Here is an 82,501-nt window from a genome sequence, read left to right on the forward strand (position 1 = left end):
TCGTATACCCTTCCTCTCAAGAGTTAGGGCCTCCGGCAATCCCGGAGCGGTTCAACCAATGGCGTTTATCAATCTGTATAAGAGCAACAAGGTGGCGCTCGGATTTACAGATTTCGAGAGTTTTGCCCTCAGTTTTCACGCGCACGGGTTTGAGCTTGCTGGGCTCAAGGGGTAGTAGCGAACCGTCATCGCTCATCATCCAAAGACGGCCATCTGCGAAAACCGCGCGGCTTATAGCCCGCATTTGATATTGTTCGGCCTTGGCTGGAGCATCAGCACTGTTAAATGCCCACACCCCGGCGATACCGGATCCGGTGGCAACAACAAGCATTGCTACAAGCAATGGACGAAATGCTGGTCTTTTCATCTTGGAAACATGCCCGAACGATGGTGCAGGTCAATGGCCGCTTCCCCCGACGTTTCTGTCATAGGCGACGCGCAGCCACGCTCCCGAAACCGGAATGGCAGGATTGCACGATTTTAATCCGAGAGCAGCCGTTGCGGACACGCCGACAATGCGGACACTCCCAGACGGCCAAGACTAGTCAATCCACACCGACCATGTACACTGGTTCTATGATCCTGTTACCTGCCACTATCATGCTGTCGCTCGCTGTTTCCAGAGCAAGTGTTGAAGGCGACTGCCATGTGCGACCTCCCGACTTTTTGAGTGGCGAACAATACTGGAGCAGCATACCGGAGATTTCCGAACTTCCGGTCAAAAACAGGATTTATGTCCTGAAGTCAGGGCAAATTACCTGGAACCATGCCGTTACTACAATCGATGAGTTGGAAACTTTATTAAGGAAAGTCAGCGACTTCGATCCGCTGCCCCTTACGCAATTGGAGTGGGATGCTGGAGCACCCTGCGATAGCCTTGAACTCGTGCGCAGCATGATGCGACAGCGGCTAACGTGTGCCAATACACGAAATTGTATGGAAGGCGCGGATCCAAGAGAATTGTCACCGCCAAGCCAACTCTGAGGTCTGCTCCCGTTGCCAAGAGGAAAGGCAGATTTTCAGAATTCTAATCTGACACTCACCGTTCCGGACACGCCCCTATGATGACACTTCGGGGCGCTACGCTCTCAAAGACTGCGGCCCATCGGTATGTCGTCTTCCACCGCGCCGTTCGGGAGCCGCACACGGCCGACCAACCGGCCTTCCCGTATGAACCCGAGACGTTCATAAAGTCGAAGAGCACCGGCGTTGCCAGACCGCGCCGTCAATTCGACCCGTGTTATTGCAGGAATGACTGACGCCGCTGCTTCGAAAAATGCGGCAAACAAGAGCGAGCCCACGCCGTTTCCCTGCGCTTCGGGGTGAACAGCGATGGTAAGGTCACCCAGCACATGATCGAATTGCCTTGGCCCAAGGCGAGCCGCATGAATCTCGCCAATGAGATGGTCATCGTGAAAAGCGCCCAGCGTCACTCCGGTTCGCCATGCGCGTTCCACGAAGGCTTGGACATAGTCTATAGTGATCTCGTCGTGAGATCGGGCCAAACCCGAACCCTCTATTGACGCGGCAGCCTGATGAAGAGCGAAGACGATTGGCGCGTCTACGGGGGTCAGCGGACGGATGTTACAGGCGATCATGCTGCTATTTAGTCAGGACGGCCAAGTTGGGCAACACTCTGCCAGATGTTCCCAGCCAACGATCATTTTCAGGAAGGCAGCGATCCCCGGCCTCGCCCAGAAACGGTCAGTCTCGCATCCCGACTTTTGGGCCATTCGGGCCGGGAAGCCAGCTTGCCATTTCCAGCCGTCCAGTCAGGCGCCGTCTGCCAGCTTGCGGGATCGTAGGAATGGCCGTTGAGCGTCTTGAATGGGTGCTAACGGCCGATAGTCCTCACCCACTCCCTCATATCAACTGCAAAACGGCTCAACTCGCTTTCATCCTCGAATACCGAGTGACCTGCTGCATAGATTTTGGAAACACGGCGGTCCGGTCCGATCCCGGCATGGTCGAGGGCGAACTGTCCGGCGGTGACCGGGGTGGTGATGTCGTAGTACCCGCCCACCGTCATCAGCTTCATCCCCGGCTTTTGGGCCATGGCCTTGGCAAGGAACGGCGCGAAGCGGACGGTGCGGTAGACTTCGCCCCGGCCCCAGTCCCACTTGAAGTTGATGCCAAGGTTGAGTGTACGATACGTGCTCGGCAGCGCGTAACCGAGGTCCTTGCCGATATAGTCGGCGATCAGGTGGCCGGTCTCCGCGCCCAGCGTCATCGAGGGATCGTCGAAAGGCGGGTGCATGTTGGATTCCGCGATCGCGCGGGTCGCACGGCCGTCGAGCTGCCCGGTGCGCAGTCCCTTGGCGGCAAGCAGGCCCAGCATGAAGGACTGCCGATCGAGTTGCAGCCCGTCCTTCGCCAGTTCCGCGGCCGGAAGCCCGATCAGTTCCGACATCCGCGCGGCGACTTTGGCCCGCTCCCCTTCGGCAAGCGAGGCACCGGCGATCAATGCGCGAGCATAGTCGTTCTCCGCAAAAGAGCGCGCTTCCGCGAAATGTTGTTCGACAGACCTGCCCTTGCGATCGATCGCCTGATGATACCATGCAACGGCAGCCAACGTCGGCAGCAGCGACACGTCAGCGATCACCGGCCCGTCGTTGTCGCCCAGCGAGAGCGAGAAGAGGGCCACGCCGTCGGGCAGCGGCAACCCGGCCTTGCCCTCGGCATCGAGCATGGCCGCAGCGCGCGCCGTGCCGTAGCTCTCGCCCACCAGCGCGAACGGCGCGTCGGTACGGCCATTGGCACGGCGCCAGCGCTGGACCACGTCGGCCACGGCCGCCGCATCTCCGGAAACCGAGAACAGGCCGGATGCATCGGCACCCTTGACCGGCATCGACGCGCCCGTTCCCGGAGGATCGATGAACACCAGATCGGCGACGTCGAGCAGGCTGTGCGGATTGTTCTCCAGCCGCGCGCCATCGCCCTTGCCGACGATGCGGCGCGGACCGAAGGCATTCATGTGGAGCGGCGAGGAAGAGGCGCCCGGTCCGCCGTTGAAGAAGAACAGCACCGGCCGCTTCGCCTTATCGGCGCCTGCACCGCGCGCTGAATAAGCGTAAGTGACGACAACCGCCGCCGCCTGCCCCTTCGCATTGACGACCGGCGTTTCGGTGACGATCGCATCGTAGGATAGCTTCCTGCCGCCGAAGGTGCCTGAATGGCGCGTCACCACGACCTTGTCGCTGGCCGCCGCGCGCTCCACCATCGGCTCCATGGCCTTGAGAAACACCGGCGGCATCGGCAGGCTCTCATCCTGCGCCAGCAGCGGAGCCGCCGGCAGGAGAGCGGCGAGAGCAAGCAGGCTGGAACGCACGAAAACGGTCTTCTTGGCGGACATTGCGTCAGGTTCCGATCAGGAGGGGTTGGCTCAGGATAAAGTCGGCAGGGCGGCGATCAGGCGCTCGATGTCGTCCATCGAGTTGAACCATGAAGGGCAGATGCGGAACCGGTTGCGGCTCAGCGTGATCGCCACGCCTGCCCGGTTCAGCGGTTCGGCCAATGTCTTGTGGGCATCCGGCAGGACGCAGGTGAGCAGCGGGCTGCGGCAATCCCGCGGCGTCGCCACCTCGTAGCCCTTGGCGGGCAGCGCCTCATGTAGGCGGCGCAGCATGGGCTGGCGATGCGCCATGATCCTGTCCACGCCGAGTTCGAGCAGCTTCGCCAGCGACCAGTCCAGCTGCGCCATCACCGCGTGGGAATGGGTGCCCATGGCGAACATGCCCTCGGCATCGGCGCGCGGCGTCATGTCGGCAATCGTCTGCCCCGGCTCGTCATAGGGATAGACGTGCGGCTTGAAGCCATCGAGCTGATAATAACCGAACCGCTTGCGCTTGAGGCGCGCCAGCCGATCCGGACGGACATAGAGGAAGCCCAGCCCGAAATCGCCCATGAGCCACTTGTAGCTGGCCGTCGCGGCGAAATCGACGCCGCTGGCCTTGACGTCGATGGGCACGGTGCCGGCCGCATGAATGATGTCGGCATAGACCAGCGCGCCGCGCGCGTGGGCGATTTCGCAGATCCGCTTCAGGTCGTGCTCGAAACCGTTGTAGGTCGAGACCAGCGAGAGGCTGACCAGGCGCGTGTCGGGGCCGATCGCCTTCTCGTAGGCATCGGGGTCGATGCGTCCGGCCGTCGGGCGGATCCAGCGCACGTCGACGCCCTGCTTGCCGAGTTGGTCGTAGAGCCAGAACGAGCCGAAGAAATGCAACGTATCGGTGACGACGCTGCCCTTTGCTGCTGGCAGATCGAGCGCGTCGACGATCGACTGTTCGCCGGCCGTGGTGCTCTGGACGAAGGCAAGGTCTTTCGGTGCGGCATTGATGAGGCGTGCGAAGGCCGCCTTGATCCGCACTTCGGTATCATGGCTCGACCATTCGCGCATTTCCGCACGCGACTGGAAATAGGCATCGACCGCAGCCTTGGCCGGGAGAGGCACCGGATGCATCGTGCCGGAGTCGAGGTAGACTTTCGCCATCGGCGCGAAATCGCCCGGCTTCGCGAACGAGGTCGGTGACGCGGCAAGCGCCTCTCCTGCCACCGCCGGAGCCAATGGCAGCAATGCCGCCCCCCGCAACAGCGTGCGGCGGCAAAGCGCGGGTTCGGAGGGCGAATCGGATCGCTGGATCATTTACGCATCCTAGGCAAAGGCTTGCGCATAAGAATTGCGCATTTCAGGTGTTAGTGCGCAGCCCATCACGGCGATGTACCGGACGCTATCAGGACGATAGTGCCGTTCGTGCATAAACTTGCCTCGACATCTCGGCTAGGCTTGCCGGAAAGCAGAACCCGTGAAAGGCCGTCCATGCCAGCCAAGTCCAACCGCCTGCTCGGCGCCGCACTGTTTATCGCCGCGCTTGCAGTGTGTCCCCAGGCCCATGCGGGAGGGGCGGAGAGATCCTGCGCTCCGGACGAAGCCGGTGCCTCGGCCCACCTTGGCAAGCTGGACTATGCCGCCTGCGCCGGCACGATGGCAATCTCCGATCGCCAGGGCGCCACGCAGGCCGACCTCTTCTACACGGCCTATTTCGCAAGTCGTCCGCCCCCGGAAACGCGGCCCATCACCTTTGTCTGGAACGGCGGTCCCGGCGCGGATTCCCGCCTGCTCCAGTTCCATGCGCTCGGCCCGCGAACGCTGCACGGCGCCGAACTGGCCGACAATCCGAACAGCATTCTTCCCGCAGCGGATCTCGTGTTTCTCGACCCTGCCGGGACCGGCTTCAGCCGGGCAACCTCGGACACGGCGGCCAGGAAGCTCTATTCCACCACGGCCGACAGCGACGTCACCGCCACCTTCATCCTGACGTTCCTCAGGAACCGAGGCCTTGCAGGTTCTCCCGTCTACCTCGTCGGCGAAAGTTTCGGCACCTGGCGTGCGGCGAGCGTAGCGGAAACCTTGATCGAAGCCGGCCAGCCGGTCGCCGGGATCGTGCTGGTCTCCGGCGGCATCCCGATGGGGGAGGAACGCGACCGCTCCCTGATGCGCGCGCTGACCCTGCCCAACCGCACCGCCACGGCCCTTGCCCTCGGCAAGCTCGACCCGGCCTTGTCGGCCCGCCCCGCCAAGACCCTTGCCGATGCCGAGAAATGGGCACGCGACGTCTGGTATCCCGCTCTCGCCCATCCCGAAGCGCTCGACGACCGCACGCGGATGCAGGTGGTGGCGGGCCTGGCGCGCTACACCGGCCTCGCACCCGCCGCGATCGACAGGCAGACGCTCTGGGTCTCGCCGCAGGACTTCCGCACGAAGCTGCTGGCTTCGGAGGGCAAGATGCTGGGCATCTTCGACATGCGCCGCACCGCGCCGCCTGCCGACGAAACCGCGGGAGATGCCGCCATCCTCAATTTCTACCGCGCGACGCTCGGCTATCGCCAGGGCCAGTATGCCGGGATCGAGGTCCCGGAACTGCCCGTCGGCAACGACTGGCAGTACGATCAATCGCCGATCACCAAGGAATCCCTCGCCCGCGCCATGGCCGGCGAAGGTCCGCCCAGCGCCTCGCAGCCCTGGGTCCTGCGCGCCATGGAAAAAGCCCCTGCCATGCGGGTCATGGTGGCGACCGGCCTTTACGACTCCCTCAACGGCTGCGCCGCCAACCGGCAGGCCGCCGCCGATTTTCCCCGGGCCCTGTCAGAGCGGATCACCGCGCACTGCTATCGCGGCGGCCATATGATGTATGAGGAACCCGCTGAGGCCGTGCAATTCGCAAGCGACCTCTCAGCCTTTATGCGCAATTCACATTCTTCCGCAGAGTGAGGCTAGAAATTTCGCGATCACACTTGAATGCGAAATTTCAATTCAAACGCCCTTGCCCGTACATCGCACAACGCAACCCCCTCGCTGCCTGTCTGCGCTAGTCTCTCGATCAGGGATTAAAAATGCATAGAGCAATGAGGGGTAGTTCGATGATCCAGTCACGCATGGAGAGGGTCGGCCTGGCGGCCCTTCTGGTTTCCACCGCCGCCGCCGCACTGCTGACCACACCTGCCTTCGCGCAGGACCTTGCGCCGGAAGCCGACGAGACCACTCCCACCACGGACATCGTCGTCACCGGATCGCGCATCCGCCGCGACGCATCGGACGAGACCGCCCCGCTCAATGTCGTCGACAGCCAGACGATCGCCGATCGCGGCTATATCAGCGCCTCGGAAGCGCTGAACCAGCTCACCTCGAACAGCCCCATGCTCAACCAGGCCGACGGCAGCGGCGAGGGCAGCGGTTCGGGGCAGCAGTTCCCCAACCTCTTCGGCCTGGGCGCCGGGCGCACGCTGACCCTGCTCAACGGCCGCCGCATGGTGACCAGCTCCTCGGGCCTGGGCGACGCCCAGGTCGACGCCAACATCATCCCGCTCGGTCTGCTGGACCGGGTCGAAGTGGTGCAGGGCGGCGGCGCGGCGGTCTACGGATCGGACGCCATCGCCGGCGTGGTCAACTACGTGCTGAAGGAAAGCTTCGAAGGCCTCGAACTCGATGGCCAGAACGGGATTTCCTCGCGCGGGGACTATCACACCTACAGCCTGCGCGGCACTGCGGGCAAGAACTTCGCGGGCGGCCGCGGCAATGTCGCCATCGACCTGAACTACGCCCGGTCGCCGTCGCTGATGTTCGCCGCGCGCCCGCTTTCCGCGCTCGGCCGCCTGACGGTGAGCAACCCGGCAAACACCACCGATCCCAACGACGGCATCCCGGCACTCAAGGAACTGCTCGACGCGCACTTCTGGGAATTCAACACCAACGGCGTCCTGTTCAACACGCCCGCCCCCTTCACCCGCTTCCTGACCCAGTCGAACGGCACCCCGCTCCAGTTCGATCCCAGCGGCAACGTGGTGCCCTACGATCCCGGCACCGATGTCGGCATTCCCTTCTCCAGCGGCGGACAGGGCTTCTCCTATCGCGATCTCGCGGGGCTGCGCACCGGCGTGCAGCGCTTCACCGGCAACCTGATCGCGCACTACGACCTGACCGACGCGATCACCCTGCGCACCGAACTGCTCTATGCCCACACCGAGGGCACCGAGATCCCGCAGGGCCAGAGCCGCACGATCCTGAACTACGGCACTTACGCTGGGCCGGTGATCTTCACGATCGACAATCCCTACCTGACCGACCAGGCCAAGGCGACGCTCTCGGCGGCCCGTCCGGCCTTCGCGGCCGGTGCGCCGCTGTTCCTGTCCAAGTACTTCAACGACCTGACGCCGGACAACCTCCAGCGCTACAAGACCGATACCTATCGCGCCCTGCTCGGCGTGGACGGCGAGTTCTCGGCCGGCAGCCGCAACTTCTACTGGTCGGTCTCCGGCAGCTATGCCCGGGTCGACGGTTCGCAGCGCCGCTGGGAAGTGGACAACGCCAAGTATGCCAACGCCATCGACGCGGTGCTCTCGGGCGGCCAGATCGTCTGCGGCATCAATGCCGACGCCGACACCACCAATAACGATGCCGCCTGCGCGCCGATCAACCCGTTCGGCAACGGCAATGTTTCCAGCGCCGCGCAGAAGTACGTAAGCGTCCGTGCCGGTCTCGACTACCGCAACGAGCAGACCGACTTCCTCGCCACGCTGGGCGGCGACGTGGTCCACCTGCCGGGCGGCACGGTGAAGTTCAGCCTCGCCTACGAGCACCGTGACGAGCAGGTCTCCTACAGCCCGCTCGCGGCCAACCGGCAGGGCCTGTTCGGCGGCGGCACTCTGGAAGTCGCGCAGTCCGCCAGGTACAATACCGACGAGCTTTCGGGCGAACTGCTGATCCCGCTGATCGACAGCGCGATGAACGTGCCGATCGTGCGCATGCTGGAAGCCAGCGCGGCGGGCCGCCTCGTCGACAACTCGATCGCCGGCAAGGAACAGGTCTGGGATCTCGGCCTGCGCTGGCAGCCGGTGGACGGCATTACCCTGCGCGTCAGCCGCAGCCGCAACTTCCGCGCGCCGACCCTGGCGATGCTCGCCGCGCCGACTGCGACGACGCTCGATTCGATCGGCTTCGACCCTTGCGATGCCGATCGCATCAGCAGCGGGTCCAACCCGTCCGTACGCTACGCCAACTGCCTGGCCGCCTTCACGGCAAATCCGGGCTACGGCGTGGAAGCGGACGGCACCAATGCCGGTCTCAGCCCTGCCGAACGCCTCGCCCGCTTCCAGGATCCGGCCGAGAACTTCCCCCGCTCCACCATCACCACCGGCGGCAACGCCAACTTGCGCAACGAGATCTCGGATACCTTCACCTACGGTATCGTGCTCCAGCCCAAGTTCATCCCCGGCCTGACGATCAGCGCCGACCGCATCGAGATCGACCTGAAGGACGGCCTCTCGGCCTTCACCACCGAGGACTTCACGGCCGCCTGCTACGACAATACCAACCCCGATCCGGCGGTCTGCAATGCGTTCTCGCGCATCGCCTCGTCCGACGGCGTGAGTCCCGGCGGCACGATCCTGACCGGCACGACCACCACCTTCAACGCCGGCGTCATCAAGTATCGCGGCGAAGTCTACGCCGTCGACTACACGTTCGAACCCGGTCGGATCGGTGCGTTCCATGTCGGCGTGAACGCCACGCACAACACCCTGCTGACCACCTCGGTCACCGGCGAGAACTTCATCCGTACCGACAACACCTACGAGAAGCCGACCTGGGAAGGCCGCTTCAACCTCGACTGGACCAAGGGACCGGTGCGGGTGAGCTATCAGGCCTACTACCTCGACAAGACCCGGGCGGCCTACGACGCCACGATCGAAACCAACCCCAACCCTCTGCTCGACAGCAACCTGACGCATTCCATCTCGGCGCAAGTCGAGGCGGGCCGGATCACCTTGCGTGCCGGCATCGACAACTTCACCGACAAAGCCCCTTCCTACCCGCAGATCGCCTATGGCGACATCCTCGGCCGCCGGTTCTGGATCGGCGCCAAGCTGAAGATGTGACGGGTTCCGGCGGCGTCGGGGAACATTCCCTTCCCGGCGCCGCCGCCAACCCCGAACACTCGGCACAATCCGGCAGATACGAGACAATGGCTTCCCGCCCAGACGACCACATTGCGAAGTCCTATGCCCAATGGGTTAGGCGCTCTATCCTCCGGAACAACAATTCCCGCAGCCTTCTCGTCAGCCTGTTCGAAAGCTCGGTTCCCGAGCCGAAGGAGCTGCTGCGGGACGTGCTTCTCGAAGGCTTCGCGGAGGGGATCACCGCCCGCTACGCCAGCACTTTTGTGAAGGGCAATCCCTATCTCGTGGCCGCGCTGGCCCGCGACTACGGCGTGCGCGAGGAACAGGTCCTCACCACCACCGGCGCCACCGGCGCACTTTCGCTGATCTACCGCGCGTTGCTGTCGCCGGGCGACCGGGTGCTGGTGGAGAACCCCAGCTTCGAGCTGTTCGGCAGCCTGGCCGAGGCCAGCGGCATCGCCGTGGACACGTTCCAGCGCCCCGCGCCGCGCTTTGCGATCGATCCTCGGGAAGTCGAAGCCCGGATTCGCCCCGAGACGCGGATGATCGTGATCTCGAACCTCCACAATCCCTCCGGCATGGCAGTGGACGACGCCGCGATCATTGCTCTCGGCGAAATCGCCGACCGGCACGACCTGATCGTCGTCGTGGACGAAGTCTACGCGCCTTATGCCGGAACGCGGCTTCGCCCGGCCGCCTCGCTCGGCACCTCGCCGCGCCTCGTTTCGGTCAACAGCCTGACCAAGATCTTCGGCCTCAGCAGCTTGCGCTGCGGCTGGATCGTCGGCGACGAAAGCGTGATCACGCCGGTGCGCGAACTGGCGCAGGAGGTCGATTTCGCAATCTCCAACCTTGCCCACGCCGTCTCCGCGCTCATCGTCGAGAACCCCGCGCGCTTCCAGGAAAACACGTTCTCGGTGCTGGCCAAGGCCCGGCCGATCATCGCATCCTATCATGCCTACTGGCTCGCCGAGGGGCTGGCCGAAGGCGATCTGCCGGAAAGCGGCTGCATCGCCTTTCCCCGCCTTGTCGGCATTGCGGATACCGAGCGTTTCTCCGGCTGGCTTTCCGACCGATGCGGAGTACTGGTGGCGCCGGGGGAATATTTCGGCGCGCCCGGACATGTCCGCCTCGGCTTCGCGATGGAGCCGTCGCGCCTCGATTACGGCCTTCAGGCCCTGACCGACGGCCTCCTTACCTATCGGGAAAACCACAGGAAGCTGGAAACGCCATGACTTTCACGACGCCGCAGCCCTTCGGTCGCAAACAGAAGTCTCCGCTGCGCCTGAGGGTGCTGACGGGGATCGCGCTTGTCGCGGCGTCTGCCGGACCCATTCCGACGCAAGCGGCCGAGCCGCCGGCCGAAGGGGTCCTCATTGATGCGCGGGTTTCGCAACCCGATGCCGCGCATCCTGTCCGCGCCGAGCTGGGACTCGTCCCTGTCTCGGCCGGCGCGGACAGTTCCCCCGCCACCGCGGGCTACCTTTCCTACACCCGCAGGAATGCCGGGCCGGGCCGACCGGTGATATTCGCCTTCAACGGCGGTCCGGGCGCTTCGGCCTCCTATCTGCACATGGGCCTGCTCGGCCCGGTGCTCGCCCATGTCCCGCAGGACCCCGCCGCTACGACCGCGGAGTCCGGCGGCACCCTGCCCGGCCCATCGAAACTCTATGACGTGGCCGACGTGGTCTTCATCGACCCGCCCGGCACCGGCTTTTCCCAGCGCCCGGCAGGCGCCGCCGCCGCGCCCTACAGCACGGTCGAAGGCGATGCGAACGCCGCGGCCGATCTCGTCCGGCAATGGCTCGCCGCCCACCGGCGCCTCGATGCGCCGGTCTACATCCTCGGCGAAAGCTACGGAACGATCCGCGCCGTCGCCATGCTCGATGCGCTCGGCAAAAAGGGCCTCGCCGCCAACGTGCGCGGTGTCGTCCTGCTGGGGCAGGCGCTCAACATGATCGAGACCTCGCAGCGCCCCGACAACGTGGTGACTTACGCCGTATCGCTGCCGACCCTGGCTGCGATCGCCTGCTACCACGGCATGGTGAAAGCCCCCTGCACCGCCGAAAACGTGACCGAAGAGGCCGCCCGCTTCGCCCGCGAGGACTACCTCCCCGCCCTCTATCGCGGCCGCGATCTCCTCCGGGCCGAGCGCGAGCGCCTCGCCGCCCGCCTCGCCGAACTGACCGGCATCCCCGCCGCGTTCTACCTTGCCAACGACCTGCGCATTTCGAAGGAGCGCTTCCGCGTCGAACTGCTGCGCGCGAAAGGCAAGGTCATGGGACGCTACGACGCCCGCTATCTGGCCGACCGCCCCGCCGACGTCACGACGATGATGCCGGGTGACCCCTCCTCCTCCATCTCCGATGCCTTCGGCAAGGCGATGACCGGCTATCTTGCCGACACGCTCAAGGCGCCCGGCGCCGATGCCTACAAGGTGATCGCGCGCTTCGACGGCACCTGGAGCTACGGCAGCGAGGATTCGCCTTTCGCCGACTGGCCGTTCATGTCCGTCGTCGAGCGCCACGCAGCCGGCAATGCCTGCCTGCGTCTGTTCGTCGGCACCGGCATCTACGATACCACGACGACGATCGGCGCGGCCGACTATCTCTTCGCGCAATCCAGCCTGCCGCAGGCGCGCTATCGCAACGCGCGCTATGTCGGCGGCCATGTGTTCTACTCCGACGACGGCAGCCGCGCGCGGTTCCAGTCGGATCTCGTCGATTTCATCAAGGCGGACAGCTGCCGGGGGGCACAAAAGTGAGCGAAGCGGAACAGGCCCTGCGCAAGGGTATCGGCCTCTGGGGCGTCGTCTCGCTCGGCCTCGGCACGGCGGTCGGCGTCTCGATCTTCTCGGCGGTATCGCCCGCCACCGCGCTCGCCGGACCGGCCATGCTCCTCTCGGTCGTGATCGCGGCGCTGCCGATGTATCTCATTGCCGTGAGCTACGCCTACCTCGGCTCGGCCGATCCGGTGTCCGGTGCCAGCTTCGTCTGGCCCTCGCGCTATCTCCATCCGACACTGGGCTTCTTCATCGCCTGGATGCGCATCATCGCCAACATGGGGGCGATGGTGGTGCTGGCACTCGTACTGGTTCGCTACGTCTCGATGCTGGTGCCGCTGCCGGTCAAGCCGACGATGTTCGCGGTGCTGGTGCTGGCCCTGCTGGCCAATCTCGTCGGCGTCCATGTCGCCACCCGCGCGCAGACGGTGATGGTCGGCGCGCTGATCCTGCTGTTCGGCCTCTTCGTGGTCTGGGGCGGTTTCACGGTTTCCGAACCCGTCCGCCTGGAACCGTTCCTGCCCAAGGGCCTCCACGGCGCCTTCGCCGCGGCACCGCTGCTGATGGGCCTGTTCTTCGGCATCGAGGCGGCAACCGAGGCCGGGGGTGAAGTGGCGAACAGCCGCCGCAACATCCCGATCGGCATCGCGGTCGCCATCGGTTCGGCCACCGTGCTCTATGTCGCCGTAGCCTTCGTGGCCCTCACCGTGCTCGGACCGGATACGCTGGCAGGCAGCGAAGCGCCGATCCTCGACACCGCCAAGCGCTTCATGGGACCGCTGGCCGTCCCGGTCATCGTGCTCGCCGCCATTGCCGCGATCGGCACCAGCCTGAATTCGATCTTCACGATGTTCAGCCGCAGCCTCTTCGCCATGGCCGAAGCCGGGGTACTGCCGAAAGCGATCGCCCGGGTCCACCCGCGTTCGCACGTACCGCACATGGCCTTGTTCACGGTGTTCGGCATCGGCTGCGTGGGGCTGCTCATGCCGATGGAACTGACCTTCCTGTTCCTCGCCGTGAATATCCCCAATCTCGCGAAGTACGGCAGCATCTGCCTCTCCGCCGCGCGGGTGGCGCGCGATCATCCCGAGCTTCATGCCGGCGCGGGCTTCCGTCCGGCGCGCGGCACGATGATGACGCTGGGGCTTGCCGGAGCGCTCTGCGCGCTCGGCCTGATCGTGATCGGACTGGAGGCGGACTGGCGCCCCTATGTCCTGCTGCTGGTATGGGGAGGCGTGGGCGCGATCTGGTATTTCGTCCGCCGACGCGGCTAGTCTTAAGGAACGCCGTTCACGAAAAGAGGCAGGGAGCCATGTGCCCCCTGCCTCTTTTTCGATTCAGAACGCGAAGTCCTCGTGAGCCTCCGCGCCCGATCCATGGATCAGCGCAACGGGCTTTGCCTCGACCTTCGGCAGGATGATCCTGGGCGCTTCGGCGAAAGGCTTCACGCCCACTTCGCTCCAGATCTCAGAGGGGAAGTAGACCGTCCCGCCCTTCACCACCATCGCCATGCGGTGGATCGCCGACAGGTCTTCCAGCGGGTTTCCATCCAGCAACACGAAGTCGGCATACTTGCCCTTCTCGACCGAGCCGTAGGACTGATCGCGGTGCATGTACTGCTCCGGCCCGAGCGTGCCGATCTTCAGCACATCGGCGACGGGCAGCCCTGCCTCGGCATAGATCTGCAACTCACGGTGGACCGACAGCCCCGTCGCATCGTCAGTGCCCGGCAAAAGCGTGATGCCGCGCCGGTGCATGTCGCGCAGCAGCGCCTTGATCGTCACGAAGGCGCCGTCATAGCCGGCGGCATCTTCGGGCGTCTTGATCGGGGCAATGCCCTGACGGCGATTGCGCTGCACGCCGACGGGCAGATGGTCGAAGTACCCCGCCACCGCCGGGCTGACCTTGCCGTCCCGGCTCATCATCAGCAGTTCCAGCGTCACCGCCGTGGGATCGAGCGCGATATGCTTCGTTTGCATCGTGTCGAGCGTGGAAGCGACGCGCGGCGAGGCGAGATCCAGCCCCGCCGTCCGCCGCATGGCCGTGAGGCGCAGCGGCGTGCGGGTATCTTCCTTGGGATCGAGCACCCAGCCCAGCATGAGCTGGTTGATATGCGTCACTTCGTCATAGCCCGCCGCGATCATGGCATCGGCATTGGTGAAGGCCGGGATGTGTCCGGTCACTCCCATGCCCAGCCGCTTGGCCTCCCTGACCACGCTCGGCACCCAATCAGGGTTGAAGCTGTTGTAGATCTTCACCTGCCAGTAGCCGCGCGCGCCATACCAGCGCACCGCGTCGAGCGCCTCGGCCTCGCTGCCGGCGATGAAGCCGTTGCGCGAGCTGTAGGGACTGCGCCCTTCGAGGAAACCGTTGCGCACGATGCGCGGCCCCGCCACCTCGCCCGCCTCGATACGGTGTGTCAGGTCGATCAGGAAGGCATTCTCGTTGCCCATGTCGCGCACGCTGGTCACGCCCGAGGCGATGTAGAGCAATGCGGACTGGAGCGAGACGTGGGCATGCATGTCATGCAGTCCGGGTATGACCACCCGGCCCGCACCTTCGACCGTGGCTTCGCCGGGCGAGGCGGGACTGTCGAGCGGCTCGACCGAGGCGATCCTGTCTCCGAAGACGACCACCGAAACCGGATCGCCCAGCTTGCCGCTCGCCGGATCGAAGACCCGCACGTTGCGAATGCGGATCGGCGCATCGTAGTTGTGCGCGACTTTCTTCTGGATCGCCGCGAAGCGTTCCGCAGACCGGGTTGCGGCGATCTTCGCCAGCTCTCCCGCATGGGAGACCAGATCCTCGCGGACGGTGGCGCTGGTCGGCGAGTAGGTCGCGACCAGCGCACCCTTGTCGTCCAGCAGGATCGCACTGGGCGTCAGGCCGATGCCCTTGACGAGGAAAGCGCGATAGGCCGTGCCGCCCAGCGACACCGGCGCTTCCTCTTCCAGCGAAAGCGCTCCGCCGGGCGCGGCGGGCAAGACATGGTCGCCATCCGCCAACAGCGCACGGGCATAGATCCCGAGTGCGAACGGGCTCCCTTCCTGCGCCACATAGAGCGTCGGCACCCTCGCCTGCATCGCGCCCTTGCCGGTCGTGTCCACCCAGGACAGCCGCTTGCCCTTGGCGATGAACCGCTCGTCCACCTTGTTGCCGAAAGTCGAGGTGCCCTGGAGCGCCCAGCTTGTCGGCAGCCCCTGTGCATCGAGCACGATCGTCTCCTGCATGGTGGGGCCGCGACCGTTGCTCTTGACGTCGTGGTCGATCGAAACCGTATTGCCCGCGATCTCGGCATAGACGTGACCGACGTTCTCGCCGTTGTCGATCACCGCGAAGCGCTGGCTTTCCGCGTGGAGCGTGGCAGTCGTCAGGGCAAGCGCCGAGCAGGCGAGCCAGCGCAGGGCTGCGGTTCTTTTCATCGTCATCCGTTCCGGCTCTTGTGCGTCTGGTAGATATGGGCGGCCGAGGCGAGGTCCTGCACGGCGTGACCGAGCGACTTGTAGGCCGTGATCTCATCGGCGCTCCGGCGGCCGGGAACATGGCCCAGCAGGACTTCACCGATCTCCGCGACGATGTGGTCGTCGCCGACCACGCCTGCGTCCCTGGCGACGAGAAACTCCGCCGCCGCATCGAGAGCGGAAGCCTTGCTGTCGGCAATGAAACGGGAGGCGAGGACCAGCGCGCTGTCCACCTCGACCGGTCCCGGACCGCTGGAGCCGACGATATTGACGTGGGTGCCGGGCCGCAGCCATGCCCCGTGCAAAATAGGCTGGCGCGCGCCGGTGAGCGTGCAGATCACATCGGCCTGGCCTGCCGCCGCCCGGGGATCGGGCGCGACTTCCACCGGCAGACGGCCCTGCCAGGCCTCGACCACCTCGCGCGCCTTGGCGGTATCACGTCCCCAGATCAGGACCCGCTCGAAACGGCGCACCAGCGGCAGGGCTTCGAGGTGGGAATGCACCTGCCCGCCGGTGCCCATGAGCAGCAGGACTTCCGCATCCTCGCGCGCCAGCGCCTCGGTGGCGACGGCGGTTGCGGCGGCGGTGCGGATATGGGTGATCTCCTCGGCATCGGCGACGCAGACCGGGCGCCCTTCGAGCGGCTCGAACAGGGTGACGATGCCGCGATGGCGGCGCACGCCGGGATTGTCCGGCTCCGCGAAGACGCTGATGAGCTTGGCTCCGAACATCCCCCGGTCGGACAAGGCTCCGGGCATCTGGGCAAAGGTCCGGCCTTCGCCCATGTGGATCATCGTGCGCAGCAGCTGCCGCGTCTCGCCCAGCGACAGCGCCTTCATCGCCTCGCGCACGGCCGCGATGCAGGAAGGATAGTCGAGCAGCGCGCGCACGTCCTCCGCATCGAAGACCGCCAGTTCGCTCCGTTTCATATGCCGACCCGCCCCTGTTGCCATTCACCGGTTTTCATCGTGCATCCGTGATAGCGCCGGGCGGCAAAATATCTCTGCCTTTGTTGCGCCCGATCGCTTCCCTATGGCATGTTCAAACCAACAATCGACAACAGGGAGCATAATCTTGCCTGCCGAACTCGACCGGCTCGACATGAAGATCCTCGATCGCCTCCAGATCGACGCCTCGGAATCCTCCAGCGAGATCGCCGACCGCGTCGGCCTTTCACAGTCGCCCTGCTGGCGGCGGATGCAGCGGCTGAAGGAAGAAGGCTACGTGCGCCACACCGTGGCGGTTCTCGACCGGGAGAAGTTCGGCGAGAGCATGTTCATCTTCGCGCAGCTCAAGATGTCCCGCCTGTCCGACGAAGAGCGCGACCGTTTCGTCCACGCCGTGGAAGCGACCCCCGAAATCCTGGAGGCCTATACGCTGTTCGGAGAGATGGACGTGATGCTCAAGGTGCTTGCCCCCAACATCGCCTGGTATCAGAACTTCACTTTCCGCACGCTTTTGCGGCTGCCGGGAGTGGAAGACGTGCGCTCCACCGCGACCCTTTCCGAACTGAAGTGCACGCATCGACTGCCGCTGCCATCGTTGCCGTCCTGATCCGTGCCGGTGCGCATATTTCATGCACGCCGCCGGTGCGCCGCGGCGTTCTTTGCACATTTCCGTTCGGAACCGCCTGTTAGCCTCCGGTCATGACATCGCCCCGCTCCGCCCTGCTCGCCGTGCTTCTGGCCTCGGCTCCGTTCACCGCCGCACGAGCCGCCGATGCCCCGGACATTTCCATTACCCTGGCGCCCGTCGCCGACCCCCGCGGCGCGCTCACCCGGATGGACGTCTCGGTCCGCTTCGAAGCGCCTCCGCAAGGGGCGGCACTGGCGGCCATCGCGGTAACCGCGAACACCGTCGAAACCTCGGCTAGGAGCATGACCGCCCTTGTCTTTTCCGACGCCAGGGGCGTTCTGCCCGTCGAAGCCCGTGACGCGGAAAAGGATGGCGACAATCTGGAGCGGACGTGGAAGCCGCTCCGCCCAGTCGAAGGCCCTGTGACGGTGGCCTACCGCGTCTCGATCGACCCCACGCAACCCGGACTGGCCAAGCCCCAGTACGAACTGCGTGCCAGCGACGGCGGCCTGTCCGGAGCGGGCAATGCTTTCCTCATCCTGCCTGCCGACGAACGGCCACGCGCCCTCTCCGTTCACTGGGATCTCGCGCGCGCCGGGAAGGATGCACGCGGCGTTTCCAGCATCGGCGCCGGGGACAGCCGCAGCAGCCGCCCTTTGCGCGCCGACCAGATCAGCGGCAGCTATTATATGGCCGGTCAGGTCGGCACTTACGCCAAGGGCACGTTCTTCGGCACCTGGCAGGGGCGCTTCGGGTTCGACGGCCCCGAACTGATGGATTGGGCCGCGCGTCTCCAGAGCTTCTACGGCACGTTCTTCGACCAGCGCCCCGCCAGCTTCGGCGTCTTCGCCCGCACCAATCCGGTCAATCCCGGCAGCGGCATCGGCCTTACCGACAGCTTCGCCTTCACCTTCAGCGAAAAGACCCCGATCGCCGACCTGGAGAGCCTGCTGGCGCACGAGATGGTCCACGCCTGGATCAATTCCCTGAGCGATTCCATGGATGCGCCGGGCGGCCTCGGCCTCTCGTGGTTCGGCGAAGGGCTGGCCGTCCACTACCAGCGTCTGCTGCCCTGGCGCGCCGGGCTGATCTCGCGGCAGGCCTTTCTGGACGATCTCAATTCCACTGCCGCGCGCTATTACACCAATGCCCTGATCGCGACCCCGAACGACCGGATCGCCGAGGGGTTCTGGAAAGACACCCGTATCCGCGTGCTGCCCTACGACCGGGGATCGCTCTACTTCGCTTCCGTGGACTCAGAGATCCGCGCGGCCTCGCAGAGCAAACGCTCGCTCGACGATCTTGTCCGGCGGATGCTGGCCGAGCGCCGCGCCGGTCATGCAATGGACCTGACGCTCTGGAAGAAACTGCTCGGTCAGGAACTCGGCGCAAAGGGCCTCGCGGATTTCGACGCCATGCTGGCCGGCGGCACTGTCCTGCCCCCTTCCGACGCCTTCGGCCCTTGCTTCAAGCGCGTGACGAAGCCGCTTAAACGCTTCGACCTTGGCTTCGATCCGCTGATCCTCGTGACCCCGGATCGCGTGGTGAAAGGTCTCAAGCCCGGCTCCGCAGCCGAAGCAGCGGGACTGCGCGACGGCGACCGCATTCTCAACCGCTTTCCGCAGGACGCCCTGCAAGGCGATCAGGACGCCGCGCTGACGCTCGACATAGAGCGGGACGGACAGAAACTGAGCTTTACCTACAAGCCGCGCGGTGAAACCGTCGATGCTTATCAATGGGCAAGTTCTGCACACGGCTGCGCAACGAACTGAAAGAGGGGCGATGCGTGCGAGACGCGCTTGAGCCTCGGTCCGCGCGACCTCGCCATCGGCAACAGCCTGCTGCGATCCGACCTGAGCCAGATTGGTCAGCGAATTGGTCGGCACTCCACCCGCGGCGGTGGGAGGAACCACGATTTCGCCGGTCACCTGCCGCACCTGCCGCACCTGCCGCACCTGCCGCATCTGCCACGCCGAGCCTCCGCCTGCCGGCTGGATCACAAGGCCAAGTCGCTGCTGCGCCTGAGGCTTCAGGGTCACCCGCGATCATGAGGCCGGACATGCCGGACAGGATCTTCGCCGAGGCGAAGCTGGTGGCGGCCAGGCTGGAGCCGCAGAAGCGGTTTAGCGTGACGCCGCCCGCCTTCACGTCGTAGCCTGCGTCGAGCGCGGCCATGCGGCCGATGTCGCCGACTTGCAGGCCGATCGCAGCGGAGACGCCCCAGATCACGTCGTCCACCTCGGCGGTATCGAAGCGGTTGCGCTCCTTCAGCGCGGCGAGGACGGCGGCGGAAAGCGTGCTTTGTGGCACCCGGCCTGTTCTGTCCGGGGGCATGCTGGCTCACTTGGGAAATTGCAGTTGGAGGTCTGTTTCCTATCGCCTTGGCGATTGCTTTCAGGTGAAAGCATATCGCGGGGGCGGGGCCTCGGGCAATCGCGGGCGGTGCGCTTGACGATCCCACGGCCGGCGCCGACATTCTCTCGAAAAGCAAGGCGAAGGGGAGGGCGTGGAGGAAGTGGAACGCGGGGAGCCGTCCGTCGATAGTCTTGCACCTTCCACGGCGGAGGGCGGCGCTTTTGCACCGCTCCGAGAACCGACCTTCCGGAGGATATGGACCGCGAGCCTGTTCTCCAACTTCGGGCAGCTCTTCCTCGGCGTCGGTGCGGCATGGGAGATGACCCGGCTCAGCAGTTCGCCCAGCATGGTTGCGCTCGTACAGTCCGCGATGATGCTGCCGCTGGTGCTGGTGACACTTCCCGCCGGGGCGATAGCAGACATGTTCGACCGTCGCCGCATCGCCATGACCGGCCTGACTTTCAGCGCGATCTGCGCGGCTGTGCTGGCGGGCATCGCCTTCCTCGGCCTCGTCACGCCCTGGTTGCTGCTGGGTTTCTGCGTGCTGATCGGCGGCGGCGTCGCGCTCTATTCGCCCTCGTGGCAGGCCTCGATCCCGGAACAGGTCTCGCGTGCGCACCTGCCCGCGGCTGTCGCGCTGGGCACGATCAGCTACAATGTCGCGCGTAGTTTCGGTCCGGCGCTCGGCGGGCTGATCGTGGTGATCTACGGGGCGAAGGCGGTGTTCGGCATGACCGCGCTGCTCTATCTGCCGCTGCTCTTTGCGTTCTTCCTCTGGCGCCGTCGCCATGTCCCGTCGCGCCTGCCGCCGGAGCGGATGGACCGCGCGATCGTCGGCGGCGTGCGGTATGCGTTTCATGCTCCGGCGATCCGCACCGCGCTGGTGCGGGTGCTCGTCTTCGGGCTCAGCACGGCGACCGCTTCCGCCCTGGCGCCGCTGATCGCGCGCGACCTCCTGCATGGCGACGCCTCCATTTTCGGCGTGCTGCTGGGCGCGCAGGGCGTGGGTGCCGTGACCGGCGCGCTCTTCGTCAGTCGGATCGGCGAGGCAATCTCGACCGAACTGGCCTTGCGGATATTCGCAGTCGGCACCGGCCTCGCGCTCGTCACGATCGGGATGAGCCACGAGATCGTCCTGACTTGCGCGGCCTTTCTGGTGGTCGGCGCCTGCAACATCCTGACCATCGCGATGCTCAACGTGACCGTGCAGCTTTCGGCGCCGCGCTGGGTGACGGCGCGGGCGCTTTCGCTGTTTTCCTCGGCGATTACCGCGGGGATCGGGCTGGGCGCCTGGGCCTGGGGGGAAGTGGCTGCCGGCCGCAGCGTGGCCTTCGCACTCGTGGCCTCGGGTATCGCGGTCGGCGCGACGGCGCTGCTCGGCCTGCTCCTGCCCGTCGGCAGCGATCTGGCCGATACCGCCGAAGTCGCGCTCGGTCACGAACCGGCGGTCGGGATGGCGCTGACCCTGCGGTCCGGTCCGGTCGTTATCGAAGTCGATTACGACGTCGATCCCGAGCGTGCGCGGGACTTCTACGCGGTGATGATGAAGATGCAGTCGATGCGAAAGCGCAACGGCGGCTTCGAATGGTCGCTCGCGCGGGACATCGCCGCGCCCGCACTCTGGACCGAGCGCTACCATTGCCCGACCTGGGGCGACTACTTGCGCCTGCGCGACCGCTTCACCCAGGCCGATATCGAGCTTCAGAAGCAGGCGGATACGTTCAACCGCTCGCATCCCGGCAGCCGCGTGCGCCGCCGCCTCGAACGGCCTTTCGGATCGGTGCGGTGGAAGGCCGAATCCCCCGACCCTCGGCAGGAAACCGTGAGCTGGATGACGCCCTGAACGATCCCGAATGGACGAACTTGGAGAGAGACGATGGCGGAAGACCGGACCTGGCGCGTGATCCAGTGGGCGACGGGCAATGTGGGCAGCCGCGCCTTGCGCACGGTGATCGAGCATCCGCGCATGGACCTCGTCGGGCTCTGGGTCAGTTCGCCCGAGAAGGTCGGCAAGGACGCGGGCGAACTTTGCGGCTTGCCGCCAACGGGCGTGAAGGCGAGCCATTCGCTCGAAGAAATGGCCGTGCTGGATGCGGACTGCGTGCTCTACATGCGACAAGGCACCGACTTCGACGAGATTTGCACCTTGCTGGCATCCGGCAAGAACGTCGTCACCACGCGGGGAGACTTTCACAATCCGGCGCGGATGGACCCCGCGCTTCGCGAGCGGGTGGAAGCAGCCTGCCGGGCGGGGAACGCCTCGATCTACAGCACCGGGTCCAGCCCAGGTTTCGTGACCGAAGCGCTGGCTATTCCGCTGCTGTCGCTCCAGCGTTCGCACGGGCTGCTCACCATCGACGAGTATGCCGACGTATCCAGCCGCAATTCACCGGAAATGCTGTTTCAGGTCATGGGTTTCGGCGCGCCGATGGCGCCTTTCGACCAGCGCCGGGCCGAGCATCTCAAGGGGGACTTCGGCAGTTCGCTCTCGCAGATCGCGGATGCGATGGGCCTCAAGGTGGACGAGATCGAGGCCGTGGGCGAGCTTTCGCCGGCGCGGCGCGACCTGACGATCGCGGCAGGCACGGTCGCCGCCGGGACAGTGGGCGCGATGCGCACGACGATAACCTGCAAGAGCGGTGGCCGTCCGGTCCTGCGCTTCCGGGCGAACTGGTACGTCACCCGGGATATCGAGCATGACTGGGACTTGCGCGAATCCGGCTGGCGGATCGTTACCGAGGGGGACACCCCGGTGAAAGTGGACGTGACTTTTCCGGTCTCCGGGGAAGACTATGCGGCCTATACGCCGGGTCTTACCGCGCACCGGCCGGTCAACGCCGTTCCCGCCGTCTGCGCCGCGCCGCCGGGCATTCGAACGACGGTCGATCTGCCGCAGATCCTGCCGATCTACGGGTAGATTTTCACGCCCCCGTAAAGGCGTGGTTGCGAAACAGCGCGATCGCGTCCTTCTCGGTCTCGGCGCCCTTGGCGGTCGTCGACATGCCGAGGCTCTCGGCCCGCGAACATCAGTTCATGACACAAACCAATTTCGGCAAGAGCTATGTTGCGTTCAGCTCCGCTTCTGGAGAACGTCCAGACATGCATCGTGCATACGATTCAGAATAGCCTCTAAATCTTCAATGTCCTTTTCAGAAACCCCTGCAAGCATCAGCCGTTCACTGGCGTGGATACAGTCTGCAATCCGATTGATTTCGGCTTCGCCTGCCGCAGTTGCATACAGACAATAGCGTCGACCATCATCCTCGGATCGACGTCGTTCGGCCCAGCCTTTTTCCTCAAGTGCATTCACGAGCGGTACGACATTAGACTTATCTGTCCCGCTTATTTGCGCAATTTCCTTCTGCGAAATACCTGGGTTGCTCGCAATCAGGGCCAGAGTCGAGACGACACCGGATCGCATATTAGGCTCGGCGTCATGGAAAGCCCTCGTGAGCAGGATATCGACGCGCCGCAAACGAATACTGATAAGATCGGATAGCGGGCCGATGCTCCACTCTCCAAGCGAGAGATCCGTATCACGACGAAGTATCTGCTTCTTCCCGCCCATGCTCTGCCTTCCCGTCCGCAGCAAGCGGCACGAGGCATGCACGACTGGCTGGAAAAGACCGCGTTTGGATGCCAAGCACGCACGCGTCAACGCAGATCAGCTGTGCATTGCGACAAACCGGCCCTGGCCGATCCCATCGTCAGCAAAAGGCCAGGCAGAACGAGCCGTCTGGTTCCAAGGCCTTCGATCAGCGCACAATTATCTCCTTCTGCCGCTGGCAGGATCATGTTCGCTTTTCGCAGGAAGACGCGCCGCCCTGTAAAGCGGCGCGCGATTTGCTTCACGCGTTGAGATAAACCTCGTTGTCCTCGGTCCCGCCATCGACGGGACCATTTTCGTTCACCGCCCAGTTCACGAAGCGATGGAGGGGATACATGCCGTCCCATGGGGTGCCGAAGGTGGAAGGCCCCGCTTCGCCCAGCGGGCACACGCGCTGCGCCCCGCCTGCGCTCAGGCGGTCGCGATAGTCCGCCATGCGATCCGACGGATAGAAGCCGATCGTCTGGGTCGCGACATTGACGTAGCGGACAGCGTCATCGAGGGAGTCGACCCGCACGACATTGCCGATCTTGTTGATCGGGTGGAAGTCCACCGGCTGGTCGGAACGGATGACCAGCCCCTTGCCGTCGGACCGGCCCCAGACGCCATATTCGTCATCCATCATCATCAGCGCCTCAACCTCTTCCTTGAGGTCGGAGGAGAGAGGGCGCACGTCGCCCGAGAGCGCCGCGCGCTCGGCGATACGGCGATGGAATTTCTCCGAGAACCGGTCGACCAGATCCTGCGGCCCCTCCACGAATTGGAAGCGGCTGGCGGCGCAGGCTTCCTGATTGAGCATCATGAGATCTGCGGAAGCGCGGTCGGCTGCAGCCTCCATCGTCTCCTCGGATACCAGCGCTTCCCGACCGATCATGGAGATCGAGGTCTTGGGATCGAAGGACACCAGCTGGAAGCCCGGCCCGATATATTTGACCACATTGTTGATGGCGTCGCCGCCGCCCCAGGCCACGATCTTGTCGAAATACTGGGGGCGATAGATGACGTTCTCGACCGCGGCGTCACCGCCGCGCCAATAGGCGGCCGACATGGAGCGAACGATGGGATGCTCCGGGTCGATCGCCGCCATGGTGCGCAGGATGGCCACCATGTAGAAGGGATCGGCCGAAGACATCTTGAACAGGTTGATCCCCTTGACCAGCGCGCCCTGCGCGACCGACTTGATCGCCACGCCGGGCGAATTGCCGGGCAGCACATGGATCAGCCGGGGTGCGAAGGCGCGGACCCATGCCTTGCGCCCGGTGAAATCCTGCAGAGGCACCCACCGGTCGAGCGCGCGCGTATCGGGGAAGTTCTGCTCCAGCTCGGCCTTGAGGATACGCTTGTCGAGATAGGCAACCGCATGTTTGCCGACATTCTCGAACACGCTGCGTGGCAGGATGTGGGTTGAGGCCATGCGGTCGAAACAGTCATGGACATGCTCGTTGTCCGGCGCGACGAGGCGCTGCCCCGTCTCGACGAGGAAATCGATGATCTCGTCCGTCGGCACATTGAGAAGTGGCGGCACCTCCGTCCGAGGCGGAATCGCCTTATCGAAAGCGAAGCGCGGCGTGGCGAAGCTGACGCCCAGGTCACGGGAGCGGTGGATGCTCTCGTCCCCCTCGACGACCTCGCCCCGATAGAAGAAGGGCGCGGAAACGGTGAAGTCGGAATGTTCGCTCATGGTCGGTTCCTCTTCACGAAACGCCGCGGACATAGGCATCGACCGTGCCTGCGCAGCCGATCTTGTCGTCGCCTTCGAGGTCGGCGTAACGCGCGATATTGTCCCGGATGGAGGGACTGCGCTGGCCGCAGGCGCAGGGACGATAGTCGACCGAAATCTTGTCTCCGGAGATCACGCCCCCCCAGCGTCCATCGAGGGAGAGATCGAAGAAGGCGGCACGCCCCTCGACTTCACTGTTCCAGTCATGCGCGATCAGCGCGCTACCATCCTTGTCGAGGATGAGCGGCACCACCCAAGCCGGGATGTGATAGCGATTGCCTTCGCGGCATTTGGGCATGCCGGAATTCAGTTCCTGCATGGAGTAATTCTGGAAATCTCGGTTTGCCGGGATGTTGAACGTCTCCTGCACGAATTCCTTATAGTCGTCGGGCAGCTTTGCGCGCTTGAGACCGCCGCCCACATAGATGGCGTTGTCGGGGTGGAAATCCTTCCCGCTGAACCCCTTGTCGCGCACGGCCTTCGCCACGGCATGGAGGCCGCTCCACAGGCCTGCGATCATCAGCTTCTTGTCGCGATTGGCGATCAGGAAATCGGCGGTGGCGGGCACGGCCTCCTCCACAGCCTTCGCGCGCTCGGCCGAGATACGCTCGAAGTCGGCGATTTCGTCCGGCCGGGCGGTGCCGTCCGCGATCTTCTTGCGCATGACGACCTGCCCCGTGAGGGCGCCCACCGTGATCGGTGGCACCGGATAGTGCCATGCCTCCCAGGCGGGATTGGCAAATGCCGCGCGCTGGGCCGCCGCGATTTTAAGGTTCTTGGGCACTGCCGCGACCGGGCCGGTACCGACCTGCAACCTGTCCTGCGCAGGCTCCACGCCCGACCCCCAGGAGAAGACACCGACCGTATCGGCCTGCGACCAGACCATGTCCTTTTCCGAGGCGATCAGCATGGCCGATTTGCCGGTCGTGCCGCTCGAGGCGGAGACATAATGGCCCGCGGCTTCCAGCCGCGCTATCCACTCGTCGATGCCGGCGATCCCGGCCGTGTCGATCGTGATGGGATAGGGCGAAACCGTTCCCAGCCATTTCGTCAGCCGATCCCATTTACCTTCCGTCAGGAAGCTCTCAGGATAGCTCTTGTAGGCGGTATGCGGGAGGAGCAGCGGGACGATGTCCTCCAGCGCCACGACCTGCGTCAATTCTGCCTCGCGTGCCCGCATGGCCAGCAGCTTGATGGCGTCTTTGCGCTCCTGGAAACGCTCGTTCAGCGCCTCGACCTGAGCATCGCGCAACTCCGCCGGATCGTAATCGAAACGCTTCTCGTCTCGCGCCATCGCGGTGAGTTTGTCGGCAGCTGTACCCATCGTGACCTCCTGCAATTCCACATCTTCAGGTCAGCCCTGAAATTCATGACACCAATGAGTTTCGTTAGAACGCCTGCCGGAACAGCAGCCGAGACTCATAGTTTATCATCTAAACTATCTCCACTCGATGGCGATCGGTCAAGCGCGAAGGGCAACTGAACTCAAAGGACCGGCTCAACGATGCTTGGTCACCTGCGCCGACGACACCCCGCTCGCCCGATTGCTGAAATGGCTGCGCAAATAGCTTGCAACCGCTGCGACATCCTCGCCCGACAGGCGCTTGCCAAAGCCCGGCATCCGCGTTCGTCCAGATGTGAAAGGCGGCGGCGGCAATTAGGGGCCGTAGAGGATTGCGTTCAGCAGTGAAGCAGGGTCTTCCGCCTGCACGATCGCATTCTTCTCCAGCGACACGCCCGATATCCGGTCGCCATTTCCATCAGGCAGGTGGCATCAGCACCTCGCTCATCGGACCGTGGGCCACCACATGTCCGTTCCGGCTCGTCGTCAGACAGTCGGCAATGTCCGATGCGCTCCGGCAGGTTGCGGGGCGTATGGCAGGCCTCAATGGGCGATCCCGCGCACGAGATAGGGATCATCTTCTGATGGATATTAGCTGGAATCACTCCCCCTTCGGTGCGTCGCAGCCATTCCGACCCAACAGCAGAAGCAGGGCGGCACCCAAAACGACCGTCACGCCGCAGAGCGACAGGAACGGAGCAAATCCTCCCCCTCCGCGAAGCATCAGGCTCAGAATAATGGCCCCCAATGAAGCAGCCCCGGCAATAATCGCGGTCATCATGCCCATCACGGTACCGTAGACTTCGACACCAAAGGCCCGCGCAACAAGATAGCTGATCAGATCACCTTCCGCACCAATGGTAAGGCCGATAAGAACAACGGAAAGGACTATGAACGGGCTCGAGACAACAGAAGAAGCCATGAGGAAGAGACCGACCGACGAAAGTGCCATGAAACAGCAGGCAACCAGATGCGAAGGCAGCCTATCCAGTGCCAGTCCGCACACAAACCTCCCTGCCAGCGTCCCCATCGCAAAGCTCGAGATCATGATGGCTATGCCCTCCGGCCGCACCCCTTTGTCGAGCAGCATCAGATTTAGCTGGGTCAAGGCAATGATCTGGGGAAGATTGCACAGGAGCATTGCCGAAGCGAGAATCCAGAACGATCGGTTTCGGAAGATCGCTCGATAATCGTCACGTGCAACGCGCGTGGTTCGCCCCAGTGCCCCTGGCGGTCCTTCGCGCGGCATGAGGAGGAGCGCTGCAACGCCCAGCACACCAGAGAAGGTCGCGACAAGGAGATAGCCCGGCCGCCATCCGTAAGCCTCTACGAATTCGTTTAACAAAGGAGCCGCGATCACGCCCATTGCTGCCGGCCCGGATGCGACGATCGCCAGCGCGACCCCGCGTGCGTGAACGACATGGCGCACCACAACGCGGCTATATACTGTGGCGGTCGTCGTGATGCAGATAAGTCCCATTGCCAGGAAAATCGCGATGTAGACGCGGATATCGCCGTTCATCCGGCTCAGAAGCGTATATCCAATCGGGCAGGCGACGACACCGACAAGAGCGGTGCGCTTCACTCCGGCGACGTCGGTCAGACGACCGATGACGGGAAATACCAGCACGCACACCAATGTGAGGCTGCTGACGGCGGCAAATTCTGCCTTCGACCACCCGAACTCACGCAGCAGGTGAGGCGCCATGATGCTCGTCACATAGCTTATGATGGAGTATCCCGAACTCAAGCCAATGACCGCGGCAAGCAACGGTCGCCATTGCTCACGCAGCTCGCGTACATAAGCTGGCATCGTTCTCTCCGATCGATTATTGCGCGACACTTTGATGCGCTTCGAAAGGAGTGGTCATTCATAATGCCCGACGCATCAAGGGTGCGACACATCATCCGCGCGATATTACCAGGCTCGGGACTCACTAATCAGAGCCAGAAGAGGACAGTTGCAGCCAAAGCGAGTGCGGAAAAGTAGACGGGGGGCAGCGATCGTATCGTGTGGCGACGCGACGCCAGTCCTTCTGGCCGCCGAACATGATCTCGATACGGTTGCGGCGCTTGTCGTGTTTGACGGACATGGAGCGGGATTTGCGGCCGGGAATACAAGGCTTGACCCTTTTGCTCGAGCGCATCCCGGAACCATTCAGCGTCATAGCCTCGATCAGCCGGCATCCACTGGGCCTTGGGCAGATCATCGAGCAGGGTCGCCGCCCCGGTGAAATCGCTAATCTGGCCTGCCGTGATGAAGAAGCTCAATGGGCGGCCGTTGGCATCCGTGACAGCGTGAAGCTTGGTGTTCATGCCGCCCTTGGTCCGTCCGATCAGGCGCCCAAGGTCCCCTTTTTTACCCCAAGGCTGGAAGCCGCGCGGTGTGCCTTGAGGTAGGTCGCATCGATCATGACGGTCTGGAGTTCAGCGCGTTGGGCTGACAGGCCTTCCATCATTCGGGTGAATACGTCCATTTCGCCCCAACGTTTCCAGAGATTATACAATGTCTTGTGAAGCCCGTATTCGCAGCCCGTTGCGGTTGACGAAGATGATCCCGCTCAGCCCCCGGCGATCATCCACCCGTGGCTTGCCGTGGCCATGACGGCATCCTGACACTTATCGTCGCACTGCTCGCTGGCAGAACGATGAAGTGCCTGGAACGCCGCGCGGCAGATCGACGGGCTTCCCTGCGGCTCGAAACCACCAATGCGTATCACACCCATCGTTCGACCGCCGAACTGAGCCGTAAACGAGCGCCCCGCATTGGCCGCTTGCCGTTAGCTTAGCCGACCAACCCTCGCCCTGTGTAGAGCAGGACAGTCACGATCAGAGCCGCCAGCAAGGCCAACCGGCCAATGCGGCCCAGGCGCGCGCCGGAAATGCGCCAGGGCAGCGCGGCACCGGCAATCGTGACAAAAGTAAGCGCAAGCCAGGCGGCAACCAGCGGAGCGGTCGGCATGAGGAAGGCGAGGATCGCGGTGAGCGCCAAAACCAGCGGCTGCCCCCAGCAAACGGCGGCCCAAATGCGTTCCCACTGCGGCGCGGGCCTTCCGCGGTCGCGGCGCCGGGCAAGCCAGATCGTGACCCCGCTCGACGTGACGACGCAGAGCGCCAGACCGAGCAGGCCATAGGCGATCCGCACCGGCAAGCCGCCGTACCACCCGAAATGAATCTGGCCGATGCCGCCAAGTACACGGGTTCCGACGACGAGGTCCTTGGGGTGCTCCTCGTGGATCAGTTTGCCTTGGGCATCGAACTGCACTTCGTCTTGCGGAACCAGCAGTCTTGCCTGGCGTCCGTGGACCGCGATGCGCATGTCGGCGCGGCCGGGGCGTTCGACCATGATGCTGTCCGGCGTCGTTCCCGGCATGCGGGCGCGGGCCTGGGCCATGAGGGCGGCGAGGTCCGGCATCGGCACCACGCGGGCATCGACCGGCGGGGGCGGATCGAGGAACAGGGCGTAGACCTTCTCCATCTCGCCGCGATAGAGCAGCAGCGCGAGCACGGCGACGATCAATGTGCTCAGGCCCAGCAGTGCGCCGGTCAGTGCCAGCGTGAAGTGGAACGGCAGCGCCCAGATGCCCAGACGATTGTGCAGATCAGCCTCCTGCAACCGGCGCGATCCGCCAAGGCGCAAGTGGAAGGCATCGCGCACCACACGGGGATGGGCAAGAATTCCCGAGACCAGCGAAGACAGCAAGGCAACGCCGGTCAGGCCGACGATGAAGCCGCCCCAGCTTCGCGGCAGGTGCAGGCAGATGTGCAGGGTGATCAGGAATTCGGTCCAGACCGCGTCCAGCAAGGACAGCCTACCGTCCTCCGCGACCGCCCAGTTCCGCTCGAAATCGGGCTTGAAGGCGACCAGCGTCGCGCCTTCCCGGGCGGGGCCGGGCATCGTCAGGTAGAGCGAGGCGTCGGCCGGAACCTGCCTTGCCGCTTCCGTCAGCGCGCGGGCTGCGGCTTCGTTCGACACTTGCCTGGCTATCGGCGTACCCGAGACTTCCAGGCGCTGAAGGTCGGGCGCGAAGACGGCGATCGTCCCGGTCAGGCAGACAAGATAGATCACGGCGGCAAAGGCCAATCCCAGCACCGAATGGCTGCTCAGCACCGAGCGCACGGTTTCGGGCGAAATCGGCCATCGCCACTGTTTCTTGCGGGTATTGCTCATGCCCTGCCTCCCAGAACGGCGCCGCCCAGGAAGGCGAGACCGAACCCGACCAGGCTGGTTCCCACCAGCACCGCGGTTGCCCGCAACAGGCGGCGGTCGGCCAGCGTCCATGTCATCGCCAGCCCCCAGAGCACCGGCATCAGCAGGCCTCCGGTCACGATCCGGGTGCGCGGATCGCCCGGCATGTAGACGGTCACGCAGAAGGCAACCGCCATGGCCGCCGTCATGCCGAGCGGCCCTGCCAGCAGCGTGCGCAAGACGCCGCGCCAGAAGCGGCCGGGTTCCTCCAGCGGTTCCGGCGCGGCTTCGGTTTCACGGGTCCGTCCGGCCTTGCGGCGCACCCGCCCCTGCCAGATCACGCAAAGCGCGCCGATCCCTTCCATGACGAGTGCCAGGGCCGGTCCTTTCACCGGACCGATCAGCCAGGCGGCACCGGCCGCAAGGCCGATCAGGATGGCCCATCCCCCCGCGAGCGGCACCGGCGCCGCGCCATCGCGCTTTCGCCACGACGCGCGCAGCAGGACGGCGCCCAGCGCGCCGCCTGCCAGAAGCGCGAGAACGGGTAGCCAAATCACCAGTGCACTCCGGCGCCGATGCCGAAGGTCTGCGGATCGCCGAGGATCGCCTGATGGATTGCGGCATATTCGTACTGCTTGTACTTCTCGTCGAAGAGATTGCGTACGAACGCGAAGATCTGCCAGTTCCCGGTCTCGTAGCCCAGCTTGCCGTTGACGACGGTGCGGGCCGAAACCTTGAACTGCCCCTGATCCTGCCCGACCCCGGTGAATACCGAGGTGCGGTAGTTGGCATTGAGGTTCGCCGTAAAGCCGCCACCGAAATTCGCGTTCACGCCGCCCGCCAATGTCCAGCGCGGAGCATAGGGGAACTGCGTGCCCTTGAGGTCGACCGTACTGGTCGCGCCCGCAGGCAGGTCGAAATCGTCGAACTTGGTGCGGACGTGTCCGACCGAAGCGTAGAGATCGATACCCTGCGCGACTTTCGCATTCGCCTCCACTTCGAAGCCATAGAGGTGCGAACCGGCCGCATTGACGGTGTTGTAGTCGTAAGAGTTGAGGCCGAAATAGGCGGTGACCTGCTGGTCCTTCCACTTCATGTAGAAGACATTGGCATTGACCACCAGCTTGCCGCCCAGCCACTTGGAACGCAGCGAGCCCTCGTAGTTCCAGCTATATTCGGGATCGTAAGCCACCAGTTCGGCGCGGGCCGGGTTCTGGCTCGATCCGCCCGAGCGGTAGGCGCGCTGCACGGTGAAGGCGGTGGTGAGGTCCGGTGTCCAGTCCATGCTCACGCCCACCTTGGGCAGGAAGGCGTTGAACGTGCGGCTGTTCGACGCCAGCGGCGAGGACGCATCGTCGACAAGCCCGAGCACGCCCTGATTGATAAGCCCGATGATCGGGGCATAAGCCGTGCCGAGGAAGTTCACGGCCGGCAGAGTGCCGTTGAAGGTCGCCACGGTCTCGGCGGCATAACGGTTGCGTTCGTGGTCGAAGCGGAAGCCGCCGATCAGGGTGAGCTGGTCGGTGACCTTGAAGCGCGCGTCCCCGAACAGCGCCATCGTCTCCACCTTCTCCGGCTGCTCGGCATGATAGAGCACCGGGATCACCGGAAGCTGCCCGGCATAGGCATTGGCGATGGTCTGCGCCTGCACCGCGCTGGCACCATTAGCCTGGAGCAGCCCGGCGATCGTCGATGTGGGCGTTGCGATATTGACGCGGCTGTTCTGCTCAAGCTCGCCGGTGCGGCGGTAGTACCAGGCCCCCAGCAGCCCGCTCAGTCGCTCGCTTTCGTAGTTGAGGCGGAGTTCCTGCGTCAGCGTCTTGTAGAAGTAGCGATTGTCGATCGCCTGGATGTCTTCGGGGGTGCCGTCGGTATCGATCACCGAGTGGACCGTCGAGCGGTTCCACGAGCTGACGCTCGACAGCTTGAGCTGGTCGGACAGGGGATAGCTCAGTTTGAAGACGGCGATATCGCTGTCGATCTTGCCACGGCTGGGCTGGTCGCCGGTCGAGATGCGGTGATCGTAGAAGTCCGGCACGTCGGTGCGGGCATATTCGTAGAGATAACCGCCGTCGCGCCGCACGCGGTTGTAGCTGGCGACGGCTTCGAGGCCGGGCAGCGCGCTCGGCGTCCACAGCACCTTGCCCCGCAAGTTGAGTGACTTCAACGCGTCGTCGTGGCCGCCGCGCGTCACGTTGCGGATGATGCCGCGGTCGGCACGGCGCTCGGCCGCGAGACGAATTCCGAGTTCGTCGGCGACGATCGGCCCGCCCACGGCGGCCGAGAAGGTGCGGTCATTATGCTCGGTCCAGAGCACACGGGCATCGCCGGTCCAGCGGGTGAGCGAAGGGTCCTTGGTGGTGATGACGATACCGCCCGCCAGCGCGTTGAGGCCCTGAATGGTCGACTGCGGTCCGCGCAGCACTTCCACCTGCTGGACGTCCCACATGTCGGTGGGGCCGCCGTAGAGCGCCGACTTGGGGATCGGCGCACCGTCGACATAGACGCTCGCCGCATCGGCCTGTCCACCGGCGCCGACGCCGGAGTTGCTCACCCCGCGAATGGTGAAGCCCGAGGAACCGTACATCTCGGAAAGGTTCGCGGTGCGGTTGTAGACGTCCTGGATCGAGATCAGGGTTTCCCGCTCGATCTTTTCGGACGTGGTGACGGCAATGCTGGTCGGCGTCTGCTGCAAGGTGCGCGTCGACTTTTCGCCGGTGACGATGATGTCGCCGGGCGCTGCATTCTCCTCAACGCCAGGCACAGCCTGCGCGTAAGCGGGAACGGCGAGCGCCGCCAAGGCAGCACCCGAAAACAGAGCGGAAAAACGGATCAATGGAACCCCCCTTTGGATTTCCACAGGCTGCTAATATTGGCAATATTGCGAGTCAATAGCATTGCGAGTGTCTTGCGATCTTGCCATGCAGGAGGTCGTTCCAGACGCGCAGCATCGCTGCCACCCTCAGGTTCGAGTGGATCGGGCCCAAGTCCTGCAAGGCGTGCTGGCGGGCGTGGCTATCATAGTGGTCGCCGTACTGATCTCGGCGTTGACTCTCAGCGCGTATGGCTGGGGCCTATTCGTCGCGACACCCTTTGTGGTCGGCATGACGACTGGGTACATCGTGAACCGTCGCGTCCCGCAGACCGGGGCGCGGACCATGGCGCATGTTCTCGCGGCCGGAGCCTTGGGCGGGCTTGCATTGCTTATGTTCGCCCTGGAGGGCTTCATGTGCATCGTCCTGGTCGCACCGCTCGGTCTGGCTGCCGCGGCGCTTGGCGGCACCTTCGGCCGGGCCATCGCCTTGTTCGGACACGATGGCAGCAGGCCGCTAATGTCCGTCGCAGTGCTTCCCGTCCTGTTCGCGCTGGAAGCGAGCATGCCGCCCGCGATTTCCATCAACACGATCGAGAGCATCGAAATCGCCGCCTCGCCGGACGCGGTGTGGCGGGCGATCACCAGCGAAGCACCTATCGGGTTATCGCCGGGGCTTCCCGGACTTGCGGGGTTGGCCTACCCTGTCCGCAGTAGCCTCAAGGGCGAAGGCGTGGGTGCTACGCGCCTGGGTGTATTCTAGACCGGAACCGCGGTGGAACGTGTGACCGAATGGAAGCCTGGCCGCGTGCTGGCCTTCACCGTCCTTTCGCAGCCCCCGGCGATGGAAGAAATGAGCCCCTATCGCCATCTTCATACCCCGCACCTGACCGGGTATGTCGTCACCGGCGACACAAGATATATGCTCTCGCCCCTGCGCAATGGCGGCACGAAGCTTACGCTGCAGGCACAGACCGTGTTGCGCATCGACCCGATCGCCTATTGGGAGCCGATCGCGCGTCTCGCCTTCCATTTGAACGTTCGTCGGGTGCTCGAGAGCGCCAAGATGCAGGTCGAGGGGTTACGCATTGAATGAAAGAGCCGACGCTTTCAGCAAGGCGATTGACGCCCGCCCTATTGGACTGATCCGCATCCTGGGCTAGGCAATGGGGATGCGGGGGTTGAACATTGCTATTGCCGGCTGTGGGCCGTGCGGGCTGGCGGCGGCGCTGTTGCTTCACCGTGCAGGGCATCACGTTACCATGTTCGAGCGGTTCGAGACGCCCCAGCCTATCGGTTCCGGACTGATGATCCAGCCCACCGGGATGGCGGTCCTCTCCAAGCTCGGCTTGCTCGATGCGGTGCTGACTCGGGGCGCGCGCGTCGATCGGTTGTTCGGGATGGCGGGCAAGCGGGTCGTGCTCGATGTACATTACGCTGCGCTGAGCCGTCCCGACACGTTCGGCATCGGCATACATCGTGCCAGCTTGTTCGCAGTCTTGCACGAGGCCGTCCTGCGATCGGGCATTCCCCTCCACTCCGGGCGCGCCTTGGCCGGGAGTGCGCTACTGGGGAACAAACGCGCGTTGCGCTTTGCCGATGGACAGACGAGCGACCCTTACGATCTCGTGGTGGACGCGCTGGGTACGCGCACGCCGCTCGCCCCGCCGACGGGCCGGGAACTGGCCTATGGGGCGCTGTGGGCCAGCCTCGACTGGCCCGAGGGTGCCGGCTTCGATCCCCATGCCCTTGCGCAGCGCTACGACCGGGCGAGCATCATGGCGGGTGTCCTGCCCATCGGGACGCCGCCGGGCGCGACCGTGCCCAAGGCGGCTTTCTTCTGGTCGATCCGGGCGGATCGGCTGGACGACTGGCGCGAGGCCGGACTGCCCGCCTGGAAAGTGCGGGTCGCCGCGCTCTGGCCGGATTGTGCAGTGCTGCTCGACCAGATCACCGATCCGAGCCAGTTGACCTTCGCTCGCTATGCGCATCGCACCTTGTCCTCGCGGGCCGAACCGGCGCTGGTCCATATCGGCGATGCGTGGCATTCCGCCAGTCCGCAGCTGGGGCAAGGCGCCAATATGGCCCTGCTCGACGCCTGGGCGCTGTCCCGCGGCCTGGACTGTGCGGACAGTGTCGACGAAGGGGTTCGGCACGGCATCCGTCTGCGCCGCCGTCACGTTCTGACCTATCAGTGGCTCACAGCGCTGTTCACCCCCGTCTATCAATCCGACAGCCGCCTGCTGCCGTTGATCCGCGACCGTCTTGTCGGTCCGCTGTCGAAGCTATGGCCGGCCACCGTCATACAGGCATCGATGGTGAGTGGGCTGGTGGGCAATCCGCTGCAACCGCTGGGGCTGGAGGATGACCGTCAGATGGCTCGGCCCGCCGTGGAAGCGGCATGACCGTCCCATCGGTCGGCGACGACCACCCGGTCATCGTATTCGACGCGCTGTGCGTGCTCTGCTCCGCCAATGCCACTTTCGTGCTGCGGCACGACCGGAGCGGGCGTTTCCGGTTGGCTTCGATGCAGGGTGAGGTCGGCGCTGCGCTCTACCGCCGGTTCGGGATCGACCCTGCCAATCCAGAAACTCTGATCCTGGTCGAAGGCGATAGATCCTTGCGCAACAGCGATGCGGTGCTGGCCATATGGGCAGGCCTCGATCGTCCGTGGAACGCTCTGGCGATGCTGCGGATCGTGCCGCGCTGGGTGCGTGATCCGATCTATCGCTGGGTCGCACGCCATCGCTATCGGCTCTTCGGGCAAAGGTCGGAGTGCTGGGTGCCGACGCCCGAGCAAGCCGGCCGCATCCTGTGACCCGCATCCTGCTCCTTGGCGGCTATGGTGGCTTCGGTGGACGCATTGCGCGGCGCCTTGCCGCGGCAGGGCATGACGTGCTGGTCGCGGGCAGGTCCCTCGACAAGGCGCGAGCTTTTTGCGGGGAAACGCCCGGTCTCTTCCCGTTGGCGTTGGACCGAAGCCGGATCGCCGAGGCCCTGGAGCAGCACCGGCCTGCCATGGTGGTGGATGCATCGGGCCCGTTCCAGGCGATGGATCATGCCATTCCCAAGGCCTGCATCGCCGCTCGGGTCCATTATATCGACATCGCCGACAGCCGCGATTTCGTATGCGGTATCGCGGCGCTCGATGCAGCGGCGAAAGACGCTGGTGTCGTCGTTCTCTCCGGCGCATCGAGCGTGCCGGCCCTGTCGGGCGCGGCCGTGCGGTATCTCGCGGAAGGCATGGACCAGGTCCGCGCGGTCGAAATGGCGATCAGCGCGTCGAACAAGGCAGCGGCAGGCCCGGCCGTATCGGCGGCGATATTGGGCCAGGTCGGCCAGCCCCTGCGCCTGTGGCGGGGGCAGCGCTGGATGCAGGCCTTCGGATGGCAGGAAATGCATTCCGCCCGGTTCGAATGCGCGGAGGTCGAGGTGATCGCCGGGCGCAGCGTTGCACTACTCGACGTGCCCGACCTTGCCCTTCTGCCCGAGAGGCTGGCAGGCCGCCCCGCCGTCGCGTTTCGCGCGGGCACGGAACTGGGGTTTCAGAATTGGGCGCTCTGGTTCGCAAGCTGGCTGGTGCGCACGCGCATCGCCGCGTCTCTTGCGCCGCTCGCGCGCATCCTCAACCCGCTCCAGGCGCTGACCCGTTCGTTCGGCAGCGATCGCTCCGCCATGATTGTGCGGCTGTTCGGCGATGCGGCCGGACGACGAGTGGAGCGGCGATGGACACTGATTGCGGAACGGGGGGATGGGCCGGAAACACCGACCTTGTCCGTCGCGCCGATCGTCGCGCGCATCCTGTCGGGCGAGGAGATGGCGGGCGCGCGGGACGCCGGAGAGGCGCTGACGCTCGACGACTATGCCGATGCCTTCGGGAAGCTGGCCATCCATTACTGCACGCGGGAGCTGGCCGCATCGGCCTCTTTGTACGAACGGGTGATGGGCGACCGCTTTGCACAACTGCCGCCGGAACTCCGCGCGATCCACGATGTGCACCGCGATGCCGGCGCGACGGGAGAAGCGCAGGTAACGGGAGCCGCGAACCCCATCGCCGCTTTCATCGCCCGGATCGTGGGCTTCCCCAAGCCCGGCCACCATCGCCTTCACGTCCATTTTCGGGAGAGCGGCCGGCACGAAACTTGGACACGCGATTTCAATGGACAGCGTTTCCACAGCCACCTCAGCCAGCGCGGTTCCTGGCTTGTCGAACGGTTCGGTCCCCTGCGTTTTGCCTTTGACCTTCCCAGTGATGCTCAGGGATTGAGCATGGTGATACAGCGGTGGTGGATTGGCCCGCTGCGATTACCGAAATTCATGGCTCCGCGTTCGACCGCGAAGGAATGGAGCGAAGACGGGCGTTTTCATTTCGACGTCCCCATCGCGCTGCCGGTGATAGGACGACTGGTCCATTATCGCGGATGGCTGGAGAAAGCGTAGAGGACGAGATAATCCAGTCCGCCAATTTCCATTTCGACCCTTCCCGGTCGTTCAATGGGCAATTGCCGGTCCCTAGGTGCGAGCCGGCAGCTATTCCGGCGGGTCTCGACCCAATGTCGGACATTCAAAGCTTCAGGCACCCAACGGCGGTTTGTTACAGAAACCGCCGTTGGGCATGTTCTTCTGCACGGTGGCTGGCTTATTGACCAGCCTGCCCGAACCAATGAACGGCGGTCGTGCCGCCATCGACCAGGAAGTCGCTGCCCGTGATGAACGCACCGTCCGCCCCCATGAGCAGGGCTGCAACGTTGGCGATCTCGTCGGGCGTCGCGGCGCGGCCGGCGATCGAGCTTTCGATCATCTTGCGATAGCCCTCCCCGCGCGGCCCGGTCAGTTCGTCATTGGCGAGCGGTGTGATGACGATGCCGGGGCTGATGGCGTTGATACGCGCGCCGCGACGGCCCCAGCGCACTGCTTCCGCCTGTACCCGCAAGCCGTTCCCGCGCTTGGATAGCTGGTAAGCGTGGAGCGTGTCCTTGACCTCCCCAGGCTGCAGGAACGGCAGCGCCAGCAGTTCGTCGACCGCCTTGGTGGCCAGTTGCCCGCTTTGCTCCACGGTCAGCGGACCCATCCGGTGACCGGACTGGGAGGAAATGACAATCCCGGCGCCACCCTTGGCGATGACCTTGCCAAACTCTTCGAGCAGCAAGGCCGTACCATAGAGATCGACCTTCAGGATCGCCTCTATCGGTGCTTGCGAGGGTGAGACCCCCGCCGCTTGGATCAGGCCGCTGACATCGCCCAGCGAGGTCGCCGTGGCGACCAGCGCTTCCACGGACTCGCGCGACGAGATATCGACGCTGGTTGTCCGGGCGTCATAGCCCGCATCACGCAGCACCTTGGCGGCAATCTCGGCATTCTCTGACCGCATATCGGCAAGCAGTACGATCTTGCCCGCGCTGATCCGCCTGGCGATGGCCTGCCCGATCGAGCCTGCCCCGACGACGACGATGACTTCACTCATCAGCTTTGCTCCTTCTCGGGCGTATCAGCGCCAACAAGGGCCATATTGGCCGCGGTGTAACGGTCGCCCTCCACCTCCAGGCCGGCTAGGGCATCCGTGATCTCGGCCTTGTCGGCATCGGTCAGGGTCACGTCAGCCGCGCCGAGATTTTCCTCCAGCCGGTGCAGTTTGGTCGTTCCGGGGATGGGTACGATGTAATCGCGCTGGACGAGCAACCAGGCGAGCGCGATCTGCGCCGGCGTCGCGTCCTTTTCCGCGGCGATGCGTCTGAGCAGGTCGACGAAGGCCTCGTTCTTGGCCAACGCCTCGGGCTGGAATCGCGGGGTGCTTGCGCGGAAATCGCCCTTTTCCAGTTTGGTGGCCGCGCTTATCGCTCCGGTCAGGAATCCCTTGCCGAGTGGGCTGTAAGGCACGAAGCCGATGCCGAGTTCGTCACAGGCCGCGAGAATGCCGTTCGTCTCCGGCGCGCGCCACCACAGCGAATATTCGTTCTGGACAGCGCTGACGGGCTGCACGGCATGGGCGCGGCGCAGCGTCTTGGCACTTGGTTCGGAAAGGCCGAAGGCCTTCGCCTTGCCTTCCTGAATAAGGTCGCGCACGACGCCGGCGACATCCTCGATCGGCACGGTGGGGTCCACGCGATGCTGATAGATGAGGTCGATCGTCTCAATCCCAAGCCGCTTGAGCGAACGCTCCACATGGCCGCGTATATTCTCTGGGCGGCTGGACACGCCGCGATTTTCGGACGTTTGCGGGTCGATGTCGAAGCCGAACTTGGTGGCGATAACGACCTGGTCGCGGATCGGGCGCAGCGCCTCACCAACCATTTCCTCGTTGGTGAAGGGGCCATAGATTTCGGCGGTGTCGAAGAAGGTCACGCCGCGGTCCGCGGCTTGACGGATGAGTGTGATGCCCTCCTCGCGGGTCAGGCGGTGACCATAGCTGAAGTCGAGGCCCATGCAGCCGAAGCCTAGTTCGCTCACGGCCAGCGGGCCAAGCATACGATTTTTCATGATCGTTCCTTTCACGATGCTGATTTGTTGCCATGAACGCCAAGGCTTTCGCCGACGCCGAAACCAGGTTCCTTCACAAGACGCACGATCAGATCACCGATACTCGTGCGAGAGACAGTGGGTTTGGCGAAGGCCTCCCCTTTTCGCGTCATGCCGTACGCGATTACATCGTCGTCATTGAGCCAAGCCGGGCGGATGACGGTGAAGTCAAGACCTGAATTTTCGACGATTGCCGCGCTGTCGCGATAGGGGTCGAGGATGCTTCGGTAGCGTTCGCCGGGCACCTCGCCATAGATGCCCATCGAACTGATGAAGATGAGCCGGCGCACGCCCGCCTTCTTCATGGCCATCACGATTGCCCGCGCTTGACGCGCCATGTCGCCAGACAGGTTGGCATAGACGATATCCTGACCGGCCATGGCCGTTTCGAGAGCCGATTCATCGGTCGCATCCGCTTCGACAAGACGGACACGCGGGTTCGACGCGAGGGCTTCCAGCCGCCGTGCGCGACGAAGACAGAGGGGCAGCGTCGCATCGGTTCGTTCAAGCAGAAGCCGGGTGGCGACACGCGCAATCTGCCCGTGCGCGCCGATGATCAAGATGTGGGCCATGGCGTGACGCTCAAAGATATTGTTCCTGCCCGGTCCCGCGTCCACCCTGGATCGGGATCGAGTCCGCCGCATGGGTCAATCGGTCGAGTTCCGCGCCCGTCAACTCGACATCGGCGGAGGCGATATTCTCTTCCAGCCGGTGCAGTTTGGTGGTGCCGGGGATCGGCACGATCGCTGGATCCTGGGCCAGGAGCCAGGCGAGAGCGATCTGAGCCGGGGTCACCCCTTTGGCATCCGCAACCTCGGCCACAACATCGACCAGCGCCTGGTTCGCATCCATCGCTTCCGGTGCGAAGCGCGGGAACCAGGACCGAACATCGCTTTTGTCAAAGCGCTGACCGGACTTGACAGTGCCCGTCAGGAAACCCTGGCCGAGCGGGCTCCAGGGCACGAAGCCGATACCGAGTTCGCGGCAGGTCGGCAGCACTTCCGCCTCCGGGTCACGCGCCCACAGCGAATATTCGCTCTGCAGGGCCGCCACGGGCTGCACCGCATGGGCGCGGCGGATCGTGTCGGCGCCAGCCTCCGACAGACCGAAATGCTTGACCTTGCCTTCCGCGATCAGATCCCGGACGGTGCCGGCCACATCCTCCATGGGCGTCGCGGGATCGACGCGATGCTGGTAGAGCAGATCAATCACGTCGGTACGCAGCCGCTTCAGAGAAGCCTCGACGACTTTGCGGATGTGCGCGGGCTTGCTGGTGAAGCCGTGGCGTTCGTGCGACGCGGGATCGATGTCGAAACCGAATTTGGTGGCGATCACGACCTTGTCACGGACGGGGGCCAGCCCTTCGCCGACCAGTTCCTCATTGACGAAGGGCCCATAGACTTCGGCGGTGTCGAAGAAAGTGACGCCCCGATCCACGGCATCGCGCAGCAGTCGGATCATGTCGCCCTTATCGCGCGGCGCGCCGTAATTTGCGCTCATGCCCATGCAGCCGAGGCCAAGGGCAGAAACGGTGAGATCGCTGTGGCCGAGTTGACGCATTTTCATGCCTGGTTCCTTTCAGTCAGCGGTACGAAAATTGCAGAATGGCAGCGGGAAGACGATCGCCGGTAATCGGGATCGCGGCGACCGCACGCTCTATCCTTTCGAGATCCTGCGCTGTCAGCACGACGTCGGCCGCGCCTGCATTCTCCTGCACGCGGTCAAGACGCCGCGTTCCGGGGATCGGCACGATGAACGGCGCGCGGGCAAGCAGCCAGGCCAGCGCGATCTGGGCCGGGCTTGCCTGCTTATCCACGGCGATCCCGGTGAGCAGATCCACGAGAGCCTGGTTGGCAGTGCGTGCTTCCGGGGTGAAACGCGGCGATCCTGCGCGGAAGTCGCTGCTGTCGATCGGCGTCGACGGATCGATCTTGCCGGTCAGATAGCCCGCACCCAGCGGGCTCCACGGCACGAAACCGATGCCGAGTTCGGCGCAAAGCGGCAGGACCTCTGGCTCCGGCTCGCGCGTCCAGAGCGAATATTCGCTCTGGATCGCGGTCACGGGCTGTATCGCATGCGCCCGGCGGATGGTGCTGGCGGCCGCTTCGGACAGACCGAAATGCCTGACCTTGCCCGCCGCGATCAGATCCTTGACCGTGCCCGCCACGTCCTCGATCGGAACGGCCGGATCGACGCGGTGCTGATAGAGAAGGTCGATGGTTTCGATGCCGAGGCGCTGAAGGCTGGCGTCCACGACCTGGCGCACATGGTCCGGACGGCTGTTGAGGCCCGCCCCTCGCTCGCCAGTCTGCTGGTCGATGTCAAAGCCGAACTTGGTGGCGATCACCACCTCGTCGCGAACCGGGCGGAGAGCTTCGCCCACCAGCTCTTCATTGGTCCAGGGACCATAGGCTTCGGCCGTGTCGAAAAAGGTCACGCCGAGGTCATGTGCGCCCCGGATGACGCGGATCGCTTCGGCGCGATCAGGCGACGCACCATAAGTAGAGGCAAAGCTCATCGTGCCGAAGCCGATTTCGCTGACTGCGAGGCTTCCCAGTTTGCGCTGTTTCATAAAGATTGTACTTCGAGAATGGGGTGGGCAGTTCGCGCGGATCAACCGGGTGTCGGCAGCTTGCCCGCCCGCATCGCGGCGATCACGCCGCCATCGATCAGCAGGTCGCTGCCCGTGATGAAACCTGCGTCGGGACCAAGCAGGAAGCTGGCGGCAATCGCAACTTCCTCAGGGGGCGCCATCCGCTTGGACGGCGAAGCCTCGACCATGGCGCGGTAAATGTCGCCGATCCCCGAGTTCAATTCATGAGCCGCCAGCGGCGTCACGATGATCCCGGGGCTGATCGCATTGACCCGCGCGCCGCGCGCACCCCAGTTCATTGCCTCCGCCTGGACCCGGAGAATGTTGGCGCGCTTCGCCACCATGTAGGCGACGAGCGTGTTGGGGATCGCCTCCGTCCGCAGGCAGGGGAGCGCGAGCAGTTCGTCGGCCGGCGCGTATGCCAACTGCTTCTCGTCCTCTTCGGGGAGCTGGCGCATCATGTGGCCGGCCATGCTGGACACGATCAGGCCGGCACCGCCGCTGGCGATCACCTTGCCGAACTCTTCGAAGACGACGGCCGAGCCATAGAGATCGACATCGAGTATTTTCTCGATCGACGCCATGTTGGGCGAGAGGCCTGCAGTGTTGATGACCTGCATCACCGGTCCCATCGCCGCAGCCGCCTCTGCCAGCGCCTGCACCGAGGCGCGCGAGGTGACATCGACCCGCTGCGACGTCACGTCATAGCTGCCTGCACCGAGTTCGGACGCCGCACGGGCGAGCGTTTCCTCGTTTGCGTCTGCGAGCAGGATGGCCTTGCCGAAGCCCTGGCGGCGGGCGATGGCCTGGCCAATGCCGCCAGCGCCGATCATCACGATCACGTCCTTGCCCATCTTACGATCTCCTAAGCACCTGCGGCATGCCGCCATCATCTGAACCGCAATGTAGACGCTTGCACTTTAAGTGATTAGGCGCTGAATTCTGCATGTGCTTATATCAGGAGCTTATCAATGAGGCGCGACGAGCTCAGCGATCTGGCGGTATTCCTCGCAGTTGCGGAGGCTCGCAGCTTCACGCGCGCCGCAGCGAAGCTTGGCACGTCCCAGTCCGCGATCAGCCAGATCGTCCGGCGCTTGGAAGCGGGGATGGGCCTCAAACTTCTCACGCGCAACACACGCAACGTCGCGCCGACCGAAGCCGGCGAGCAATTGATCGCGACGCTTCGTCCCGCTTTCGATGAAATCGACGCCCGGCTCTCGGCACTGAGTGCGCTGCGCGAACGTCCGGCCGGGACGGTACGGATCACGTCAAGCCGTCACGCGGCGGAGACTATCCTCTGGCCTGCGGTAGGTCGGCTGCTGAAGGCGTATCCCGATGTGGCTGTCGAAATCTCCATCGACAGCCATCTTACCGACATCATCGCCGATCGCTTCGATGCCGGCATACGACTAGGCGAGCAGATAGCCAAGGACATGATCGCGGTGCGCATTGGCCCGGAACTGCGCATGGCCGTGGTCGGCGCTCCCTCCTATTTCGCCGCCAAGGGGCGCCCTCGCACCCCGCATGATCTGACCGCCCATGCCTGCATCAACATCCGCATGCCAACCAAGGGAGGGCTCTATACATGGGAGTTCGGTCGTAACGGTCGAGACCTCAACGTTCGTGTCGAGGGTCCGCTGATCCTCAATGACGTGCCGATGATCCTGACGGCGGCGGCTGAAGGGGTCGGTCTGGCTTGTGTCATGGAGGACCAGGCCGACGCCCTGCTGAAGACAGGCAGGCTTGAACGGGTGCTGGAAGACTGGTGCCCACCCTTCTCGGGCTATCACCTCTACTACCCGGACCGCCGGCAACTACCGCCTGCCTTCACTCTTCTGATCGATGCGCTCCGTTACAAAACCGCAACCCGCTGAATTCCGCGACCGGATCCTGCGTCCGGTTTTGGACAAAGTCGCCACCATTGTGCTTTATTTGAATGGCCGCAAATTTCGGCGCTCCGGGAGCGGACCGTCAGCTAACCTGACAACGCCCTTCAAGACTGCCCGATAGGCGAATGTCCGATTCGACTCAGGAATGGGTGTAGCTGAGACTTACGCAGCATCAGCTGCTGCCGACATAGCAGTCATTGCCCGCGTATTTTGACTGCCACAAAACCGACCGGTCGTGCTGGCCCTTCCGAGAGCTCAGAAGGAGCCTATCCGCAACTCGTACCTTCCGATTGGTTATCCTCCGCGAACCCAGAGGTTTCGACTGGGCGACAGGGGAAACCGGTTTTGACGCGGGTTCCCTGGTGCATGGGGCCCTACTCCTCCCTCTTGCATCCTATTGTCCCGCAACCAAGATCGACCACTCATAGCCTAATATATTATTGCAATAATTTGATATTTATAGATAAATGCCGAATGCCGCTTCCCCTGCCTATCCGGGCTGATTTCCTATCCGAGGATATGATGAAGCTTTCCGATATCCTGCAGACACATGGCGACGAGCTCGCGCTCATCCTGGGCAATGGCATTCACCTTGCAGGTGGCGGGCGCGGTAATTCCTGGCGAGGTCTACTGCTCGATCTCGCCAACAAGAGCGGGCTCAATCTGCCGAATTGGCCAAGCGGCCTGTCCAACATCGAATTCTTCGACGTCCTCGCGCTACAAGAAGAAAACAACATCGGCGAGATGGCGAAGCAATTTTGCGATGCGATGAGCGACTGGCAGGTAAACCGTCACCATCGCAGTGTCATGAGCTGGGCCGTGAAACGCGATGTTCCCGTACTGACCACCAATTTCGATACGGTGCTGAGCGACGCGGCCAAAGCACCCCGGCAGCGCACCAAACATGCCAAGTTCGTTTCTTACTATCCGTGGGACACGCGCTTTGCCCACCAGCTTCACGACGACCCCTGCGCGGGGTTTGGCGTATGGCATATCAATGGAATGGCCTGCTACCCTCGCAGCATTCGGCTGGGGCTCAGTCACTATGTCGGATTGGCGCAACGCGCCCGCGGCTGGATGCAGCAGAGAGACACCGGAGTATTCAAGGAGAACGGCCTGGAAACCTGGCGCGGCCGCCACACATGGCTCCAGATCGTCTTCAAGCGACCGCTGCTGATTTTCGGGCTTGGCTTGAGGGAAGACGAAGTCTTTCTGCGATGGCTGCTCATCGAAAGAGCGCGCTATTTCGCGAAATTTCCAGCACTGCGCCAGGATGCCTGGTACGTCTACAAGAATGATCCGAAGGATAAAGCTCAGGAAGGCCACCTCCTGTTTCTTTCATCCGTTGGGTTCAACTGCATCCGAGTAGAGGACCACAGCGAGATCTACGACGACAAGGTGTGGAGTTCCTGAAACGCGGGAGGCTTACGGAACCACGACCTCATGAAACTCGGGATCGGGCCCCTTGGATGATGAGCTAACCTCTCATTTAAAGTTCCGCCCTTCCCGAATGTGTCGATGTGCATATCCGGGATGAAGATGTTCCTCAGTTCGGGATGCCGAACTGAAGGCTGCTGCATCGACCCAAGGCAGCACCTTTCCGTCAGCCAGTCGCTCTTCCTTCAAAACACGCTCTCGGCACCCTGAAAGCCGCCCCCATCACTGGAGCACCATCTATTCTGAACAGCCGGGTGTGGGACGAAGTTGCAACTTGTTGGTTCGACGACAAACGTCGTCTCCCGACCCGGCCAGACATTCACGCTTCCGCTTGCTGCGCCTCAACGAGATAGTCTGGCCGGGCTTCATCTGCTGCTTTCCCGCTATCGCTTTAACGAAGCGGCCTCCTCAAGACTGAGCGAGGCGGTCTCGGGCGCCAGGAAAAGCGAAACGACAAGCCCAGAGAATGTGATCCCGGCAGCCACGAGCATCGTGTTGCCGATGCCGATCATCTCCAGCGAAACCGGAACCAGCCACGTGCCCGCCGAGGAACTCAGTGCCGCCAGCGAAGCGCCGACGCCGACTGCGGTCGTGCGGATTTCGGTCGGGAAAAGCTCGTTCGGGTAGACGATTTCCAGCACCTGCGCGCCGCCGATGAACAGGACGTAGATGCCGAACAGCGTCAGCACGAGCCAGCCGGGCGCGTTCGGGAAGAGGCCAAGGCCCAGCAGTCCCAGGCCGGACCACAGGAAGCTGTTGATGATAAGGGTGCGCCGGCCGATGAAATTGATCAGCCAGGTCGCGATCAGGCAGCCGAGCGCCAGCAGCAGGGTAATGGCCATCGATCCATAGGACGCCATCGCCCCGGTCAGGTTGAGCGCCTGGAACAGCTTGGGCACGAAGGCATAGAGCGCGAACATCGGCACGACCGCGCAGGCCCAGAACACGATCACGAACAGGATGCGCTTGCCGTAACCGGCGCGGATCGCATTGAAGAAGGTCATCTTCGTCTGCACCGGGGCTTCGCCGATATTGCGCAGCGAGAAGGCGGGGCCGTAGACTTGCTTGATGACGCGCTCCGCTTCCTCGCGGCGGCCCTTGCTCAGCAGCCAGCGCGGCGATTCCGGCGCGCCGATGCGCAGGAGAAGCAGGGTGCCGGCCAGGATCGCCGGGCTGGCCATGATATGGCGCCAGGCGCCCTGCCCCCACATTTCCAGCACCGTGTTACCGGCGATATAGGCCAGCGCAGCGCCGGCGAACCACAGCACGGTCAGCAACGACAGCCTCGCACCGCGGCTCTTCTGGGGGAGAAACTCGGTCAGCAGCGATCCGGCCGAGGTATATTCGATGCCCACGGCCAACCCAGACATCACCCGCAGGATCGCCATGGCATGGCTATTGTCGACCCAGTACATGGAAAGCGAGACGAGCAGGATGATCGTCGGCCCCATAAAGTAGGGCTTGCGGCGACCGAAGCGCCCCGTAAGCCAGCCGCCGACGAAACCGCCGAAGAACACGCCCAGCAGTTCCATCGCCGCGACCATGCCCTGCTCGTTGCCGCTGAGATCGAGCGCACCGGCGATCGGGATCGTCGCGACGCCGATGACGCTGACGATATAGCCCACCATGGTCCAGCCGATGCAGACACTCAGGGTCAGTCGTTGGTGGAAGCTGTTGGGTTCGACGTCGTCGATCAAGAGCGATGAATGGGGTGAATGCATGGATGCTCCTCTCGCGGGAGTGTCGCCGGTGTCGGCGTTGTTATCGTTCGGTTCGGGAAGGCCTTCAGGGTAGTGCGACGACCCGGGTCGCGACGCCCTTGCCGGAAAGCCACGCTTCGAGCGCAGCGAAAGGCAGCGCGATCGTCGCCGTGTTACGCAGCGGATGGACGGCTATGCGCTCCGCCTCGCGGAAAGCGGCGTCGAACACCATGTTGACCATGCCCGCCGCGTTGACGGCCGCCAGCGGCGTCACCGCGCCGGGACTGACCTGCAGCAGGCGCTCCATGTCCTCGGGCTTGCCGAAGGAGAACTTGCCTGCGTCCAGCAGCGCCGCGAAGGCCTTGAGATCGGCGCGCCGCTCGCTGGGCAGCGTCACCAGCCAGAACCGGCCCTGCTTGTCCTTGAGGAACAGGTTCTTGGTATGCGCGGCGGGCAAGGCTTCATGGATGGCCGCGCTTTCCTCGACGGTATAGACCGCCGGATGTTCGAGCTTTTCCAGCGTCACGCCTTGCTGCTCGAACTCTGCGTAGATGTCGTCTTCGCTCATCACGAAAATCCTCGATCTCTAGAAGTAATAGCCGAAAATGGTCAGGAAGGAGACTTTGGTGCGACCGTCTCCGCCTTGCGCGGCGCCCGTCCCGTATTGCCCGGCACCCACATAAGGGTCGTTGCGGCCCACCAGCAGTTCCGACCAGATCCTGAAGCGGCCGGTGGCCTTGTCGGTCCAGTAGGCGCCCAGGTTGAGGCGCTGGGTGTCCTTGAAGTCCGAGCGCGCCTTGGCGAGATAGGCGTAGTTCGCGAAGACCTGGAGCGCGAAGGGAAACGATCCGGTTTCGATCTTGCGGCCCACTTCGCCGAACAGCAGCGTGCCGTCCGCCGCGATGTTGAAGGGTGCGTCGTAATCGCCGACGGTGACGACGTCCTCACCGCCCGGATTACGCAGCGACATGTCCTGCCGGGCCGCAAGGAGCTTGGCGTGCCATGGCCCTTGCGTAGCTTTCAGGCTTACCGCGAAGGCGCGGCGCCAGCCGTCCCGATCGGTATCGAAGTTGTGAACCGTCGAGAGCCAGGCGGAACCGGATAGGAGCAGTTCGCCCTTATCGGACGAGGCCAGGCGATACTGGGCACGGCCGATCAGCATGTTGCGCTCCGCATTGCGGGTGGCGAGCGGATCGGAGCGATTGCCCTTCACGATATTGATCGAATAGCGCGCGGCATCGTCGCTGATGCCGAAGGCGTTGGGCGCAGTCATGGGGAAGAAGCCCGCCTCGATCGTGTAGGCGTCGTCCTCGTGCGCATACTTGATGCCGGCGTTGTAGACTTCCTCCAGCCCCATCACGAAGCCCATGGAATTGAGGAAGGCGGAACCCCAGAACTGATCGTCGAACGGCACGGGCTGGATGCCGACCGTAACCTTGTCATGCTTAGACAGCCGGGCACCGGCATAGGCGTAGACGGGGAAGCTGACCTCGCCGGGATAGTTGTGATAGCCCGAAGCCTTCCCGTAGAGGAAGCTGCCGCCGTAGAAACGGTATTGCGCCGCTCCGAAGAAAGTCGGGGAATCGTAGTCGGCCTTGAGGATCAGCGTGTCGAAGGACAGATTGCTCGAAGTCCGGCGGCTGCCGTCTGCTGCCGCACTGTTGAACCGCAAGTCGTAGCGGCCGCGGATCGCGCCGCCCAGCTTGAGGCCGGAGTTGTGTGCCTCTGGAGCGGGCTCGGAAGCGGGGAGCGTGTCCACCGCCGCTTGGTCCTGATCTGCCTGCTGACTGGAAGGCGCCACCTCCGGAAGGGTCTGCGCGAGAGCGGGCGACGCAGTCATCAAGGCGAGCAGGATCGGGGCGCCCACACCGGAGCGTGATGCGCGGGCCGGCGAGCGACCGCGCGGGCAAATCTCTCCCGTTCCCCGCTGCGCGGGGGCGATTGCATTCATGACATCCTCCGGGGCCGCGCCCGTTGAGCCGGGCCGTGGGCCAATTCGAGAAGAAGACCTCACCGCCTGCCGATCCTGCCGAGAGGTCAGGCTCGGTCGGCGGGCGGTGAGGCAGGCGCCGTCAGTTCGACACGTCGATCCAGATGGTCTTGATCTCGGTGTACTGGTCGTGCGCCCATTGGGACTTGTCGCGTCCGCCGAAGCCGGACTGCTTGTAACCGCCGAACGGGGTCGTCACGTCACCTTCGCCGAAGCAGTTCACGGTCACGACGCCGGCGCGGATTTCGCGGGCGAGACGCACGGCGCTCTTCAGACTGCCAGTATAAGCCGACGCCGCCAGGCCGTAAATCGAGTCGTTGGCGAGCGCGATGGCCTCCTCGATCGTCTCGAAGGTGGTGACCGCCAGGACCGGGCCGAAGATTTCCTCCCGGAACAGGAGGTTGTCCGGCGTGACATCGTCAACGATCGTCGCTTCGACGAAGATGTCGTTCTGGGTGCCGCCGCCGGTGATGACGTTCATCTGTTCGGATGCGGCGTGCTCCAAGAAGGAACGCACCTTGTCGAAGTGCGCGCGGCTGACCATCGACCCCAGACGGTTCTCCGGATCGAGCGGATCGCCCAGCTTCCAGTCCTGCAAGTGGTGGGCAATGCGTTCCAGCAGGGCATACTTCACGTCCGCGTGGACGATCAGGCGCGAGGAAGCCGAGCAGTTCTCGCCCATGTTCCAGAACGCGCCGTTGACGACATGCTGCGCCACCGCGTCGAGGTCCTCGGCATCGTTCATGACCACGGCGGGGTTCTTGCCGCCGCACTCCAGCACGATGCGCTTGAGGTTGGACTCGCCCGCATAGGCCAGGAAGCGGCGGCCGGTGGCGGTGGAGCCGGTGAAGCTCACCATGTCCACGTCCATGTGGCGGCCGATCGGCTCGCCGACCTCGCGGCCGCTGCCCGGAACCACATTGAACACGCCAGCCGGAATGCCGGCTTCATGCGCCAGTTCGGCCACGCGCAGCGCCGTCAGCGTGGTTTCTGCCGCAGGCTTGACCACGATCGAGCAGCCTGCCGCCAGCGAGGGGCCGATCTTCCAGGCCAGCATCAGCAGCGGGAAGTTCCACGGCAGCACCAGTCCGACCACGCCGATCGGCTCGCGCACCACCAGGGTCAAGGCGTCCGAACCGACCGGGGCGGTGCTGTCGTAGACCTTGTCGATCAGCTCGGCATGCCAGCGGATCGTGTGGATGCTCTCCAGAATATCGACCGTCTCGCACTCGGCGACCGGCTTGCCGCTGTCGATGCATTCCATGACCGAGAGTTCGCGGGCGTTCTGTTCCAGCAGATCCGCGAAGCGCAGCAGCGTGTGCTTGCGCTCGCCGGGCGAGAGCAGGCGCCAGCGGCCGTCCTCGAAAGCGGCGCGGGCCGCGGCGACCGCCACGTCCACGTCGCTACCGTCACAGGCGGCGATATGCGTAAGCGACGCGCCGGTGGCGGGGTTGGTCGTCTCGAAGGTCCGCCCGGACAGGGCCGGACAGAACGTGCCGTCGATGAAGGCCTGCGTCGGCAGGGTAAGTCCTTCGGCAAGGGCGGCGTATTCGGCGCGGGTGAGTAGATCAGGCATCGACGGTGCTTCCCTTGGCGGCGGCGACCTTGCTCTTCAGCTCGGCGATCACCGCGGTGAGCGCATCCTTCTCGTTCTCGTCGAGCGGCAGGAGCGGTGCGCGAACGCCGCCGGTCTGGAGGCCGATGATCTCGCTGCCGGCCTTGATCGACTGGACGAACGTGCCGTTTTCCAGGAAGTCCATCAGCGGCAGCATGGCGGACATGATCGCGCGGCCCTTGGCGAAGTCCTTTTCCAGGACGCAGGCTTCGTAGAGCGCGACGTGCTCGCCGGGCACGAAGTTCGAACCGGCACAGACCCAGCTGCGCGCGCCCCAGGCGAAGAATTCCAGCGCCTGGTCGTCCCAGCCGCAGGACAGCTGGATTTCCGGGTAATCGCTGGCGATGCGGTGGAGACGCAGGGTGTCGCCCGAGCTTTCCTTGATCGCCATGATGTTCTTCGTGCCCTTGATGGCGCCAAAGAACTCATCGCCCATGCTCACGCCCATGCGCGCGGGATAGTTGTAGAGCATGATCGGCAGATCTGCGGCCTTGTCGATCGCCAGGACGTGATGCGCAATTTCCTGCTCGGTCGGCAGGGCATAGGGCGGCGTGGTGACGAGAATGGCGTCGGCGCCGATCGCCTTGGCATGAACGGCATAGGCGACGGCGTCCTCGGTGCGGGTCGCACCGGTGCCGACGACCAGCGGCAGGCGGCCGCCGATGACCGCGTGGGCACGCTCGGCCAGCGCGAGGCGTTCCTCGGCGGTCTGGGCGTAGTATTCGCCGGTCGAGCCGCCGATGACGATGCCGTGGACGCCAGCCGCGATCAGGTGCTCGAGCACGGCGTCGAAAGCGGTGAAGTCGATCGAGCCATCGGCTGCAAGCGGCGTGATGGCCGGGGTGAAGATACCGTCGAAGTTCATGGCAGAGGTCCTTTCTTAATGGGAGAATATCGGGGGATCAGGCGTGACGGGGGCGGAGTGCTGCAGCATCCGCGAGGTTCAGGGAGCGGGTTTCCGGCGCGAGGAACCAGGAGACTGCAAGGCCGACGAAGGTCACGGCGGCGGCAATGTACATGGTGTCGGCAATGCCCAGCCGGTCGAGCGAGATCGGGACGAGGTAAGTGCCCACGGCCGCGCCGATGCGGGAGAACGAAGTGCCGAAACCGACGGCCTTGGCGCGGATCTCGGTGGGGAACAGCTCGTTGGGATAGACCAGCTGGAGCACCTGTGCGCCGCCGATCAGCAGTGCGTATCCGCCGAACAGGATGAGGATCAGGGCCGGGGCGCCGTTGGCGAACATTCCGAGCAGCAGCAGCGCGAGGCCCGACCACAGGAAGCTGTGGATCACCATCGGGCGGCGACCGATCGCATTGATGAGGATAGTCGCGCCGATGCAGCCGACCACGAACAGCAGGGTGATCGCGATGGAACCGAAAGCGGCCCACTTGTCGTGCAGGTTGAGCGCCATCAGCACCTTGGGCGCGAAAGCATAGACCGCGAAGACCGGGATGACCGAGCAGGTCCAGAACAGGCTGACGAAAGCCAGTCGCTTGCCGTAGCCTGCCTTCAGAAGGCCCCAGAGCGAAACTTTCTCGCGTGCTGGCTCTTCGGTCAGATTGGCGGTGGAATAGCCGCTCCCGTAGACCTGACGGATGACCTGATCGGCTTCCGCGCGGCGGTTCTTGCTGAGCAGCCAGCGCGGCGATTCCGGGGTGCCCAGACGGACGAGGAACAGCGCGGCACCGAACAGCGCCGTGCTTGCGAAAGCGAGGCGCCAGCCTTGTTCGCCGCCATACGTCAGGATCGCATTGCCGAGGATATAGGCGGTGGCGGCGCCCGCGAACCACATGATCGTCAAAGTCGCCAGCCTCGGTCCGCGATTGGCCTTGGGCAGGAACTCGACCAGCAGCGCCGTCGCCACCGGATACTCGATCCCCACGGCGACGCCGAGGAAGAAGCGGCAGGCGAACAGCGCGAAGGGCGTATCCACCCAGAGTTGCGCGAGCGAGAACAGGACGAACAGGCACGGCCCGACGAAGAAGATGCGCTTGCGGCCGAACAGATCGGTCAGCCAGCCGCCGACCATGCCCCCGGCAAAGATGCCGATCAGCGCCGAGGCCGCCACCATGCCTTCCCAGAACGTCGTCATCCCCAGCGCGGCCGAAGCCTGCACCATGGCGACGCCGACCACGCTGAGCACATAGCCGTCCACGAAGGAACCGCCGCTCGAACGTACCGTCAGCATCTGGTGGAATCTGTTCAGAGGAACATCCTCAAGTGTTTGCGTGGTCCTGTTCATGCTTCTCTCCGGGTGTTCTGGTTATCGCCCCCAAATCGGCATTCTGCTCTGTGATGGGGGGATCAGCTTTCGAGGCCGGCCTTGTGCTGGGCCCAGGCCAGATTCATGTTCACGCCGATGTCCAGGAAGGGATGCGGCGGGTTGCGGTTGGGTCCCGGCGAGGCCAGCAGGAAGTCGATGACTTCGCCGCGGCGTCCCGCCAGCCAGTCGGCCAGCAGCACCCCGGTCGCGGTGCCGCGGGTAATGCCGAGGCCGTTGCAGCACAGCGCGCCGTAGACGTTGGGAGCAAGCTCGCCGAACTGGGATTCGTGGTTGCGCGACATGACGATCGCGCCGCCCCAGGTATATTCGAAGGGCACGCCGGACAGCATGGGGAAGCGCCGCTCGAACGAGCGCCGATGGCGCTTTCCGGCAATGTCGCGCTCGCGCTGGTTGCTGACGCCGCTCGGGTGATAGCTGAAGCTGTTGCGCACCAGGATACGATTGTCGTGGGTGCGGCGCAGGGTCGTCCCGGCTGGATCGGCGGGGATGAGACCCCAGAAGTCGTGACCGCCCAGGCGCGCCTGCTCGTCGTCGGTCAGCGGACGCGTAAGGCTGCCGTACGTGAACACCGGAAGCATGCGGTTCTTCAGGAACCCGAAGGCCATGCCGAAGCCGTTGTTCGCCAGGATCAGCTTGTCGGCCACGATGCGCCCGTTTGCATGGGTCAGGACTATCTGCGGACTGTAGCTGACGCCGGTGATCGGCGTGTTCTCATAGAGCGTGACGTTTGCGGGCATCGTGTCGGCCAGACCCTTTACCAGCGCCGAAGGCTGGACCAGCATCGTGCCCGGAGTGAACAGCGCCTTTTTATAGAAATCGGTACCGATATGATCGGGCAAGTCCTTGCCCTCGATCACTTCGTAGGGCTGGCCCAGCCGCTCCAACCCGCCGCGATAGGCGTCAAGGACAGCGATACCCCGGTCCTCCACCGCCGCCTGATACTTGCCCGAAGCGCGCATGTGGCAGTCGATGCTGTAGAGATCGACGATGTCCTTGAGATAGGTTTGACCCAGCTTGTTCAGCTTGAGCACCAGATTGGCCGTGCCGAGATCGCCGATGTAATCCGCCGCGCCGATGTCGTGCGGCAGGTCGATCGCGAAGCCGGCGTTGCGTCCCGCAGTGCCGAAGCCGACTTCCTGCGCCTCGACCAGGATGATCTCGTCACTCGGGAAGTTCATCGCCAGTTGCCGGGCGGCGGCAAGGCCGACATAGCCGGCGCCGACCACGACCCAAGGCGCGCGCACCTCCCCGACGTGAGCCGGGCGCGGCGTGCGGGGGCGGCTGAGGTGATACCAGCCGCAGGTTGCATCGTCGGCCGGAAGCGAAGTCACTCTGGTCGCGGCGAAGCCATGATTTTGGGCGGGTTCGGACCCGACCTCGGTGCGCCCCGAAGGCTCGATCAGTTCCAGATGCGGTACGGCGCGCGGGACGTCATGCGACGACGGTCCAGCGGCAGAACCAGCTTCAGCAAATGCATCTAGGGTTTGCACGACCATATGTCCTCTCCGACTCGGTCTATGTATATTCTTTGTATACACATCATAGTCTTTTCAAATGATGATCGTCTACAAAAAAGCTTTGCCGCACCTTTCGGCAGCATTTCTTGCTGATTTTCCTGTATTTTCCTGGAAGAGCACGCAGGCTTGAAGGGCGAGCGCAGACGCGCGTCAGCGTCGATCGGCTCAGCGACCGGCGACTGCAGACGGAATGGACGGAATGTCAGGCCTGGCGAATGCGTGCCGCGCAGACGGCACTGCCGCAGGAAGCCGAGACGATCGCCACGATCGCCAGCCATTGCACGGCGCTCAAGGTCTCTCCGAGCACGACAAATCCCGCAAGCGCGGCAATCGCCGGCGCCCCACTGAGCAGAATGCCGAAGACATGCGACGGCAAGCGGCGCATCGCCTCCATCTCCAGCATGCAGGGCAGGACGCTGGTCAGAAGAGCGATCCCCAGGCCGGACAGCAGGATCCAGGGTTGCAGAAGCGAAGCGCCCGCGAAAGTCACTGCCAGGGGCAGGTTGATGGAGGCGGCGGCGACCATGCCCCAGGCTACGGCATCGGCGCCGAGCGTGGCGGCAACCCGCTTGCCGAAGACGATATAGAGCGCCCAGCAAGTCGCCGCCCCGGCAGCGAACGCCAGCCCGACAGGATCGAGGCCATTGTCGACCCGCAGCGGCAGCAAAAGGAGCAGGCCCGTCGCCGCCGCCGTGAACCACAGGAGATCCAGCGCCCGGCGCGAACCGGCCAGGACGATGGACAAAGGCCCCAAGACCTCGATGCCGATCGCGATCCCGATCGGCAGGCGTGCAAAGGCCTGATAGATCAGCAGGTTCATCAGCCCCAACATGCAACCATAGAGAAGCACGTTCGGCAAGATCTCCCGCGAGAGCGGTCTGCGCCAGGGCGTTCGCATTGCCAAGAGGATCATGGCTGCGAGAAAGACGCGCAAGCCCGTAACGCCGAAAGCGCCGACAACCGGGAACATCTGCTTGGCAAGCGTCGCGCCGACATTCTGCGCGACCATCGACGCGAGAACCATGCCCGGTCCAACCATCGGCCCACGCCAGGACAGGGATGCAGAACGGGCAAGCGTCGTCACGGAACTGGTCTCGCGAAAGCCGGGTTTCGATCAGTCGTGTGCGGCTGCGAGCGCGCGATCGGCTTCCCTGGGACGGTGGGCCGCCAGGCAGGTCAGCACCGAGGCCAGCACGAACAGGATCGCCGCGCCCTCAAGCACCGACGGCAGCCGCTGGTCCCAGAGGAAACCGTAGAGCAGCGCAAAGAGCGTTTCGAACAGGATCATCTGTCCCACCATCGTCAGCGGCAGGAGGCGCGACATCCGGTTCCACAGCCCATTGCCGATGATCGAGGAAAACAGCGCGACCGCCGCCGCCACGCCGCCGAACAGCAGCCACTGCGTGCCGCTCTGGCTCGTTGTCTCGAAAAGCAACGCCGGCGGGATCAGCACGAGCGCCTGGGCACCGGTGACGATGCCAAGCAGCAGGCTCCAGTCATGACCCGAAACATGTTCGAGACGCCCCAGCCAGCGGCTGTTGGAAACGGCGAAAGTCGTCCAGGATGCCAGCGCGCCGAAAGCACAGAGCAGCCCGAGCGCCTGCGCCGCGAAAGCACCCGCACTGGCCTTGCCCAGCGATTCCCAGCCGATGCACAGGATGCCCGCCGCGCTGAGAAACAGCGAGGGGAGCAGCCGCGTCAACGGTACGGCGCCCTTGTCGCGGCTGCCGATGATGGTGACGGCCACGGGAAGGAAACCGATCACCAGCGACGTCATGGCAACGCCGCCAAGCTGCACGGCTGCGGCCAGCAACACATAGTAAAGGATGTTGCCGAGAATGCTCAGATAGAACAGCGCAATCCACTCGCGCTTTCCCAGCACGTCGAGGTAGCGCCGCCAGTGCGGCCAGACCATCGGCAATGCGAACAGACCGTAAGCCACGTAGCGCCCGGCCGCGAGTTGCATCGGACCGAAAGCGGAAGCGATGCTCGGGGTGACGAAAACGAGGCCCCACAAGGCGCCGGCGATTACGCCGCATAATACGCCCGTCACTGTATTCTTACCGGACATTCGCGAATCCTGCGCGTGGGGAGTTGCCGGCTCCTAACCGCAAAAAGCCTAAATGTCTATCGTATGTATACAATAGAAATGCGTTAAAACTACGAATTGCCGCAACCGCGTTGAATTGCGGTTCGAAAACCGTTAGGATTCGGCTGTGAGTGGAACCGTAGATCGCAAAGTCACCCTCGGCGAAACGCTGCGCCGCAGGATCGTGAGCATGGAGCTGGCCCCCGGGGCCGTCGTCGACGAACAGCAGATCGCCGAGGAGTTCGGGCTATCCCGTCCTCCTGTCCGCGAATTGATGCGACAACTGGCGGCTGAAGGCTATCTCGAACTCGAACCGAACCGCCCTGCCCGCGTGACGTCGATGGACCTCCAGTCGCTGCGAACGTTCTTCCTGGCCGCGCCGCTGATCTATGTGGCGACGACCCAGCTCGCTGCCACGAATGCGACGCCTGCCGAAATCGCCCGGCTCCGGAAGATTCAGGAAGATTTCCGCGCCGCGATCGCTGCCGACGACGTGGCGACACGCGTCTACAACAACGACCAGTTCCATCTCGAAATCGGCAAGATGGCGCACAACCCCTACCTGATGCCGAGCCTGCGCCGCCTGCTCATCGACCATGCGCGCCTCGGCATGACCTTCTACCATCCGACCTCAACGGAGACGCAGGACAATCTTGCCGAAGCCGTTGAACAGCATGACGAGATCATCGACGCCATCGAGCGCCGGGACCCCGTGCGCGCCGGAGAACTCATCCGCGCCCATTGGGAAATCTCCCGCCGCCGCATGGCGGACTTCGCCGCGCCGGAAGGGCTGGAAGTCACTGTTTAGGCAGCATTTCGCTGCCCCGGAAAGGAGCAGCGAAATCGCCTTGCGGACAACGGACCTCCGATGGGGCCTCAGGCCTCAAGCCCGGCATTGGCCATGCCGCGGCGGAGCGTGAAGTTCACGCCCATGCTCAGGAACGGCTCCGGCGGGTTGATGTTCGGCTTGTCTACCGACAGGAGGAAATCGGTCAGTTCATGGCGCTTGCCGGCCAGCCAATCGGCAAGAAGCGTACCCATGGCCGTCCCGCGCACGGTGCCCAGGCCGTTGCAGCCCAGCGAACCGTAGACGTTCTTGCGCAGCTGGCCGAAGAAGCTGTTGCCGTTGCGGGTCATGCCCAGGCCGCCGCCCCAGGTGTATTCGAAACCGACGTCGGTCAGCGAGGGGAACCGGCGCTCGAACGACAGGCGGTGCGCCTTGCGGAAACGCTCCGTGGCGCCGGGCTTGTAACGACCGTCGGCATTGAACGTGAAGCTGTTGCGGATGAACAGGCGGTTGTCGTGGGTACGGCGGCAGGTCGTTCCGAACGGATCGGCCGGGATGACGCCCCAGAAATCCTTGCCGCCGATCCTGGCCTGTTCCTCGGCCGTCAGCGGCCGGGTGAGGCTGCCGTAAGTGAACATCGGCAGGATGCGGCCCGGCATGAACCCGAAATGCGTTCCGAAATGGTTGTTCGCCAGCACCAGCTTGTCGGCCGTGATTTTGCCGGAAGCGTGGTGGAGGACGACCTTGGGCTCATACTCGATCGCGGTGATCGGCGTGTCTTCATAAAGGATGACGTTCTCGGGAAGATTGTCCGCCAGCCCCTTCACGAGCGCCGAGGGCTGCACCAGCATCGTTCCCGGCGTGTGCAGCGCCTTCTTGTAGAAGGACGTGCCGATGTGGCTGGGCAGATCCTTGCCCTCGATGATTTCGCAGTGCTGGCCGAGTTTCTCCAGGCCGCCACGATAGGCATCGAGAACGTGAAGGCCCTCGTCCTCGACCGCAGCCTGATACTTGCCGACATGGCGTAGCTGCGCGTCTTCGATCTTGTACTTCTCGACCAGATCGAAAAGGATCTTCTGACCCGTCTGGTTGAGATTGAGAACATGGCGGGCAATTTTCTGGTCGCCGATATAGTCGGGTGCACTGATGTCGTGTGGAACGTCGATGAGGAAACCGGCGTTGCGCCCCGACGTGCCGAACCCGACCTGTTGCCCCTCGATGAGCAGCACCGTGTCGTTCGGGAAGTTCAGCGCCAGCTGGCGGGCTGCGGCGAGTCCGGTGAACCCGCCCCCGATAACGGCCCAGCGAGCGTGCGCATCGCCGATCAGGGGCGCCTTCGGCTCGCGCTTGCGGCTCGTGTGAAACCAGCCCGGTGTCGGGTCGTCGGAAGGCAGGGCGTCGATGGGAAGAACGGAGTCAGGATACTTGGGCAAGCCGTCCGACAATATCGCGGATGCACCTGCGGTGCCGATGACGCCCGCACCAGCGACTGCGCCAGTGCCGATCAGCACTTTCCTTCGTGAAAATTCCATCTCTAACCGAATCCTACCAATTTCTCTGCAGCGTTTTCAGAGGCCACTCTTTTCAGGATGGCATCGGCGCAATGCGCACGCCCCTGCAGGCCGCGCGCGGCCATTCGACCGCGAGAACCTGCTCGAATGAACATGAATTCTCATTGTCTACCATTGATAGACAATGAGTCAAGGTTTGCATCGAAGCCTGGAGGCTGGCTGCTTTGTGGATTCAGAGCTTCCCGTCGCAGCGCCTGCCATCGACCGCTTTCGGTAGCCCCCACGTTCACCGTTATCGATACGAACGACTAACTCGAACGGAGTTGAGTGGCGCTCGTCCGACAGCTCAAACACCTTCCCTGGCACTGCGCCTTCTTTCCATGTCGCGTTTCCAGCGCTGGCGAAGCGCAGTTGGCCGAGCTTCATACCGGTCATCCAGAAATTGGGCCGCAGCAATGCGGTCAGCGCGAAAGTGGCGGAAATCCTGCCGTAGTTCGCACCATGCGGCCAGCATTCGCGTGTCGTCCAGGAAGCCGATGATAATAGGCCAGATCACCCGGACAGTGGGTACTCCATGCTGGTCGAGATAGTCGATTTTGAGCTTGCGGCCGTCCCGTATCCATTCGCGAGTACGCGCCAGATCGATACGATCCGGCGGCGGCGCTTTGGCGGGTCGCGTTCCGATAGCGGGGTTGATAATGATCGGGCGCAGCCGTTCGGGTACGACGCGGGTGATCTTGGCGATCAGATCGCGAGCTGCATTCGCCAGTGCCGGATCGCCGCGCCCCGCGACCCATTGTGCGCCTAACACCGCCGCCTCGATTTCGTCCGGCGTCAGCATCAGGGGTGGCATGTCGAAACTATCGTCCAGGATGTAGCCGAAGCCGACCTCACCCTGCACGGGCACGCGTTGGGCGATCAGGTCCGCAACGTCGCGATAAACGGTGCGCGGCGACACTTCGAGTTCACTGGCAATATCGGCCGCCGTGACAGGCCGGGAGGACCGCCGCAATATCTGGATAATCTGAAACAATCTGTCTGCTCGACGCATGGCCTTGCCTCCTACTGACAGGATGCTGTCAGTAGGCATCTCCTACAAGGGAAATCGCCGCACGATACCGATCGCCGGAGTCCGTGCCCATCCAAGGAGATGTCCCATAATTACCCTGTTCCACGCGCCGCAATCGCGTTCATCCCGTATCGTTTGGCTGCTGGAGGAACTGAACGTTCCCTATGAGATCCAGCCAGTTTCCATCTTCCGGCCGATGACCGCGGAGGGGTTGCCCGATCCTGCAAATCCGCATCCCGACAAGAGGGTGCCCGCCATCCTTCATGACGACGCGCTGATCACGGAATCCGTCGCGATCGCCCTTTATCTGGCCGATGCATTTCCGGCTGCGGGACTGGCGCCTGCACTCGGCGACCGGCGGCGGGGCGAATATCTTACGTGGATCGCTTGGTATGCTACCGAACTGGAGCAAGCGCTGTTCGCGGGACTGTCCGGTGCGCTCGCGGATTCGCCCCAGAAGCAGCGCGACCACGGCGCCGTGGTCGAGCGGCTGCGGAGCGCCCTCGCACAAGGACTCTATGTGATGGGCGACGTTTTCACGAGCGCTGACGTGCTGATCGGAAGCGCACTTGCATTTGGTCGCCATGCTTTCCCGGCGGACGAAGTTTTGGATGCCTATGTCGAGCGATGCCGCAGCCGCCCGGCTGCCATTCGCGGCGTAGCGCTGGACGAAAAGTCTGGCTTACAGGCGGTAACCTGAGCATCTGGCGGGCGATCGGGCCATAGTTCCGATGCCAGATCGCCCGCCGCTTCATGGCCGCTTTTGAGAAACCTGACTATTGCACTAAGTATCTTAATCAGCTCGATATTCCACAGATAGGAAGCCCCGGATCATGAACTTTAGAGTCCGTTTGAGAATGCTCATGGATGGACAATCCTTCGGAGCATGAGGTTGCCGAGTGCGACATGGATCATAGCCTCCGAGACGTCGATCCGCTGCTCGTAATCGCGAACCAGCCGTTTCCAGCGCGTCATCCAGCCGAAGGTGCGCTCCACTACCCAGCGCCTCGGCAGTACCTTGAAGCCTGTCTCCTTGTCAGAGCGGCGGATAATCTCGAGGACGAAGTCCTGATAGGTTGCGGCGTCCATAAGGCGGGTGCGGTCCTAGGCGCCGTCGGCGAACAAATACTTCCGCCAAGGCCATCGCTTGCGAACGGCCGCGACGATCGCTTGAGCGCCGGCGCTGTCTGAGATGTCGGTAGTGGTGAGATTGACCATGAGCAATCGGCCGTCGGTGTCTACGGCAATGTGCCGTTTACGGCCGACAACTTTCTTGCCCGCATCAACCTTCCGCCTTTCCGCTGCTGGCGCTTTGATGGACTGGCTATCCACGACGGCGGCCGTCGGGCTCTGCTCACGCCCTTCGCGTTCACGGTCGAATTGTATGACGTCGTGGATCGTGCGGAACAGTAGGCGGCGCACGAAGCGTGCGGAACCACCAATAGCCAAGGCGTCAAGGGGATTATCGTGTGTATCGCAAAGCGGTCGAAAGTTCATCAATGTCGCAATTTATATGACAGCTTGCGATGCTACACTCCAGATCATTTGGAGGATGGCGGAACGCCACACCGAAGTGCAGAATGGTTTTCGAGGTCGATCTCCACTACCGGCAGGCGGCTGTCGACTGAGGCAAATTCAATATCGGCTTCCGGTAGGGCACAAAGCGAGCGCCCGCACCCTACCTGGAAATCGCAAGTCATGCAGCGCCGAATGCTCGCGTGTTGCGCTTCACCAACAGTGATTTCGTATCCACGCCGGCCAGCGTCCGTGCCGCGATCGTAGGCATGAAGTGGAAACGACCGGTGACGGCCTCTGGCGTGAGATCGAGCGACACGTAGCCGCGGCGACTGGTGTCGTTGAACACGAGTCCGGGATTCGTTGCGCGCAGCATCGCTGACAGATTGTCGGGAGCCACACCGCTCAGATACGTCTCGAAACCAGGCGAAGTTACCGAATGGCCGGCGAACTCCACCCCGACGGCGCGTCCGTCGATCGAGAGGTTCTGCCCCCAGGCATTGTGGCTGTCGCCCGAAAGCACGACGAGGTTCGCGTCCGCCTCACGCGCTGCCCGCAACAGGCGTTCGCGTGCCGCCGGGTAGCCATCCCAGGAATCGAGATTGTATGGCAGACCCGCCTGGGTGGCGGCAGCGATTACTGCCAGACGCTTGGCAATCATCGGATCGCCTGCCACCGCGCCGAGCTTCGCAAGTTCGGTGGGCGCCTTCACGCTTCCCATGACGACCTGCTGCGCAAGCACCTGCCAGCGCGTGCCGCGCTTCACCGAATCCACAAAGCCCTTGTAGAGCCAGTCCTCCTGCCTTGCGCCCATCAGCGTGCGCGCCGGGTCTGACCACGGACCGTCACGGAACTCCACCAACGCCTTGGCCAAATCGCCAGAAACGCCCCCGTGGTCCCGGATCACCTGCGCCAGGTCGAGTTGCTGCATGCGCGCCGTGATCCGCGTCTCCGGCCGGAAGATGGTGGCGAGTGAGCCGATCTGGAAGCTGTCGTAGACGGCGTCCGAAACCGGCATCCATTCCCGATAGGCGCGTTCGGCCGCGACCTTGCGCACGCTCCAGAGGCCTTCCGTTTCGCTCTGATGATTGGCCGCCCCACCCTGCCAGCTGTCGTTGGCGAATTCATGATCGTCCCACTGGGCGATCATCGGGAAGCGGGCGTGCAGCCTGCGAAGGTCCGGGTCGAGACGATAGCTGGCATAGCGAAGACGGTAATCGGCCAGAGTCACGGCTTCGTTCAGCGGCTCCGGAGAACGCTGGGCCAGCGGATGTTCGGGATACTCCCCAACCCGGTATTCGTAGAAGTAGTCGCCCACATGAACCATCAGATCGATGTCATCGCGCCCGGCGGCATGACCGTAGGCATTGAACCAGCCCCACGGCATGTTCGCGCAGGAAAACAGGCCGATACCAAAGCGTGATACGTCACCGGTCGGCAGGGTGCGCGTGCGGCCTACTTCGCTCCTGCTGCCGTCCGGCGCGACGAAGCGATAATAATACCAGGCATCGGGTGCGAGGCCGCCGACCATAACCTTGGCGCAGTTGTCATGCTGAGGCGAGGCAATGACAGCACCGCCGCCGACTACCCGGGTGAACGCCTCATCCCGCGCTACCTCGCAGTGCAATCGCGTCTCGCCTGAGCCGACATAGCGCGTCCACAGCAGGACCGACGATCCCGACGGTTCGCCGCTGGCAACGCCGTGGGTGAAACCGCTGGCGGTCATGGCCTGTGCAACACCGGGCAACGCCAGCGCGGCAAGGCCGAAGGTGCCGACCTGCAGCAGCAGGCGGCGGTCGAGAGCGATCGTCATCGTCGTGGATCCAGTCTTTTAAGGAAAATCAGTAACGTGCGGTGATTTCGAGGCCATAGGTGCGGGGCTCTGCCGGAACGTAAGTCGGATATCCGAACGAACTGCCGATATTGCCGGCATCCAGCACATAGCGCCTGTCGGTCAGGTTCTTGGCCCAACCGGCCAGCTCGAACCGGCCACCTGCGAGGCGAAGCCCGCCGCGCAGGTTCGCGAGTGTGACCGGGCTCTGGCTGAGCGCCTCGCTATTGGGCAAATTGAAGTAGACTTTGGAGCGGTAGGTCAGCGTCGGCGTGACGAAAAGACGGACCTCCCGGCTGAGCGGTGCGTCTATCAGCAAGCCGACTGCCGACTGCCACTTGGGCTGCAAGCGGAAGCGATTGCCAGCAAAGACGCCGTTGTCCGCCTTGTCGTCGATCCCACCGGAAATAAAGCCAAAGTTGCCGAAGGCCTTGAGCCAGGATGTGACTTGCGCTTCCAGTTCGCCTTCGACGCCCAGATTCCGAGCTGATCCCGCACTGTGCGTACGGCTCACCCCGCTCTCGGGATCGAACACGTTTACCTGAAAATTGCTGTAGTCATCGTAGTAGACGCCGAGCGACCCCGAAAGTACGCCTGCGCGCCCCTTGATCCCCACTTCGTAGTTCCAGACCTTCTCGGCATTGACGATCGAAAGATCGGGAACGGTCGACATACCGTTGGTTCCCGCGGCAAGTGCAACGACCGGAGAGCGCCGTCCTACAGAGACGGTCGCATAGAGATTCACGTTTTCATTGAGATGGTAGAGCGCGTTGAGGCGTGGCAACGCTGCCCAATACGCGCGTTGCGCCTGATAGGTCTCGCCATCGGTATCGTAGTAGCCGGGAATCAGTGGCTTCGCCGTTTTGTATAGCAGATAATAGAGCATCGAGTTGGGAATATCGGCGAGATATCCCGAGCGGCGTTTTTCATGGAGCACGCGCAGTCCGGCCGTCAGTTCCAGTTTGGGTGCGGCGCTCCAGGTTGCATCGCCGAAGATTGAGAAACTCTGGTTGCGTCCCTTGGTCTCATAAAAGCCGGGATATCGCAGTTCGCTATAGGCTCCCCGCGTCAGGGCCGAAGTATAGCTTGAGGCAAGCGGCGTGTTGTCGGTTGCAACGCAAGCCGAGGCACCCCGAACGCTGCAAGCATAGAATGCGCCCTCCTCAGTCGAGAACGATGCCTTTTCGCGCCCCTGGTCGATGAAGTAATTCCATCCGAACGAGGCGCGCAGGTCCCTGCCCTTGTAGGAAAAGCGTCCCTCGTGGCTGGCCTCGAAGCCCTTGGCATGCTCGGCAAACTCCAGATACCAGGCCGCCGACCCATCGGCGTCGAGAACTTCCAAGGCGTTGAAATGGCGGTAGCCGTTGACCGTGGTGAAGTTCCAATTGCTTCCCAGATCCCAGTTCAACGAGAAGTTGGCATCCCACACGTGGCGGTGCAGCCCCAGCTTGTCGAGACCGAGATCCTCTGCCGAATAGGGCGACCCGCCGACATACGCCGCACCGTAAATTCCATCGACCGAGGACGAGCCGAGAGACTTGCTCAGGAATGCCGTGCCGGTATTGCGCTGGCGGTCGTAAGTCAGCACAAAATCGGCGGTCAGATCGCTGCTGGGCGTATAGCGCAGCGAGCCGCGCAGGCCGAGCTGGTTCTGCCCATAGAGATCGTCCTGCCCCGGCGCGAGATTGGCGACATACCCGTCGCGCCTGATCCATTGCCCGGCGACGCGCGCAGCAATCACGTCGTTACCCGCATTGACATGACCCTGGACGTTCGAGGCGTCGTAATTGCCGTAGCCGGTGGTCAGTTCTGCTGAGTATCCCGGCTGCGGCCTGGCCGAGAGCAAGCTGATCGCACCAATGGTGGACGCGGTGCCGAACAAGGTCGCCTGCGGTCCCTTCACCACCTCGACATGGTCCATATCGTACAGGCCCTGATAAGCCCCGCGCGAACGCGATATGTCGACGCCGTTGTAGTACAGCGTCACGCGGGGTCCCTCCTGCGCCGAACCGCTGCTGGAAGTGATGCCACGGATTACGAAGCCCGGATTGTTGGCGCTCTGGATCTGTACGTTGAGCCCCGGCACATAGGCCGAAAGTTCACCCATGTCGGCAATGCCCAGCATCCGCATGCGTGCGCCACTGTTCACCGAAAGCGTCATCGGCACATCCACGGCGCGCTGTGCAATCTTCTGGGTGGTGACGAGGATCGTGCTGGTGTCGGAGGCAGGGGCCGCTGGCGTATCTGCTACCGACACCTGCTCGGCGACGAGCACGTATGTGCCCTCTCCGGTCGCGCGGGCAACGAGACCGCTACCCGTGAGCATCTCCTTCAGGGCCTGTTCCACCGGCATCGTGCCCGAGACGGCTCGTGTTCGCCGGCCTTCAGCGACGCGGCCGGTAACGACGATCTGGATTCTGGCCTGCCGCGCCAGCAAACGCACTGCGCTTGTGACATCCTGCGCCGGTACTTTGAAAGTGCTCGTTCGGGCAGCCGCCGGCATACTGAGCGCGACAACGGATGCCGCCGACACGACGGCCAGCCCGCGGAATATGGAATGCATGGAAACCCCCTGGATATCGAAATAACCGTTTCGCCTTCACGACGGGCGGTGAGGGGATTTCCGTATTTGCCGCCGATTATTTTTTCGCGGCACCTATGAGGATGCCATCGGGACCGTTCCGAACTTCGGTGCCAAGTCCGGCAGCGACGCTGCGGGCAAACCCCGATGCGTCGTCCATGCGGAATGAGCCATAGAGTTTCTCGCGCCCGATCGCGGGACTTGCGAGCTTGATCTGGACTTGGCTGTGCCGATTGACTTCCGCAACGGCGCTTTCGAGCGTCTCCCCATCGAGTTCCAGCTGGCCGTCCCGCCAGGCAAGCGTCCGGTCGATATCGGCCGGGGTGACATGGTCCAGTTCTGGACCGCGACCATCGCCCCCCATCCAGGAAAAGCGGCCTCGCTGACCGGCTGTCATATGAACCGTGCGTGTTGCTGAATCCACCCGGACAGCCCCCTCGGTAACGAGAACCTCGACGGTTTTTGCCTTGTCGTCCCGCGTCACCTGAAATGCGGTCCCGATATCGGTCACGACGACGCCATCGAGCAGCACCCGAAACGGCCGCTGCGCATTGTGTGTCGCACGGAACAGAACTTTCCCCGCCCGTAGATGAATATCGCGAGTGCTTGCATCGAAATCGACGTCAATTCGGCTGTTCGCATCGATAGCGACCGACGAACCGTCACGCAGCGCAATGGACCTGACTTCGCCTATTCCGGTTTCGTAAGTCTCGGTCGGCACCGACCGCAGGAAAATCATCGCGAGGGAGGCTACGCATGCAAGGCCAGTTCCGCCGACCGCCCATCGTTTCCAGGACGTATTCCTCAGACCGGCTTGGGGCTCCTCATCCTGAACAACAGGCAATTCGATTGCCGGACTAAAGGCAGCGAGGATCGCCTGCGCCCGAAGCAATGCTCCTGCAGCCCTCGGATCACCGGCCAACCAGTCATCCAATCCAGCCAGCCCCTCATCAGGCGCGGCATCGAGCCTTGCAGCCCAGGCCGCCGCCTCGGCTTCAAGCTCCTTAACCGATTTTCCGCTGCTGCTCGCCAATCTTCTGCTCTTCCTGGTCGTCTTCACCGCCGTCTCTCAGCGCACCCTGAAGCGCGCGAAGAGCCCTTTGGACATCATTTTCAACCACGTGTTCGGATACTCCGAGGCGGTTCGCAATTTCGCGCTGCGATATTCCCTCCATCCGCTTCAAGGTAAAGATGGTTCGGCACCGCTCAGGCAAAGTTGCCAGCAAGGTCTCGACCAGTTCGAGCTGGTTCCGGGCCATGACTGTCGCTTCGAGACCGATCGCTTCATCTTCGACGATCCGCTCGGCATTTTCCGTAAACGCCTCAAGACGGACCACCCGTGCACGCCGAAGGGAGTCGCGCCACGCGTTCTTCACGATCTGCATGAAGTAGGCGCCGGGCCGATCGATATGATCGACCGACTTCAACGTGGCGAGCCGGCAGTAAGCGTCCTGAATCAGATCGTCGATGTCGCTCTCGCTGACCCCATGTCGGCGCAGCGCGCCGCGCACTTTCTGTTCCTGTGGGACCACATGTAACGAGACCCATCGAACGATATGTGGGGGACAAACGGTCATGCAGCAGCCTTCTCCAGGCGGCGCATGTGATTTGAAAATGCGTAAACGCGATGACAGTTGGTCTTGAATCTACGTGCTTACCAGCCGCGAAGCGAAACACTTCCGTACAGTCCGTGTGTCCACTTGCATTCCGGTCAGGACAGCAAACGCTTCGATGCCTAAGCCGAGCTAGTACAGCCATACGCTCGCAGAAATGCATCCACAGCAGCTTCAACGGCATCCTCGATTGCATAGTCAGATGCGGCACCGAACAACCTAGGTTCGAAAATTCCCGCTTCCAACAATCCGCGAAGGTGGGCGGCGGCGATCTGCGGCGGGGCAGGCCGCAGCTTCCCTTGCGCCTGTAGTGGCGCGATAAACGCCGTAATCTCTTGCGTGCCGCGCTGCGGGCCCAGCTCATAGAGTTGGGCTCCGAGACGGGCATTGCTTCCTTCCGCAACCGCCGTGCGCACGATGGCAAGATTGTCGGCAGAGGTGATGAACGTAAGGTACTCAACTCCAAAGCGAAGCAACACGGTCCGGACATCGTCGACCGAGGCCTTGAGCCGCTCCATGATCTCCATGCCCTGCTCTTCCATCGCCCCGATCATGGCGGCGGCGAAGAGATCGTCCTTGTTCTTGAAGTAGTTGTAGAGCGTGCCCTTCGACCCGCCGACGCGCGCGGCGATGGCCGCCATGCTCGCCCGCTCGTAGCCCACCTCGCGAAACAGTTCGATCGCCGTATCGAGGATCGCCTGTCGGCGGCTGTCTGGCTTCACACGCATGGGTCGTCTTTCATTCCTGTACCGGACTGTACGCTTTTCGTTTGACGGAGCAAGCGCGAATCCATAAATGACCGAACTGTACGGTTATAAACCGATCCTCCGAATCGAAATGGAGTCGTTCGTGAACCCAGAGATTTCACGGCACTTGCGCAGTCTGCGGAGCGTCCCGGCGGCAGGGATTGCCCTGTTGCTCGGCGCCAATCTGCTGCTGGCAGGCTGCGCCGCCTTGCCCCCCAAAGCCGACCTCAAGCCGATCTCCGCACCCCAGACTTTCGCTGCCGACAAGAGCCTCGCCGCTCCGGCCGGCGATTGGCCCTCAGACAACTGGTGGAAGGGTTTCGGCGATCCCCAGCTCGACACGCTGATCGCCGAGGGTCTTGCCGGGGCGACCGACTTGCGCGTGGCCGAAGCCCGCTTCGCCAAGGCGCGGGCCATGGTCGGCACCAGTCGCGCCGCCACGCTGCCGTCGCTCGATGCCAGCGCGCAAGGCGGGCTCACCCAGCAGAGCGACAACTACCTGTTCCCCACCGGCTTCGCTCCGCGCGGCTGGCCGGACTACGGACAGGGCGGCCTGAACCTGAACTGGGATCTCGACTTCTTCGGCCGCAACCGCGCCGCGCTTGCCGCCGCGCGCGGCGATGCGGCGGCCGTAAGCGCCGAAGCGGCCTCGGCCCGCCTTGCCGTCTCGGCAGGCATTGCCGCTGCCTATGCCGACCTGGCCGACCATTATGCCCAGCGCGACGCAGCGCAAGGCGCGCTCAAGGTGCGCCGCCAGGCGCTCGAACTGATGGAAGGTCGCCGGACCGCCCAGCTTGAGAACGAAGGGGCCGTCGCCCGCGCCCGCTCCGCAACCGCGAGCGCCGAGGGCGAACTGGCGGCACTGGACGAGACCATCGCGCTCGACCGCAACCGCATCGCCGCGCTGCTCGGGCAAGGACCGGATCGAGGGCTCGATATCGCCCGCCCGGCGGATATGGCCAACGCCGCCTTCGGTCTGCCCGCCAATCTTCCCGCCAGCCTGATCGGCCGTCGCCCCGACGTGATCGCCGCAAGGCTGCGCACCGAAGCCGCCGCCGCCCGCATCAAGCAGGCCCGTGCCGCGTTCTATCCCGACGTCAATCTCTCCGCATCGATCGGCTTGCAGGCCATGGGCATCGGCAGTCTTTTCAAGATCGGCTCCGATTTCGGCAGTGTCGGCCCTGCGCTTACCCTGCCGATCTTCGAGGGCGACAAACTGCGCGGCCAGTTGCACGGCGCCGAGGCAGACTATGAAGAAGCTGTCGCCCAGTACGACGGCACGTTGACGCAGGCCCTGCGCGATGTCGCCGACGCCGCCGCCAGCCAGCGCGCGCTGGATACCCGCCTTGCCGCCGCGCAAGGGGCCGAACAGGCCGCCGAAGACGCCTGGATCGTTGCCAGAAACCGCTATCGCGGCGGTCTTGCCACGTATCTCGACGTGCTGACCGCCGAAGACTCGCTGATTTCGGCGCGCCGCACCGTCGCCTCCCTGCAAACCCGTGCCTTTGCCCTCGACGTCGCTCTCGTCCGCGCGCTCGGCGGCGGTTTCCGTTCCGAAGGATAAGACCGCAATGAACACTCACGCTCACCCCGAAGCCGCCGAAGCGCAGGCCGATGTCGATTTCGAAAGCCCCGCCGAAGAGGCCGCCCGCAAAGCCAAGCGCAAGCGCGCCTTCGCCACGATGGCGGCTGTGGTTGCCGTGCTCGGCGGCGGTGTCTGGGCCTACGAGACGTTCGTGGCCTCCCGCCATGTCGAAACCGACAATGCCTATGTCGGGGCCAATGTCGCGCAAGTGACGCCGCTGGTCGGCGGCCCGGTCGCCGAAGTGCTGGTGGACGATACCGTTCATGTGAAAAAGGGCGACGTGCTGGTCCGGCTCGACGATACCGACGCCCGCATCGCGCTTGCCAAGGCCGAAGCCGAGCTTGCCCGCACCGAGCGCAAGGTGCGCGGCACGATGGCCACCGTCACTGGCCTCGGCGCGCAGATCGCCTCGCGCGAGGCAGCGCAGCTTCAGGCCGAGGCGAATTATGCCTCTGCGAAAAGTTCGCTCGAAAAGGCACGGATCGACCTTCAGCGCCGTCAGGGCCTAGTCGCTTCGGGTTCGGTCTCCGGCGACGAAGTGACGACCGCGCGCAATGCCTTCGAGACCGCGCAGGCCAGCTTGCACGCCAGCGAAGCCGCCCGCGCCGCCGCCCGGGCAGACCGCGCCGCCATGGTCGGCGACCGCGACGCGACCGGCGCGCTGGTCGAGAATGCGACCGTGGAGACCAACCCCGAAGTCCTCGCCGCCCGCGCTGTGCGCGATCAGGCCCGCGTCGATCTGGCCCGCATGGTGATCCGCGCCCCGATCGACGGCGTCGTCTCAAAGCGGCAGGTTCAGACGGGCCAGCGCGTACAGGCAGGTCAGGCGCTGATGTCGGTGGTGCCGATCAAGGCCGCCTACGTCGATGCGAACTTCAAGGAAATCCAGCTCGCCAAGGTCCGCCCCGGCCAGAACGTGACGCTGGTGAGCGATCTCTACGGCGACGATGTCGCGTTTCACGGCAAGGTCGTCGGCTTCTCCGGCGGCACCGGCGCGGCTTTCGCGGTCGTGCCCGCGCAGAACGCCACCGGCAACTGGATCAAGGTGGTGCAGCGCCTGCCGGTGCGCATCGCGCTCGATCCGAAGGAACTTGAACAGCACCCCCTGCGCGTCGGCCTTTCGATGGACGCGGATATCGACGTTTCCAACTGACCTGAGCCTTCGGGAGGCCACGCATCATGAGCCAATCCGCAGTCGCCCCAAGGGGGGGCGGCGCCTTCTCCGCGTTCACCGCGCGCGAACCGGCAGGCCCGCTGACCGGCGGCAAGCTGTTCCTTGCAGCGCTTGCCATCGGGCTCGGCAATTTCCTCGTCGTGCTCGATACCAGCATCGCCAATGTCTCTATCTCGACGATATCCGGTGCGCTTGGCGTCTCCTCGACGCAGGGCACCTGGGTCATCACTTCCTATGCCGTGGCCGAGGCGATCACCGTGCCGCTGACCGGCTGGCTCGCCATGCGGTTCGGCGCGCAGCGGGTGTTCATCGCCTGCTACCTCGCTTTCGCAGTGCTTTCGGTATTCTGCGGCCTCTCCACCTCGCTGGGGATGCTCGTGGGCGGGCGCGTGATGCTGGGCCTTGTCGGCGGGCCGATCATGCCGCTTTCCCAGCTTCTGCTGCTGCGTGTGTTCCCGCCGGAAAAAGCCACGCAAGGCACCGTACTATGGGCCATGACCACGCTGGTCGGCCCGGTTGCGGGGCCGATCCTGGGCGGGGTGATCTGCGACAATCTGCGCTGGAACGACATCTTCCTGCTGCCCGCCGTGGTCGCTGCCGCGGGTGGCCTGCTGACGATCTTCCTGCTCAAGGGCCAGCCCGATCCGCGCCAGAAGGCCTCGATCGACAAGGTGGGATTCGCGCTGCTGATCGTCTGGGTCGGCGCATTCCAGATCATGCTCGACGAGGGCCGTAATCACGACTGGTTCGCCTCGCCCGAGATCTGCGCGCTGGCCGTGATCGCCGCGCTGGGCTTCGTTGCCTTCCTGATCTGGGAGATCACCGAGAAGAACCCGGTGGTAGACCTGAAGATCTTCCGCCACCGGGGCTTCACAGCCTCCGCCGTCACCTTCGCTGCGGGTTTCGGGGCCTTCTTTGCCAGTATCGTGATCCTGCCGCTCTGGCTCCAGCAGAACATGGGCTACACCTCGACATGGGCAGGTTATGCGACCGGAATCATGGGCCTGCTCGCCATCGCTTCGGCCCCGGCGGTGGGGGTGGCGGTCAACCGTTTCGACCCCCGGATGATCGTCTCGATCGGCCTCATCGGCCTCGGCGGGATGACCGCGTGGCGCATGGGCTTCAACCAGGACGTGACGTTCCTGCAAATGGCGATCCCGACGCTGCTGACCGGGCCCTTCATGGTTATGCTGTTCGTGCCTGTCACCGGCATCGCCATGGCCAGCGTGAATCCAGAGGAACAGGCTAGCGCAGCGGGCCTCTCCAACTTCATGCGCACGATGGGCGGCGCCATTGCGACGTCCCTGGTCCAGACCGGCTGGTCCGATTCCGCGCGCGAGAACCAGACCGAACTGGCCGGCGCGATGACCAGCGCCAATCAGACCATCGACGGCTTCGTGTCCGGGGGTATGAGCCATGAAGGGGCGACCGCCACGCTGACGAACATCGTCGAGGGACAAAGCGTGATGCTGGCGACGCTCGACATGTTTGCGATCATCACCGTCTGCTTCGCTTTTGCGGCCACACTGATCTGGCTCGCACCCAAGCCCAAGGGACCGATCGATACCAGCGGTGGGCATTGATAGGTGAAACGCCCAAGCGTGCTTTCCCGGCGGACAAAGTCTTGGATGCCTATGTCGAGCGATGCCGCAGCCGCCCGGCTGCCATTCGCGGCGTAGCGCTGGACGATAAGTCTGGCTCACAAGTTGCAGTCTGAGCATCTCGCGGGCGATCAGGCCATGGTTCCGATGACCTGATCCGCAAGCACGTCGACCGCAAGACCTGGAACTACTGGTTCTGGGAAAGCCTCTGGGGCAATTTCAAGGTCGAGAAGAACCCGGTCAGCACCGACAACATCATGCTATCGGGTTTTCTCGGCGTTTCGCTGGGGCTGTTCGAGACGGCCAGCGGCACGTCGCCTTTCGCGGGCAAGGACACGCTGACCTTCCGTTGGGACGACAGAACCGCGTTCGGCTACAGCCACGAGACTTTGCTGGACGAAGTGGTGAAGAACTTCCGCCGCTACGATCTCGGCTGGTTCCCCTGCGAGCGATCGCTGTAGGCAAGCATCAGGACAAGGCGCCATTGCAGCCTCATCGAAAGCCCATCGCTGGAGTTCCCGCAATCCCGCGGTGGACGTGGGATGACGGTCAACCTGCCTGACGACGGATTTTTCCGCGACCCGCTAACTCAACTTCGCCGGAACGCTCGCTTTCCACGACGGACCGGCCGACGTCAGAAGCCGTCCTCAGGCTAGCCGCCGATTGCGATAGCTGGAAGGTGTTTCTCCGGCAAATCTCAGGAAAGCGCGATTGAAGCTGCTCTGACTGCTAAATCCGAGCATTTCGGCAATTGCGTTCATTGGCGTGGCAGATTGCGAGAGAAGTTGCTCGGCTCGCTCGAGCCGCACCTTGAGAACGAATTGGTGCGGCGTCATGTTCGTCGCCTTACGAAACACCCGGCAAAAGTGAGAGGGGGTGATCCCGGCCTTCGCAGCCATGCTTTCCAGATTGTGCTCGGCTTCGGGTTTCTGCCTCACCGAATCCATGATGTGATGGATGCGATAGGAAGAGAAAGCCGAGGTCGGAAAGTCCGTGGCGAGCGTTTTTCGCGGACCGCGCATCATATGGTGCTTCAGCGCGTCGATCAGAGACGCCACGTAGATATCGCGCGCGCCCGATTCCGGCTCATAGAGCTCGGACAGGATCTGCCTGGACAGCGCCGAGCCGAGCGGATCGTTGAAAGCAAAGCGCATGTGGGAGAATTGGTCGAGCACCGCCGCAGAGCGCAGTTCGTCCGCATCTATGCTGAGCGTCACGACATCGAGTTCACCATCGACCAGCCAGCGCGTCGCCATCGTGGCAGGCACGATGGTCGCCGCGCCGGGATAGGACGCATCCTCGCTCCACCCGTCCCGGTCCCAGGTCCGCACGCTGGTCTTGCCCGCAAGCTGGACGACGAACAGCGGGTCCGGCAGCCCCGGCAGAGCGTAACTGCCGACGAACTGGCGCCAGCGGCTGAAACGCCAGCGGCCATCGGTCGATGCCAGGCTGACTTCCGGGCCGCGCTTCAAGGTGTCGGCGATAATGGCCTCGCCGTGCCAGACATGGGGCGTTTCCACGCCGGTTCGCGCCATCATCGCAGCCTCCACATGGGCCGCGAATACCCGTCAGGAACGCTCATGCGTATCCATTCCTCTTCCCGTCTCGGCAGTCAGGCTGCTCTTTCGATCCGAGATGGATACCTCAATTCACGCCGGGATGCCTTGTCAAAAATTTGCATCGATTTTTGCATTTCTTGATCTCATCGCGGCCAGTCCCGCTCGTCGAGCCCCATGCCGCGGGCGATGATCTCCAGCATGATCTCGTTCGATCCGGCAAAGATGCGACTGATCCGTGCATCGGTATACATCCGGCTGATCCGGAATTCGTCCATGTACCCGGCGCCGCCATGCAGTTGCACGCCAAGGTCGGCCATTTCGCCCTCCAGCTCGCTGGCGATTAGCTTGGCGGCAGCGGCGTCTTCTCCCGAAAGCTGCCCCGCGTTGGCCAGCAGCACAAGTCGATCCACGAAAACCTGCGCAGCGTCGATCCGGGCCTTCAGCGCCGCCAGACGAAAGCGGTTATGCTGGAACAGGCCGACCGGGCGACCGAACGCGAGCCGGGTCTTCACGAAGTCCATGGTCAACGCCAAGGCCGTCTGCGCCGCTGCCATGCTGGCGATGGCCGCGATCAGGCGCTCCGTCGCCAGAAATTCGATCAGCACGGCAAGGCCGAGCACGGGATCGCCGAGCAGGTTTTCAGCGGGAACCTGCACATCGCTCAGGAATATCTCGGCGGTGTCCTGCGCGGCGAGCCCCATCTTGCCGAGCCTGCGTCCACGCTCGAAACCCGCCATCCCGCGCTCGACCACGAAGAGGCCGATCTGCCCGCCACGCGCCTCCCCGGTTCGTGCCGCGACGACCACGGCATCTGCAAGAATGCCGTTGGAGATATAGGTCTTGGCGCCATTGAGCCGCCAGCCCTCCCCGTCGCGCGCCGCTTTAGTCTGGATTGCGCGCAGATCGCTTCCCCCGCCCGCTTCGGTCATGGCGATGGCAAGGATCGTCTGCCCTGCAACGATCTTCGGCATCAGCCGGTCGCGCAGAGCAGCCACGCCAAGCTTCGCGATGTATGGCGCCACGAGATTGCTGTGGAGATGGAGATAGAACCCTGTCTCCCCGCCCCTCACGTTCTCCTCGATAACGATCTGATCGAAACGCAGGTCCTCGATTCCCGCGCCGCCATGGGCGGTATCCGCCCAAAGGCAGAGCAGCCCCGCTGCCCCGGCTTTCAGATAGGCTTCCCGGTCGACGATCCCCTCGTTCCTCCAGCATGCGGCATGCGGGGCGATTTCGGCGGCCATGAAGCGGGCGACTGAGGCGCGGAACATGTCGTGCTCGGCTTCGAAGATGAGACGTTCCATGCGTCAGCCCTGCATTCCGCGGCTCATGCAGCGCGGAATTCGTCGATGAGCCTGCGCTTCATGAGCTTGCCGGTCGGCTCGCGCGGCAGTTCGTCCCGGAATTCGAATGCCTTGGGCGTCTTGACCCCGCCAAGCGCGCAGCGGGTGAAGCGCGCCAGTTCGTCCGCCAGCTCAGGCCCCGCGACCGCGTCCGGCGCGAGTTGCACGACCGCCATGACCACTTCGCCCATATCCTCGTCCGGCACGCCGATCACCGCGACATCGGCAACCTTGGGGTGGGTGACGAGGCAGTTCTCGATCTCCTGCGGGTAGATGTTCACCCCGCCCGAGATGATCATGAAACTGCGACGGTCGGTCAGATAGAGATAGCCGTCCCGATCGACATGCCCAACGTCGCCAAGCGTCGCCCAGCCCCGTGCATTGATGGCCGCAGCGGTCTTTTCCGGATCGTTGTGGTAGACGAAAGCGGGACCGTCGGCGAAATAGACATCGCCGGTCTCGCCGGTGGGCAGTTCCTCGCCGTCCGGGCCGAGAATCCGGACATTGCCCAGCACGGCCTTGCCGACCGAGCCCGGTCTTTTCAGCCACTCGTCCGAGGCCAGCGCGGTGATGCCGCAGCATTCAGTGCCCGAATAATACTCGTGAACGATCGGTCCCCACCAGTCGATCATCGCCTGCTTGACCGCGACCGGACAGGGCGCGGCGGCGTGGATCACCGCGCGCAGCGAGGAATGGTCGTGGCGGGTGCGGACTTCGGGCGGCAGTTTGAGCAGTCTCACGAAGTGCGTCGGCACCCAGGTGGCATGGGTGATCTTGTGCGCTTCGATCATGGCCAGAGCCGCCTCCGCATCGAAGTACGACATGACGACCACCGTGCCGCCAAGCCGGTTGATGGTCATCGCCCAGCGCAGCGGCGCGGCATGATAGAGCGGCGAGGTCGACAGATAGATCGTGTCCTCGCTCATGTCGTACAGACGGGTCCCCATCGTCTCCAGCGCAGTCGTTTCATCCAGCGCTCCTTGCGGAAGCCGCGGTTTTACGCCCTTTGGGCGCCCGGTCGTGCCGGAGGAGTAGAGCATGTCCGTGCCCGCGCTTTCATCCGGCACCGGCGTTTCGGAGCAATGCGACGCTTCATCCCGCCAGCTGGCCAGCCCCTCGGCGGGACCATTCACGGCATAACCCGCGACACCCGGAACCTCGCGCAGAGCTTCCGCCGCAAGGGGAGCCAGCCGGTCCGAGGTGACCAACACACGCGCATTGGCGTCCTTCAGAATATACACGATATCGACCGTGCTTAGCTTCGTGGAAATGCTGGTCAGGTAGAGGCCGATGCGCTGCGCCGCCCAGCTGACTTCAAAGATCGCGCTTTCATTGTCCATGAGCACCGCGATGACGTCGCCCCGCTTGCACCCGATACAGCGCAGGAGATGGGCGCCGCGGTTGGCGGCCGATTCCAGCTCGCCATAGGTCACGGTCTCACCCGTCTCGGGAATGACGAGCGCCGGGCGACTGGCATGGCTGATAGCGAAATGCCTGGGATGCATGGTTGAAATCTCTCCGCGGTCGATACCGGCGGGCCTCTTTTGCAGGGCCGTCCCGGACTGGCTGCGGGCTCTGCGGCCCGGCTCGATCGCGACACTGAGACCCTGAGCCGCTCCAGCTCAAGACAAGCGCAAGAAATGCCAAAATCGGCATCAAGCGCGGGTAAAGCCAATCGGGCGAGCGTTCGTTACCAATGAGCCAACCCGACAAGCCCCCTCGAAGAAAAACGGGGCACGGGAGGAGAGGTACACATGAAAATCACCGCCGGGAGAATTGCATCCGCCGTCCTGTGCTGCGGCGTTTCCAACATCGCAGTCGCACAGGAAGCCGCTCCGGCACCGCAAGAGACGGCACAAATGCCGCAGCAGACGGGTGCAGGCGATATCATCGTGACGGCGCAGCGCCGTTCGCAATCGCTGCTCGATGTCCCTCTCGCCATTTCCGCGCTGGGCGGAGACACCCTTGAAACCAAGGGGATTTCCAATTCCGCCTCGCTGGCCACGGCAGTGCCAAACCTGCAGGTCAGCAGCTCCTTCGGTCGCACCCAACCCAACTTCTCGCTGCGCGGCATCAGCGTAGCCAACGAGTTCAATGCCAACCAGGCCTCTCCCGTCGGCGTCTATATCGACGACGTCTATATCGCCGCGCGCACCAGCCACGGGATGGGCCTGTTCGACCTGGACCGCGTGGAAGTGCTGCGCGGCCCGCAGGGCACCCTGTTCGGCCGCAATACCACCGGCGGCGCGATCAACTTCATCACCCGCCAGCCCAAGCTGAAAGGCACCGAGGGCTACGTCGAGGCCGGCTACGGCAACTTCAACACGTTCAAGGCCCAGGGCGCGATCGAGACCACCATGGTCGAGGACCAGCTCGGCGTGCGCGCGGCGGTCAATTACGAGAAGGGCGACGGCCAGATCAGGAACGTCTATCCCGGCGGTCCCGATGCCAACAGCGTGAACACGCTGCAGGGCCGCGTGGCCCTGCGCGCAAAGCCCGGCGACGGCGCGCTCGACATCAAGATCCGCGCCTATGCCGGACGCGACCGCGGCACGCAGGCAACGCCGCTCGGCATCCCCAGCGAGCGCGCCGCCTCGGGACTGGGCTTCTTCGAAGTGAACGAGAACCGCGTCGGCCTCAGCCGCACCAATGCCTGGGGCGCGGCGGCCAACGTCTCGCTCGAACTGAGCCCTACGGTCACGCTGACCTCGATCACGTCCTACGACGGCGGCAAGCTCGACCTCGCCCAGGCCGCCGACGGATCGCCGCAGGACGTGCTGGACATCCACTGGAAGTCAAAGTTCCGTCAGTTCAGCGAGGAAACCCGGATCAACTACGAAGGCGACTCGCTTAAGCTGGTCGGCGGCCTGTTCTATGGCTGGGACCGCACCGTCACCGACAACCGCTTCAACATCGGCAGCGCACTTGGCGCGGGCGTCGACGGCGGGTTCTTCCAGCACTACCGCCAAGACCGTCGATCCTATGCGGTATTCCTTCAGGGCGACTACGACCTGACCGACAAGCTCGTGCTGACCCTTGGCGCGCGCTATACCTGGGATCGCGCCAAGTACCGCGACGGTTACGCCTTCCTGTTCGCGGGCGGCGTGGACGATGCGATGACGCCGATCGCCACCACTGTGCCATGCGATACCGCGCCCGGCACTTGCGCCTACGATCCCAATGCCCGCTTCAACCTCGACGGCAAGAACAACGCCCTGACCGGCCGCGCCGCGCTCAGCTATACGTTCGACAACGGCATGCTGGTCTATGCCAGCTACAGCCGGGGCTATCGTTCGGGCGCGTTCAACGGCGGCAGCTACACTTCGTCGGCGGGCGTCAACTACGTCGAGCCGGAGCGCGTCAATGCCTACGAGGCGGGCGTGAAGGGGCGCCTGCTGGGCAATGCCCTGACGCTTTCCGCCGCCGGGTTCTACTACGACTACACCAACCAGCAGGTGCAGGACTTGCGCGCCGGCCCGGTCAACATCCTCGTCAATGCCCCCAAGGCGCAAGTCTACGGCGGCGAAGTGGAAGCGACGCTGCGCGCGGCACCGGGCTTCGTCATCAATGCCTCGGCGGGCTATCTCCATGCGACCTACAAGGACCTGACCCTGCAGGGCGTCGACCTTTCCGGCAATGCCCTGCCGTTCGCACCCCGGTGGACCGCGCAGTTCGGCTTCGACTGGAAGGTGATCGATGCCGGTTCGGATACCGTCACGTTCTCGCCCTCGGTCAATTACTTCAGCCGCCAGTACTTCTCGCCGTTCAACACGACGGACGTGGCGGGGACCGGCCAGGTCAATTCCGAATTGCAGCAGGGCGGTTATGCAAAGGTCGATGCCGCGCTCGTCTGGAACCACGACAACGTTCAGATCCGTACCTGGATCAACAACGCCTTCAACCGCAAGGTCCTCGCCTACGGTCTCGATCTGCGCGGTGCAGGCTTCAACTACAACCTGCTCGTCCCCGCTGCGCCGCGCACGTACGGCGTGACCGCGCGCCTCAGCTTCTGAGGGAACCTCCGGCCATGAATGCAGCCCCCGCTCCGTCGCTTTCCGCTCCCGACCTCAAGAATCCCGATCTCTATCTGGACCGTGCGCCGCACGACGTGTTCGAGCACTTGCGCCGCGAACAGCCGGTCTACTGGAACCCGGAAAACGACGGCGCGGGCTTCTGGTCACTTACCCGCTACGCCGATATCGTCGAGGTCTCGCGCAACCCCGCGCTGTTCTCCTCGGCCCATGAGAACGGCGGGCACCGCATCTTCAACGAGAACGACGTGGGCCTGACCGGGGCCGGGGAATCCGCCATCGGCATTCCCTTCATCTCGATCGATCCACCCACGCATACCCAGTATCGCAAGTTCATCATGCCTGCCGTAGCCCCGGGTCGCCTTGCCGGGATCGAGGAACGTATCCGCGAGCGCTGCCTGGCGCTGGTGGCGAAGATTCCGCTGGGGGAGACCGTCAATCTGGTACCCCTGCTCTCGGCGCCGTTGCCGCTGCTGACCCTGTGCGAGCTGTTCGATCTCCCCGCCGACATGTGGGTCAAGCTCTACGACTGGACCAATGCCTTCGTCGGCGAGGACGATCCGGACTTCCGCCAGTCACCCGAAGCGATGGCGGGGATTCTCGGCGAATTCATGGCCTTCTGCGGGCAATTGTTCGAGGAGCGCCGGGCCAGGCCGGGGCAGGACCTCGCCACCCTGCTGGCGACGATGGAAGTGAACGGGGCCCCGGTCACGCTGCGCGAGTTCATCGGCAACATGATCCTCGCGCTGGTCGGCGCCAACGAGACGACGCGCAATTCGCTCAGCCACAGCGTGGTCGCCTTCGCTGAAAATCCCGACCAGTGGGACCGCATCCGGGCCGAGCCGGACCTGCTCAAGAACGCCGTGCGCGAGATGGTGCGCCATGCCAGCCCGGTCATGCACATGCGCCGCACCGCCATGGCGGACACCGTGATCGGCGGTCAGGCCATCGCGAAGGGCGACAAGGTGGTCATGTGGTACATTGCCGCCAACCGCGACGAGAGCGTGTTTCCCGATCCCCACCGCTTCGACATCGGGCGCGGCAATATCCAGCACCTGGGCTTCGGCACCGGCCAGCATGTCTGCGTCGGCTCGCGCCTTGCGGAAATGCAGCTGCGGGTGGCCTTCGGCATCCTTGCCGAGCGGGTCGCCGCCTTCGCGGTGCAATCGCCGCCGCGCCGGTTCCGGTCCAACTTCATCAACGGACTGAAGAACCTGGACGTCGTCCTGACCCCCGCCTGAGGAGATCACCGTGACATTCTTTCAAGATTCCGGGGGGCTTCACGGATTCGAAGGCCTTGTGCTCCCGGACCTTTCTTTGCGGGCCGGGGGAGAGCCGCTGTTTGCCGCGGCGACGCTTCCGGATATCGATCCCTGCCGGGGCGAGACATTCGCGGCGATCCCGCTCGCGTCTCCCGCTGATGTCGATCAGGTCGTCGAAGCCGCGTGTCGGGCATTTCGCGCGCCAGGTTGGCGCGGGCTGGCCCCGCTGGCGCGCGAACGCCTGCTGCACAGACTGGCCGATGCGATGGAGGCCGACCTGCCGCGTCTGGCCGCGCTGGAGGCGCTCGACACCGGCAAGCCCGTCGCCATCGTCGAGACGGTCGATATTCCGGCGGCGATCGCCTGGCTGCGCGTCTATGCGGGCTGGCCGTCCAAGCTGGCGGGCCGGGCCGGGACGCTTTCGGCGACGCCGGGCGAATACCACGTCTATTCCCGCCGCGAGCCGGTCGGCGTGGTGGCGGCGATCACGCCGTGGAACTTCCCGCTGGTGCTGGCCATGTGGAAGATCGCCCCGGCTCTCGCGGCAGGCTGCACGGTCGTTCTCAAGCCCGCGCCCGAGACGCCGCTGAGCGCGCTGCGGCTGGTGGAACTGGCCCGGCAGGCGGGCTTGCCGGAGGGCGTGCTCGGCGTCGTCACCGGCGACGGCGCGACCGGCGCGGCGCTTGCCGCGCACCCCCGCGTGGCCAAAGTGGCCTTCACCGGCTCGACCGCGACCGGACAGGCGATCCTGGCCGCCTCGGTCCCGGACCTGAAGCGCGTGACGCTGGAACTGGGCGGCAAGTCCCCCTCGGTCATCTGCGCCGATGCCGACCTTGCCGCCGCGATCCCGCAAGCGGCGATGGGCTGCTTCTTCAACTCGGGACAGGTCTGCTACGCGGGCACGCGGCTCTATGTGCACCGTTCGGTCTACGACGAAGTTCTGGAAGGTATCGCCGCTGTTGGCAGCGCCCAGAAACTGGGACCGAGCGCCGACCGCACCAGCCAGTTGGGACCGCTCATCAGCGCTCGCCAGCATGCCCGCGTCTCGGGCTTCGTTGAACGGGCCAAGGCGGCGGGGATCGAGGCCATGCCCTCCTCCGCCGCACTGCCCCGGCAGGGCTATTACCACGCGCCCACCGTGCTGCGGGATGTTCCCGCCGATGCCGAAGTGATGCGCGAGGAAGTCTTCGGTCCGGTGCTCGCCACCGCGCCTTTCGACGATATCGAGGAGGCAATTGCAGCGGCCAACGACAGCACTTTCGGGCTCGCCGCCCATGTCTTCACCCGCGACCTCAGCCTCGCCCACAAGGCCGCCGCCGCGATCGAGGCCGGGACGGTCTTCGTCAACTGCGTGATGCTGGCCGACCCC

66 protein-coding genes and 3 pseudogenes are annotated in these 82,501 nt (G+C 64.0%); 27 read left to right on the forward strand and 42 right to left on the reverse strand.

Annotated features, from left to right (window positions below; genetic code table 11):
• Positions 1-16: 16 nt before the first annotated feature.
• Complete coding sequence (locus tag V7066_RS19440; protein WP_334184634.1) at positions 17-367, reverse strand: hypothetical protein; 351 nt, start codon at positions 365-367, stop codon at positions 17-19.
• 233 nt (positions 368-600) lie between these two features.
• On the opposite strand from V7066_RS19440, the gene V7066_RS19445 reads away from it, so the two are divergent.
• Complete coding sequence (locus tag V7066_RS19445) at positions 601-984, forward strand: hypothetical protein (protein ID WP_334184635.1); 384 nt, start codon at positions 601-603, stop codon at positions 982-984.
• A 104-nt stretch (positions 985-1,088) separates the two neighbouring features.
• Here the strand turns inward: V7066_RS19445 and V7066_RS19450 are convergent, their stop codons facing one another.
• The 3 genes from V7066_RS19450 to V7066_RS19460 all read right to left on the reverse strand — a co-directional run bounded on the left by V7066_RS19450 (position 1,089) and on the right by V7066_RS19460 (position 4,642).
• Positions 1,089-1,598: a GNAT family N-acetyltransferase gene (locus tag V7066_RS19450; protein ID WP_334184636.1), complete on the reverse strand. Its 510-nt coding sequence runs from the start codon at positions 1,596-1,598 to the stop codon at positions 1,089-1,091.
• A 236-nt stretch (positions 1,599-1,834) separates the two neighbouring features.
• On the reverse strand, positions 1,835-3,352 hold the full coding sequence (locus V7066_RS19455) for a S10 family serine carboxypeptidase-like protein (RefSeq protein WP_334184637.1): 1,518 nt from the start codon (positions 3,350-3,352) through the stop codon (positions 1,835-1,837).
• Positions 3,353-3,382: 30 nt separating this feature from the next.
• Positions 3,383-4,642 carry an aminotransferase class V-fold PLP-dependent enzyme gene (locus tag V7066_RS19460; RefSeq protein WP_334184638.1) on the reverse strand — a complete coding sequence of 420 codons (1,260 nt, stop codon included), beginning with the start codon at positions 4,640-4,642 and terminating at the stop codon, positions 3,383-3,385.
• A gap of 174 nt (positions 4,643-4,816) precedes the next feature.
• Between V7066_RS19460 and V7066_RS19465 the strand changes: the two genes are divergently transcribed.
• The 5 genes from V7066_RS19465 to V7066_RS19485 all read left to right on the forward strand — a co-directional run bounded on the left by V7066_RS19465 (position 4,817) and on the right by V7066_RS19485 (position 13,506).
• A complete protein-coding gene (locus V7066_RS19465; RefSeq protein ID WP_334184639.1) occupies positions 4,817-6,268 on the forward strand; it encodes a S10 family serine carboxypeptidase-like protein in 1,452 nt (483 codons plus the stop codon).
• A 149-nt stretch (positions 6,269-6,417) separates the two neighbouring features.
• The gene (locus tag V7066_RS19470) at positions 6,418-9,429 is read left to right on the forward strand and encodes a TonB-dependent receptor domain-containing protein (RefSeq protein WP_334184640.1); all 3,012 of its coding nucleotides are present in this window, start codon (positions 6,418-6,420) and stop codon (positions 9,427-9,429) included.
• 86 nt (positions 9,430-9,515) lie between these two features.
• Positions 9,516-10,685: a pyridoxal phosphate-dependent aminotransferase gene (locus V7066_RS19475; protein ID WP_334184641.1), complete on the forward strand. Its 1,170-nt coding sequence runs from the start codon at positions 9,516-9,518 to the stop codon at positions 10,683-10,685.
• The gene (locus V7066_RS19480; RefSeq protein ID WP_334184642.1) at positions 10,682-12,214 is read left to right on the forward strand and encodes a S10 family serine carboxypeptidase-like protein; all 1,533 of its coding nucleotides are present in this window, start codon (positions 10,682-10,684) and stop codon (positions 12,212-12,214) included. Before V7066_RS19475 ends, V7066_RS19480 begins: the two co-directional genes overlap by 4 nt.
• The gene (locus V7066_RS19485) at positions 12,211-13,506 is read left to right on the forward strand and encodes an APC family permease (RefSeq protein WP_334184643.1); all 1,296 of its coding nucleotides are present in this window, start codon (positions 12,211-12,213) and stop codon (positions 13,504-13,506) included. Before V7066_RS19480 ends, V7066_RS19485 begins: the two co-directional genes overlap by 4 nt.
• A gap of 63 nt (positions 13,507-13,569) precedes the next feature.
• On the opposite strand, the gene V7066_RS19490 is transcribed toward V7066_RS19485, so the two are convergent.
• A complete protein-coding gene (locus V7066_RS19490) occupies positions 13,570-15,654 on the reverse strand; it encodes an amidohydrolase family protein (RefSeq protein WP_334184644.1) in 2,085 nt (694 codons plus the stop codon).
• A 2-nt stretch (positions 15,655-15,656) separates the two neighbouring features.
• Complete coding sequence (locus tag V7066_RS19495) at positions 15,657-16,622, reverse strand: ornithine cyclodeaminase family protein (RefSeq protein WP_334184645.1); 966 nt, start codon at positions 16,620-16,622, stop codon at positions 15,657-15,659.
• A gap of 145 nt (positions 16,623-16,767) precedes the next feature.
• Between V7066_RS19495 and V7066_RS19500 the strand changes: the two genes are divergently transcribed.
• The 3 genes from V7066_RS19500 (at position 16,768) to V7066_RS19510 (ending at position 19,319) form a co-directional block, all read left to right on the forward strand.
• Positions 16,768-17,247 carry an Lrp/AsnC family transcriptional regulator gene (locus tag V7066_RS19500; RefSeq protein WP_334184646.1) on the forward strand — a complete coding sequence of 160 codons (480 nt, stop codon included), beginning with the start codon at positions 16,768-16,770 and terminating at the stop codon, positions 17,245-17,247.
• A gap of 92 nt (positions 17,248-17,339) precedes the next feature.
• Positions 17,340-19,040, forward strand: coding sequence for a M61 family metallopeptidase (locus tag V7066_RS19505; RefSeq protein WP_334184647.1), 1,701 nt, complete (start codon positions 17,340-17,342; stop codon positions 19,038-19,040).
• Between the two features lie 27 nt (positions 19,041-19,067).
• Positions 19,068-19,319, forward strand: coding sequence for a hypothetical protein (locus tag V7066_RS19510; protein ID WP_334184699.1), 252 nt, complete (start codon positions 19,068-19,070; stop codon positions 19,317-19,319).
• A 34-nt stretch (positions 19,320-19,353) separates the two neighbouring features.
• On the opposite strand, the pseudogene V7066_RS19515 reads toward V7066_RS19510, so the two are convergent.
• A pseudogene (locus V7066_RS19515) lies at positions 19,354-19,602 on the reverse strand (hypothetical protein); the annotation flags it as partial.
• A gap of 181 nt (positions 19,603-19,783) precedes the next feature.
• On the opposite strand from V7066_RS19515, the gene V7066_RS19520 reads away from it, so the two are divergent.
• Together V7066_RS19520 and V7066_RS19525 are read left to right on the forward strand one after the other, a co-directional pair.
• Positions 19,784-21,466, forward strand: coding sequence for an MFS transporter (locus V7066_RS19520; protein WP_334184695.1), 1,683 nt, complete (start codon positions 19,784-19,786; stop codon positions 21,464-21,466).
• 33 nt (positions 21,467-21,499) lie between these two features.
• Positions 21,500-22,540 (forward strand): NAD(P)H-dependent amine dehydrogenase family protein, encoded by a 1,041-nt coding sequence (locus V7066_RS19525; protein ID WP_334184648.1) that lies wholly within the window; start codon positions 21,500-21,502, stop codon positions 22,538-22,540.
• A gap of 153 nt (positions 22,541-22,693) precedes the next feature.
• Here the strand turns inward: V7066_RS19525 and V7066_RS19530 are convergent, their stop codons facing one another.
• From V7066_RS19530 to V7066_RS19570, 9 genes are all read right to left on the reverse strand, one after another.
• Positions 22,694-23,191 (reverse strand): MarR family winged helix-turn-helix transcriptional regulator, encoded by a 498-nt coding sequence (locus V7066_RS19530; protein WP_334184649.1) that lies wholly within the window; start codon positions 23,189-23,191, stop codon positions 22,694-22,696.
• Between the two features lie 280 nt (positions 23,192-23,471).
• Positions 23,472-24,911 (reverse strand): acyl-CoA reductase, encoded by a 1,440-nt coding sequence (locus V7066_RS19535; protein ID WP_334184650.1) that lies wholly within the window; start codon positions 24,909-24,911, stop codon positions 23,472-23,474.
• Between the two features lie 13 nt (positions 24,912-24,924).
• The gene (locus tag V7066_RS19540; protein ID WP_334184651.1) at positions 24,925-26,274 is read right to left on the reverse strand and encodes a hypothetical protein; all 1,350 of its coding nucleotides are present in this window, start codon (positions 26,272-26,274) and stop codon (positions 24,925-24,927) included.
• A gap of 619 nt (positions 26,275-26,893) precedes the next feature.
• Positions 26,894-28,105, reverse strand: a complete 1,212-nt coding sequence (locus V7066_RS19545) for an MFS transporter (protein ID WP_334184652.1) — start codon at positions 28,103-28,105, stop codon at positions 26,894-26,896.
• 128 nt (positions 28,106-28,233) lie between these two features.
• A complete protein-coding gene (locus V7066_RS19550) occupies positions 28,234-28,632 on the reverse strand; it encodes a transposase (RefSeq protein ID WP_334184696.1) in 399 nt (132 codons plus the stop codon).
• Positions 28,629-28,769 (reverse strand): hypothetical protein, encoded by a 141-nt coding sequence (locus V7066_RS19555; RefSeq protein WP_334184653.1) that lies wholly within the window; start codon positions 28,767-28,769, stop codon positions 28,629-28,631. The genes V7066_RS19550 and V7066_RS19555 overlap by 4 nt, the downstream gene beginning before the upstream one ends.
• Before the next feature lie 308 nt (positions 28,770-29,077).
• Positions 29,078-30,463 (reverse strand): PepSY-associated TM helix domain-containing protein, encoded by a 1,386-nt coding sequence (locus V7066_RS19560; protein ID WP_334184654.1) that lies wholly within the window; start codon positions 30,461-30,463, stop codon positions 29,078-29,080.
• Complete coding sequence (locus tag V7066_RS19565; RefSeq protein WP_334184697.1) at positions 30,460-31,041, reverse strand: hypothetical protein; 582 nt, start codon at positions 31,039-31,041, stop codon at positions 30,460-30,462. Before V7066_RS19565 ends, V7066_RS19560 begins: the two co-directional genes overlap by 4 nt.
• Positions 31,035-33,317: a TonB-dependent receptor gene (locus tag V7066_RS19570; RefSeq protein WP_334184655.1), complete on the reverse strand. Its 2,283-nt coding sequence runs from the start codon at positions 33,315-33,317 to the stop codon at positions 31,035-31,037. The genes V7066_RS19565 and V7066_RS19570 overlap by 7 nt, the downstream gene beginning before the upstream one ends.
• An 85-nt stretch (positions 33,318-33,402) precedes the next feature.
• Here V7066_RS19570 and V7066_RS19575 point away from each other — a divergent pair, with 85 nt between their 5' ends.
• The 5 genes from V7066_RS19575 (at position 33,403) to V7066_RS19595 (ending at position 37,733) form a co-directional block, all read left to right on the forward strand.
• On the forward strand, positions 33,403-34,056 hold the full coding sequence (locus V7066_RS19575) for a hypothetical protein (protein WP_334184656.1): 654 nt from the start codon (positions 33,403-33,405) through the stop codon (positions 34,054-34,056).
• Between the two features lie 12 nt (positions 34,057-34,068).
• On the forward strand, positions 34,069-34,389 hold the full coding sequence (locus V7066_RS19580) for a hypothetical protein (RefSeq protein WP_334184657.1): 321 nt from the start codon (positions 34,069-34,071) through the stop codon (positions 34,387-34,389).
• A 76-nt stretch (positions 34,390-34,465) separates the two neighbouring features.
• Entirely contained in the window at positions 34,466-35,698 is a 1,233-nt protein-coding gene (locus V7066_RS19585; protein WP_334184658.1) for an FAD-dependent oxidoreductase, read from the forward strand.
• On the forward strand, positions 35,695-36,111 hold the full coding sequence (locus V7066_RS19590) for a thiol-disulfide oxidoreductase DCC family protein (protein WP_334184659.1): 417 nt from the start codon (positions 35,695-35,697) through the stop codon (positions 36,109-36,111). The genes V7066_RS19585 and V7066_RS19590 overlap by 4 nt, the downstream gene beginning before the upstream one ends.
• Positions 36,108-37,733 (forward strand): DUF4166 domain-containing protein, encoded by a 1,626-nt coding sequence (locus tag V7066_RS19595; protein ID WP_334184660.1) that lies wholly within the window; start codon positions 36,108-36,110, stop codon positions 37,731-37,733. Before V7066_RS19590 ends, V7066_RS19595 begins: the two co-directional genes overlap by 4 nt.
• A gap of 199 nt (positions 37,734-37,932) precedes the next feature.
• Here V7066_RS19595 and V7066_RS19600 read toward each other — a convergent pair whose 3' ends face one another.
• From V7066_RS19600 to V7066_RS19625, 6 genes are read right to left on the reverse strand one after another with little or no spacing between them, the layout of a single operon-like run.
• A complete protein-coding gene (locus V7066_RS19600) occupies positions 37,933-38,757 on the reverse strand; it encodes an SDR family oxidoreductase (RefSeq protein WP_334184661.1) in 825 nt (274 codons plus the stop codon).
• Positions 38,757-39,770: an aldo/keto reductase gene (locus V7066_RS19605; protein ID WP_334184698.1), complete on the reverse strand. Its 1,014-nt coding sequence runs from the start codon at positions 39,768-39,770 to the stop codon at positions 38,757-38,759. Before V7066_RS19605 ends, V7066_RS19600 begins: the two co-directional genes overlap by 1 nt.
• A gap of 11 nt (positions 39,771-39,781) precedes the next feature.
• Positions 39,782-40,381 (reverse strand): NAD(P)H-binding protein, encoded by a 600-nt coding sequence (locus tag V7066_RS19610; protein ID WP_334184662.1) that lies wholly within the window; start codon positions 40,379-40,381, stop codon positions 39,782-39,784.
• Positions 40,382-40,391: 10 nt separating this feature from the next.
• Positions 40,392-41,375, reverse strand: a complete 984-nt coding sequence (locus V7066_RS19615; RefSeq protein ID WP_334184663.1) for an aldo/keto reductase — start codon at positions 41,373-41,375, stop codon at positions 40,392-40,394.
• A 16-nt stretch (positions 41,376-41,391) separates the two neighbouring features.
• Positions 41,392-42,381: an aldo/keto reductase gene (locus V7066_RS19620; protein ID WP_334184664.1), complete on the reverse strand. Its 990-nt coding sequence runs from the start codon at positions 42,379-42,381 to the stop codon at positions 41,392-41,394.
• A 41-nt stretch (positions 42,382-42,422) separates the two neighbouring features.
• Positions 42,423-43,256, reverse strand: coding sequence for an SDR family oxidoreductase (locus V7066_RS19625; protein ID WP_334184665.1), 834 nt, complete (start codon positions 43,254-43,256; stop codon positions 42,423-42,425).
• A 117-nt stretch (positions 43,257-43,373) separates the two neighbouring features.
• Between V7066_RS19625 and V7066_RS19630 the strand changes: the two genes are divergently transcribed.
• Complete coding sequence (locus V7066_RS19630; protein WP_334184666.1) at positions 43,374-44,276, forward strand: LysR family transcriptional regulator; 903 nt, start codon at positions 43,374-43,376, stop codon at positions 44,274-44,276.
• 534 nt (positions 44,277-44,810) lie between these two features.
• Positions 44,811-45,704 (forward strand): SIR2 family protein, encoded by an 894-nt coding sequence (locus tag V7066_RS19635; protein ID WP_334184667.1) that lies wholly within the window; start codon positions 44,811-44,813, stop codon positions 45,702-45,704.
• Positions 45,705-46,111: 407 nt separating this feature from the next.
• On the opposite strand, the gene V7066_RS19640 is transcribed toward V7066_RS19635, so the two are convergent.
• The 9 genes from V7066_RS19640 to V7066_RS19680 all read right to left on the reverse strand — a co-directional run bounded on the left by V7066_RS19640 (position 46,112) and on the right by V7066_RS19680 (position 56,906).
• A complete protein-coding gene (locus V7066_RS19640; RefSeq protein ID WP_334184668.1) occupies positions 46,112-47,449 on the reverse strand; it encodes an MFS transporter in 1,338 nt (445 codons plus the stop codon).
• Positions 47,450-47,513: 64 nt separating this feature from the next.
• On the reverse strand, positions 47,514-47,996 hold the full coding sequence (locus tag V7066_RS19645) for a prolyl-tRNA synthetase associated domain-containing protein (protein ID WP_334184669.1): 483 nt from the start codon (positions 47,994-47,996) through the stop codon (positions 47,514-47,516).
• Positions 47,997-48,014: 18 nt separating this feature from the next.
• Positions 48,015-49,379 carry a hypothetical protein gene (locus V7066_RS19650; protein WP_334184670.1) on the reverse strand — a complete coding sequence of 455 codons (1,365 nt, stop codon included), beginning with the start codon at positions 49,377-49,379 and terminating at the stop codon, positions 48,015-48,017.
• Positions 49,380-49,500: 121 nt separating this feature from the next.
• Complete coding sequence (locus V7066_RS19655) at positions 49,501-50,994, reverse strand: aldehyde dehydrogenase (RefSeq protein ID WP_334184671.1); 1,494 nt, start codon at positions 50,992-50,994, stop codon at positions 49,501-49,503.
• Positions 50,987-51,898 carry a dihydrodipicolinate synthase family protein gene (locus tag V7066_RS19660; protein WP_334184672.1) on the reverse strand — a complete coding sequence of 304 codons (912 nt, stop codon included), beginning with the start codon at positions 51,896-51,898 and terminating at the stop codon, positions 50,987-50,989. Before V7066_RS19660 ends, V7066_RS19655 begins: the two co-directional genes overlap by 8 nt.
• Before the next feature lie 37 nt (positions 51,899-51,935).
• A complete protein-coding gene (locus V7066_RS19665) occupies positions 51,936-53,276 on the reverse strand; it encodes an MFS transporter (RefSeq protein WP_334184673.1) in 1,341 nt (446 codons plus the stop codon).
• Positions 53,277-53,338: 62 nt separating this feature from the next.
• Positions 53,339-54,808, reverse strand: a complete 1,470-nt coding sequence (locus tag V7066_RS19670) for an NAD(P)/FAD-dependent oxidoreductase (protein WP_334184674.1) — start codon at positions 54,806-54,808, stop codon at positions 53,339-53,341.
• A 229-nt stretch (positions 54,809-55,037) separates the two neighbouring features.
• A complete protein-coding gene (locus V7066_RS19675) occupies positions 55,038-55,919 on the reverse strand; it encodes an EamA family transporter (protein WP_334184675.1) in 882 nt (293 codons plus the stop codon).
• Between the two features lie 30 nt (positions 55,920-55,949).
• Positions 55,950-56,906, reverse strand: a complete 957-nt coding sequence (locus V7066_RS19680; protein WP_334184676.1) for a DMT family transporter — start codon at positions 56,904-56,906, stop codon at positions 55,950-55,952.
• 145 nt (positions 56,907-57,051) lie between these two features.
• Between V7066_RS19680 and V7066_RS19685 the strand changes: the two genes are divergently transcribed.
• Positions 57,052-57,732, forward strand: a complete 681-nt coding sequence (locus V7066_RS19685) for a GntR family transcriptional regulator (RefSeq protein WP_334184677.1) — start codon at positions 57,052-57,054, stop codon at positions 57,730-57,732.
• A 68-nt stretch (positions 57,733-57,800) separates the two neighbouring features.
• On the opposite strand, the gene V7066_RS19690 is transcribed toward V7066_RS19685, so the two are convergent.
• Together V7066_RS19690 and V7066_RS19695 are read right to left on the reverse strand one after the other, a co-directional pair.
• Positions 57,801-59,243 carry an NAD(P)/FAD-dependent oxidoreductase gene (locus V7066_RS19690; protein WP_334184678.1) on the reverse strand — a complete coding sequence of 481 codons (1,443 nt, stop codon included), beginning with the start codon at positions 59,241-59,243 and terminating at the stop codon, positions 57,801-57,803.
• 325 nt (positions 59,244-59,568) lie between these two features.
• Entirely contained in the window at positions 59,569-60,273 is a 705-nt protein-coding gene (locus V7066_RS19695; RefSeq protein ID WP_334184679.1) for a helix-turn-helix transcriptional regulator, read from the reverse strand.
• 22 nt (positions 60,274-60,295) lie between these two features.
• On the opposite strand from V7066_RS19695, the gene V7066_RS19700 reads away from it, so the two are divergent.
• Complete coding sequence (locus tag V7066_RS19700; RefSeq protein WP_334184680.1) at positions 60,296-60,991, forward strand: glutathione S-transferase family protein; 696 nt, start codon at positions 60,296-60,298, stop codon at positions 60,989-60,991.
• Between the two features lie 161 nt (positions 60,992-61,152).
• On the opposite strand, the pseudogene V7066_RS19705 reads toward V7066_RS19700, so the two are convergent.
• From V7066_RS19705 to V7066_RS19730, 6 genes and pseudogenes are all read right to left on the reverse strand, one after another.
• A pseudogene (locus V7066_RS19705) lies at positions 61,153-61,744 on the reverse strand (IS5 family transposase); the annotation flags it as partial.
• Positions 61,745-61,987: 243 nt separating this feature from the next.
• Positions 61,988-63,619: an alkaline phosphatase D family protein gene (locus V7066_RS19710; RefSeq protein WP_334184681.1), complete on the reverse strand. Its 1,632-nt coding sequence runs from the start codon at positions 63,617-63,619 to the stop codon at positions 61,988-61,990.
• 28 nt (positions 63,620-63,647) lie between these two features.
• Entirely contained in the window at positions 63,648-66,200 is a 2,553-nt protein-coding gene (locus tag V7066_RS19715) for a TonB-dependent receptor (RefSeq protein WP_334184682.1), read from the reverse strand.
• A 76-nt stretch (positions 66,201-66,276) separates the two neighbouring features.
• Positions 66,277-67,251, reverse strand: coding sequence for a FecR family protein (locus V7066_RS19720; RefSeq protein WP_334184683.1), 975 nt, complete (start codon positions 67,249-67,251; stop codon positions 66,277-66,279).
• The gene (locus V7066_RS19725) at positions 67,223-67,729 is read right to left on the reverse strand and encodes an RNA polymerase sigma factor (RefSeq protein ID WP_334184684.1); all 507 of its coding nucleotides are present in this window, start codon (positions 67,727-67,729) and stop codon (positions 67,223-67,225) included. Before V7066_RS19725 ends, V7066_RS19720 begins: the two co-directional genes overlap by 29 nt.
• A gap of 224 nt (positions 67,730-67,953) precedes the next feature.
• Positions 67,954-68,553, reverse strand: coding sequence for a TetR/AcrR family transcriptional regulator (locus V7066_RS19730; RefSeq protein WP_334184685.1), 600 nt, complete (start codon positions 68,551-68,553; stop codon positions 67,954-67,956).
• A gap of 127 nt (positions 68,554-68,680) precedes the next feature.
• On the opposite strand from V7066_RS19730, the gene V7066_RS19735 reads away from it, so the two are divergent.
• From V7066_RS19735 to V7066_RS19750, 4 genes and pseudogenes are all read left to right on the forward strand, one after another.
• Positions 68,681-70,141: an efflux transporter outer membrane subunit gene (locus V7066_RS19735; RefSeq protein WP_334184686.1), complete on the forward strand. Its 1,461-nt coding sequence runs from the start codon at positions 68,681-68,683 to the stop codon at positions 70,139-70,141.
• Positions 70,142-70,148: 7 nt separating this feature from the next.
• Positions 70,149-71,315, forward strand: coding sequence for an HlyD family secretion protein (locus V7066_RS19740; protein WP_334184687.1), 1,167 nt, complete (start codon positions 70,149-70,151; stop codon positions 71,313-71,315).
• Between the two features lie 26 nt (positions 71,316-71,341).
• Positions 71,342-72,919, forward strand: a complete 1,578-nt coding sequence (locus tag V7066_RS19745) for a DHA2 family efflux MFS transporter permease subunit (RefSeq protein WP_334184688.1) — start codon at positions 71,342-71,344, stop codon at positions 72,917-72,919.
• 164 nt (positions 72,920-73,083) lie between these two features.
• A pseudogene (locus V7066_RS19750) lies at positions 73,084-73,398 on the forward strand (linalool dehydratase/isomerase domain-containing protein); the annotation flags it as partial.
• A 186-nt stretch (positions 73,399-73,584) separates the two neighbouring features.
• On the opposite strand, the gene V7066_RS19755 reads toward V7066_RS19750, so the two are convergent.
• The 3 genes from V7066_RS19755 to V7066_RS19765 all read right to left on the reverse strand — a co-directional run bounded on the left by V7066_RS19755 (position 73,585) and on the right by V7066_RS19765 (position 77,344).
• Positions 73,585-74,472 (reverse strand): helix-turn-helix transcriptional regulator, encoded by an 888-nt coding sequence (locus V7066_RS19755; RefSeq protein WP_334184689.1) that lies wholly within the window; start codon positions 74,470-74,472, stop codon positions 73,585-73,587.
• A gap of 167 nt (positions 74,473-74,639) precedes the next feature.
• The gene (locus tag V7066_RS19760) at positions 74,640-75,800 is read right to left on the reverse strand and encodes an acyl-CoA dehydrogenase family protein (RefSeq protein ID WP_334184690.1); all 1,161 of its coding nucleotides are present in this window, start codon (positions 75,798-75,800) and stop codon (positions 74,640-74,642) included.
• 23 nt (positions 75,801-75,823) lie between these two features.
• Complete coding sequence (locus tag V7066_RS19765; RefSeq protein ID WP_334184691.1) at positions 75,824-77,344, reverse strand: acyl-CoA synthetase; 1,521 nt, start codon at positions 77,342-77,344, stop codon at positions 75,824-75,826.
• Between the two features lie 249 nt (positions 77,345-77,593).
• Between V7066_RS19765 and V7066_RS19770 the strand changes: the two genes are divergently transcribed.
• From V7066_RS19770 to V7066_RS19780, 3 genes are all read left to right on the forward strand, one after another.
• Positions 77,594-79,852 carry a TonB-dependent receptor gene (locus V7066_RS19770; protein ID WP_334184692.1) on the forward strand — a complete coding sequence of 753 codons (2,259 nt, stop codon included), beginning with the start codon at positions 77,594-77,596 and terminating at the stop codon, positions 79,850-79,852.
• Between the two features lie 14 nt (positions 79,853-79,866).
• Positions 79,867-81,111: a cytochrome P450 gene (locus V7066_RS19775; RefSeq protein ID WP_334184693.1), complete on the forward strand. Its 1,245-nt coding sequence runs from the start codon at positions 79,867-79,869 to the stop codon at positions 81,109-81,111.
• Positions 81,112-81,121: 10 nt separating this feature from the next.
• Positions 81,122-82,501 (forward strand): aldehyde dehydrogenase family protein (locus V7066_RS19780; RefSeq protein WP_334184694.1); only part of this gene is annotated, 1,380 nt, incomplete at its 3' end.

The sequence above is a fragment of the Novosphingobium sp. genome, from assembly GCF_036820275.1.
Classification (GTDB): domain Bacteria; phylum Pseudomonadota; class Alphaproteobacteria; order Sphingomonadales; family Sphingomonadaceae; genus Novosphingobium.

Bases quoted from the DNA above. Each gene is read 5' to 3' on its own strand.
- V7066_RS19440 (WP_334184634.1), bottom strand. From the start codon at position 367: ATGAAAAGACCAGCATTTCGTCCATTGCTTGTAGCAATGCTTGTTGTT.
- V7066_RS19445 (WP_334184635.1), top strand. From the start codon at position 601: ATGCTGTCGCTCGCTGTTTCCAGAGCAAGTGTTGAAGGCGACTGCCAT.
- V7066_RS19450 (WP_334184636.1), bottom strand. From the start codon at position 1,598: ATGATCGCCTGTAACATCCGTCCGCTGACCCCCGTAGACGCGCCAATC.
- V7066_RS19455 (WP_334184637.1), bottom strand. From the start codon at position 3,352: ATGTCCGCCAAGAAGACCGTTTTCGTGCGTTCCAGCCTGCTTGCTCTC.
- V7066_RS19460 (WP_334184638.1), bottom strand. From the start codon at position 4,642: ATGATCCAGCGATCCGATTCGCCCTCCGAACCCGCGCTTTGCCGCCGC.
- V7066_RS19465 (WP_334184639.1), top strand. From the start codon at position 4,817: ATGCCAGCCAAGTCCAACCGCCTGCTCGGCGCCGCACTGTTTATCGCC.
- V7066_RS19470 (WP_334184640.1), top strand. From the start codon at position 6,418: ATGATCCAGTCACGCATGGAGAGGGTCGGCCTGGCGGCCCTTCTGGTT.
- V7066_RS19475 (WP_334184641.1), top strand. From the start codon at position 9,516: ATGGCTTCCCGCCCAGACGACCACATTGCGAAGTCCTATGCCCAATGG.
- V7066_RS19480 (WP_334184642.1), top strand. From the start codon at position 10,682: ATGACTTTCACGACGCCGCAGCCCTTCGGTCGCAAACAGAAGTCTCCG.
- V7066_RS19490 (WP_334184644.1), bottom strand. From the start codon at position 15,654: ATGAAAAGAACCGCAGCCCTGCGCTGGCTCGCCTGCTCGGCGCTTGCC.
- V7066_RS19495 (WP_334184645.1), bottom strand. From the start codon at position 16,622: ATGAAACGGAGCGAACTGGCGGTCTTCGATGCGGAGGACGTGCGCGCG.
- V7066_RS19505 (WP_334184647.1), top strand. From the start codon at position 17,340: ATGACATCGCCCCGCTCCGCCCTGCTCGCCGTGCTTCTGGCCTCGGCT.
- V7066_RS19525 (WP_334184648.1), top strand. From the start codon at position 21,500: ATGGCGGAAGACCGGACCTGGCGCGTGATCCAGTGGGCGACGGGCAAT.
- V7066_RS19530 (WP_334184649.1), bottom strand. From the start codon at position 23,191: ATGGGCGGGAAGAAGCAGATACTTCGTCGTGATACGGATCTCTCGCTT.
- V7066_RS19535 (WP_334184650.1), bottom strand. From the start codon at position 24,911: ATGAGCGAACATTCCGACTTCACCGTTTCCGCGCCCTTCTTCTATCGG.
- V7066_RS19540 (WP_334184651.1), bottom strand. From the start codon at position 26,274: ATGGGTACAGCTGCCGACAAACTCACCGCGATGGCGCGAGACGAGAAG.
- V7066_RS19545 (WP_334184652.1), bottom strand. From the start codon at position 28,105: ATGCCAGCTTATGTACGCGAGCTGCGTGAGCAATGGCGACCGTTGCTT.
- V7066_RS19555 (WP_334184653.1), bottom strand. From the start codon at position 28,769: ATGGACGTATTCACCCGAATGATGGAAGGCCTGTCAGCCCAACGCGCT.
- V7066_RS19560 (WP_334184654.1), bottom strand. From the start codon at position 30,463: ATGAGCAATACCCGCAAGAAACAGTGGCGATGGCCGATTTCGCCCGAA.
- V7066_RS19575 (WP_334184656.1), top strand. From the start codon at position 33,403: ATGCAGGAGGTCGTTCCAGACGCGCAGCATCGCTGCCACCCTCAGGTT.
- V7066_RS19585 (WP_334184658.1), top strand. From the start codon at position 34,466: ATGCGGGGGTTGAACATTGCTATTGCCGGCTGTGGGCCGTGCGGGCTG.
- V7066_RS19590 (WP_334184659.1), top strand. From the start codon at position 35,695: ATGACCGTCCCATCGGTCGGCGACGACCACCCGGTCATCGTATTCGAC.
- V7066_RS19600 (WP_334184661.1), bottom strand. From the start codon at position 38,757: ATGAGTGAAGTCATCGTCGTCGTCGGGGCAGGCTCGATCGGGCAGGCC.
- V7066_RS19605 (WP_334184698.1), bottom strand. From the start codon at position 39,770: ATGAAAAATCGTATGCTTGGCCCGCTGGCCGTGAGCGAACTAGGCTTC.
- V7066_RS19610 (WP_334184662.1), bottom strand. From the start codon at position 40,381: ATGGCCCACATCTTGATCATCGGCGCGCACGGGCAGATTGCGCGTGTC.
- V7066_RS19615 (WP_334184663.1), bottom strand. From the start codon at position 41,375: ATGAAAATGCGTCAACTCGGCCACAGCGATCTCACCGTTTCTGCCCTT.
- V7066_RS19620 (WP_334184664.1), bottom strand. From the start codon at position 42,381: ATGAAACAGCGCAAACTGGGAAGCCTCGCAGTCAGCGAAATCGGCTTC.
- V7066_RS19625 (WP_334184665.1), bottom strand. From the start codon at position 43,256: ATGGGCAAGGACGTGATCGTGATGATCGGCGCTGGCGGCATTGGCCAG.
- V7066_RS19630 (WP_334184666.1), top strand. From the start codon at position 43,374: ATGAGGCGCGACGAGCTCAGCGATCTGGCGGTATTCCTCGCAGTTGCG.
- V7066_RS19635 (WP_334184667.1), top strand. From the start codon at position 44,811: ATGATGAAGCTTTCCGATATCCTGCAGACACATGGCGACGAGCTCGCG.
- V7066_RS19640 (WP_334184668.1), bottom strand. From the start codon at position 47,449: ATGCATTCACCCCATTCATCGCTCTTGATCGACGACGTCGAACCCAAC.
- V7066_RS19645 (WP_334184669.1), bottom strand. From the start codon at position 47,996: ATGAGCGAAGACGACATCTACGCAGAGTTCGAGCAGCAAGGCGTGACG.
- V7066_RS19650 (WP_334184670.1), bottom strand. From the start codon at position 49,379: ATGAATGCAATCGCCCCCGCGCAGCGGGGAACGGGAGAGATTTGCCCG.
- V7066_RS19655 (WP_334184671.1), bottom strand. From the start codon at position 50,994: ATGCCTGATCTACTCACCCGCGCCGAATACGCCGCCCTTGCCGAAGGA.
- V7066_RS19660 (WP_334184672.1), bottom strand. From the start codon at position 51,898: ATGAACTTCGACGGTATCTTCACCCCGGCCATCACGCCGCTTGCAGCC.
- V7066_RS19665 (WP_334184673.1), bottom strand. From the start codon at position 53,276: ATGAACAGGACCACGCAAACACTTGAGGATGTTCCTCTGAACAGATTC.
- V7066_RS19680 (WP_334184676.1), bottom strand. From the start codon at position 56,906: ATGTCCGGTAAGAATACAGTGACGGGCGTATTATGCGGCGTAATCGCC.
- V7066_RS19690 (WP_334184678.1), bottom strand. From the start codon at position 59,243: ATGGAATTTTCACGAAGGAAAGTGCTGATCGGCACTGGCGCAGTCGCT.
- V7066_RS19695 (WP_334184679.1), bottom strand. From the start codon at position 60,273: ATGCGTCGAGCAGACAGATTGTTTCAGATTATCCAGATATTGCGGCGG.
- V7066_RS19700 (WP_334184680.1), top strand. From the start codon at position 60,296: ATGCTGTCAGTAGGCATCTCCTACAAGGGAAATCGCCGCACGATACCG.
- V7066_RS19710 (WP_334184681.1), bottom strand. From the start codon at position 63,619: ATGACGATCGCTCTCGACCGCCGCCTGCTGCTGCAGGTCGGCACCTTC.
- V7066_RS19715 (WP_334184682.1), bottom strand. From the start codon at position 66,200: ATGCATTCCATATTCCGCGGGCTGGCCGTCGTGTCGGCGGCATCCGTT.
- V7066_RS19740 (WP_334184687.1), top strand. From the start codon at position 70,149: ATGAACACTCACGCTCACCCCGAAGCCGCCGAAGCGCAGGCCGATGTC.
- V7066_RS19745 (WP_334184688.1), top strand. From the start codon at position 71,342: ATGAGCCAATCCGCAGTCGCCCCAAGGGGGGGCGGCGCCTTCTCCGCG.
- V7066_RS19755 (WP_334184689.1), bottom strand. From the start codon at position 74,472: ATGGCGCGAACCGGCGTGGAAACGCCCCATGTCTGGCACGGCGAGGCC.
- V7066_RS19760 (WP_334184690.1), bottom strand. From the start codon at position 75,800: ATGGAACGTCTCATCTTCGAAGCCGAGCACGACATGTTCCGCGCCTCA.
- V7066_RS19765 (WP_334184691.1), bottom strand. From the start codon at position 77,344: ATGCATCCCAGGCATTTCGCTATCAGCCATGCCAGTCGCCCGGCGCTC.
- V7066_RS19770 (WP_334184692.1), top strand. From the start codon at position 77,594: ATGAAAATCACCGCCGGGAGAATTGCATCCGCCGTCCTGTGCTGCGGC.
- V7066_RS19775 (WP_334184693.1), top strand. From the start codon at position 79,867: ATGAATGCAGCCCCCGCTCCGTCGCTTTCCGCTCCCGACCTCAAGAAT.